General features: G+C 37.0%; 121 protein-coding genes, 2 tRNA genes, 2 other RNA genes and 1 other annotated feature (2 of these 126 cut by a window edge). Of the genes, 101 read left to right on the forward strand and 24 right to left on the reverse strand.

Annotated elements, in window-relative coordinates; all coding sequences use genetic code 11:
* The 9 genes from IGK27_RS04265 to IGK27_RS04305 all read left to right on the forward strand — a co-directional run.
* Positions 1-896, forward strand: partial view of a recombinase RecT gene (locus tag IGK27_RS04265; protein WP_267589452.1) — the 3' portion only. 70 nt of this gene lie to the left of the window's left edge; the window shows 896 of its 966 coding nt (coding positions 71-966); the start codon falls outside the window, past its left edge; it ends in the stop codon at positions 894-896.
* A complete protein-coding gene (locus IGK27_RS04270) occupies positions 859-1674 on the forward strand; it encodes a PD-(D/E)XK nuclease-like domain-containing protein (protein ID WP_002371605.1) in 816 nt (271 codons plus the stop codon). Before IGK27_RS04265 ends, IGK27_RS04270 begins: the two co-directional genes overlap by 38 nt.
* A 14-nt stretch (positions 1675-1688) precedes the next feature.
* The gene (locus IGK27_RS04275; RefSeq protein ID WP_267589451.1) at positions 1689-2444 is read left to right on the forward strand and encodes a DnaD domain protein; all 756 of its coding nucleotides are present in this window, start codon (positions 1689-1691) and stop codon (positions 2442-2444) included.
* Between the two features lie 11 nt (positions 2445-2455).
* Positions 2456-3295 carry an ATP-binding protein gene (locus IGK27_RS04280; RefSeq protein WP_002371603.1) on the forward strand — a complete coding sequence of 280 codons (840 nt, stop codon included), beginning with the start codon at positions 2456-2458 and terminating at the stop codon, positions 3293-3295.
* A gap of 139 nt (positions 3296-3434) precedes the next feature.
* A complete protein-coding gene (locus IGK27_RS04285) occupies positions 3435-3704 on the forward strand; it encodes a hypothetical protein (protein WP_002396433.1) in 270 nt (89 codons plus the stop codon).
* A gap of 148 nt (positions 3705-3852) precedes the next feature.
* A complete protein-coding gene (locus IGK27_RS04290) occupies positions 3853-4323 on the forward strand; it encodes a DUF1064 domain-containing protein (RefSeq protein WP_002365121.1) in 471 nt (156 codons plus the stop codon).
* Between the two features lie 19 nt (positions 4324-4342).
* Entirely contained in the window at positions 4343-4948 is a 606-nt protein-coding gene (locus IGK27_RS04295) for a hypothetical protein (protein WP_267589450.1), read from the forward strand.
* 15 nt (positions 4949-4963) lie between these two features.
* Positions 4964-5176, forward strand: a complete 213-nt coding sequence (locus tag IGK27_RS04300) for a hypothetical protein (protein WP_174094285.1) — start codon at positions 4964-4966, stop codon at positions 5174-5176.
* Between the two features lie 162 nt (positions 5177-5338).
* Positions 5339-5476 carry a hypothetical protein gene (locus IGK27_RS04305; RefSeq protein WP_234746802.1) on the forward strand — a complete coding sequence of 46 codons (138 nt, stop codon included), beginning with the start codon at positions 5339-5341 and terminating at the stop codon, positions 5474-5476.
* 99 nt (positions 5477-5575) lie between these two features.
* Here IGK27_RS04305 and IGK27_RS04310 read toward each other — a convergent pair whose 3' ends face one another.
* Both IGK27_RS04310 and IGK27_RS04315 read right to left on the reverse strand, forming a co-directional pair.
* Positions 5576-6301: a DUF4145 domain-containing protein gene (locus tag IGK27_RS04310; protein ID WP_174098144.1), complete on the reverse strand. Its 726-nt coding sequence runs from the start codon at positions 6299-6301 to the stop codon at positions 5576-5578.
* 120 nt (positions 6302-6421) lie between these two features.
* The gene (locus IGK27_RS04315) at positions 6422-6700 is read right to left on the reverse strand and encodes a hypothetical protein (RefSeq protein WP_174094284.1); all 279 of its coding nucleotides are present in this window, start codon (positions 6698-6700) and stop codon (positions 6422-6424) included.
* Positions 6701-7531: 831 nt separating this feature from the next.
* On the opposite strand from IGK27_RS04315, the gene IGK27_RS04320 reads away from it, so the two are divergent.
* The 31 genes from IGK27_RS04320 (at position 7532) to IGK27_RS04470 (ending at position 32037) form a co-directional block, all read left to right on the forward strand.
* Positions 7532-7999 carry an ArpU family phage packaging/lysis transcriptional regulator gene (locus IGK27_RS04320; RefSeq protein ID WP_085406657.1) on the forward strand — a complete coding sequence of 156 codons (468 nt, stop codon included), beginning with the start codon at positions 7532-7534 and terminating at the stop codon, positions 7997-7999.
* Positions 8000-8300: 301 nt separating this feature from the next.
* Positions 8301-8372: transfer RNA gene (locus IGK27_RS04325), tRNA-Trp, on the forward strand.
* Positions 8373-8553: 181 nt separating this feature from the next.
* Positions 8554-9735, forward strand: a complete 1182-nt coding sequence (locus tag IGK27_RS04330) for a hypothetical protein (RefSeq protein ID WP_267589449.1) — start codon at positions 8554-8556, stop codon at positions 9733-9735.
* A gap of 240 nt (positions 9736-9975) precedes the next feature.
* Positions 9976-10197, forward strand: coding sequence for a hypothetical protein (locus tag IGK27_RS04335; protein WP_267589448.1), 222 nt, complete (start codon positions 9976-9978; stop codon positions 10195-10197).
* A gap of 6 nt (positions 10198-10203) precedes the next feature.
* Complete coding sequence (locus IGK27_RS04340) at positions 10204-10518, forward strand: hypothetical protein (RefSeq protein ID WP_267589447.1); 315 nt, start codon at positions 10204-10206, stop codon at positions 10516-10518.
* Positions 10511-10822, forward strand: coding sequence for an HNH endonuclease (locus tag IGK27_RS04345; protein ID WP_002358084.1), 312 nt, complete (start codon positions 10511-10513; stop codon positions 10820-10822). The genes IGK27_RS04340 and IGK27_RS04345 overlap by 8 nt, the downstream gene beginning before the upstream one ends.
* Entirely contained in the window at positions 10813-11022 is a 210-nt protein-coding gene (locus tag IGK27_RS04350; protein ID WP_267589446.1) for a hypothetical protein, read from the forward strand. Before IGK27_RS04345 ends, IGK27_RS04350 begins: the two co-directional genes overlap by 10 nt.
* Positions 11023-11139: 117 nt before the next feature.
* Positions 11140-11451, forward strand: a complete 312-nt coding sequence (locus IGK27_RS04355; RefSeq protein WP_002358082.1) for a P27 family phage terminase small subunit — start codon at positions 11140-11142, stop codon at positions 11449-11451.
* Positions 11448-13127 carry a terminase TerL endonuclease subunit gene (locus IGK27_RS04360; RefSeq protein ID WP_267589445.1) on the forward strand — a complete coding sequence of 560 codons (1680 nt, stop codon included), beginning with the start codon at positions 11448-11450 and terminating at the stop codon, positions 13125-13127. The genes IGK27_RS04355 and IGK27_RS04360 overlap by 4 nt, the downstream gene beginning before the upstream one ends.
* 262 nt (positions 13128-13389) lie before the next feature.
* A complete protein-coding gene (locus IGK27_RS04365; protein WP_181040549.1) occupies positions 13390-14565 on the forward strand; it encodes a phage portal protein in 1176 nt (391 codons plus the stop codon).
* Entirely contained in the window at positions 14543-15310 is a 768-nt protein-coding gene (locus tag IGK27_RS04370; RefSeq protein ID WP_174108310.1) for a head maturation protease, ClpP-related, read from the forward strand. Before IGK27_RS04365 ends, IGK27_RS04370 begins: the two co-directional genes overlap by 23 nt.
* 26 nt (positions 15311-15336) lie before the next feature.
* Positions 15337-16482: a phage major capsid protein gene (locus tag IGK27_RS04375; RefSeq protein ID WP_033597140.1), complete on the forward strand. Its 1146-nt coding sequence runs from the start codon at positions 15337-15339 to the stop codon at positions 16480-16482.
* 77 nt (positions 16483-16559) lie between these two features.
* On the forward strand, positions 16560-16865 hold the full coding sequence (locus tag IGK27_RS04380; RefSeq protein ID WP_002358075.1) for a hypothetical protein: 306 nt from the start codon (positions 16560-16562) through the stop codon (positions 16863-16865).
* A complete protein-coding gene (locus IGK27_RS04385; RefSeq protein ID WP_267589444.1) occupies positions 16852-17226 on the forward strand; it encodes a phage head-tail adapter protein in 375 nt (124 codons plus the stop codon). Before IGK27_RS04380 ends, IGK27_RS04385 begins: the two co-directional genes overlap by 14 nt.
* Positions 17223-17615, forward strand: a complete 393-nt coding sequence (locus tag IGK27_RS04390; protein WP_267589443.1) for a hypothetical protein — start codon at positions 17223-17225, stop codon at positions 17613-17615. Before IGK27_RS04385 ends, IGK27_RS04390 begins: the two co-directional genes overlap by 4 nt.
* Entirely contained in the window at positions 17612-18007 is a 396-nt protein-coding gene (locus IGK27_RS04395; RefSeq protein ID WP_002397769.1) for a hypothetical protein, read from the forward strand. Before IGK27_RS04390 ends, IGK27_RS04395 begins: the two co-directional genes overlap by 4 nt.
* Positions 18008-18039: 32 nt before the next feature.
* The gene (locus IGK27_RS04400; protein WP_002358071.1) at positions 18040-18633 is read left to right on the forward strand and encodes a major tail protein; all 594 of its coding nucleotides are present in this window, start codon (positions 18040-18042) and stop codon (positions 18631-18633) included.
* A gap of 73 nt (positions 18634-18706) precedes the next feature.
* Positions 18707-19180 (forward strand): Ig-like domain-containing protein, encoded by a 474-nt coding sequence (locus IGK27_RS04405; protein ID WP_002396881.1) that lies wholly within the window; start codon positions 18707-18709, stop codon positions 19178-19180.
* Positions 19181-19236: 56 nt separating this feature from the next.
* Positions 19237-19584, forward strand: a complete 348-nt coding sequence (gene gpG / locus IGK27_RS04410) for a phage tail assembly chaperone G (RefSeq protein WP_002391427.1) — start codon at positions 19237-19239, stop codon at positions 19582-19584.
* 80 nt (positions 19585-19664) lie between these two features.
* Positions 19665-19787, forward strand: a complete 123-nt coding sequence (locus tag IGK27_RS04415) for a hypothetical protein (protein ID WP_002396883.1) — start codon at positions 19665-19667, stop codon at positions 19785-19787.
* 18 nt (positions 19788-19805) lie between these two features.
* Complete coding sequence (locus IGK27_RS04420; RefSeq protein WP_267589442.1) at positions 19806-24557, forward strand: phage tail tape measure protein; 4752 nt, start codon at positions 19806-19808, stop codon at positions 24555-24557.
* A complete protein-coding gene (locus tag IGK27_RS04425) occupies positions 24557-25456 on the forward strand; it encodes a phage tail domain-containing protein (protein WP_002371567.1) in 900 nt (299 codons plus the stop codon). Before IGK27_RS04420 ends, IGK27_RS04425 begins: the two co-directional genes overlap by 1 nt.
* A gap of 2 nt (positions 25457-25458) precedes the next feature.
* Positions 25459-26583 carry a siphovirus ReqiPepy6 Gp37-like family protein gene (locus IGK27_RS04430; RefSeq protein WP_267589441.1) on the forward strand — a complete coding sequence of 375 codons (1125 nt, stop codon included), beginning with the start codon at positions 25459-25461 and terminating at the stop codon, positions 26581-26583.
* 10 nt (positions 26584-26593) lie between these two features.
* A complete protein-coding gene (locus tag IGK27_RS04435; protein ID WP_267589440.1) occupies positions 26594-27622 on the forward strand; it encodes a structural protein in 1029 nt (342 codons plus the stop codon).
* Entirely contained in the window at positions 27623-28159 is a 537-nt protein-coding gene (locus IGK27_RS04440; protein ID WP_267589439.1) for a hypothetical protein, read from the forward strand.
* A complete protein-coding gene (locus IGK27_RS04445; RefSeq protein WP_002397776.1) occupies positions 28159-28587 on the forward strand; it encodes a phage holin family protein in 429 nt (142 codons plus the stop codon). Before IGK27_RS04440 ends, IGK27_RS04445 begins: the two co-directional genes overlap by 1 nt.
* A 53-nt stretch (positions 28588-28640) precedes the next feature.
* On the forward strand, positions 28641-29900 hold the full coding sequence (locus IGK27_RS04450; protein WP_267589438.1) for a LysM peptidoglycan-binding domain-containing protein: 1260 nt from the start codon (positions 28641-28643) through the stop codon (positions 29898-29900).
* Between the two features lie 817 nt (positions 29901-30717).
* Entirely contained in the window at positions 30718-30918 is a 201-nt protein-coding gene (locus tag IGK27_RS04455; RefSeq protein ID WP_075578564.1) for a cold-shock protein, read from the forward strand.
* Positions 30919-31017: 99 nt separating this feature from the next.
* On the forward strand, positions 31018-31242 hold the full coding sequence (locus IGK27_RS04460) for a hypothetical protein (protein ID WP_081115599.1): 225 nt from the start codon (positions 31018-31020) through the stop codon (positions 31240-31242).
* 116 nt (positions 31243-31358) lie between these two features.
* Positions 31359-31429: transfer RNA gene (locus IGK27_RS04465), tRNA-Ile, on the forward strand.
* 122 nt (positions 31430-31551) lie between these two features.
* Positions 31552-32037, forward strand: coding sequence for a hypothetical protein (locus IGK27_RS04470; protein WP_267589437.1), 486 nt, complete (start codon positions 31552-31554; stop codon positions 32035-32037).
* Positions 32038-32273: 236 nt separating this feature from the next.
* On the opposite strand, the gene ssrA is transcribed toward IGK27_RS04470, so the two are convergent.
* Together ssrA and IGK27_RS04480 are read right to left on the reverse strand one after the other, a co-directional pair.
* Positions 32274-32640, reverse strand: a transfer-messenger RNA (tmRNA) gene (ssrA, locus tag IGK27_RS04475).
* 138 nt (positions 32641-32778) lie between these two features.
* Positions 32779-33084, reverse strand: coding sequence for a DUF898 family protein (locus IGK27_RS04480; RefSeq protein WP_002358053.1), 306 nt, complete (start codon positions 33082-33084; stop codon positions 32779-32781).
* Positions 33085-33418: 334 nt separating this feature from the next.
* Here IGK27_RS04480 and IGK27_RS04485 point away from each other — a divergent pair, with 334 nt between their 5' ends.
* From IGK27_RS04485 to IGK27_RS04495, 3 genes are all read left to right on the forward strand, one after another.
* Positions 33419-35302, forward strand: a complete 1884-nt coding sequence (locus tag IGK27_RS04485) for a collagen binding domain-containing protein (RefSeq protein WP_105577422.1) — start codon at positions 33419-33421, stop codon at positions 35300-35302.
* Positions 35303-35426: 124 nt separating this feature from the next.
* Positions 35427-37022 carry an ATP-binding cassette domain-containing protein gene (locus IGK27_RS04490; protein WP_002358050.1) on the forward strand — a complete coding sequence of 532 codons (1596 nt, stop codon included), beginning with the start codon at positions 35427-35429 and terminating at the stop codon, positions 37020-37022.
* 69 nt (positions 37023-37091) lie between these two features.
* Positions 37092-37826, forward strand: a complete 735-nt coding sequence (locus tag IGK27_RS04495; RefSeq protein ID WP_033626402.1) for a class I SAM-dependent methyltransferase — start codon at positions 37092-37094, stop codon at positions 37824-37826.
* Here the strand turns inward: IGK27_RS04495 and IGK27_RS04500 are convergent.
* The 4 genes from IGK27_RS04500 to IGK27_RS04515 all read right to left on the reverse strand — a co-directional run bounded on the left by IGK27_RS04500 (position 37823) and on the right by IGK27_RS04515 (position 40512).
* Positions 37823-38224, reverse strand: a complete 402-nt coding sequence (locus IGK27_RS04500) for a YxeA family protein (protein ID WP_002358048.1) — start codon at positions 38222-38224, stop codon at positions 37823-37825. The genes IGK27_RS04495 and IGK27_RS04500 overlap by 4 nt on opposite strands.
* 110 nt (positions 38225-38334) lie before the next feature.
* Entirely contained in the window at positions 38335-39687 is a 1353-nt protein-coding gene (locus IGK27_RS04505) for an amino acid permease (protein WP_002382100.1), read from the reverse strand.
* Between the two features lie 171 nt (positions 39688-39858).
* Complete coding sequence (locus IGK27_RS04510) at positions 39859-40044, reverse strand: hypothetical protein (RefSeq protein WP_002358046.1); 186 nt, start codon at positions 40042-40044, stop codon at positions 39859-39861.
* Positions 40045-40224: 180 nt separating this feature from the next.
* Positions 40225-40512: a hypothetical protein gene (locus IGK27_RS04515; protein WP_016615697.1), complete on the reverse strand. Its 288-nt coding sequence runs from the start codon at positions 40510-40512 to the stop codon at positions 40225-40227.
* A gap of 369 nt (positions 40513-40881) precedes the next feature.
* Between IGK27_RS04515 and IGK27_RS04520 the strand changes: the two genes are divergently transcribed.
* The 9 genes from IGK27_RS04520 to pheT all read left to right on the forward strand — a co-directional run bounded on the left by IGK27_RS04520 (position 40882) and on the right by pheT (position 56307).
* Positions 40882-41643 carry a (Fe-S)-binding protein gene (locus IGK27_RS04520; RefSeq protein ID WP_033626404.1) on the forward strand — a complete coding sequence of 254 codons (762 nt, stop codon included), beginning with the start codon at positions 40882-40884 and terminating at the stop codon, positions 41641-41643.
* A 12-nt stretch (positions 41644-41655) separates the two neighbouring features.
* Positions 41656-43128 carry a LutB/LldF family L-lactate oxidation iron-sulfur protein gene (locus IGK27_RS04525; protein ID WP_002365496.1) on the forward strand — a complete coding sequence of 491 codons (1473 nt, stop codon included), beginning with the start codon at positions 41656-41658 and terminating at the stop codon, positions 43126-43128.
* Complete coding sequence (locus IGK27_RS04530) at positions 43121-43840, forward strand: LutC/YkgG family protein (protein ID WP_033626405.1); 720 nt, start codon at positions 43121-43123, stop codon at positions 43838-43840. Before IGK27_RS04525 ends, IGK27_RS04530 begins: the two co-directional genes overlap by 8 nt.
* 220 nt (positions 43841-44060) lie before the next feature.
* A complete protein-coding gene (gene lepB, locus IGK27_RS04535; protein ID WP_014524992.1) occupies positions 44061-44609 on the forward strand; it encodes a signal peptidase I in 549 nt (182 codons plus the stop codon).
* 110 nt (positions 44610-44719) lie between these two features.
* Entirely contained in the window at positions 44720-48310 is a 3591-nt protein-coding gene (locus IGK27_RS04540) for a PD-(D/E)XK nuclease family protein (protein WP_033626406.1), read from the forward strand.
* Positions 48303-52097: a helicase-exonuclease AddAB subunit AddA gene (gene addA / locus IGK27_RS04545; RefSeq protein ID WP_075320348.1), complete on the forward strand. Its 3795-nt coding sequence runs from the start codon at positions 48303-48305 to the stop codon at positions 52095-52097. Before IGK27_RS04540 ends, addA begins: the two co-directional genes overlap by 8 nt.
* Before the next feature lie 69 nt (positions 52098-52166).
* Positions 52167-52511: a winged helix-turn-helix transcriptional regulator gene (locus IGK27_RS04550; RefSeq protein ID WP_002358035.1), complete on the forward strand. Its 345-nt coding sequence runs from the start codon at positions 52167-52169 to the stop codon at positions 52509-52511.
* 43 nt (positions 52512-52554) lie between these two features.
* Positions 52555-52773, forward strand: a binding site (T-box leader).
* A 56-nt stretch (positions 52774-52829) separates the two neighbouring features.
* On the forward strand, positions 52830-53876 hold the full coding sequence (gene pheS / locus IGK27_RS04555; protein ID WP_033626351.1) for a phenylalanine--tRNA ligase subunit alpha: 1047 nt from the start codon (positions 52830-52832) through the stop codon (positions 53874-53876).
* A gap of 7 nt (positions 53877-53883) precedes the next feature.
* Positions 53884-56307 (forward strand): phenylalanine--tRNA ligase subunit beta, encoded by a 2424-nt coding sequence (pheT, locus tag IGK27_RS04560; protein ID WP_002378183.1) that lies wholly within the window; start codon positions 53884-53886, stop codon positions 56305-56307.
* A gap of 197 nt (positions 56308-56504) precedes the next feature.
* Here pheT and IGK27_RS04565 read toward each other — a convergent pair whose 3' ends face one another.
* From IGK27_RS04565 to IGK27_RS04580, 4 genes are read right to left on the reverse strand one after another with little or no spacing between them, the layout of a single operon-like run.
* Positions 56505-57170 carry an amino acid ABC transporter permease gene (locus tag IGK27_RS04565; RefSeq protein ID WP_002382114.1) on the reverse strand — a complete coding sequence of 222 codons (666 nt, stop codon included), beginning with the start codon at positions 57168-57170 and terminating at the stop codon, positions 56505-56507.
* Positions 57171-57181: 11 nt separating this feature from the next.
* Positions 57182-57895, reverse strand: coding sequence for an amino acid ABC transporter permease (locus IGK27_RS04570; protein ID WP_002363695.1), 714 nt, complete (start codon positions 57893-57895; stop codon positions 57182-57184).
* A gap of 45 nt (positions 57896-57940) precedes the next feature.
* Positions 57941-58768, reverse strand: a complete 828-nt coding sequence (locus IGK27_RS04575) for a transporter substrate-binding domain-containing protein (RefSeq protein WP_002360586.1) — start codon at positions 58766-58768, stop codon at positions 57941-57943.
* A gap of 34 nt (positions 58769-58802) precedes the next feature.
* A complete protein-coding gene (locus IGK27_RS04580) occupies positions 58803-59534 on the reverse strand; it encodes an amino acid ABC transporter ATP-binding protein (protein ID WP_002358029.1) in 732 nt (243 codons plus the stop codon).
* A 264-nt stretch (positions 59535-59798) separates the two neighbouring features.
* Between IGK27_RS04580 and racE the strand changes: the two genes are divergently transcribed.
* Genes racE through IGK27_RS04595 form a run of 3 tightly spaced genes read left to right on the forward strand, consistent with a single transcriptional unit; the run spans position 59799 to position 62499 of the window.
* Entirely contained in the window at positions 59799-60626 is an 828-nt protein-coding gene (gene racE / locus IGK27_RS04585; RefSeq protein WP_002358027.1) for a glutamate racemase, read from the forward strand.
* Positions 60619-61974: a ribonuclease PH gene (gene rph, locus IGK27_RS04590; RefSeq protein WP_002358026.1), complete on the forward strand. Its 1356-nt coding sequence runs from the start codon at positions 60619-60621 to the stop codon at positions 61972-61974. The genes racE and rph overlap by 8 nt, the downstream gene beginning before the upstream one ends.
* Before the next feature lie 12 nt (positions 61975-61986).
* A complete protein-coding gene (locus tag IGK27_RS04595; RefSeq protein WP_002381991.1) occupies positions 61987-62499 on the forward strand; it encodes a metallophosphoesterase in 513 nt (170 codons plus the stop codon).
* 93 nt (positions 62500-62592) lie between these two features.
* Here the strand turns inward: IGK27_RS04595 and IGK27_RS04600 are convergent, their stop codons facing one another.
* The gene (locus IGK27_RS04600) at positions 62593-63357 is read right to left on the reverse strand and encodes a DeoR/GlpR family DNA-binding transcription regulator (protein WP_002381990.1); all 765 of its coding nucleotides are present in this window, start codon (positions 63355-63357) and stop codon (positions 62593-62595) included.
* A gap of 193 nt (positions 63358-63550) precedes the next feature.
* Between IGK27_RS04600 and ulaG the strand changes: the two genes are divergently transcribed.
* The 10 genes from ulaG to IGK27_RS04650 all read left to right on the forward strand — a co-directional run bounded on the left by ulaG (position 63551) and on the right by IGK27_RS04650 (position 71858).
* The gene (gene ulaG / locus IGK27_RS04605; RefSeq protein WP_002358022.1) at positions 63551-64618 is read left to right on the forward strand and encodes an L-ascorbate 6-phosphate lactonase; all 1068 of its coding nucleotides are present in this window, start codon (positions 63551-63553) and stop codon (positions 64616-64618) included.
* 17 nt (positions 64619-64635) lie between these two features.
* The gene (locus tag IGK27_RS04610; protein ID WP_002358021.1) at positions 64636-65094 is read left to right on the forward strand and encodes a PTS sugar transporter subunit IIA; all 459 of its coding nucleotides are present in this window, start codon (positions 64636-64638) and stop codon (positions 65092-65094) included.
* A gap of 12 nt (positions 65095-65106) precedes the next feature.
* Positions 65107-66594 carry a PTS ascorbate transporter subunit IIC gene (locus IGK27_RS04615; protein ID WP_002381988.1) on the forward strand — a complete coding sequence of 496 codons (1488 nt, stop codon included), beginning with the start codon at positions 65107-65109 and terminating at the stop codon, positions 66592-66594.
* Positions 66595-66608: 14 nt separating this feature from the next.
* Positions 66609-66908, forward strand: coding sequence for a PTS sugar transporter subunit IIB (locus IGK27_RS04620; protein WP_002358018.1), 300 nt, complete (start codon positions 66609-66611; stop codon positions 66906-66908).
* A gap of 13 nt (positions 66909-66921) precedes the next feature.
* Positions 66922-67560: a 3-keto-L-gulonate-6-phosphate decarboxylase UlaD gene (locus IGK27_RS04625; RefSeq protein WP_002381985.1), complete on the forward strand. Its 639-nt coding sequence runs from the start codon at positions 66922-66924 to the stop codon at positions 67558-67560.
* Between the two features lie 4 nt (positions 67561-67564).
* Positions 67565-68425 carry an L-ribulose-5-phosphate 3-epimerase gene (locus tag IGK27_RS04630; protein ID WP_002358016.1) on the forward strand — a complete coding sequence of 287 codons (861 nt, stop codon included), beginning with the start codon at positions 67565-67567 and terminating at the stop codon, positions 68423-68425.
* Positions 68415-69125 carry an L-ribulose-5-phosphate 4-epimerase gene (locus IGK27_RS04635; protein ID WP_002358015.1) on the forward strand — a complete coding sequence of 237 codons (711 nt, stop codon included), beginning with the start codon at positions 68415-68417 and terminating at the stop codon, positions 69123-69125. The genes IGK27_RS04630 and IGK27_RS04635 overlap by 11 nt, the downstream gene beginning before the upstream one ends.
* A gap of 256 nt (positions 69126-69381) precedes the next feature.
* Positions 69382-69870: a cyclic-di-AMP-binding protein CbpB gene (cbpB, locus tag IGK27_RS04640; protein ID WP_002358013.1), complete on the forward strand. Its 489-nt coding sequence runs from the start codon at positions 69382-69384 to the stop codon at positions 69868-69870.
* Between the two features lie 80 nt (positions 69871-69950).
* Complete coding sequence (gene dapD / locus IGK27_RS04645; protein WP_002358012.1) at positions 69951-70652, forward strand: 2,3,4,5-tetrahydropyridine-2,6-dicarboxylate N-acetyltransferase; 702 nt, start codon at positions 69951-69953, stop codon at positions 70650-70652.
* Between the two features lie 36 nt (positions 70653-70688).
* Positions 70689-71858, forward strand: a complete 1170-nt coding sequence (locus IGK27_RS04650) for an N-acetyldiaminopimelate deacetylase (RefSeq protein WP_002386002.1) — start codon at positions 70689-70691, stop codon at positions 71856-71858.
* A 44-nt stretch (positions 71859-71902) separates the two neighbouring features.
* Here the strand turns inward: IGK27_RS04650 and IGK27_RS04655 are convergent, their stop codons facing one another.
* Positions 71903-72823 carry a mechanosensitive ion channel family protein gene (locus tag IGK27_RS04655; protein WP_002382128.1) on the reverse strand — a complete coding sequence of 307 codons (921 nt, stop codon included), beginning with the start codon at positions 72821-72823 and terminating at the stop codon, positions 71903-71905.
* Between the two features lie 169 nt (positions 72824-72992).
* Between IGK27_RS04655 and IGK27_RS04660 the strand changes: the two genes are divergently transcribed.
* Both IGK27_RS04660 and IGK27_RS04665 read left to right on the forward strand, forming a co-directional pair.
* On the forward strand, positions 72993-73355 hold the full coding sequence (locus IGK27_RS04660; RefSeq protein WP_002358008.1) for a hypothetical protein: 363 nt from the start codon (positions 72993-72995) through the stop codon (positions 73353-73355).
* Between the two features lie 28 nt (positions 73356-73383).
* Positions 73384-74256 carry an aldo/keto reductase gene (locus tag IGK27_RS04665; protein WP_002386000.1) on the forward strand — a complete coding sequence of 291 codons (873 nt, stop codon included), beginning with the start codon at positions 73384-73386 and terminating at the stop codon, positions 74254-74256.
* 50 nt (positions 74257-74306) lie between these two features.
* On the opposite strand, the gene IGK27_RS04670 is transcribed toward IGK27_RS04665, so the two are convergent.
* Positions 74307-75029: a gamma-glutamyl-gamma-aminobutyrate hydrolase family protein gene (locus tag IGK27_RS04670; protein WP_002358005.1), complete on the reverse strand. Its 723-nt coding sequence runs from the start codon at positions 75027-75029 to the stop codon at positions 74307-74309.
* Positions 75030-75170: 141 nt separating this feature from the next.
* Positions 75171-75545: a lactoylglutathione lyase gene (gloA, locus tag IGK27_RS04675; RefSeq protein ID WP_002358003.1), complete on the reverse strand. Its 375-nt coding sequence runs from the start codon at positions 75543-75545 to the stop codon at positions 75171-75173.
* A 148-nt stretch (positions 75546-75693) separates the two neighbouring features.
* On the opposite strand from gloA, the gene IGK27_RS04680 reads away from it, so the two are divergent.
* On the forward strand, positions 75694-76140 hold the full coding sequence (locus IGK27_RS04680) for an NUDIX hydrolase (protein ID WP_002358001.1): 447 nt from the start codon (positions 75694-75696) through the stop codon (positions 76138-76140).
* A gap of 63 nt (positions 76141-76203) precedes the next feature.
* Here the strand turns inward: IGK27_RS04680 and yidA are convergent, their stop codons facing one another.
* Genes yidA through IGK27_RS04695 form a run of 3 tightly spaced genes read right to left on the reverse strand, consistent with a single transcriptional unit; the run spans position 76204 to position 79217 of the window.
* Positions 76204-77016, reverse strand: coding sequence for a sugar-phosphatase (gene yidA, locus IGK27_RS04685; RefSeq protein ID WP_002358000.1), 813 nt, complete (start codon positions 77014-77016; stop codon positions 76204-76206).
* 18 nt (positions 77017-77034) lie between these two features.
* Positions 77035-78405: a dNTPase gene (locus IGK27_RS04690; RefSeq protein ID WP_002357999.1), complete on the reverse strand. Its 1371-nt coding sequence runs from the start codon at positions 78403-78405 to the stop codon at positions 77035-77037.
* Positions 78402-79217, reverse strand: coding sequence for a lipoate--protein ligase family protein (locus IGK27_RS04695; RefSeq protein WP_002385999.1), 816 nt, complete (start codon positions 79215-79217; stop codon positions 78402-78404). Before IGK27_RS04695 ends, IGK27_RS04690 begins: the two co-directional genes overlap by 4 nt.
* A 331-nt stretch (positions 79218-79548) precedes the next feature.
* On the opposite strand from IGK27_RS04695, the gene IGK27_RS04700 reads away from it, so the two are divergent.
* The 3 genes from IGK27_RS04700 to IGK27_RS04710 all read left to right on the forward strand — a co-directional run bounded on the left by IGK27_RS04700 (position 79549) and on the right by IGK27_RS04710 (position 82598).
* Positions 79549-79986 carry a DUF1934 domain-containing protein gene (locus IGK27_RS04700; RefSeq protein WP_002382132.1) on the forward strand — a complete coding sequence of 146 codons (438 nt, stop codon included), beginning with the start codon at positions 79549-79551 and terminating at the stop codon, positions 79984-79986.
* Between the two features lie 76 nt (positions 79987-80062).
* Positions 80063-80680 carry a DNA-directed RNA polymerase subunit delta gene (gene rpoE / locus IGK27_RS04705; RefSeq protein WP_002357996.1) on the forward strand — a complete coding sequence of 206 codons (618 nt, stop codon included), beginning with the start codon at positions 80063-80065 and terminating at the stop codon, positions 80678-80680.
* 307 nt (positions 80681-80987) lie between these two features.
* On the forward strand, positions 80988-82598 hold the full coding sequence (locus IGK27_RS04710; protein WP_033626352.1) for a CTP synthase: 1611 nt from the start codon (positions 80988-80990) through the stop codon (positions 82596-82598).
* Positions 82599-82681: 83 nt separating this feature from the next.
* On the opposite strand, the gene IGK27_RS04715 is transcribed toward IGK27_RS04710, so the two are convergent.
* The gene (locus tag IGK27_RS04715; protein ID WP_002360569.1) at positions 82682-85018 is read right to left on the reverse strand and encodes a PBP1A family penicillin-binding protein; all 2337 of its coding nucleotides are present in this window, start codon (positions 85016-85018) and stop codon (positions 82682-82684) included.
* Positions 85019-85059: 41 nt separating this feature from the next.
* Positions 85060-85677, reverse strand: a complete 618-nt coding sequence (gene recU / locus IGK27_RS04720; RefSeq protein WP_002388848.1) for a Holliday junction resolvase RecU — start codon at positions 85675-85677, stop codon at positions 85060-85062.
* Between the two features lie 62 nt (positions 85678-85739).
* Here recU and IGK27_RS04725 point away from each other — a divergent pair, with 62 nt between their 5' ends.
* From IGK27_RS04725 to IGK27_RS04800, 16 genes are all read left to right on the forward strand, one after another.
* On the forward strand, positions 85740-86282 hold the full coding sequence (locus IGK27_RS04725) for a DUF1273 domain-containing protein (protein WP_002357991.1): 543 nt from the start codon (positions 85740-85742) through the stop codon (positions 86280-86282).
* A 93-nt stretch (positions 86283-86375) separates the two neighbouring features.
* Positions 86376-86786: a cell division regulator GpsB gene (gene gpsB / locus IGK27_RS04730; RefSeq protein WP_002357990.1), complete on the forward strand. Its 411-nt coding sequence runs from the start codon at positions 86376-86378 to the stop codon at positions 86784-86786.
* 107 nt (positions 86787-86893) lie between these two features.
* Positions 86894-87262: RNase P RNA component class B (rnpB, locus tag IGK27_RS04735), an RNA gene on the forward strand.
* Positions 87263-87499: 237 nt separating this feature from the next.
* A complete protein-coding gene (locus IGK27_RS04740; RefSeq protein WP_002357989.1) occupies positions 87500-88663 on the forward strand; it encodes a THUMP domain-containing class I SAM-dependent RNA methyltransferase in 1164 nt (387 codons plus the stop codon).
* A gap of 18 nt (positions 88664-88681) precedes the next feature.
* The gene (locus IGK27_RS04745; protein ID WP_002357988.1) at positions 88682-90178 is read left to right on the forward strand and encodes a carboxypeptidase M32; all 1497 of its coding nucleotides are present in this window, start codon (positions 88682-88684) and stop codon (positions 90176-90178) included.
* A gap of 32 nt (positions 90179-90210) precedes the next feature.
* Positions 90211-90927, forward strand: a complete 717-nt coding sequence (locus tag IGK27_RS04750) for a DnaD domain protein (RefSeq protein WP_002357986.1) — start codon at positions 90211-90213, stop codon at positions 90925-90927.
* Positions 90928-90941: 14 nt separating this feature from the next.
* Complete coding sequence (nth, locus tag IGK27_RS04755; protein WP_002357985.1) at positions 90942-91589, forward strand: endonuclease III; 648 nt, start codon at positions 90942-90944, stop codon at positions 91587-91589.
* A gap of 172 nt (positions 91590-91761) precedes the next feature.
* Positions 91762-92526 carry a GntR family transcriptional regulator, LSA1692 subfamily gene (locus IGK27_RS04760; RefSeq protein WP_002357984.1) on the forward strand — a complete coding sequence of 255 codons (765 nt, stop codon included), beginning with the start codon at positions 91762-91764 and terminating at the stop codon, positions 92524-92526.
* A complete protein-coding gene (locus IGK27_RS04765; protein WP_430596431.1) occupies positions 92523-93821 on the forward strand; it encodes a Sapep family Mn(2+)-dependent dipeptidase in 1299 nt (432 codons plus the stop codon). The genes IGK27_RS04760 and IGK27_RS04765 overlap by 4 nt, the downstream gene beginning before the upstream one ends.
* A 169-nt stretch (positions 93822-93990) precedes the next feature.
* A complete protein-coding gene (locus IGK27_RS04770) occupies positions 93991-94944 on the forward strand; it encodes a N(4)-(beta-N-acetylglucosaminyl)-L-asparaginase (protein ID WP_002357982.1) in 954 nt (317 codons plus the stop codon).
* Between the two features lie 19 nt (positions 94945-94963).
* Complete coding sequence (locus IGK27_RS04775) at positions 94964-95293, forward strand: PTS sugar transporter subunit IIB (protein WP_002357981.1); 330 nt, start codon at positions 94964-94966, stop codon at positions 95291-95293.
* A gap of 18 nt (positions 95294-95311) precedes the next feature.
* On the forward strand, positions 95312-96667 hold the full coding sequence (celB, locus tag IGK27_RS04780) for a PTS cellobiose transporter subunit IIC (protein WP_002384702.1): 1356 nt from the start codon (positions 95312-95314) through the stop codon (positions 96665-96667).
* A gap of 17 nt (positions 96668-96684) precedes the next feature.
* Positions 96685-97203, forward strand: a complete 519-nt coding sequence (locus tag IGK27_RS04785) for a GrdB-related putative oxidoreductase (protein ID WP_002361637.1) — start codon at positions 96685-96687, stop codon at positions 97201-97203.
* A gap of 36 nt (positions 97204-97239) precedes the next feature.
* Positions 97240-99702 (forward strand): ATP-dependent DNA helicase, encoded by a 2463-nt coding sequence (locus IGK27_RS04790; RefSeq protein ID WP_033626332.1) that lies wholly within the window; start codon positions 97240-97242, stop codon positions 99700-99702.
* A complete protein-coding gene (locus tag IGK27_RS04795) occupies positions 99699-100664 on the forward strand; it encodes an asparaginase (protein ID WP_002357976.1) in 966 nt (321 codons plus the stop codon). Before IGK27_RS04790 ends, IGK27_RS04795 begins: the two co-directional genes overlap by 4 nt.
* Positions 100665-100685: 21 nt before the next feature.
* Entirely contained in the window at positions 100686-101369 is a 684-nt protein-coding gene (locus tag IGK27_RS04800) for an HD domain-containing protein (RefSeq protein ID WP_010825152.1), read from the forward strand.
* A 16-nt stretch (positions 101370-101385) separates the two neighbouring features.
* Here the strand turns inward: IGK27_RS04800 and IGK27_RS04805 are convergent, their stop codons facing one another.
* Positions 101386-101880 carry a YajQ family cyclic di-GMP-binding protein gene (locus IGK27_RS04805; RefSeq protein ID WP_002357974.1) on the reverse strand — a complete coding sequence of 165 codons (495 nt, stop codon included), beginning with the start codon at positions 101878-101880 and terminating at the stop codon, positions 101386-101388.
* 235 nt (positions 101881-102115) lie between these two features.
* On the opposite strand from IGK27_RS04805, the gene IGK27_RS04810 reads away from it, so the two are divergent.
* The 13 genes from IGK27_RS04810 (at position 102116) to IGK27_RS04870 (ending at position 113345) form a co-directional block, all read left to right on the forward strand.
* A complete protein-coding gene (locus IGK27_RS04810; protein ID WP_002381974.1) occupies positions 102116-103072 on the forward strand; it encodes a YitT family protein in 957 nt (318 codons plus the stop codon).
* Positions 103073-103274: 202 nt separating this feature from the next.
* A complete protein-coding gene (locus tag IGK27_RS04815; protein WP_002357972.1) occupies positions 103275-104144 on the forward strand; it encodes a class II fructose-bisphosphate aldolase in 870 nt (289 codons plus the stop codon).
* Between the two features lie 173 nt (positions 104145-104317).
* Positions 104318-105610: a UDP-N-acetylglucosamine 1-carboxyvinyltransferase gene (locus tag IGK27_RS04820; RefSeq protein WP_002357969.1), complete on the forward strand. Its 1293-nt coding sequence runs from the start codon at positions 104318-104320 to the stop codon at positions 105608-105610.
* On the forward strand, positions 105607-106899 hold the full coding sequence (gene rho, locus IGK27_RS04825; protein WP_002357968.1) for a transcription termination factor Rho: 1293 nt from the start codon (positions 105607-105609) through the stop codon (positions 106897-106899). Before IGK27_RS04820 ends, rho begins: the two co-directional genes overlap by 4 nt.
* 100 nt (positions 106900-106999) lie before the next feature.
* Entirely contained in the window at positions 107000-107269 is a 270-nt protein-coding gene (locus IGK27_RS04830; RefSeq protein WP_002357967.1) for a type B 50S ribosomal protein L31, read from the forward strand.
* Positions 107270-107585: 316 nt separating this feature from the next.
* The gene (tagB, locus tag IGK27_RS04835; RefSeq protein WP_075320347.1) at positions 107586-108698 is read left to right on the forward strand and encodes a teichoic acid biosynthesis protein TagB; all 1113 of its coding nucleotides are present in this window, start codon (positions 107586-107588) and stop codon (positions 108696-108698) included.
* A complete protein-coding gene (locus IGK27_RS04840; protein ID WP_002360559.1) occupies positions 108688-109434 on the forward strand; it encodes a WecB/TagA/CpsF family glycosyltransferase in 747 nt (248 codons plus the stop codon). The genes tagB and IGK27_RS04840 overlap by 11 nt, the downstream gene beginning before the upstream one ends.
* A complete protein-coding gene (locus IGK27_RS04845; protein WP_430596432.1) occupies positions 109435-109797 on the forward strand; it encodes a hypothetical protein in 363 nt (120 codons plus the stop codon).
* A 285-nt stretch (positions 109798-110082) separates the two neighbouring features.
* Entirely contained in the window at positions 110083-110493 is a 411-nt protein-coding gene (gene tagD / locus IGK27_RS04850; protein ID WP_002384695.1) for a glycerol-3-phosphate cytidylyltransferase, read from the forward strand.
* A 138-nt stretch (positions 110494-110631) separates the two neighbouring features.
* Positions 110632-111696: a DUF916 and DUF3324 domain-containing protein gene (locus IGK27_RS04855; protein ID WP_033626334.1), complete on the forward strand. Its 1065-nt coding sequence runs from the start codon at positions 110632-110634 to the stop codon at positions 111694-111696.
* Positions 111689-111901 (forward strand): hypothetical protein, encoded by a 213-nt coding sequence (locus IGK27_RS04860; RefSeq protein ID WP_033626335.1) that lies wholly within the window; start codon positions 111689-111691, stop codon positions 111899-111901. The genes IGK27_RS04855 and IGK27_RS04860 overlap by 8 nt, the downstream gene beginning before the upstream one ends.
* A 226-nt stretch (positions 111902-112127) precedes the next feature.
* Complete coding sequence (gene scrK, locus IGK27_RS04865; protein WP_002357964.1) at positions 112128-113006, forward strand: fructokinase ScrK; 879 nt, start codon at positions 112128-112130, stop codon at positions 113004-113006.
* A gap of 90 nt (positions 113007-113096) precedes the next feature.
* Positions 113097-113345, forward strand: coding sequence for a YtxH domain-containing protein (locus IGK27_RS04870; protein ID WP_002357962.1), 249 nt, complete (start codon positions 113097-113099; stop codon positions 113343-113345).
* A 57-nt stretch (positions 113346-113402) separates the two neighbouring features.
* On the opposite strand, the gene nfsA is transcribed toward IGK27_RS04870, so the two are convergent.
* Positions 113403-114137, reverse strand: coding sequence for an oxygen-insensitive NADPH nitroreductase (gene nfsA / locus IGK27_RS04875; RefSeq protein ID WP_002357961.1), 735 nt, complete (start codon positions 114135-114137; stop codon positions 113403-113405).
* An 83-nt stretch (positions 114138-114220) separates the two neighbouring features.
* On the reverse strand, positions 114221-114679 hold the full coding sequence (locus tag IGK27_RS04880) for an S-ribosylhomocysteine lyase (RefSeq protein ID WP_002357960.1): 459 nt from the start codon (positions 114677-114679) through the stop codon (positions 114221-114223).
* A gap of 206 nt (positions 114680-114885) precedes the next feature.
* Here IGK27_RS04880 and IGK27_RS04885 point away from each other — a divergent pair, with 206 nt between their 5' ends.
* On the forward strand, positions 114886-115343 hold the 5' portion of the coding sequence (locus IGK27_RS04885) for an aspartate-semialdehyde dehydrogenase (RefSeq protein ID WP_002381968.1). Its footprint extends 610 nt past the window's final position; 458 of the gene's 1068 nt are visible here — the first part of the coding sequence; it begins with the start codon at positions 114886-114888; the stop codon falls past the right edge of the window.

A 115343-nucleotide genomic window follows, 5' to 3' on the forward strand; every position in this document is an offset into this window, starting at 1 on the left:
AGGATGGGTTACAATTGCCAGCTAATTACAATGCATCGAATGCTCTAAAATCAGCATGGTTTGCAATTCAAAAAGTACAAGATCGAAATAAAAGACCTGCTTTAGAAGTTGTTACAAAAGAATCTGTTGCTAACACTTTATTAGATATGGTTGTTCAAGGCCTAAGTCCAGCAAAAACCCAATGTTATTTTGTTGTTTATGGAAAAGAGTTACAAATGCAACGATCATATTTTGGAACACAAGCCGTTTTGAAACGTTTATCAAATGTTAAAGATATTTGGGCGGAAGTTGTTCACAAAGGTGATGTGTTTAGGATTGGCAGTGAAAAAGGCAGAACAGTCGTTAAAGAATTTGAGCCAGACTTCGCAAATCAAGACAATGAAATTATTGGTGCTTTTGCAGTAATTGAAAAAAACGATGGCGAACGTGTTTATACCGTTATGACAAAAAAAGAAATTGACAAATCTTGGAGCAAAGCGAAAACAAAAAATGTTCAAAATGATTTTCCAGGAGAAATGGCTAAACGTACAGTAATCAATCGAGCCGCTAAAACATTTATCAATACAAGCGATGATAGTGATTTACTGACAGATGCGATTAATAGAACAACAGAATACGAATATGATGAAAACAGACGTAAGGAAGCAGAACCAGTTGCAGATACAGCAATAGCACTTGAAGAAAAAATATTTACCAACAATAAAAAAGTTATTGAGCAAGAAAACGATATTGAACAAGCCAAACCAGTTGAAAAAGATGATTTAACGAAAGTGGCGGACCAAATTTTAGAAGAACCAGTTCAGGAAACTTTAGATGTGATGGCTGGTTATGAAACCAATCAGAAAGAGAGTGAAGCTGATGTCTCAACGATTGAAGAAGACGATTATCCTTTCTGATGAAAATTATTATTCACAAGAAGCGGACCTAGCTTATATGTCTGTCTCTCAATATAAAAAATTTCTTGAATGTGAAACTGCAGCTCTTGCCAAGTTAAAAGGTGAATGGACACCAGAGAGTGATCCAAAAGCCTTGCTAGTTGGTAATTATGTTCATTCTTACTTTGAATCACCAAAAATTCATGAAGCATTTAAAGAAGAAAATAAAAGCAAGATGTTTTCTTCAAGAAAACCGTTTGGTCTACTGAAAGATTTCCAAATTGCGGAGCAGATGATTGAAAGATTAAAACAAGAAGAAGCCTTTTTAAATATTTATCAAGGCGAAAAAGAAGTGATCGTCACAGGTGAAATTGGCGGTGCAATGTGGAAAGGGAAAATCGATTGTTTAAATTTAGAAGAAAAGTATTTTGTAGACATCAAAACAACCAAAGATATGCATGAGAAGAAATGGGATGAACGTTTAAACAGAAAAGCAAACTTCATTGAACGCTTCGGTTACGTGTTACAAATGGCTGTTTATTGCGAACTGCTTCGGCAACAATATGACAAAAATTTTCTTCCTCTCATTGCAGCCGTTTCGAAACAAACACCTAGTGAAGCAAAACTAATCACTCTTAGCGAAGAAAAAATGATTTACGAATTAGAAGAATTAAAAGAAAACATCGAGCATGTTGTGCGAGTGAAAAACGGCGAAGAAGAACCAGTTAGTTGTGGGATTTGTGAATATTGTAGAGGACACAACAAAATTACAAATTTTACCAGTATGGACGATTTATAGGAGGTGCATAACGAATGAATGCTGGTTACGTCAAATTGTATCGTAAGGTAATGGATTCATTCGTATGGACTAATCCTTACATGTACAAATTGTGGAACTTGTGTTTGATGAAAGCTAGCCACGAAAACAGAAAATTTCTTTTTAATGGAAAAGAAATATGGTTGAACAGCGGAGAATTCGTCACAGGGCGCGACGCAATAACGTTTGAGATGAATAAAGGTGTCAAACGTGAACATCAAGTGAACAGCGGTTCTGTATGGAGATGGTTAAAACGATTTGAAAAAGAAGGAATGTTGAACATCAAATCAACTACGAAATACAGCATCGTATCAATAAATAACTGGGATGATTATCAAGCAAGTGAACATCAAGTGAACATCAAACGAACAACAAGTGAACAACAAGTGCACACAAACAAGAATGAAAAGAATGATAAGAATGAAAAGAATGTTGTAGTAGTAGAAGAGCAGCAGTCAGTTTTTCAACTTTATCAATCAATTTTTGGAATGCTAAATTCGGTCACTACTCAAAATTTAGAGTACTGGTGTAATGATTTATCAACTGAATTAGTAAGTGAAGCTTTAAAAATTTCCGCAAAATCAAATGCTAGAAATTTCAAATACACTGAAAGTATTTTGAGAAATTGGGAACAAGAAGGCGTTAAAACTTTAGATGATGTAAAAGCATTAGCCGTAAAAAGAGAACGTACTACAACCAAGCAACAGAAATCAAACACAGGTCATTCGGATTACGATGATCTTGGATTTTAGGAAGTGAAAGAATGCAGTCAGCATCAGATGGATTTTCGAAAATGATTAAAACGTTGCTTTATATCACACCTGATCCATGTCCTGAATGTGGAGGAAATCTTTATGCTTGGCGTGCAAAAAACAAAGATGGGTCCGATAGATGTCCGCCAACTTGCATGGAATGTGGCTATAAAGCACGCAAAAAAGCAGAAGACCTTGAAACAGAGAAAATGTTTAACGATAGTTTGAAAGCCAGAGCGATTAATTACCTGAAATATAGCTCGCTTTATACCGACAAAAATTTAATTAATTGTCGTTTTAAAACTTACAAAACAGTAGACACAGAAACTAAGCTTGCTTTTGAAATTGCCAATCGAGCCACGACTGAAATTCTTTTGAATAAACCAATTCATATGATTCTTTCAGGCAAAAGTGGTGTTGGGAAAAGTCATTTAGCTATGTCAACGGCTTGGGAAGTGTTGGAGAAATCAAACTATGATAAACGCTGCTTATTTATTAGCTATGCGGAACTCTTAGAACAGCTAAAATTTGCGATGAAAGATGAACAAGCCAGAAAGACAATAACAGGAACCTTAATGGCAGAGATAAAAAGCGCTGATTTAGTTGTTTTAGACGACTTAGGGGCCGAGTTAGGTGTTAAAGGGAATGACAGTACCAACTTCAATAATGACACCTTAAACCGCATTGTAGAGGCTCGGCAGAATAAAGCAACAGTGTTTACTACCAATTTAACTGGTAAAGAAATGAGTCAAGCCTATGGTGAGAGAATCCTTTCTCGCATCATGAGTAATTCACAAGGATTCGTGATGAAAATTGAGGGGACATCAGACAAACGAGTAGCAGGCATCTAAAATATTATTTTTAGCGGATATAATTCAGCGTAGAGCAGTTTTACAATCAAGTGAATATAAATAGATATAAAGAAAGAAAAACAGCTTAAAACGCATTTTAAAGCCTTAAAAACAAATTGATAGAAAGGGGAATCATTCAATGCCATATGTAGTGAAAATTTCAGCCTATCTTGGCAAAGATGGTCGACCAGTAGCCAATTTAAAAGATGCTGTGCTATTTGAGCATAAAGAGACAGCAGCTATCGCAACAATCGTATCTGGCGGAACCGTTTCAGAAGTAAAGGAAGCCATTATAATGCCAGAAAAACCGAAGAAACATATAGGGAAATCTATTAAACGGATTGATAAGAAGGAACCGACCGAAAAAGCTACCAAAAGTAATCAAGCCTGGATGAAAGGGGCTAAATAAGAATGAAGTGTGTTAGATGTCAAGATCAGCGTGTGATTTGGGGCAAAGATAGATTTAATTATGCAACGCCCGTTCCATGTCCTGAATGCAATAAAGATGGAAAAGCAGTTCGAGCGGAAACTGCGACCAAGGAAAGGGAGTTAAAACAATGCAATCCCCCACAGCCCTAAATAAGCGAGGAAATAAAGTCACGATTGATGGTTACACATTTGATAGCCAGAAGGAAGCTAACTTTTATACAAAGTTTGTCAAAAATTGTGGGTTACCTTTTGAAGTTCATCCGCGTTTTAAACTAACCGAACTTACACCAACTGCGGATGGTATAGGCAAAATTTCGGCGATAGCTTATTCACCTGATTTCATCATAAAAAACTTAGATGGAAGTTGGAGACATGTTATTGACATTAAAAACTCTTTCGGCGTGTATGGCATTGACCAATCCGTTAAGCTTCGTTTTCGTCTATTTGCCCTTAGATATGGTCATCCAGTTGAAGCGATTGTTGTTCGTGCTAGAGATTTTAAAGTGATCACTCAAGGTGTAACTAAGCCTTTAAACGAAAAAAGACCATTCATAACCGATAATTTCGATTACGAATGGAAAGATGCAACTAATTATTAAACGAAAGTAGGAAAATAAAATGACAAAACAAGTAAATTTCAGACCAGAAGTGAAAAAAGTGACATCTAAATCAAACGGAAATATCGAAGTGCTATTAGTGGTTAGCAACGCTTCATTAAAAGGGAAATATGAGAGTTTAAACGAATTTTTAGGCAAAACAGTGTCAACGACTATTGAGCCAGAAACAGTAGAATACAAGGTGCCAGTTAACAAGCAGACCAATAAGCCGAATGTCGAATATGTTGTAAATAACGACGGGACAGTTGAAGTTCTAAAAGAAGAACAAACTTCTTTAGAAATGGGCGATGATGTGCAAGAAGTCGAAGAAGTTGCTGTGCAAGTATCGAAAGAAACCATTGATGAATTCATCAAGAAGGCAACGACTATCGAATGGCCAGAATCAGTAACAATCAACGTTCGTGGCGTATTGCATCGAATCGATGAAGGGGAAGCACTAGAAGAAATTGCGGCTGATCATGATGTTTCAGTTGATAATCTAATCAATCAAGTAGAAATCGCACGCCAACATTTTGCGCCATTTGCTGATTCTTGGAGCAAAAACAAAGAGAACATCATTTTCCCAGAAAAGACAGTTGAAGATGATGAAGAAGAAACAGAAGAATAATCTCGTAGAAAGTGAGTGTTCATTTTGCTGGAGATTTATTATACGCCAACATCCGCTATTATTGCGGATGCCCTGGCTAAAACATATGAAGTCGTTTCTTTAGAAACAGCTAGAAATATTGCTAAGAAATTTAAAGCTAGTTTGAAGCAGAAGACGGACCTTTATGTGGTTGAGGGAATTTTGATTGATGCTGGTTATAAAAAAGAGCCAATAAAGTTTAAGCTTTAGAAGAAACCTCGCCCGATAATGCTAGGTGAGTTATACATGACTTTGGAAATCTATAATAAAGGCGCAGGTCAATTCTTAATACCATACTATGTAGCTCATCTAATGACAAAAATGAATTTTAGCGAAAAGGGCAAACAATTGAAAAAGGGATAGCCATTACAAATGAATTGGACTTTAGTTCCTGGTTCAAAAGGTGCAGTGAAAATTAAACATCGTTCATATAATAATAAGACATACAACGATGTAGATCGCTTCTATCCAAATGACGACAGCTACTATCAAACAAAAGAAATGCCTTAGTTTGTTAAACAGTTACAATAGCTAACTCAAGAATATCAACCGGGGCATTTTAAAATAAAAATCCCTCAACTTTATAAATTTTAGTTGAGGGTGAATGTTCTAACTATCTCGTTTTTGAATTGCTTTTAATGCTCCTTCTGGGAGAGTTTGGAAAAGGGAATCGATTTTATTAGGCTGAGAAATTTGATTGTCGACAATAAAATTAACTAATTCTAATAGACTTACAGCTATGTTTTTGTTATCTGTTAAGTCAATTTCTCCAGGATGCACCGCATTGTTTCCAACGACTCTCACTATATCTAATGCTTGTTGGGCTTGAACACTTAGACCTTTAGCTACTAGGTTTTTTATTCGATCGTTTAAATTAGTGCCGGCAGGGTCTAATTTTTTAGTTAAATTGTCAATGGCTAGTCTCGATAAAGCCGCTGAAGCTCTAGGGGAGTCATTTAAAATATTTCGTGCTTCTTCGTATATGGCACGTATATCTTCGGGCATATCAGTATTAGGCAATGGTAATGAAGTAAGATTTCTTGGATAGATTTGCTGCTCTCTGTCAGATGACCCATCTTTTAACCATATTGATATTTCTTTGCAAGATGTACAGGTAGCTTTTATCAAGGTATATTTTAGGATTGACGATGCATACTCACCGCCTAGACCATATACCCATTGTAATCCAGTAAAAGCTCCGCATTGCGGACAAATTGTACCTTGAGTGACAGCCTCGTTAGGACATGTGCCCAATGAATAACTATTATTCTGCCAATCTATAAAAGAATGATTAAAAAGTAACTGACTCTGTTTATCAAATGCATTTTCTTTCAACAATATTCACCTCTTTTAATTTGAGTTAATTATAGCAATAAAGAAAGGAGAAATCCATGAAACTTTGGCCATATCAAGACGGTTATGTAGTGTTAGGAATTAAGTGAGGAGGACGGATAATCAAGTTTTAAGAGATTTAAACCAATTCCTAATAATGTCTATAATCAAACCCAGAGAAAAGTATGAAATAAAATGAATTAAAGATGAAGCAAACATTCTTACAGAATAAGGTTGATTCATATAAAATTCATCTAACTTAGGGGATTTGATAAGCAGATTCGTACCTATAAAATCTGTAATAGCAAATAGGAATCCCTTATTGTCATAACCACTAACCCAAGTAGTTATAACGATAAGACTGAACAAGCTTAATAGAATAGTGAATAAATACTTTTTCATGTAGAATGCTCCTCAAATAATTTATTAAAACTAATTTTAGATGGAAATCAAAACCAGATTTAATCAGTTTATTGCATACATTATCCATAGAATAAACAGTATTAATAATATAACGAATAAAGCAGAACCTGTGGCAATAAAAAAGAAAGGCCAATCGACTGAATTTTTAAAGTCAGGCCATGTTTGAATTTTTCCATTTTTAATTACATCAATTTCCAAGTTATATAAATAACTCAATAAAATAAGTCCTAAAAGGATTGAATAATCTTTATGAGTGAATACTATATAAAAATAGATTATTAACCACACAATGCTCGATAATATTCTTTTACGCAAGATAAACGTTAATTTTCTTTTCAATTAAACGACTCCTCGAAATTTTCGTTAATTTTCTTAGGAAGATACACATAAATAGTATATGATTACGGACTATGAAATTTTCGTTAAAAGCCAGCCGACCACTGACTGGCTAATGTGTTAGAAGACAACTGTTTTCCGCCAGTCGTCCTTTAGGTGTGCATTAGCACTTGTCCTAAGTAATGTGCTAGAGTTCGTGTGACCGTATAGGTCAATAAAGCGTCTCTGGTGGAGACAGGAACTACTGGTAACTGTTTGCTCGCAATTACCATAGAAAAAGAGGAAATTATTCCAGAAATAAAATCCCCAAGAAAGTTAACATGATTATATCATGAGTAAATGTATTTGAAAATAATATCACATAGTTTGTATTGTAAAAAGTTTATTTAGTAGAAAAATAAAAAAGCCGGATTCCTCCGGCTGTTGGTAATATTCTCGACACGAATATTATACCATAAACGGGGGAATCAAAGGATGGTACTTTTTGACGTAAAGAAATATGAAACACCAGATGCAAAGGATGTAGACATGGAACAAACTAAACATAACGTAAGTGTGTTTCTGTCTGCCTATCTTGCTGCTAGATGTCGTGTTGGCCAGCCGAGGGAACCAAAAGTAACAGCTTCATTCTCTTTGGTTCCACCATCAACGGCCAATAACACTTTTGAAGCCGAGCAAATGTTAATCCAGAAAGAAGAAGCTCAAGAAGAGTTTGATTACCTTCATAAGCTTTTTGTTAGAGGTTATTCTGCGATTCAACATCCACACAAACCCGATATTACCGAGCGAAGAAAAAGAATCTTCTATGACCGTTATATCAACGGCAATCCGATCTATCTAGCAGCGCAACGGAATTGCATCAGCGAAGAATCAGTGAAACAAGAATCTAATATGATTATTGTTCAATTTGCTTCGGCACTGGAACTGGTTGCTTTTAAGTAGCCATTTATTACACTTTTTATACCTCTTTTATACACTTTATCTACACTTCATATACCTTTGAAACGGGTTATTATGATAGTGTCAAAAAAATAAGAAATGCGACACACTTACACAAATACATTAACGGAACGATTGCCTACTTATTTTTTTGATTTGAGATTACAAGGAAGTAAAAAAATTCTACTTTCTTCGTTTAGTCACTTGTGATCTCATTTAGATTCTCTCGCAAACCACCAATTATAAAACTAAAGAAGTGAGGTGAACTTCCCCTCTCTTTTTTCTACAGGTTTGCGAGAGTTAATGGAGCATAGCTTAATCGGTAGAGCAGCGGTCTCCAAAACCGTTGGTATAGGTTCGAGTCCTATTGTTCCAGTAAGTGGCATAAGCTGCTTAAATAAAAAATCGTCAATAAGTCAAATGTAACTACCTTTACAATCAGATTACGGTTAAGATTTTCTCTCCTATCCTAGACTCCGCGTAAGAGTGCAGTCTTTTTCTTATTCTTTTTTTCAAAAATCTATAGTATTATAGAGAAAAAAAGAATGAGGTTATACATGATGAATATACAATACATTGGATTCAATGAAGAAAATTTCGCAAGTGATATTATTACTTGTTCATCTATCCTAAGTCCAAAAGATTTTGATGATTATGATTTAAACTTTATAGATTTGGATAGTGAAGAATTATGGTCTGTACTAGAAAATGGCTTCTATCAATACGGAACGAAATATGCTAACGATTTTATAACAATTCGCAAATTGATAGATAACTCTAAACAGAATTTAGTAATTTCATTACCTAAGAATCAAATCTATCAATACGGATTAAAAGATTATCTTGAAAAAGTTCATAAGGGCATCGATTTATTATCTGGTATTACTATTGAGCTAATGTATGGTGCAACTCAAACTAAGGTCAATAAAGGAACACTTAGCTCTGATTTTACAATTATGAATGATTCGACTTATTATAGCACGTTAACCCAATCTATTAGGAGTAAAAAAGCTACTACAATAAACAGTGGTAATATCTTCGTGACAACACTAAGCATAAACAATTCAAAAGAACTAATGGATTTTTTAACTGAATTAAGATTAATCAAAAGTAAAACTGAAGAGATCCCAGAATGGATGGGGGAGGTTAAGATGTTCGATGACGTTAAACAGCTTGAAACTATTCAAATGACAAAACAAGAAATACTTGAGCTTGAAGATAGAATAGAGAAGGCTGAAACACAATTGAATGAGAATAAACGGATGAAATCTATTTTATATACTCAGTCTGATGAATTGGTTGAAGTTGTTTTTGAAATATTCAAAGAAATGCTAAATGTTGATTTATCAAGATTTGAGGATAAGAAAAAAGAAGATATTTCATTTTCTATAGGGAATAATGTTTTTATTGGAGAGATAAAAGGTAAAACAAGCAATGTAAAAACGTCTTTTTTATCTCAATTAGATAATCATTTCACGAATTTTATAGAAGACCATCCAGAAATCCCGGAAGAAAATATCTATAAATTGTTAATTATTAATCATCAAAGGAATAAAGCATTAAGCGAAAGAGATCCGGTGGATCAAAAACAGATTGATATTGCTAAAGGGAAATATGGCTCTCTTATTATAGAAACAAGTGAACTATTAAAATTATTAGAAAAGTATAGGGAAAATAATCTTTCTAGGGAAACAATTGCTGAATTGATTACGCAAAAAGGATTATTGAAAGTGGAATAATACGGACGTGAAATCAAACATTGCTTTACAATAATGATTACACCTATGTACAAAAAGATCACTCATTCTAGTGATCTTTTTTTGTATATAAAAAAACATTAGAAATGGGAACTATTGGCTAGGTAGCATTCGTGCAAAAATTGTTGGTTGCTACTTACAAAAAGGATCTTCTACCCATAAATAGTATAGCAAAAAGTAATTTGCTGAATAAAATACATAAAAACAATTAGGAGAGAGAGTATGAAAAATTATTTGTTTGTATCGTTAACACGTAAATATCCGCCACCGAACCACTCGCTCGATGCATCACGTGTTGTAATATTTGTGAGAATAAAGAAGAATGCATCCATTGTCGAAACGATGAGAGAATCTACAACAAAAGAGATTGATGCGGCCTATTACGGCGTCGGTTGTTGGGAAGATAAACATATACAAGAGAATATAAAGAAGTACGTGAGGTGATAACAAATGAGTAAAAATGAACAGATTAAAAAGCATCAAGCACAGTTCTTAGAGATCATGAAGAAGGTTCGTGAAGAGAAAGATATAGATGCGCTTGCAGAATTGTTTATTGAAATCATTTCAGTATATGGGCTGAAGATGTATGAGACATCAGCATTACTTTATTACGTTCAGAAGAAAACACTTGAAGCAGATCACAATGCACAGTTCTTAAAAGAACGATTGAAACTTGATGTTAAGTCGCTAGGTATTGAAGGTGTGCTGCAAGTACAACGTGCGTTGGTTAACACTTACCTTTCTAATATTGCCAACAATGATTGATGTATCATCCAAACAAGCACGAGCAAAGTTCTATGGCTCATCAGAGTGGAGAAGATTAAGACAGCAATGTTTAGAGCGTGATCATTACGAATGCCAGTGGTGCAAACAAGAAGGTAAGTTAACAACCCAGTATGATTCTATTCTTGAAGTGGATCACATTAAAGAATTGGAACATTATCCGCAGCATGCCTTGGATATAGACAACCTAAGAACATTGTGCAAGGACTGTCATAATAAACGGCACGGTAGATTTAACTATAGAGAATCGAAAAGAAAAAGAAAGTGGGATGATGAATGGTGGTAGAGGACAGTTTCAAATCGTTTGATAAAGTAAGTTTTGATTTGTCGAATCAATCAGATGCAACTAGTTATTTCGTAATGATTCTTATTCCTGAGGGTTACTTAAACGAATTCGTTAGCGTTTGTAGTGAAAATAATCCACTGAAAGAACATTTCGGAGTTGTGGGAGAAACACAGCTTAAAACTAAAGAAAGTGGGGGATAACGTACCCCCCGTCGAAATATTTTGCCCTAAAGTGAGGACTGCGGGAACCGGTGGATGGGGTCAACTGTCTAAAAATATACGTTAAATTTTTTTATAGGGGGGTGATTGCTATTGAAAATGGCAGATTTGAAAAAACAGTTGATGAGTCAAATTGACGAAAACGATCAACTAGAAGTTGAAAAAGTCGAGAGATATCTTGATTTAGTAAAGCTTTATAAAAAAATGAATTCGTCTATTTCTAAGTATGGAACGATTGTAGAGTTTGAAAACGGAGCGCAGAAATACTTAAAAATCAATCCAGCAATCGCCGAAAAAGTTAAAATTTCACGTGCATTGATTGCTTTAGGAAAAGACCTTAACTTAGATGAATCAACAAAAATAGTGACTAGCGTTGATGATGATAATTATAGCGAGAGTGACTTAGTATGATTAAGCAAAAACATGTCGATTACTATATACAACAATATAAAAAAGGTGAAATAAAACTTAATAAAGAAAGAATTGAACTAATAGAGTATCTAGAAAGAGATATACTCTCAAGAGATGATATATATTTTAATGACAAAATGATAGACGATTGTATCAATTATGGTGAAAAATGGTTTTTTGAATTACAGCCATTTCAAAAATTTTTGATTGCTTTCGTCTTTTTGTATTTTAAAAAGAATAACAGAAATTTTTATCGTAAATTTCTATGGATGTTTGGCCGTGGTGGCGGTAAAAACGGGCTTCTTTCTGTCGTTCTTAATTTTTTACAAACTGAATTACATGGAATTCTAGATTACAATATTTCGATTGTTGCGAATTCAGAAGATCAAGCAAAAACTTCTTTCGAAGAAATTTACAATACAATCAAACGAAATAAAACACTTCAAAAAGCTTTCGAGTATGGGAAAACAGTTATAACCTCTAAAAAAACTGGTAGCTATATAAGATTTAGAACGTCGAATGGCGATACTAAAGATGGTTTAAGAGATGGAGCGGTGGCTTTCGACGAAATTCACCAATACCCTTCTAACAAAGATGTAAAAGTGCATATTTCTGGATTAGGAAAAAAGCCGAATCCTAGAGAATTTTATGTAGGAACAGATGGATATGTTCGAGAGGGATTTTTAGATTCTCTTAAAGAAAAAGCCAAAAGAGTGTTAAACGGTTCTAGTCGACCTAATGCTATTTTCCCTTTTATTTGCAAATTAGATTCAGAAGACCAAGTGACAGAATCAGAAAACTGGGAATTAGCAAATCCGATGTTTCATCAACCTTTATCAGAGTATGCCGAGAGCCTTTTAGAAACTATTTTTGAAGAATATGAAGACTTAGAGGACGATCCGTCAAATAGAGAAGAGTTTATGACTAAAAGAATGAATTTACCAGTTACAGATTTAGAAAGATCAGTGGCTAGTTACGAAGAAATAATGGACACCAATCGTCCTTTACCAAATTTAGAAGGTAGACAAGCAATTGGATGTTTGGACTTTGCTAGCTTGCGAGATTTTGCCGCATGTGGTCTTTTATTTAAAGATAAGGATGACTATGTTTTTAAAACACATTCATTTGTTAGAAAGCAATTTGCAGACATATACTATGGATATTCCAAGAAAGCATCAGAACAAACAAAAGAACGATTCGCACCGATAAAAGAATGGGAAAATAGAGGATTATTATCTGTAGTTGATGGAGCTACAATTGAACCACAAACAGTTGTCGATTGGTTTGTTGAACAACGATATAAATACGGAGTTACAAAAATTGTTGCCGATAATTTCAGAATGGATGTATTGAGACCGTTACTAATAGCTGCGGGATTTGAAGTGGTTGTGATAAAAAATCCTAGAGCAGTCGATAGTTTACTTGCACCGAGAATAGAAACGGCGTTTGCTAATAGACACATCATTTTTGGAGAAAATCCGTTAATGCGGTGGTACACGAATAATGTATTAGTAAAGACCAACAATGATGGAAATAAGACGTACTTAAAAAAAGAAGAAGTTAGAAGGAAAACAGATGGATTTAAAGCATTTGTATGCGGCATGTATTTAGCAGATGAACTTACAGATTATAATTTCGAAGATGCATTTGATATTTTAAATGAATTAGATTTTTAAGCAAAGCAAACAAGCCTTTGGTGCACCCGAATGCCACACTTTCTTTTAAGGTATCATATAGAGCAGAAACAAACATACTTTCTATTATTCCTTTAAAATTTAGCATAGCATTCCCCCCTTTAACAGTTATGCAGCAAAAAACAAGTATCGTGGTTGTTATAGAGAGTGTGACATACACAGGATTCCCCGGGTTGTGATACAGAGCCCACCAAAGGCTTATTTGTATAAAAGTATACCATAATTACCGAAAGGGGGTGAATAAGTGAGTTTACTTGACTTGTTAAAAAGTACGTCAGCTAAAAACAAAGCTATACAAGAAATGTTGGATTTTGATTTTATAAACGACGTATCTACTAGAGCATACTTAAAGCGCTGGGCTTTAGATTCTGTTTTAAATTTTGTCGCTAGAACCATGTCAACAATGCAGGTACAAATAAGAGGTGCCACGAAAGAAGAATGGGACTATTTACTAAACGTACGCCCCAATAAAGATATGTCAGCGAATGATTTTTGGCAAAAGTTCTTTTATACACTTTTAAAAAATAACGAAGTGTTAGTAGTTGTTTCCGATGATAATCAGTTATTGATTGCAGATGATTTTTATAGAAATGAATATGCACTATACGAAGATACGTTTTCGGAAGTAACTATAAAAAACTATACCTATCAGAGAAACTTCAAAATGTCTGAGGTTATTTACCTTCAATATAACAATGAAAAATTAGATAAGTTCACCGATGGTCTATTCAATGATTATGGTGAACTTTTTGGCCGTATCTTAGAAGTTTCTATGCGAAACAACCAAATTCGAGCGGGTGTTTCTATTGATCAAACGAGTAGTTTCGGAGATAGAAAAGACGAAAATGGAAGAACCAATCAAGAAAAATTACAAACATTTGTTAATAAGATATACAAATCTTTTAGGACTAACTCGGTAGCAATAGTTCCGCAGCTTAACGGTTTTAAATACGAAGAGTATACAAATAAAACGGGCTCGTCTAATCAATCTTTGGAAGAATTGGACCAAATGAAAAAGTCATTAATCAATGATGTTTGTCGTGCCATTGGTGTTCCTTCTGCATTAGTACATGGAGAAATGGCCGATCTAGAATTTAATCTAAAAGCCTATCAAAAACTTTGTATTACTCAATTGAAGGACAAACTACAATCAGAACTTAATAATAAAGTTTTGGAAAAATATGAGTACCAACAAGGTGTACGAGTGGTAATCATGAATGTTCTTAAACGTGATCCGTATGAACAAGCTGTACAAATTGATAAATTAATTGCTTCTGGAGTATTCACGCCTAACCAAGTGTTAATTGATTTTGAGTATGAAGAATCAGAGGAAGCATTTATGAACGAGCATCATATTACTAAAAACTATGAAAAATTGAAAGGGGGTGAAGATGAAGATGACAGTGAAAATCAAAGTTAATGGGCCAATCATTTCTAGTGATGATAAATGGTTCTATGATTGGTTTGAAATGGAAGCAACGTCCCCTAAAGATGTTTTAGATTTGTTGCCTGCAAATCACAATGAAGATGTAGAAGTAACTATCAACTCTAATGGTGGGCTAGTAGATATGGGAAATGAAATATACACAGCTCTGCGTTCTTATGAGGGCCATGTGAAAGTAAACATTGTAATGGCTGGAAGTGCTGCAAGTATCATTGCGATGGCTGGTAACACAGTTGCTATTAGCCCAGTTGGTCAAATTATGATTCACAATGTCGCGATGGGGGCTGGCGGCGATTATCATACAATGGACAAAGCAAGCGAAATTTTACAGAAAGCTAATAAATCTTTAGCTAATGCGTATGTTTCAAAAACAGGTAAGGCCAAAGAAGAAATTTTAGCGTTGATGGATAAAGAAACATGGTTAACCGCAGAAGAAGCTGTTGAAAATGGTTTTGCGGATGAAATCATGTTCGAAAATACCGAACGCCCATTATTAGTTGCTGATGGTGGAAGTGGTCTTATTTCAAAAGAAATTATCAATGAAGTGAAAAAACTAAAAAATCAGCAGAACGAACCAGTAGTAATGGTCAATAAAAAAGAATTAAAAGAAATGATTGCTGAAGCAATCGTAGAAATGAAGCAAAACGAAATTACAATTGAACAAACTATCGAACCCAAAGAACCCACGAACGAATCGCCGTTTGCTAGGTTCTTATTTTAATACACATTTTTAGGAGGAATTTAAATATGACAATCAATTTAAAAGGAATGGTCAATTATCAAGAAAAGCGTAAAGCTTTTATTGAATCTGTAAAAAATGGTGATCCACAGGAAAAACAAAATGAATTATACGAAGCATCTATGAATGCTTTAGCAGAAGACATGGTAGCAGAAGCAAAAAAAGAAGCTCGTATGGAAGCAGAAGAATTTATCAATGCTTCAAAAATGGATAAAGATATTACACCTCAAGAAGTGAAATTCTTTAATGCAGTCACTGAAACAGGCTGGAAAGATGAAGAACTACTTCCTGAAACAACAGTGGATGAAATTTTTAATGATTTAACAAGAGAACGTCCATTATTAAAAGAATTAGGATTAAAATATACAGGGTTACGATTGAAAATCTTAAAATCTGATCCAAAAGGTGCCATTGTTTGGGGTAAAATTTTCGGCGAAATTAAAGGTCAGTTAGATGCAACCTTCAGCGAAGACGATGCAAAACAAAGCAAAGCAACAGCATTTGTTGTATTACCAAACGATCTATTAGAATATGGTCCTGTTTGGATTAAACGTTATGTAACTACTCAAATTAAAGAGGCATTTGCTGTTGGCTTCGAAGATGCTTTCCTAAATGGCGATGGAAACGATAAGCCTATTGGTTTAACTCGTGACTTAGCAAAGGGAGCTACTTCAAACGGTGTGACTACTTATCCAGAGAAAGAAGCAGCAGGAACTTTAACTTTTGCCGATGAAAAAACAGCGATTAAAGAATTAAAAGAAATGCGTAAATACCATTCTGTTAAAGAAAATGGCAAACGTATTTCTGTCGCTGGTAAAGTAGTTATTGTTGCGAGCCCAGATGAAGCTTTGGATATTGAAACAGAGTTTACTTCTCGTAATGCAATGGGAGACTGGGTTACGAAATTACCGTTTGGATTGCGGATTGTAGAATCTGATTTCCAAAAATCTGGAAAAGTTACCACTTTTGTTAGTGGTCGTTACGATGCATTTGCTGCAGGAGCATTAGTGATCAAAGAATACGATCAAACATTAGCTTTAGAAGATTGTCGTTTATTCACTGCAAAACAATTTGCGTTTGGTAAAGCACAAGACAACAAAGTTGCAGCTGTATGGACATTATCCATTAATGGAGACCCAGAGACGGGGAAGTAGCAATCCCTGTGATTGAAAAAGTCACGCCAACAACAGACGGGGCTGTTGTAAATCTGAAATAACAGGGGAGGGATTCAATGACTAATGAACAAGCATTAGAGTTAGCCAATCTGAACCTAGAAAAATTTAAGAAGCGGATGAAAATTTTTGGAACGTCGGAAGATGAATCGTTAACGGAAATTTTAGCCGCTTCTTTTTTGCGCCTTGATTCTTTGATCAATCCAGTTAAACCAGAAAGTGATTTAACCTTCATAGAACTTGTATTCGAGCGCAGCCGATATGCCTATAACGATTCATTAGAGTTTTTCGAAACAAATTTTCAGCCAGATATATTAGCGCAGTCTTTAAAATATGCGGAGGTGTTCAACGATGATACACCCTAATTATAAAAAGCCTAAAATTAATAGTGGTAGTTTGAAAACACGTGTAGAATTTTGGGGATTTGTTCCAAATGATGGACCAGAGCCAGGAGAAGAAAAAAACGAAAAGCTATATGAATGCTTTTCTTTAGCTTACAATCCATCAATGAAAGACATGGAAATATTGAACGCAAAAGGAACTAAAGAGGGGCTGACAATTAAAATCCGTGATCCACACCAAGACTATATCCCTAGCAACAAACATAAAGTTGTTATTGACGACTATAGAGCTTTACCAGTGGGCAAAGAATGGGAAATCCTAGATGTTTCACCAGATTTTGAAGATAATCGTTTTATCAAGATTGTTCTAGGGATAACGTCATGAGCGAAGTGACAGGGTTAGAAGAAATTCTCAAAAATATGGAAGATAAACTAGGTCAAGCACGAGTAAATAGAATTTCAAACAAAGCTTTAAAAAAACAAGGCGAAAGAAACAAGCAGACTGTAAAAAAATACATGGCTAGTTATATAGATTCAGGAAAAACGCATGACTTAGTTATAAGTAGTGGTGTGAAAAGTAATCCAAAACGAGTTGAGACTGGCTGGGCTTCAAAGGAACGTGCGCCTATCGTCCATTTAAATGAGTTTGGCTATACGCGCTATGGTACTTATGTACGACCTCGTGGAATGGGAAAACTACAAGCTGCAGATGATGAAATTCAAACGAAAGCATTTGGAGAGATGAAGTCGGATATGGAGGAATTAGCTAAATGAAAGATATGATGATGGAAGTCTACAATGCCTTGATTGAAAATGAAACAATTAATGAGCTTGTGACACCTCAAAGAATTAAATTTTATGAAGTACCAGAAACTTTGGATACTACCAAGCCTTTCATTATCATTGATAACTTTCTTGGTCCACAAAACAACGCCTATTTTGCCAACAACAAAGCTTTGTCAATTCGCTTCAATTATCAAATAAATGTTGAAAGCATGGACAGAATGGTAACCAAGCAAATTTCTAAAGCAGTTGAAGAAACGATGAAACAAATTGGATTTGGTCGCCTAGATGGTGGCTTAGATCAGTACTTTAACGAAACAAAACGTTTTGTAGATGCAAGACGTTACAGAAAAAATACACAAATTCACGACACCGACTATTAAGTTGGTGTCTATTTTTTAGGAGGAAAAAATTTATGCAAACATACGGATTTAGCAGAATCACTATTCAACAATTGGACAATGAATTAAAGCCAGTCGCTGGTAAGAAACATGTCATTGATGGCAAGCCAAAAGAAGGGGCCGCAGCAAGCTTTGAAATTACAGGACTAACCAAAGAACCGTCAAAAGTTTTCGGTTCAAACATTGCATATTACGTGGCACGTAAAGGGCACGGAGATATTGCAGCAAACTTAGGTATCTTAGATGTACCATCAGCCATTGAACATGAAATGTTAGGGCATAAAAAAGCTAGCGAGGAAAGCAAAGTTTATCATATTGGCGAGGATACAGAGCCACCTTACTACGCAGTATTAATCGAATCAGAAGATTTATATGGTGAAAAACTTGGCTTCGGCATGTATGCAGGCACATTCTCATTAGATGGTGTCAAAGGCGAAACATTAAATGATGACGACTTTACGCCAGAGCCTGGCGAATATGTTTATTCTGCTGTTTCTCGTCAAATTAACGGTAAAAAAGTTACTGTCGGTTTTGCAGATAATTCAGAAGCTCTAGCAGAATTGACAACAGAATTATTTGGTGAAGAAACACCAGCGCCGGAAAAGTAGCAAGCCCCACAGTGGGAGCTGTTACTCCCACCACAGATGGGGCCAATATTGAATTAAGTTAGGAGGACAAGAAATGTCGTTTATTCCACCAGAAAAATTTAGACTTTATAAAAAAGGTGAAACTAGTCCTGTTGCAGAAGGTATTTCGCCTTTAGCTATTACAGGAATTACCGCAAACACAGATGTTTTAGCTGGTGACTTTACTGTCACAGGTGTTGCCACCGTTGACGGTGAAGAAAAAGAATCTGATCATGTTGATGTACCAGCATTTAAAACATTACCTATTGCAGTAACAGAAATTACCTTGGATAAGACTGAATTAGCTTTAAAAGTTGGTGAAACAGCAACGTTAACACCTACAATCATGCCAGAAAATGCAACAAACAAAGCGTATAGATTCAGTTCTGAAGATGCAGCGATTGGAACGGTAACACCAGTGCAAGGAAAAGTAACAGGCGTTTCGGAAGGTATTACAAAACTTGTTGGCACAACTGAAGACGGTAATTTTACAGCAGAATGTACTTTGACTGTATCAGCAGCAGAATAAAAATTTATTGATTAAGGACGGCTTTAGTTAGTCGTCCTTTTTTTGGAGGTTAAAAAATGGAACGCAAAATTGAACTAACTTTACGCATTGATGGCGAAGAAAAAACTTTTACTCAAGACTTTGTGCCTTTCTCAAAACGTAATGACTATATTCGTTTAGAGAAAGAAGTAGAAGAAGCAGCAAAGAAACGTGATAAGGAGCCAATACAAAAAGATTATTTGGATATGCAAATTCAGTTTGTCGCAGATCTGTTTGACGAAAAAGAAGTGACTAAAGAATCAATCATGAATGGATTAGATTCACTAGACATCGAAAAAATTTGGGAAATCATACGGTACCGTGTTTTGGGATTCTCAAAAGAAGATGATGAAGAAGCAAAAAAAGCAATGACGGAGGAAATTTAACTTGGTCAGAACTTTATGAATTACAAGTTGATTTTGTCCGTGATGCGATTACCAATCTTGGTTGGACGATTCGGGATTTCATGAATACTGATTGCTTGGATATTGATGAAATCTTATTGAAAGCACCAAAGAAAAAGAAAACTAAAAAGAAAAAACAAGAGGTGCGACCACTAAGTGAATTAGTCAAGCGTAGTGGCGCATAAAGGGAAGGAGGTAACTAAATGAGTGGTGGAACGCCGTTAGGAAATATGGTCATTAAGTTGGGCTTGGATAGTTCTGATTTCGGTCGTGGTGCAGCAAATGCTAAAAAAGAAGTTCGTTATTTAGCCAAAGAAATGCAAGCTAATGCAAAAATCGCTGATATGGCGGGCAATCATATGGGCAAACTTGGCACTCGTTTTGATGGTTTAACTAAAATCATTGGAGCACAAGAGAAACAAGTTGCTGCGCTGAAAAAAGCTTATGACGAATCTTTTGTAGATGGAAAAGCGACAGAATCCACCAAAAGGCTAGCAACTCAATTGCAAGATGCCAATGGAAAACTAGCAAATTATCGATCTCAATTAATTCAAACAGCTGGTCAGATGGCAGAAATGCAAGTCAAAACCACTGGTGCCACTGGCGCCATTTATAATGCCAGCGAAAAAATGATTTCTAGTGGGCAAAAAATGGAAAAAGTGGGCGGAGCTTTAACAAAAGGTATAACTTTGCCAATTCTTGCTGGGGCTGCAGCAGTAACAACGGCCGCTGTGAAATGGGAATCTGATTTTGCAGGTGTGAAAAAGACCAATGATGAAGTTGTGGATTCGACAGGTAAGGTTGTTTACTCATACAAAGATTTAGAAAATGGTCTTCGTGGACTAGCCAAAGAATTACCTTCAAGTCACACGGAAATTGCAAACGTTGCAGAAGCAGCAGGGCAGTTAGGGATTAAAACTAAAAATGTAGTTGGCTTTACCAAGACAATGATTGACTTAGGCGAGTCAACGAACATGAGTGCAGAAGAAGCAGCAACTGCTTTAGCTCGATTGGCCAACATTACAGGAATGCCACAAACGGAATTTGACAAGTTAGGTTCTGTGATTGTTGATTTAGGGAATAACTTTGCGACAACCGAGTCAGAAATAACCGCAATGGGATTACGTCTTGCTGGTGCTGGTCACCAAGTGGGAATGAGTGAAGCTCAAATCATGGGATTTGCGGCTGCATTGAGTTCGGTTGGTATTGAAGCAGAAGCAGGCGGTTCTGCATTTTCTAAAGTGATGGTTGAAATGCAATTGGCTGTAGAAAATGGAGCCAATGCATTTGCAGGGTTAGAGAGTTTAAGCCAACAAACTGGTGTATCTATGGAACAGGTTTCTAGCGCTGTTAGAAATGGCGGTAAAGAGTTAAAAAACACTGCTGGTGCAATGGGGTTAACTAACAAAGAATTAAAAACAATGCATAAAGAAGCCACCGATGCATCAGGAAAATTAAATGATTTTGCAGAAGTAGCTGGAATGTCTGCAGAACAATTTTCTAAAGCTTTCAAAGAGGATGCTTCAGGTGCTATTATCAAATTTATTGAAGGGCTAGGAAAAACGAAGGAACACGGACAATCTGCAATTGCTGTTTTAGATGATATGGGGATTACCGAAGTTCGTCTTCGTGACAGTTTGCTACGTGCAGCTGGTGCCAGTGATGTATTTAAAAGTGCTGTAGATCGTGGAACTAAAGCATGGGGAGAAAACACCGCTTTAACAGAGGAAGCTAACAAGCGATATGAAACTACTGAATCTCAATTAAAGATGCTTAAAAATGAAGCAGTTGACGTAGGTATCACGTTTGGTGGTCCTTTAGTAAAAGCATTGAGAGATGCGCTTCAAGCAACTAAACCAATGATTAAAATGGTTACGAACTTGGCGGAATCTTTCTCAAATGCTGATCCTAAAACACAGCAAACAATTGTTAAAATGATTGCATTAACTGCTGCAATGGGGCCTGCTATTAAGTTAACAGGTACTTTAACGAAGGGTGTAGGATTTTTAGGCAAGGGCTTTGTTGAGACAATGGCCGCTATGTCTAAAAAAAGAGCGATTGAAGATGTTACAAAAGCTTTTGCAGAGGGTAGTTCTGTTTCTGTTGGATTCGGAAAAGGCATTGCTTCTTCTGGTTCGGCGTTAGGTGGATTAACAGCTAAAATTGGAGGAACCACAACACAAATTGGTTCATTGACTAAAGGGTTTAGTTTATTGAATCCTTGGGTGTTGGGTGCAACTGCAGCGATTGGGGCAGGTGTAGCAGTGTGGAAACTCTGGGGAGAAGAAGCCTGGAATAGTTCCCAACGTGTTAAGCAATGGGGAACTGATGTCGGACGAGAAGTTGCCAAAACTTTAGACGGGGTGCAAGACAAAACCAAAGCCGCAAATGGTCAGTTTGGCTTATTAAAAGATGGATTTAATCAATCAGATGCTTCTAAAATGGCAGAAAATTTTGAAGCAGCGGGTCAGTCTCTTGAAAAGTCTTTAAATAAAAAAGTAGATGGATTGAATCAATTATTAAAGCAGTTACCAGGAACCGCTACAGACTCAATGAAAGAAATCATTGAGAATGAGAAAAAACTAAATCAGTCTGCTGTGGAAGAAATCCAATCGAATAATAAGCAAATTCAAGAGATTAGACAAAGGGCTGCAAACGAAAATCGTCAATTGAGTGTTTCTGAAGCTCAAATGATTAGTGATTTATCAAAGAATACTGCGGAAGCTTATGTTAATACTCTGGATGTTTCGGCGGAACAAAAAAGAACTATTTTGAAATCAATGACTGGTGATGTAGCGAATGCTACGAAAGAAGAAGCAGAAATATGGTTAAAATCATTAGGAGAGCAAAGGAATGCATCACAGACTCATGCCGCTAAAATGAAAGAAGAGCAAAAAAAATGGTTGAAAGATTGGGGATATAACCTTGATGGTGAATTTGCTCAGAAGTATCTTGAAGAATGGGATAAAATAAACGAAACTACGACTGAAGGTTTTGATAACCAAATGGCCGCCATTGTTGAGAAATTCCCTGAACTAAAAGATAAAATTCATTTGGCTTCTGGACAAGTAATAAAAGAGAGCGGAAATGCTTCACAATACCTTATTGAAGATAACGAGAAATTATTGGAGAATGTTACCAAAACAACAAATAAAGTTGCTGAAAATGCTAAGAAGAACGCTGAACAACTTAAATATGTTGGTAATGAAGCAAGTGAATATGGGAAAATGTGGAATAATCTTGTTCTTGATCCAAAAACAGGCGAAGTCAAAACCAATGCACAAGAAGCAGTTAACGAAGCTGCAAATTCTGAAAAAGGATGGAACCAACTCCTATATGCTTCCAAACATGCCGACCTAAAAAGTAATGCTAAATTAATGATTGCCGAAGCAGCAATTGCTAACGGAAAATGGGACAGCATGACGTTTAAGGAACAACAAGCGCTTTTAGATACAAATGCCAAGAAGACTGTAACTCAGGCATTACAAGCCAACGGAAAATGGGACAAACTTAATTTTGAGGAGAAGAAGGCCATTCTGTATTCTAATACCCCTGAAAAAATGGCTGAAAATATGCTTAATCTTGGACTTTGGGAAGATTACAAGTTACATGACAAAGAAATTAAAGCTGATAACAAAGAGTTTTTAGAAGTGCTTAGTGATTCGCAAGAAAAAATTGTCAATTGGTCTAATTTACCAGATGATGTTAAAAAATTTTATGCAGATAATCAAGATTTACTGACAAAAATTTATGGATCAGAACGAGCCTTTAATGCTTGGAAAAATTTACCAGATGAAAGCAAACTGCTTTTAGCAAATAACACGGATGTGCTACAAAAGATTCTTTCTTCAGAAACATATCTAACAAATTGGAATAACCTTCCAACAGACCAGAAAAAAATGCTTGCCAATAATGATGATTTACTAACAAAGGTAATGAAATCAGAAGAAAGTATGAATGCGTGGAAGTTATTACCTGATCCAGTAAAAAAAATGCTTGGTAATAATGAAGATTTAAAAGCAAAAATAGCTGATGGAACATTAAGCGTGCAAACTTATGACCAAATAAAGCCACAATTAAAAAAATTACTCGGAGATGCTTCCAATGTATCAAATCAATCACAGGTAGGTATTCAAAACTTAAATGCATTTAACGCAAACAATCCAGCACAGAAAATACTACGTGGAGATTCTTCAAATGCACAAGCTGCAGCTCGACAAGGTGGCAATGCATTGAACACCTACAATGCCAATAATCCAGGAACGAAAAACTTGCGAGGAAATGCAGGTGGAGTTGTCGGTGCGGCTTCAAGTGGTAATAGTAGCTTAAATATTTTCGCAGCAAACAATCCAGTAGAAAAACTATTAAGGGCTAATGATCAAGCGAGTGGACCAGCATCTCAAGCGAAAAATGCAGTAAGTGACTTTAATTCTGGCCCTTCGGTAATTACCAAAACTTTAAACGTAGTAGCTAATTTAGGCGCTGGCGTAGCAAAAATTTTAGGGCTCGAAACAGGAACCAATAATCATATTGGTGGTCCGGCAATCGTCAACGACCAAAAAGGACGTACTTATAAAGAGTTGGTAATTCCTAAAGGTGGCGTGCCTTTCATCCCAGAAGGTAGAAATGTATTCTTGCCAGATTTACCAAAAGGATCAAAAGTAATCAGAGCTTCAGAAACAAAAAAATTAATTCCTCATTATGAAAACGGCGTGGGTGTTCCGAGAAACTCTTCAGTTGTTAAAAATCTAATTGCTGTTCAAGATTCACATGAATCGAATGATTTTAGCGAACTTGCTTTTCTTATGCGTGAAATGGTTTCTTACTTAAAAGACGGCAATATTAAAAATATGGAAGTGACACAATATATCACAGGTGCAGACACAAAAACACCGAGAGAAACGGCGATGGAAACAAAACGCCAATTGCGTGATTTAGCGAGGGGGTTTAAATAGTGAAACTAGAATTAGTTTATACGAACCAAAATGGGGAGCAACTCGTTTTTAATGAGGAAGCTCCTTATTTTTTGCAAAACGTCGAGGGATTAGAAGCACCAGAAAATGTTGTTTTAGCAGAAGAAGTGTTTGGAGAAGATGGCGCAAAAGTTGTCGGCATCCGCTTAAGCACTCGGAAACCGTTGTTAGAAGGCACTTTAATTGGAAAAACAGAAGAAGAAATTTATCAGCTGCGCCGAGATATGATTCAAAAAATCGATCTAAAACAAACAGGTAAGCTAACTCTTAAAGTCTATGACAAGGAGTATGAAACCGACGTATTACCAATCCAAGCGCCTAGTTTCAAATTATACGAGGATAATCCTTATAAGGTTGATGAATGGAACTTATTCTCTTTACAGTTTGAAGCATTCGATTCTTATTTCCGTGATGTATCGTTTTATAACTCACTGGTTCCTTTGGCAACATTGAAGCCAACGCTTATTTTTCCAATGGTTTTTGTTCAAGGCGAGAAGCATACGTTTGGTCGCTTTGAATCAGGGAATATTGAAAAGATTGTAAACAATGGAGATGTGCAGGTTGGAGCAGTTTTTCATATGAAATGTGTAACAACCGTGACTGATCCGCAGATTTACGATGTGACAAAACAAACCTTCTTTGGATTTAAAGGAACCTTTGAACCTGGAACAAGATTCGAACTTTCAACGGTACGTGGAAAGTTGTATGCGAAAAAAATTGTTAATGGTGTAGAAACTAATGCTGTTCCAGAACGTATGGAGGGTAGTAGTTTCTTTCGATTATCTAAAGGAGATAACTATTTACAACTAAAAGCGGCCAACAATTCTCAAAATGGAATTACATGTGAAATGCAATTTACACCATTGGTTAGCGGGGTGTAGCTATGGATTTTATGCCATTGCCTTTTGTAGAGATGTTCCGAAGAAAATCTGGCTTTGATTATGAGTCAACGGCAGTTCTGGACATATGGAAATCAATGAGTGTCAAAGAAAATTTCAAGTCAGCCAATACTTTTGAAACGGTTGTTCTTTTAAAGTACATGCCAAAAGAATTAATGGACGAAGACACAGTGCTATTAATTAATAATTGCTTTTACTATATTGATTCTATTATTTGCGATGATTTGAGCAGTGGATTAATTACAATTTCTGGGAAGTCTCTTTTTGCAAAATCTGGTAAGAGAATTGTTTATCGAATTTACAATCAAACAAAAAGACCAGAGCTGATTTGCTACGATCACTTACGGAACGAAGTGGTCTCTCCGTCAGATGCTAAAAGAAAAATAAATTACTTATCTGTTGAACAACCGCCAGCAATTACTAATTCAAACATTAGTTATCAAAACAGTTATGGGAATGTTGAAGAAGAAATAGAGGGACTGTGTGAAAGTTACAATTTTGGTTTTGACGAAATTCCTATCTCGAATGGGCGTATTGGCTCAACATCAAACGGCCAAGTTGGAACAAATATTCGTTTTAGAAAAAGTGAAGATGTTTCTAGTGTAGTTCAATTTAGTGCAGAGTTTGAAAATGTCACTAATGAATCATTAGAAAAGAACAACTATGATGAAGCGACTACAGCTCTTATTTATGGAGAAGGCGAAGGAAAAGCTCGGAAGCATACTCAAGTAAATAACAATTTGAGTGGCCTCGAACGAAAAGAAATATATGTCGATGCTCGTGACTTACAACAGACTGTTGATGATGTAAAAATGCCAGATGCACAATATATTGCCACATTGCAATCAAGAGGAAAAGAAAAATTAACTGAACAACCAAGAGTTTTGGCATTGAATGGGACTATCAATTTAAATGATAGTCTTTTTGTTTATGGTCGAGATTATAAATTGGGGGATCGTGTAAAACGTATTTCTACTTTTGGCTATTCAGATACAGTGGTTCTAAATTCTGTAACTCAGACTTGGGATGAGAAAGGCTACCATATTGACGGCGAATTCGGTAACCAAAGTAAAACAATTATTGATGTAATCAAGAGAAAAGGAAAGTAGGTGGTTATTTTTGGCGGAATTAAGTTTATTTTATGATGCCGTTTTACAAGATGATGGCACATACGATCGTGCTTATACATCGGCAGACTGGGCAAAATACTTTGAAAATATCTTTCGCAACGGTGTCATGATGTCAGTCGGTGAAGCATTAAGAGTGACTGCAGCTGATTCTGTTGGAATGAGAATTGTTGTAAAAGCAGGTTCAGCAAGCTTAAAAGGTTATCAATATATTAATACGTCTGCTTTTGCAGTACCAATTGACGTTGCTTCTTCAACACAAGATCGAACAGACTCTATTGTTGTTCGGCACGACATGAACGCTAGACAAGCTTATGTAGCAGTCAAAAAAGGTAATGTGACAGTCGAACGCACGCCAGATGTATTTGAAATTCAGTTGGCCACTGTCAGAGTGCCGAGAAACAGCACAGCTATTACAGCGGATTTGATCACAGATAAGAGACCAGATGAAAAAGTATGTGGCTATTCAACACCGTTTGAAAATGTATCAGTTTCGGGAATGGAAGATAAATATAATGCTATGCTGAATACCATTATTGAAAATATGAATCAATACACGGAAGAGCAAAAGAAAAATTTAGAAGCAGATATGCAACTGGTCATTGCTAAAGGGAATGAGTACATTCAGGAAGCTCAAAAAGATTGGCAAGATTTTTTAGTCACAGTTTCCAACGATATGGATGGTGATGTTGCGCTAAACTTGCAAAAGAAAATAGCAGCAGTAACACCAGATCAATTGATTTTCACAAAGAAAAATTTACCTTTTGAATATCCTGAAATTGATGTCTTAGCATGGCATGACGGTTTAGGTGTTGCACCTTTGGGAGAAGAAAATTGGATTGGAGAAGTGCCAGAATCAATTCCGTTTAAAGCGGGTTATCCAAGCAAAAATGAATTGACTGTAAAAGTTCCAATCAATTGGAATTTGTCTTCACCAACTATCAAAGAAACAGCGCCTAATATCTTTCTTCTTAATGAGGGAAATAAAAGTGTACAGATTAAAATTAAGGAGTCGAAATAAATGAAAACAAATTTTGAACGAGGACAGTTAAACGCGCAAGATGACTTGAATCTTAACTTTAAAGAAATAGAAAGGTTTATGACAAAAGAGCCTCCATTTGAAGCATACTTTGGGACTGGACCTGATGGAACTGATATTTCATCAGGTTATACTTATGTATTAGGTCCTTTGGTAGGAACTGATTTTGGGCATAGTCAATCAAATTTACCTTTTGTAATTAGTGCAGATAATACTTCAATTACTTTCACAAGAGAAGCAGCTATTAATATTATCGGCACCTTCAAATTTCACGGTAGTAGCGGTGGTACTGACTATGCTTATGCATTTGCAAGTGTTGGGTCTAAAAACTACTTTATTTCTCAGTTAGGTGCCCCGCCTTCATTATCTTTAGACAAATCTAGTACAATAGATGGCTCTGTTAACGTTAAAGTACAAGAGGGTGATGTGTTTACGTTCAAAGCAAGTATTCGGGAGGGTAAAAAGCTTTTCCGGACGGCACTTGTTTCGTTAGCTATAAAAGAAATTAAAGGTATTTAATGATAGAAGATAAAACCGGAGGTAAGTCAGTGGAAAAATATTTTAACCACCTGTCAATTGTAGCAAGTATTGTAGGTGGTATTTGCGTTAGCTTTCTTGGGGGAATGGATCAGTTGCTAGATGTTTTGTTATTTTTGATGATTGTTGATTTTGTAACAGGTTGGCTTAAAGCCATCGCTACTAAATCACTATCAAGCAAAATCGGCATGTTAGGAATTGCAAAAAAAGTAATGATTTTATTTGTAGTGGCAGTTTCTGTGAAAGTTGAAAGTATAGTAGGGAATAATATTCCTATTAGGGAAATGGTGATTATTTTTTACATTGCAAATGAAGGCATTTCATTTTGCGAGAATGTATTGGAATTCATTCCTTTACCAGAAAAGTTAAAGGATTATTTTATTCAGTTGAGAAATAAAGACAAGAATTGAAGCGGCTTGTGTCGTTTCTTTTTTTGTTTAAAAAATAGGAAAGAGGTTTTTAAATGAAAAAGAAAATTTTAGCAGGAGCGCTTGTCGCTCTGTTTTTTATGCCTACCGGTGTATTTGCTGCAAAAGGAGATCAAGGTGTGGATTGGGCGATTTACCAGGGGGAACAAGGCCGCTTTGGTTATGCACATGATAAATTCGCTATCGCTCAAATTGGCGGCTACAATGCTAGTGGTATTTACGAACAATATACCTACAAAACGCAAGTAGCAAGTGCTATTGCTCAAGGGAAACGAGCGCACACTTATATCTGGTACGATACGTTCGGTAGCATGGATATTGCCAAAACGACAATGGATTATTTCTTGCCACGAATCCAAACGCCTAAAAATTCCATCGTTGCTTTAGACTTTGAACATGGAGCTAGTCCTGATGTAAACGCAAATACAGAAACGATTTTGTATGGTATGCGCCGTATCAAACAAGCAGGATATACACCAATGTATTACAGTTACAAGCCTTTTACGTTGCAATACGTGGACTATCAGCGAATTATTAAAGAGTTCCCTAATTCCTTATGGATTGCTGCGTATCCTATCGATGGTGTGTCACCATATCCATTGTATGCTTATTTCCCAAGCATGGATGGTATTGGTATTTGGCAATTCACATCCGCTTATATTGCAGGTGGTTTAGATGGTAACGTAGATTTAACAGGAATTACGGATAGTGGTTATACAGATACCAATAAACCAGAAACGGATACGCCAGCAACAGATGCAGGCGAAGAAATTGAAAAAATACCTAATTCTGATGTTAAAGTTGGCGATACCGTCAAAGTGAAATTTAGTGTTGATGCTTGGGCAACTGGCGAAGCTATTCCAGATTGGGTAAAAGGAAACAGCTACAAGGTGAAAGAAGTAATTGGGAGCAGAGTATTGCTAGAAGGCATCTTGTCATGGATTAGTAAAGGCGATGTTGAATTATTGCCAGATGCAACAGTTGTTCCTGATAAACAACCAGAAGCAACTCATGTGGTACAATACGGTGAAACGTTATCTAGCATTGCTTATCAATATGGGACAGACTATCAAACGTTGGCGGCATTAAATGGATTGGCTAATCCAAATCTTATTTATCCTGGTCAAGTTTTGAAAGTCAACGGATCAGCAATAGGCAATGTTTACACAGTTCAATACGGTGATAATTTATCAAGTATTGCAGCTAAGCTTGGTACGACTTATCAAACCTTAGCTGCATTAAACGGATTAGCAAATCCTAACTTGATTTATCCTGGTCAAACATTGAACTATTGATGTTTTTGTAAAATCAGTTGAAATTTAGAGGTAGCTCATTTACAATGGAGTTACCTTTTCATATTATGACTCTTTTCGATTTAGAAAAGAGGGCTCCTATCTTATGCCAAGTCTTTAGGTAGGAGCATTTTAATTTTACTCATAAAGCTTTTGTATTGCATAAGAAAACACCTACCGCACATACTTCCCCAAGTAGTTGTCTGTGCCGTAGGTGTTTTTTTAGATTTTACTTGTTAATCATAACCGACTTTCTTTTTTTGTAACAAAGTTAAGCTTGGATTTATGAGAGCGATAATGTGTACTGAGTTTATCCTAATTAAAAATAGTTTTTGCCTATTTTTAAGCTATTATTACTTGGGAATAGTTCCCTTTTACATAAGTTAAAAAATGTAGTATAGTTATTTTAGCGATATTCACTAATATCCACAGTTCCAATTAAAGCCACGCACAATTTTGTTAATAGGTTGTGAGTGGCTTTATTGGTTGAATTAACAAAACTAATTTGTTAGAATAGTAAAGCAATTACTTGTAGTAAAAGACTACATGCCCCTTGTATCATAATTGTGCAAGGGGCTCTTTTATATCGTATTTTTATATTTGGGTCCTAGAATAGATAAATTATAACTTTTTTATAGTATTAGTTCATCATATTTTAATACACTCATTTGCTTTATAAGAAATAGTATGGTACTATGAGTAAGTAATCAATTTTGACATGTAACGAGAGTGCTATACATAAAACTATAATTCTCCTTTTGCCTATCAAACATTTGTTGCAACAAATCGCATACAGGGTATGCACAAGGAGGAAACACATATGAACAACGGTACAGTAAAGTGGTTTAACTCAGACAAAGGTTTTGGATTTATTACAGGTGAAGATGGCAATGATGTATTTGCTCATTTTTCAGCAATTCAAGCGGATGGTTTTAAGTCGTTAGAAGAAGGACAAGCAGTAACTTTTGATACTGAAGAAGGACAGCGCGGTATGCAAGCTGTTAATATTTTTAAAGCATAATAAAGGTTTTGATAAAACGTTCCAATTTAGTTGGAACGTTTTTTTTTATAAGATTAAATTGATAAGCTTCAAACGTTGAAAACGAAAAGAGGTCATCATATGGGATTCGGAAAATGGAAAGAAGTTATACCATCAGAGAAAAGTAAGCAATTTGATGAAGGACAGAAAGTATCATTTATTTACAGAAAAGAAATTAGAAGTGGTATAATAGCTGCTTTATTAATTAATTCAGCAGTAATTAATATTATAGACAGTTCTAAGCCAAAAAACAAAAAAGAAAAAACAGTAATTAGTTATGAGAAACTATTATCGGTGTATCAATAAAAAGACCCTAGTTTAGATTAGGGTCTTTGTGTTAAACTTAAAACAAGGCTTTATGGAATACTCTTTTTTCTAAGCAGATTCTTTACGTGCCAAAGGATCTGTTATTTTTTATTTAAAAATTGTTAGCTTAGCTAGTTAGAGCAAACGGCTCATAACCGTTCGGTCACAGGTTCGAGTCCTGTATAGTCAATAGTAAAACTCCTACCTCTTTTTCTTATGAGAGATAGGTTTTTTTTGTTATGGTAATATTTTTTTGTTGAAAAATAGAACAAACGTTCGTATAATGTTTCTGATAGGAGAGTGTATCAGATGGTGAGACGAACTAAAAAAGAGTTTAAACCTTACAATGATTATGTTGACAGGCCATTCGAATTAAAGTGGCCCACAGCTTTTCCATTGGGTGAATTAACAGAAGCAATTAAAAACACAGACGAATACCACGCTCGAAATATTGAGAGACTACCACAGCAATCGCAGCGACAAATAGAATATTTTTTAGATCGTTCAATTAAGCAAAATAAGGTACTAGAAATCCAGTTGAACTCATTAGATGAATATGAACGAGTGAAGCCACACGTTTTTGGTGTTTTCCGTGGGATGGCAGAATTCGATGTTGTGCTGATTGGTGAACAAGAAATCGATTTTTACGATATAAGACATATTCAGATTCATAATTTCACGAAATGGAGTGAAGAACATATACCTGAAGAAAATCCATTCGAGTTAGAACCAGAACACTGCGAAACAATAGATGAATTTGTGGACGAATATTTCGATGATAAATGGATAGAATAATTAAAAATGTAAAGGTTCTACTTCTCAATCATGGAAAGTAGAGCTTTTTTGTATGTAAAATATGCGAATAGTATTTGATGAAATAAAAATAGACTTTAAAATGATCAGAATGCAAAACCAGTGCAAAATATTTTGCATTTCTCTTCTTTTTTATCCTTTTCTTATAGAAATAAAAAGAGCTAAAACCTTTATTTTATAAGGTTTTAGCTCTTTTTTGTTTTTCTCTACTTTTCTAAAAATGGAGACGGCGGGAGTCGAACCCGCGTCCAAACATATTGCCACTTAAATCTCTACGTTCATAGACACTCATTTAAAGGTTCGCTTTACAGCGTGCCGAGTGACAGGCATTCTGTATTGCTAGTCTGGTAAGCTCCTCTAAATTTTACAGACGGAAAAATTTAGCGTATCCCACTTCGATTAGGACCCTGACCCGAGCACATGGGCGATGCCGGGAGGATCTTCGCTAGCTGGTTTTTAGGCAGCTAAAGCGAAAGAATTGTTTTCGTTTTTAGCAGTTATATTTAACTGTAACGTTTTAACGTAGCCGTAACCTACGAAACGCAATTCAAGCTCAACTATGCCTGTCGAATCCGTAACGCCCCCGAAATAACATAAGTATCCCTTGATACTTATCAAAGTATAGCATAAATTCCTTGTTTTTTCAAAGAGTAGGATAACACTCTGTTAGATATTCATAAAAAGAGGAAGGATGGACCGTAACTCAGTTCATCCTTCCTCTTTTTATGAAAGTGTGTGGGTATGTTTTGTAATCCATTGTTGCAAACGGATATTCAACCAAAAACCATAAATTCCTAAAGTAATTATAGTTAATAAAAGCCATTTAATCCAATGACCGAATAATTGCATAGCTGTACCGTCAAAATAAAGGCGTTTACCATCAATAACGGTATGCTTGATTTTCCAGTTGTACATCATACAAATTCCCCAAGGTGCGCAAATGCCTAATGTAAAGACAGTAATCAAGGTTGCTAAAATTGAAGTCCCGATATACGTGGCTAAATCACCGTCAAAATATGAATTTTTCATTCTTTTCCTTCTTATCTCATAACTTTTATTATAACAAGAATAAATGGCCTGGGAAACAAAATGAGGATGAAATAAGTATTTTTATTCATTATTGATGTGAAATATGTTATTTATGCAACTCAAACTTGGCAGCATTAGATATTTTGTAACAAATGTTATCTAATGTAACTACCATAATAAAACGTTTTCCTTAGGAAGTGAATTAGAAATTTAAAAAAAAGGCTACTTAAATGAGCATTAATATTGTACGAGACATATCTTTTTGCTATTGTCAACTTCTGAAAAAGACCACTAAGTGGAAAAAATAAGAGAAAAGAAGGGTGAATAATTTTTTATGACAAAAAGTGTAAAATTTTTAGTGTTACTGTTGGTAATGATTCTACCAATTGCGGGGGCGTTATTGATTGGTCCAATTTCGTTTGGCGCCGAATTGAGCAAAAGTTCAATCGTTGACAAAGTAGAATTAGATCACACTACTTTATATCAAGGAGAGATGACCTCAATTAAAGTATCTTTTAGTGACAAAGAAAATCAGAAAATAAAACCTGGCGATACTATTACTTTAACTTTACCAAATGCATTAGTTGGAATGACCGAGAACGATGGCTCACCACGAAAAATCAATTTAAATGGTTTAGGGGAAGTTTTTATCTATAAAGATCATGTTGTAGCAACATTTAATGAAAAAGTTGAATCTTTACATAATGTGAATGGGCATTTTTCTTTCGGGATTAAAACGCTTATCACCAATAGTTCGCAACCGAATGTGATAGAAACGGATTTCGGAACAGCAACGGCGACTCAACGTTTGACGATTGAAGGAGTGACCAACACAGAGACTGGCCAAATTGAGCGAGACTATCCGTTTTTTTATAAAGTAGGCGATTTGGCTGGAGAGTCAAATCAAGTACGTTGGTTTTTAAATGTGAACCTCAATAAATCCGATGTCACAGAAGATATTTCAATTGCGGATCGACAAGGAAGTGGTCAACAATTAAATAAAGAGAGTTTTACATTTGATATTGTGAATGACAAAGAAACTAAATATATTTCACTTGCCGAGTTTGAGCAACAAGGTTATGGCAAAATTGACTTCGTAACAGATAATGACTTTAATTTACGTTTTTATCGGGATAAAGCACGCTTTACTTCCTTTATCGTCCGTTACACTTCGACAATCACGGAAGCAGGCCAACATCAAGCAACATTTGAAAATAGTTATGACATCAATTATCAACTAAACAATCAAGACGCAACGAATGAAAAAAATACATCACAGGTTAAAAATGTTTTTGTAGAAGGCGAGGCAAGCGGCAATCAAAATGTGGAAATGCCAACAGAAGAAAGTCTAGACATTCCTTTAGAGACAATAGAAGAATGGGAACCAAAGATACCTACTTCGGAACAGGCAACAGAAACAACTGAAGAGAATGGCGCAACAGAAACCGCAGAAAGCAGCCAACCAGAAGTTCATGTCTCACCAACAGAAGAAGAAAATCCAGATGAAAGTGAAACGTTAGGTACAATTGCACCAATCATACCTGAAAAACCAAGTGTGACAACTGAAGAGAATGGCGCAACAGAAACTGCAGAAAGCAGCCAACCAGAAGTTCATGTCTCACCAACAGAAGAAGAAAATCCAGATGAAAGTGAAACGTTAGGTACAATTGCACCAATCATACCTGAAAAACCAAGTGTGACAACTGAAGAGAATGGCGCAACAGAAACTGCAGAAAGCAGCCAACCAGAAGTTCATGTCTCACCAACGGAAGAAGAAAATCCAGATGAAAGTGAAACGTTAGGTACAATTGCACCAATCATACCTGAAAAACCAAGTGTGACAACTGAAGAGAATGGCACAACAGAAACGGCAGAAAGCAGCCAATCAGAAGTTCATGTCTCACCAACAAAAGAAATTACTATAACTGAGAAAAAACAGCCATCCACAGAAACAACTGTGGAGACAAATAAAAATGTTACATCAAAAAATCAACCACAAATACTAAACGCTCCATTAAATACATTGAAAAATGAAGGAAGCCCACAGTTGGCTCCCCAACTGCTTAGTGAACCAATTCAAAAATTAAATGAAGCAAACGGGCAACGAGAACTTCCCAAAACAGGCACAACAAAAACACCGTTTATGTTAATAGCAGGAATACTGGCAAGTACATTTGCCGTTTTAGGTGTAAGTTATCTACAAATCAGAAAGAATTAACAATAGAAAAGCCATCCAGCTTTCGCTGGGGGGCTTTTCTATTATCTGGAGATAAATTGCTGATAGGCGCCAATCAAAAACTATGCTACAGTAAGGTATATAATGCTCGAAAAGGAGGGAGTAAATGACTAAAAAAATATGGTCGCACTTTCAGAAAAGCTTCACTTGGTACATTTTGATTGGTGTGATTGTTTCATTATGTAGTGCTTTAGCAATTTATTTTTTTCAACAGTTGTTAGATCATTATCAAAAAAGTTTCCAACTAGGGTTGTTAGTAGCGTATGGAACGACAATTATTTTAATTCCGCTATTGTCTTACTGTGAACAGAAACCGAAAGCTTACTTAACTAATGGCATCTATTTCTATTTGAAGAAATTAAGTTTAATAAAAATGAGCAAGATTTCCTATGAAGAATATCTAAAACTGGGAGCGGGTGCTTTACTACAAAAAGTAGAAGTTGGTGCAGCAGCTGGGAGAAATATCCACTTGAATTTTTATGGGCGCTTATTTCGAGAGTTAATTCCAGAGACGTTATTTAATTTATTTTTCATAGCATTGATTGATAAAAAATTATTACCAGCAATTCTAATTGGTTATGTGATTGTATTTATTTTAACCAAAATACTTTTGAAAACGCTACAAAAAATGAAAGAAAAAACACTTATTTCTGAAGAAGCAATGAATGCTACTTTGATACGAGGGATGACCGAACTAGTAACTTTTAGAATTAATCGAAAATATAAAAAAGAGATTGAAAATTACGCGTTAATGGCAGAGGAAAATAGTCAAAATATAACAAAAATGACTATGATCCATGAATTTTTCTTTGGCTTTTTTGCCTTGTTAGTTGCACTTATCAAAGTAAGTATTGTCGTACTTAGTTTTACTAACGTCGTGACGCTAAGTTTAGGTGGACTTGTAGCGATAGTGATGTATATCGATCGAATTTATACGCCGATAGCCATATTTAATGTTTTATTTGTTCAATATAATTTGGATAAAGTAGCCTATCAGCGCTTGGAAGATTTTTATAAAAAAGAAGATGATCCTGACTTAGCGGTTTCCGGCAAAGCGTTACCTGAAATTCAAACAATTTCATTAAAAGATGTGTGTTTTAGCGTAGATAGTCAAACGATTATGTCCCAACAAAATCGACAATTTTCAATGAATAAAACCTATGGCTTGATTGGAAAAAGTGGGACAGGTAAATCTACCCTGATTAAATTGATTTTAGGATTATTGAAGCCGACAGAGGGGACAGTTTATGTGAATCAATTTCCTCTAACACAATTTAATTTGGAAGATTATTATGAAAAAGTTTTTTATTTATCTCAAGATGTGCCAATATTTCAAGGAACGTTGAAAGAAAATATTGTATTTAATCAAGAAATTTCTGATGAACAAGTAATTGAAGCTATGTATCGTTTTCAGTTGGGGGAACTTTATGAACGGTTACCGGAAGGTTTAAACACTATTGTGAGTGAAAAAGGAATGAATTTTTCTGGTGGTGAAAAACAACGGATTGCTTTTACACGCTTAGCATTTACACAAGCAGAGATCCTTATTTTAGATGAGGCGACTTCTGCATTGGACGAAAAGACCGAAGAAAAAGTGTTACAAGAAGTACAAAAATTTACCCACAATAAGTTGACTATTTTGGTTACTCATCGACCTAAAACCCTGCGATTTGTAGATGAAATTATTGATTTAAATGAGTGAACTTGTTAGCTCTTTGGCGCTTCTTTTGCTACACTTTTTATAAGAATTGAGAGAAAGGGGCAACTGTTGATGAATAATAATGAGCAAGAATTAGCGGAATTTTGGGATGAATTTGCAGAAGAATATGAAGAAGTTCAACAAGAATCGCCATTTCCAATTGCCCGAGAATTACGTGATTTCTTGGTCCAAGAAGGTCTTTTTCCGTGTCAGACATTTCTGGATATCGCAGGTGGGACAGGACGATACTTACCTTTTTTTCAAGAGCAAGTCACGGAGTATACGCTAGCCGATATTTCTCAGAGAATGTTGGAGATTGCGGAAGCAAAAGCACAAAGCAACGTTGTTTTTCTTCACCAAAGCCAAGAAAGACTGATTGAGACTGGGAAAAAATTTCAAGTCGTTTTTTCAGCGATGAATCCTGCTTTGGATACGCCGGAAAAAGTTAATGCATTGTGCCAATTAAGTGAGGAATGGTGTCTTATATTTCGGCTAGTGGAAGAGCAAGATTCGTTATTTTCTCCTTTTGAGCAAGAGAGCAACCCGCAGTTAAATTGGATGGCAAAATACAAAGCATTTCTAAAAAAAGAACAGCGACCTTTTTTCACAAAAAAATTTTTCTTTGAAGCATCAGAAGCTATTTCAAAAGACTTTTTCCGCAACTATTTTGAAGAACAATGGTCAGTTCCAATTTTAGAACAACGCATACAAGAAATTTTTGGTTCTCATGAAATTAAGCAAAATCAGCGTACCATTATTTATGAATTAATTGTTATTCCATGTAAAAAAACAACCAGCGATGACTAATTATCGCTGGTTGTTTTTCGGTTATTTAATTGTGCGAAAGCTTTTTCTGGAATCTCTTTTTTATCAATTTTGACAGGAGATTGGATGATTCTTTTTTTACTAATGGTTGCTTCTATGTAAGCATTTGGTTCCAAAGGTTGAGGATTTTTGTCTGTCCGTTCGTAGTCCATGACTTGTGTTTTTCCATTACTTTTAACAAAAGTTAGTCGATAGTGTAAAGAATATTGGCCATCTATGCTTTTTTGATTGTCATCTACTGTTTGTTTTCGTTCAGGAATTTCTAGAGGAACTTGTGCATAGGCTTTTTCACCCTTATATGTATCTGCATAATAACGATAGCCTGTATAACCACCAACAATGAATAAGCCAATAAATAAAATAGCGCCGATTTTTTTCATTTTTTCTCCTCCTAACAATTTACAAAAATAGCATAGCAAAAGAAGAAGGAGATGGAACATCGAAAAAACGAACAGTTGTCTTACAAAACTGTTCGTTTTTTTTGGTCTATTTAGCTTTCATCAGAGAGTAGAAAGGAATCATTTTTCTTACGATAACTAAAGAAAATAACAAAGTACAGTAGGCCTGTTAAAAGAGTGACGCCTAACGAATTTGTAAATAAGATGCCAATAAAGATGAGACCTAAAATGATTAAAGCAAGGAGATTAATACTTTTTTCAAAGAGAGACCCTCGTTTTAAAGAAAGAACAAACGCCGCAGCGCTAATTAAAATCCAAATTAGCAAGACAGTGTAAGAGAGAGAACCGGCTAAGTAACCAAATAATTCATCGCCAACAAAATAAGAAAGAATAACGCCCAGATATAAAACACTGGCGCAGAAGAAAACTGAACGTTGAGGTACTTGGTGCTTGTTTAAAACCGCAAGTTTACTCATGGGTCCTTTTTTATCTTTTAAGCGAAAATATAAAAGGCGAGAAGAGGCGTATACTCCAGAATTAATAGAAGAAAACAAGGCTAAAATAATCACAAAATTTACGATGTCAGCAGCAAAAGGAATATTCATTTTTTCAAAAACCATAACAAATGGACTCACCGTTGTGCCTGCTAAGGTATTCCAAGGGAAAATAATCAAAAGTAAGAATAATGGAATGATATAGAAGGAAATAATCCGTCCCATCACACCACGAATCGCTTTAGGAATGGCTTTTTTAGGATCATCTGCTTCACTGACAGTAATCGCGATTAATTCTGAACCGCCATAAGAATAAATAACTACTAATAAAGAATTAACTATACCTTTCATGCCATGTGGGGCGAAGCCACCATGATCGGTGATACTTTGTAAAGTAGGGAAGACACCACTGCCTAGCATTTGTTGTCCCACCAGATAAACACCAAAAATAATTAACAAAATGATGACACTAATTTTAGCAAACGCCAACCAATATTCTGTTTCTGCAAATAAACGAACCGAGTAAAGATTAATGAGCGTCGTTAAAATAGCTAAAATAAAAACAAAAAACCAAGCAGGAATATTAGGAAACCAAAGTTGTAAAAAGGAAGCTGCGGCAACCGCTTCTGCGATAATATTAATTGTCCACATGGAATAATAAACCCAATCAATAAAATCAGCAGAATGTGCACCTAAAAATGGTCGAACCAAGCCAGACAAACCATGATGTGTGTCTCCGCCATCTAAAACAAGTTTTCCTAAACCACTCATGACGATGAAGAGAACAGCACCGCCAATTAGAAAGGCGATTAAAACAGAAGGACCAGCAATACCAATTGCTTCGCCACTTCCTTTAAAAAGACCTGCGCCAATCGCTCCCCCTAAGGCTAACATCGTAATGTGGCGCGAGCTTAATTGTTTTTTTAAGGTTGTTTGTTGTGTTTCACTCATAGGATTCTCCTTTAATTGAAAAAAAATAATATGAAAATAACTTTCTTTATTATATACAATTTTCTGACAATTACAACTATTCTGTCAATGAAAATGAAAAAATAAGTGAAAAATATTATGAAAATAAAAAAATCGAGCAATTTAAGTGATTAAAATCGCTCAATTTTTTTATTAATTTTTATTTTTTAATAGAGTCATAATTGTTAATGGAACAGTAATGACTACATAGCCGATGATACTAGCCACTACTAAATAAGCTATAGGACTCGAGAAATTAAATAAGTCCGTTAAAAGTATTGCGACAATCATTGAAATAGCATAACAAATGAATAATTGAATAAACCGCTTTGCAGACAAAAAATCACCTCTTCCTAATTAGTTAAAGTCTCTTTTCAATCATTTAGTATACACCTGAAAAGAAGAATAAACTATCATTAATTAAAAGAAAAAGTGAAACAACTAGCGGATTTTTTGTTCAGCTGATTATCTTAAGAATTAGAAAATGGGCCATAAGTCATTTCGACTTATGGCCCATTTTCATTTATGACGTTGGCTTCGTGTAAATTGAGAAGTCTCGTCCTCTCTAGTGGTTGGTTGCTGTGTTCGTTGTACGGCTTGCTTTTCCGGCTCGTTCTTTTTTGCAACATCAGTCACAACATTTGGCTTCTGAGAAGGGGGGACAGTTGTTTTTTTGTTTAAAGTTGGAGTAGTTCTTTTTGTTTCTTTCTTTTGTTTCTTTTTATTATTTTTATCATTTCCAGTGACTGTCAAATAGATAATCAGAAAAATCATTAGGATCGTTGCAACAATTAATAGAATAAACATGTTAAATGAAATGAACATGCATGGACCTCGTTTCTCGTTTTTTCTTAGTTTACCAAAATTTCAAAATTTCGTCACTCTTTTCTTCAGAAAAAACGAATTTCAAAGGGGTTAAAAGAAACTTTTATAAAAAAGCCTCCTTTTTTGTGTGAAAATGCACAAAATTTCTGGAATCGTTTGCTGTTAAAACCAGATACTGGTAAAATAATTATTGTATAAGAATCATTTTAAAAAACGATTTTTGTTACAAATAACGTATTTGTTGAAAAGGCACTGTGAAGTAGTTAGAGACGACAGCCAAGTGACTTTTAATGACAGCCGCCCAATTAATTTCATGGAGCCTTTTCGTAGAAAACGAGGAGGTTATTTTGCGTGAAAGTGAGTATATTTTCGACATGCGTGGTGGATTTACTTTTTCCAAATGTAGGGCAAGCAATGGTAGAGGTTTTGGAACGTTATGGCTGTGAAACGGTTTTTCCAACAAGCCAAACGTGTTGTGGTCAGCCAACGTATAATAGTGGCTATGTGACAGAGAGCACGACAACGCTTAAAAATCAAATTGATAGTTTTGACGGTGCCGATTATGTGGTGGGACCTGCGGGGTCTTGTGTCGGCATGATGAAAGAATACCACAAATTTTTAGCAGATGATCCTATTTATGGACCAAAAGCACAACGTTTAGCTGAGCGAACTTACGAGTTTAGTCAGTTTCTTTATCGTGTCTTAGGGGTCAAAGATGTTGGCGCAACGTTACATGGGAAAGCAACTTATCATCGTTCTTGTCATATGACGCGAATTTTAAATGAACGAGAATCACCCTTTGTTTTGTTGGATCATGTGAAAGGATTAGAAATGATTCCTTTAGGACATCTTGAAAATTGTTGCGGATTTGGCGGAACGTTTTCAGTGAAAATGCCAGCTATTTCTGAACAAATGGTGACGGAAAAAATGAACGATGTGATTGATACAGGCGCAGAAATTTTAATTAGTGCGGATATGGGTTGCCTGATGAATATCGGGGGTAAATTCAATCGTGATGGGAAAAAGATTAAGATTATGCATATTGCAGAAGTCCTTAATCACGAAGTGGATGAAGCACGCATGGATCAACCGCAAATCATATCGGTAGGGTAAGGGGGAAGAACTGTGGGATTATCAACGAGCAATAAGCCGTTAAGTGAACGAATTGAAGAAAGTAAAAAAGATGTGTTTATGCAAAAGGCTGTCGCCAAAGCACAAGATGCCCAATGGGAGAAACGAGAAGGTGCGCGGGAAGCTTTAGGCAATTGGCCACAATGGCGTGAACTGGGAGAACAAATTCGCCAACATACAATTCAGTATCTGCCTGACTATTTAGAAGAGTTCAGTGATAACGTTGCCAAACGAGGTGGCAAAGTCTTTTTTGCTCAAACCGCCGAAGAGGCCAATGAATATGTGAAACAAGTGGTTCTAGAAAAAAAGGCGAAAAAAATTGTGAAATCTAAATCAATGGTGACGACCGAAGTCGATATTGATCCAATGTTATTGGGATTAGACGATGTCAGTGTGATGGAAACAGACTTGGCGGAATTCATTTTACAAATGGATGACTGGGATGAGCCGTCACATATTGTTTTCCCAAGTATTCATAAAAATCGCGAACAGATTCGTCAGGTTTTTGCGAAAAAATTAGGGTATCAAGGAGATAATGACCCGGTAAATTTGGCACGCTGTGCACGAGAAGTGATGCGCAAATTCTTTTTGGAAGCGGAGATTGGCATTACAGGTTGTAATTTCGCTATTGCGGATAGCGGCTTAATTAACTTAAATACAAATGAAGGAAATGCTGATTTGACCATCAGTATTCCTAAGACACAAATCGTGTTAATGGGGATGGAAAGAATCGTACCAACAATGCGTGAAGCAGAGGTTTTAGATAACCTTTTAGCCAGAAGTGCTGTTGGTCAAAATTTAACAACGTATGTGACGTTTGCTGGGCAAAAAAATGCGGATGAATCCGATGGACCAGAAGAATTTCACGTGGTCATTTTGGATAACGGGCGTTCAAAAGCGTTAGGAACAGCCTTTCAGCCAGTCTTACAGTGTATTCGTTGTGGGTCTTGTCTGAATGTTTGTCCGGTCTATCGCCATATTGGTGGGCACGGTTATGGCTCTATTTATCCAGGCCCAATTGGTGCTGTGCTTTCTCCAATTTTAGGTGGATATAAACAGTTTGGGGAATTGCCTTATGCGTCTAGTCTTTGTGGGGCATGTACGGAAACGTGTCCTGTGAAAATTCCATTGCACGAATTATTAATTGAACATCGTAAAGTGATGACCGATGATCTGAAAATGAAACATGGATTTGAAGATTTCCAAATGCGTATGGTAGGTAAAGCCACTGGTTCACCAGCAATGTTTAAAGCAGCCATGAAAGTCGATCATGCTGCAGCGGGCATTTTAAGTAAACAAAAAGACATTACTGTTGAAAACATGTACAATCATGGAGGCTACCTTGATAAAGGACCAGGGTTAGTAAAAGGTTGGACCGATGTTCGTGATTTGCCAAGACCACCAAAATCTTCAGAAAACTTCAGAAGTTGGTTCAAAAAACATCAAGAAGGTGAAAAAAATGACTAATGAAGCGATTCAAAATCGAGAACCTTTTTTACAAAATCTACGAGAAAAATTAGGCGTAGAAAAACAGCCTGTTTCGGCCCATCCATTTGAGCCAGTTAATCATTTACCAGAAGAACAGTTGGCAGATAAAACACCAGCAGAGCTATTAACGATTGTGAAAGAACGTGTGGAAACGATTCACACGAACTTAGTGGAAACCACACAAGAAAATTTACTGACGACGATTCAGCAAATTGTTGCTGAGTTTGGTGGGGGCAATCTTTTATTGCCAACAGATGCACGTTTTGAAGCCTATGGATTAGCTGATTTAGCTAAGTCATTAGAGGCTGTTTCTGTTAAGCAATGGCAACCTGGAAGTGAGCAACGAGAAGCGAATATTCAAACAGCTGCTCAGGCAAATATCGCGATTGCCTTTGCTGAGTTTTTACTAGCTGAATCAGGAACGATTGTGGTGGAGTCCAATGCGGGGCAAGGCAGAGCTTTACACTTTTTACCGAAGCATTACATTTCAATTATATCGTTTAGCAAACTCGTTCCACGTTCGACTCAGCCAGCAGCTTTTTATACAGAAAAAATAGAAAAAGGTGAAAAAATCGGCTCAGCGATTCACTTTATTTCAGGGCCTTCTAATTCAGGAGATATTGAAATGCAACTGGTTGTCGGGTTGCATGGTCCTTTAGAAGTTTGTTACGTGGTTGTGATGGATCGCTAAAACGCTAGAAGCATAATCAATTCAGCCCTTTTTAGAATTGATTATGCTTTTTTTATGAGCAGGATCAAAAAAGTAAGAATCAAATTTGAAAGAAATACGTTTTTTTTCTGACCATTTTGTAAAAAAAGCGTACATAAAAATTAATTGGGTGTTAAGCACTATAGGATTGATTTACTTTGTGGTAGAATATGAGACATAAGATAATAAGGTTTTTGGAGGAATGAGTTTGAAATCAAAAGAATTAATTAAAACAGTCGTCTTTTTTGCCTGTTTAGCTTTGGGTCTGTTTTTACTGAGACAATTTGTATTTACGCCTGTCGTAGTGAGAGGTCATTCAATGGATCCAACGTTAGCAGATGGTGAACGGGTAATTACGTTAAAAAACACAGAAATTAATCGTTTCGATATTATTACTTTCCCAGCGCCAGATGAACCAGATAAAAATTATATTAAACGTGTGATTGGTTTACCTGGAGATACAATTGCGTACAAGGATGATACGTTGTACATCAATGGAAAAGAAGTTGACGAACCCTATTTAGATGAATTTAAAAAAGCCTTAACAGATGGTCAACCTTTGACAGGCGATTTTTCATTAAAAGAAAAAGTACCAGCAGATAGCTACTTTGTTTTAGGTGATAATCGACGGAATTCAAGAGATGGTCGAATGATTGGTTTTATTCATAAAAAAGATATTTTGGGTGAAGTGAAATTTGTGATGTGGCCATTCTCACGGTTTGGTCCAATACCAGAAGTGTCAAAACAATAAAAGAGACAATGAGTAAAAGAAAAGGGCGGAAATGTGTAAAAACAAACACATGTTTCCGTCCTTCTTTTGTGGTAAAATAAAGGCAGTGCAAAGGAAAAGGATGTGAAACCATGAGTGTGCAGTTTATTAGAGGAACCGCCGTGGCAGACTTAGAAGCGCCACTTATACAGGCGACAAAACAATGGCTAGAGGAAGACGCACAGCATGAAGTATTCTATTTAGTCCCGAACCATATTAAGTTTGAGCAAGAAATTCAAGTCTTGCAAAAGTTACGTCAATTACAGACAACTACGTCTGATTCAATAACCAGTACCCGTCTGCAGGTTTTTAGTTTTTATCGTTTGGCTTGGTACTATTTACAACATACACCTTTTTACTCGGCAGATGTTTTATCTGATGCAGGCGCTGCGATGATTTTCCGCAAAATTTTAGTAGAAGCAGAAGAAGAGTTACAAATTTTTAGAGGTGAAATTAACAAGCCTGGCTTTATTCAGCAACTATTTCAGCTTTATCAAGAAATGCGCGAAGGCAATATTGAAATTGCGGAGCTTTATCCATTTTTAGAAAAACAAACGGAGAACCCTAAAGGACAAGATTTACAACTTAAGTTTCAAGATTTAACGTTAATTTTTACGCGATTCCAATTGCAAATGAGTCAGTATGGCTATGAATCAGCGGAGATTATTCAACATTTAAGCGAGTATTTACAAACGGTTGATTTGTCGAATGTTCAATTCGTTATTTCAGGCTATCAGCAGTTTACTGCCAGAGAATTAAAGTTGATTGAAGTGCTAATGGCGCAAGCAGGTTCTGTGAAAGTAGCCCTCTTATTGGACAAACAATATCCGCATGACTTACCTGATCCGCGGTCGTTATTTTATGAAGCGGGACAAACCTATCATCAGCTTTATCAACTAGCAAGACAGAAGCAAATCCCGATTCTTTCAGATTATGTGGAAAAGAAAGAGGTATTAATTACAAATCCAGATTTGCAAGGATTAAACGATTATTGGATTCAATCGCAAGAACACCTGCCTCCATTAAGCACAGCTGACTGGAGGGGCGATGGCTTATTTCTGTGGCGTGCTGAAAACGTTAAAGAAGAATTAACACATGTTGCAACCGAAATTCGCCGTTTAGTGGTGGAAGAAGGGTATCGGTACAAAGAAATTCAGGTGTTGACTCGTGATTTAGATTGTTATGAAAATTTATTAGAACCGATTTTTGCGGAACACGAGATTCCTGTTTATGTCGACCGAGATATGGCTATGGATCGGCATCCTTTAGTCGAATGGATTGAATCTTTATTTGCTATTCATTCGTACAATTATCGTTATCGCGATGTGCTCCGTTTTTTGAGAACGGAATTATTTATGCCAATGAATCAACTCGCTACTTCTGAAGAAAGCTTGACTGATTGGTTAAACCAACGGAACGCTTGGCGCAGAAAAGTTGATATTACCGAAAATGTAGTCCTGGCATACGGCTATGAAGGTTATTATTGGTCGCAAGAAAAAGATTGGGAATTTATTCGGTATGATTTTGAAGCGGAAGAGCAAGAAGATGTCGCTACGATGGAAGAAGAGTCAAATGCGATTCGTCAATCGCTTCAACGGCTGTTACCTAGTTACTTTCAAGCAATGATAAGTGCCAAAACTGGTTTGGAAGCAGCGACCGTCTTCTATCACTTTTTACTGCAAAGTGGTGTGGCAACACAATTAAAAATGTGGCGCTTACAAGCTATCGAAGCCGGTCAACTAGAAACAGCTCGTAACCATGAACAGACTTGGGATGCATTGATGTCGTTACTAGATGAATACGTCACTGTTTACGGAGAAAGTTCGTTTGATTTTACAACGTTTCAAGAAATATTTGTTAGTGGCTTGGAAGGTTTGCACTATAGTAAAGTGCCGACAGCGATTGACCAAGTACAAGTTCGCGCAATGGATTTAACTCGACCTGGCGCTGCCAAGGTTACTTTTGCTATTGGGATGACGGAAGAAATTTTTCCACAAAAGATTGAAAATAAAACACTATTGTCTGATGAAGAACGTCAGACAATCAATGATACTTTAACGGAAAACCAATATTTACGTGGGACAACCGGACGCAAAATTGCGCAAGAACCTTATATTGCGTATCTCGTCTTTTCTTCAGCGCGAGAACGGTTATATTTAACCTATCCAAGTGTTAAAGACACCGCTCAAGAAGTCAAACCGTCTCCTTATTTTAAAAATATCCAAAAAGATTTAAACTTGCCCGTTTTTGAAAAAAATGAAACAACCATTTTCGATGATGAAACGACCAGTTTAGCCCATATTAGTACGTATCGGACGTTAATCGGTGAATTAACGCGTTTGAAAAGACAACGGAAAGAAACACAAGAAGGATTGTTGCCTTTCTGGTTAAATATGGAAAAAGCGCTAATGAACCAATCAATTGCGCCGCTAGCCAAGCAAGTTTTCGAAAGTTTAACGCATCAAAATATTCCTGAAAAGATTGATGAGGTCTTAGCAGAACCTTTATATGGTAAAGATATTTATACATCCGTTTCTCGGATGGAGAGTTTTTATCGGTGTCAATATCAATACTTTTCTCGCTATGGCTTACGTTTGAAAGAAAGAGATGTCTTTGGGCTTTCGCCAGCAGCTACAGGGGAATTTTTCCATGAAGCATTGGATCAGTTCTTTAAATTATTGATTATGAATCAACGGAACTTATCTGAATTAACCGATCAGGAAGTCAATTTATTGGCGGAGGAAGTACTAAATAGTATTTTAGGGGATGCACGTTTTTCTGTATTAACGACCTCTAGTCGCATGAACTATATTCGCTATCAATTGAGTCAAACAATTAAAAAAGTCAGTTGGGCGCTGAAACGCCAAAGCCAACGAAGTGGCATGACGACTGTTCAAACGGAAGTGTTATTTGGCCAAATTGCCGCTAAAAAAGGAATTTCTGGTTTGGAATTACCATTAAAAAATCAAGGGAAAATTCATGTTCGGGGAAAAATCGACCGGATTGATCAATTGGTTACACCCGAATCAACCTATTTAGGTGTGATTGATTATAAATCGAGTCACCGTAAATTTAATATGACAGAAGCGTATTACGGCTTAGCCATGCAAATGCTGACGTACTTGGATGTGGCTTTAATGGATGCTGTGCAATTAGTTGGTCAAGAAGCTAAACCTGCTGGCTCACTTTATCTGCATGTACACAATCCTACATTATCTTATGAAGGCAAAGACGACATTGAACAACAAATGCTTAAAAAATATCAGTTTGATGGTCTTTTGATGAAAGACCCAGATTTATTGGATCATTTAGATACGAGTCTGCAAGCTAAACAAAGTTCGTTGCTGTTTCCGATTGAAGAATCCGCCAAAGAACAAATTAAACCTGGTCGTCGCCAAGAAGATAAATTTGTGACAGAACCAGAACTAGGCGCGTTGCTTTCCCATAACCGAAATAAATTTATTGAAGCGGGGAATCAAATTATTGGCGGCGAAGTTCAACTTAATCCCGCTTATCAAGGCAAGGAACGGATTGCTTGTCGTTATTGTCCGTTTCGAAGTGTCTGTGATTTTGATGTGATGTTAAAAGAAAATAATTATCATCGTATTGAGAATTTATCCAAAGAGGAAATTATGGCGCGCTTGTTAAACAAAGATGAGGAAGGAGCAACCGAAGATGAGTAAAACAATTCCACTACGTCCAGCCAATGAGCAATTCACCGACAGTCAATGGCAAGCGGTGTTTGATGGCGATGAAAATATCTTAGTTTCTGCTTCGGCTGGCTCAGGAAAAACCACCGTTTTAGTCCGCCGTGTCATTGAAAAAGTCAAAAGCGGCGTCGATATCGATCGTCTCTTGATTGTGACGTACACTGAAGCCGCCGCCCGTGAGATGAAAGAACGTATCCAAGTGGCTTTACAAAAGGCAATGAATGAAGAACAAGATCCAGAAAGAAGACGGCATTTTTCTCGTCAAATTGCTCTTTTGCCAACAGCCAATATCAGCACGTTACATGCCTTTTGTTTAACTGTTATTCGTCGTTTTTATTATTTAATTGACATAGATCCAGTTTTTCGGATGTTAACAGATGAAACAGAAACATTGTTATTAAAAGAAGATGTTTGGGATGCATTACGTGAACAATTTTATGCGGAAAATCAAGAAGCGTTTTACCAATTAACAGCGAATTTTTCCAATGACCGTAGTGATGACGGACTCACTAACTTAATTTTTTCTTTTTATGAATTTGCCAAAGCCAATCCTGATCCAGAGGCGTGGATTAATGGCTTAACACAAGCCTACGAAGTAGGGGATCAGCTAGGCGAATCAACGTTATTTCAGACGTATTTAAAACCGCTAGCCGTTGAGACGTTACAACGAACTCTTCAGCGTTACGAAGAAATGGTGACCTTAACAGAGGGCGAAGAGAAACTTCAAAAGATTTGGTATTTAGCTCAAAATGAAAAGGAACAAACAAAACAATTTTTACAATTTTTAGAGAGAAATGATTTAGAAAGCGCCTATAATTTGACTGAATTGTTAAGCTTTGACCGCTACCCAACGGTTCGTGCCGAAGAGTTGAAACCAACCGCGGAACAAGCCAAACAGTTACGAGAACAAAATAAAAAAGCGTTAAATGATTTGAAAAAGCAACTGTTTACACTTTCTCCAGATGCCATGAAACAAGTCTTGAAAGAGGCCACGCCCATTGTTCAAGAAATGGCTCACGTGGGGAAACAATTTATGGAGGCCTATGGCGCAGAAAAACGGCTTAAAAATTTAGTGGATTTTAACGATTTAGAACATTATACGTTAGCTATTTTAGCGAAAAATCAGGCAGATGGCTGGCATGCATCAGAAGCCTCGGTTTACTATCGCGAAAAATTTGATGAAGTGTTAGTCGATGAATACCAAGATATCAATCAATTACAAGAATCTATTTTGTATTGGTTGCGCCGTCCGCTTAGCACAGAAGGAAACCTTTTTATGGTAGGAGATGTGAAACAGTCTATTTATTCTTTCCGCTTGGCAGATCCTACATTGTTTATTGAAAAATACAATCAGTATGGGCAAGGCAAAGAGGGTAAACGAATCATTCTAGCTGAAAATTTTCGTTCCCGCAAAGACGTTTTAGACTTTACGAATTTAGTATTTAGTCAATTAATGGATGAGCGAGTGGGCCAAATTGCTTACGATGAGTCAGCTGCTTTGGTTCATGGTTTTGATCAATTTTCGGAGGCGGCTGATTATTCAACTGAATTGCTAATTTATGAAAAAAAAGCAACAGAATCAGTTGAATTTCCAGAATTACAATCCCCTGAGTTGTTGATTGAAGATAAGACAGAAGGGGAACTTTACGTTACTGCTTTGAAAATTCGTGAATTAATTGACCAAAATTTCTTAATTTATGATAAAAAGCTGAAAACGGATCGACCGATTACTTATCAAGATATTGTCTTATTAACGCCTACAAAGAAAAATAATTTAACTATTTTAGATGTTTTTAAATCATTAGAAATTCCAGTTCAAGTCAATGATGCTCAAAATTATTTCCAAGCAACGGAAATTCGTACAATGATTGCCTTGCTTCAATTGATTGATAATCCCTATCAAGACATTCCTTTGGCAGCTGTGTTACGTTCACCAATTGTTGGATTAAAAGAAAACGAATTAGTGCTTATTCGTTTGGCTAATAAGGAAACCAGTTACTACGAAGCATTTTTAACGTTTAATCAAAAGATGGAACCAACCATGGAGGAAGCAGTTGTTCAGGAAAAAACTATACGTTTTGCTGAATCATTAGAAAAATGGCGGGAACAGGCTCGACGCAACCAGATTAGCAACTTGCTGTGGACGATTTATCGGGAAACGGCCTACCTTGATTATGTTGGCGGGTTGCCTGTTGGCAAACAACGCCAAGCCAATTTATATGCGTTGGTTGATCGGGCCGCGGCGTATGAAAAAACAACCTTCCGCGGATTATTTCAATTTGTTCGCTTCATCGAAAAAATGCAAGAAAAAGACAAAGATTTAGCGGAACCAGTCGTTTTAAGTGAAGAGAATGCCGTACGCGTCATGACGATTCACGCTAGTAAAGGGTTAGAATTTCCGGTGGTATTCGTTTTAGATATGACCAAAGAATTTAATGTCAGTGATTTGAATGAACGCTATATCTTTGAAGAAAATTTAGGCGTAGGCATTCGTTATTTACAACCTGAAGAACGAGTTATGTACGACACTTTACCATTTTTGGCGATTAAACAAGTACGATTGAGAAAATTACTATCCGAAGAAATGCGGAAGTTATATGTGGCGTTGACACGTGCAGAACAGAAACTTTTTCTGGTGGGCTCCTATAAAGACCAAGCGGCGATGTGGAAAGAGTGGCTGAAAGTTGGCGATGTAGAAACACTGGTGCTACCAGCTGAAAATCGCTTGCAAAGTAAAAGTAGTTTAATGAATTGGGTTGGGATGACATTGGTACGCCATCAAAAAGCCGATGAATATCAGCAAGAAGTAGTAGTAAGTAACGTTCCGCAAGTCAAAAAGCACCCAGCTAACTTTCATATTCAGTGGTTCAACGAAGAACAACTACGAGCAGCCATTCAGCAATTACAATTGCCAGAAAGACAAGCAGAGGATTTAGCCGAAAAAGCGCAATTATCTGCTGACAAAATCAATCGTGGTCTTGCACGGTTAAGTTTCAATTATCCGTTTGAAGTGGCTACTCGGACCACCAGTTATCAGTCTGTTTCTGAAATCAAGCGAGTATTTGATGACCCCGATAACAAAGAAATTGGTAAAATTGAGGTTCGGGAAGACAATACTATTCAAGCGCAACCGTTGATTGTCAATCGAATGATTGAAGGAGATTTAAGTAAGCCTAAATTTTTAGATACGGTTCAAGCGCCCTCAGCAGCTGAAATTGGGACAGCAACCCATTATTTATTACAACTAATTGATTTAAGTAAGCAACCTTCTTACGAGGAAGTGCGAGCTGTTCAAGAACGCTTAGTGGAAAATAAATTGATTTTACCAGCAATTGCTGAAAAAATGAATCTGGAACAAATCGTGGCCTTCTTTGACACCGCCTTAGGAAAACAATTGATTCAACACCATCAAACCGTTAGAAGGGAACAACCTTTTTCTATGCTGATTGAAGCAGAAGAGCTCATTCAAAATTATCCAGAAACGACACAAGATGATTTATTAATTCATGGGATTATTGATGGCTATATCGAATTAGACAATCAATGCATTTTGTATGACTATAAAACCGATCATGTAAAAGGCACCTCTCCCCAAGCGATTTCTGAAATTGTCGAACGGTATCGCGGACAGATGAATCTTTATCGTAGAGCGCTACAAGAGGCAACGCATAAAGAGGTGTCGCACGTCTATTTGATTTTATTAAATGGAGGAGTAATTATTGACATGCAGACAGGAAATGTTGTAGATTTTATAAAGTAGAAAAAATTAGAGGCAGAAACACTTACATTTTGTAAGGAATGTGCTATACTCATTGAAGAGGTGAGGAAGATGGAAAAAGTAAAAACAGAATCGTTTGTACTTTGTCCCAAATTTGAAAAATCATTTTCAATACTTGGTAAAAAATGGAATGGTTTAATTATTGATGTTTTATTAGAACGAGGTCCTCAACGTTTTGGCGAATTAAAAGAAAAAATTCCAATGTTAAGTGATCGTGTCTTAGTAGAGCGATTGAAGGAACTAGAAGCTGAAGGAATTATCACCAAAGCTGTTCGTTGCGGTGAAGGAAATCGCTTAGAATATTTCCTGACCGAAAAAGGCGAAGACTTGCAATTAGCGATGGAACAAATTCAACATTGGGCAGAAAAATGGGTAAAAGACGAAGAATGCAGTTGACCGCAAGCAAAACTTCTTGTAAACTAAACGTAATTAAATAACTAAAAAAACAGTGATGGAAACAAGTAGTTTGAATTGACGTGTTTTAGGGAGAGTCAGCCAGAGACTGGAAGCTGATTTACACAGTCACCAAGCGAAATTCACTTCCTGAGTTTGTTTGTTTTCAAGAAGAAAGCAAACCGGTAATTGCCGTTAAATGAAATGAGTGCATGACAACAATTTGTTATGAATTAGGATGGTAACACGATAGCTCGTTCCTTTGAAAGGAATGGGTTATCGTTTTTTTTAGTTTAAATAAAAGATAGAGGGGAACGCATAATGACATTACAAGCGCAATTAGAAGCTCTTAGAGACAATACGCTCAAAGAAATCGCACAAGTTGCTACTTTAAAAGAATTAAACCAAATTCGCGTAGAAACATTAGGAAAAAAAGGGCCAATCACCGAAGTATTAAGAGGCATGAAAAACCTTTCACCAGAAGAACGACCAGTGGTGGGGGGCTTTGCAAATGAAATTCGTGATTTATTAACAGAAGCAATTGAAGCGCGCAAAGTTGTTTTAGAAAACGAAGCGTTAAATGCGGCACTAAAAGAAGAAAGTTTAGATGTAACTTTACCTGGAAAACAAATGCCTCAAGGCACACGTCATATTTTGACACAAGTTATGGAAGAGATTGAAGATATTTTCTTAGGCATGGGTTATCAAGTAGTGGAAGGATACGAAGTAGAATCCGATCATTATAATTTCGAACGCATGAATCTACCAAAAAATCATCCAGCACGCGACATGCAAGATACGTTTTATATTTCAGATGAGATGTTAATTCGTACGCATACTTCACCAGTTCAAGCTCGAACAATGGAAAAACACGATTTTTCAAAAGGTGCATTACGAATGATTTCTCCTGGGAAAGTATTCCGTCGTGATACAGATGATGCGACACATAGTCACCAATTCCATCAGATTGAAGGCCTTGTTGTCGATAAAAATGTCACAATGGGTGATTTAAAAGGGACGTTAGAAGTCATGATGAAAAAAATGTTTGGTGAAGATCGTAAAATTCGTTTACGCCCTAGCTATTTCCCTTTTACAGAACCTTCAGTCGAAGTAGATGTTAGCTGTTTTAAATGTGGCGGCGCAGGTTGTAACGTCTGCAAACATACAGGTTGGATTGAAATTTTAGGTGCGGGGATGGTTCATCCAGATGTGTTACAAATGTCAGGGATTGATCCAACAGAGTACTCAGGCTTTGCCTTTGGCTTAGGACCAGATCGCGTTGCTATGTTACGTTATGGTGTAAATGATATCCGTAATTTTTATCAAAATGATTTACGTTTCTTAAATCAATTCAAGGTAAAGGAGTAGTTGAAAAATGTTAGTTTCTTATAAATGGTTAAATGAATATGTTAATCTTTCAAACGTTACTCCGCAAGAATTAGCGGACAAAATGTCTGTGACAGGTATCGAAGTTGAGGGCGTTGCTGTACCTGAAGAAGGATTAAAGAAAATTGTTGTCGGTGAAGTAAAAGAATGTGTTCCTCATCCAAACTCTGACCACTTATCAATTTGCCAAGTAGACATCGGTGAAGAAGAATTGTCACAAATTGTTTGTGGAGCACCAAATGTAAAAGCCGGAATTAAAGTCATCGTAGCATTACCTGGTTCAAGAATTGCAGGAAATCAAAAAATTAAAAAAGGTAAAATGCGTGGCGAAGTCTCTAACGGAATGATTTGTTCGTTAGAAGAGCTAGGATATTCAGACAATGTCGTACCAAAAGCCTATGCTGAAGGGATTTATTATTTACCTCAAGAAGCAGTGAATGGGACACCTGTTTTCCCTTATTTAGACATGGATGATGCGATTATTGAATTATCAATTACACCAAACCGTGCAGATGCACTAAGTATGAGAGGGGTAGCCTATGAAGTTGGCGCAATTTATCGTCAAACGCCTCAGTTTAATGATCCCGAACTCAAAGAAGATGCTTCAGATAACGTGGGAAATTACGTAACAGTGACTGTTGAAGATTCACAAGATGCACCAGCGTATCAAATTCGTGTCATTAAAGATGTGACGATTGCAGAAAGTCCTCAGTGGTTGCAAAATCGATTGATGAATGAAGGAATCCGTCCGATTAACAATGTGGTGGACGTGACAAATTATATTTTATTATTATTTGGTCAACCATTGCATGCATTTGATTATCAAAAATTAGATAGCAAAGAAATCTTGGTTCGTCGAGCAACAGCAGCAGAAGAACTAATTACATTAGATGGTGAAACACGTCAATTAACAGAAGAAAATATCGTCATTACGAATGGAAAAACGCCTGTCGGCTTAGCCGGTGTAATGGGTGGGGCTAATTCTGAAATCAGTCAAGAAACAACAACTGTGGCTTTAGAAGCGGCATTGTTCAATCCATTGTCTATTCGCAAAACGTCTAAACAATTCAATTTACGGAGTGAATCTTCAAGTAGATTTGAAAAAGGCATCAACCAAGCGACAGTGGGGCTAGCTTGTGATGTGGCAGCCGCGATGATTGCAGAGTTAGCCAACGGAACAGTGGTCTCAGGCACTGCAGTTGGTTCTGAAGTGGCCGTTAAAGAAGCGCAGGTAGCTGTGACTTTAGAGCGAATCAACCAATATTTAGGCACTGCATTAGATGAAGCAACGGTGAATGAAATTTTTGAAGCACTCGGTTTTGCTTATGAAGTAAATCAAGGCGCATATGAAATTACGATTCCACCAAGACGTTGGGATATTGCGATTGAAGCAGATATTATTGAAGAAGTGGCGCGCATTTATGGATATGATCATTTACCTTCAACATTGCCAAGTGGAGAAACAGTTGCTGGAAGTCTAACCAAAGCACAACATGTTACGCGCCAATTAAAGAGCTTACTGGAAGGTCATGGTACGAGTGAAGCCATCAGCTATGCATTGACAACAGAAGAAAAATCCCGTCAATTTATGATGAAAGAAAGTCAAACAACACGTTTGCAATGGCCAATGAGTGAAGAGCGTTCTGTGTTACGTATGAACTTAATTTCTGGTTTATTAGATGATGTCGCATACAATGTGGCACGTAAAAATAATAATATCGCCTTCTACGAAGTAGGACGCGTTTTCTACCAAACAGAAGATCCAACAAAAAATTTACCTACAGAAGAAAATCACTTAGCACTTGCTTTAACTGGTAATACAATGGTTAAAGATTGGCAAACAAAAGCAACAGCCGTTGATTTTTATACAGTAAAAGGCTTAGTGGAAAGTATTGTAGCTGTTTTAGGATTAACAGAAAAAATCAGTTATCAAGCGACAACGGCGATTCCAGAAATGCATCCAGGCCGGACAGCATGGATTTATTTAGAAGATGAAGTGGTTGGTTTTGTCGGACAAGTTCACCCAACGACAGCAAAAGCGTACGATATTCCTGAAACATATGTTGCTGAATTAAACTTGCAACAATTAGTAGCCACAGAAGCAGGCGGGGTTACTTATGAAGCAGTTTCTAAATTCCCAGCAGTTTCTCGAGATATTGCTTTATTAGTCGATGAAACAGTTACCAATCAAGAACTAGTTAAAACTATTTCAGATAACGCAGGTAAATATTTGAAAGAGATTCATTTATTTGATGTATATCAAGGTGAAAAACTAGGCGCTGGCAAAAAATCAATGGCGTATAGTTTAACTTTCGTTAATGCAGAAGCGACATTAGTGGATGAAGAAATTAACCGTTCAATGGAAAAGGTTGAAAAAGCGCTAATTGAAAAACATCAAGTAGAAGTAAGATAAAATAAAAACAGGAAAGTGGGGCATAAGTCGAAATGACTTATGCCCCACTTTCTAAATCTTAAGATAATCAGCTGAACAAAAGCAGCTCCTTCGGAAATAAGCCGAAATTCTCCAAAAATTAAAGAACAATTTTCGGAAATTCCTTCTTATTTCTTGGAGCTAAACACTTTTGTCTCAGCCTCCTGTTTTTAACTACATTAATAACTTTTCGCCCAATTTCGTGAAAGCCAACGTGAAAATTGTGAGATACTAAAGTTAATAATGAAATAAATTAGGGCGACGATTCCGTAAATAGTGAATACTTGTCCTGTTTGTGCGTAGCGCCCCATTAAGATATAAGATTTGCCAAAGAGTTCTTGTAAAGCAATCACGGAATACAAGAAACTTGTATCCTTGATGACAGTAACAAACTGAGAAACAATTGCTGGTAAGACATTGCGAATGGCTTGAGGCAAAACAATATGATAAAGAATTTGCCAATTTGAAAAACCTTGAGAACGTGCCGCTTCAATTTGGCCTTTGTCGACCCCATTTAAACCACCACGAATAATTTCCGCTAAAGCAGCGGTGGTAAACACAGTAAAACTCACAATTCCAGCAGGTGTGGATTTGATTTTGAAAATCAAAAAAATAACATAAATCCACAATAAGTTTGGAATATTACGCACCACTTCTACATAAATACTGGCAAGTAACTTCAGTGGTCCATGGGTTTGATTTCGCAAAACGGCTAGAATGGTGCCAAAAATCGTACTCAAAATAATTGAGACGAAGGAAATATAGAGCGTCAATTTTAAGCCGTTAAATAGAAATTGAAAATTATTTGCTGTCAGTAATTGACGCATTTCTTCTGAAAAAGGCATCTGTTTTCCTCCTATCTGCTATATGCTTTCTTATTTTTTTCTTCCATTTTTCTAGCCAAATTCGCTAATGGGAAGCAAAGAATGAAATATAAGAAACCAGCAAGCGCAAAGGCGGGAATATAGTTCAAGTTGACAGACGACCAACTATTGGCAGCAAACATTACGTCAGCGCCAGAAATAATGGCAACTGTTGACGTATTTTTAATTAGGTTCACTACTTGATTGGTTAAAGGCGGTAACATAATCCGCCATGCTTGTGGTAAAATCACATACCGCATCGTTTGACCATACGTTAATCCTTGGGAGTAAGCCGCTTCAAATTGCCCTCTTGGGACAGCTCCGATTCCTGAGCGAACCACTTCAGAAATGTAGGCGCCATGATAGAGGCCTACACACAGAATGGCAATCGTAGTAATAGAAAATGAAAGCAGCGGGCTTAGCAGAGGAAAGCCATAATAGACTACGATAAATTGAATCAACAAAGGTGTGTTTTGAAAAAATTCTACATAGACACGACTAATTGCGTGTAAAAGTTTACTTTTGGTCGCTGATAAACTGCCAAAGAAAATGCCTAAAGCAAAGGCAACTAAGATCGCTCCTAAAGAAAGCAGAATAGTATAGAGAAATGCCTGACCAAAAATTCGCCAATCTTGAAATAAAGCTTCCCAACGATATAAGGCAAATGGCCCTTCTTCAAGCCAGGAAATATTGGCTAACAAAAACATAAAAATCCCTCCTAAAATTTTTGATTCTTCAAGTCTTAGGAATGATTAATTTTTTAAGCCCCAGTCTTGATAAATTTTTTCTAGTGTGCCGTCTTTTTCCCATTTTTCAATTAAACCATTTAGATAATCATTTAATTCAGTATTTGCTTTCTTTGTGGTAATTCCATATTCTTGTGGCGAAAAACCATCTTTTAAAATTTCTGTCTTGCCATCCACATAGCCAGATAGGATTGATTTATCCACTGAAAATGCATCAATTCGTTTAGAAGTTAACGCTGTTTTTAATTCTGGATAGGAACCTAATTCTTGATAAGTAAATTTGATTCCTTCCTCTTGCGCTTTTTTCTCTAAGTTTTCTTTTGTCGTAGCAGATTGTGCAACGCCGATTGTTTTTCCGTCTAAATCTTTCATACTTGAGAAGTTATCCTCTTTGCGCACAAGGAAACCAATCTCATCTGTATAATAAGGAGTTGTAAAATTATAAGTCTTTTTACGTTCATCAGTAATTGTAAATGTAGCAATTACCATATCTAGTTCACCATTGTCTAAAAGGGGACCGCGCGTTTTCGCTGTCACGCCCACAAATTCCACATTCTCTTCGCTGCCGGTAATTTCTTTCGCAATCAAGCGTGCAATATCTGGTTCCATTCCTTCATTTTTGTTTGTATCAGGATTCATATAGCCAAAATTAGGAATGTCTTCTTTGACACCTACTTTAATTTTCCCCGCTTTTTTTAATTGTTCTACTGTGACCGTTTTGTTTGATGAAGCACTTTTGGAAGTTGAGTCATTGTTGCCGCTACCACAGCCCACAATGATGCCTGCTAATACAAGTAAGGAGAGTCCAGCCAGCCATTTATTTTGTTTTTTCATTCCTTCATTCCTCCAATTTTTTGTTTTTTATTCATTACCCGTTATGAATAATTTTACTTAGAAATTCTTTTGCACGAGGGTTTTCAGTGCTTGTAAAGAAATGTTCAGGCGTTCCTTGTTCAATAATCTGTCCTTGGTCCATGAAGATTACACGGTCAGCCACTTGACGAGCAAAGCCCATCTCATGTGTGACACAAACCATGGTAATATTTTGTTTGGAAAGATCGACCATTACATCTAAAACTTCTTGAATCATTTCTGGATCAAGTGCCGAAGTCGGTTCATCAAAAAGGATAATCTCAGGATGCATATTTAAGGCACGAGCAATAGCGACCCGTTGTTGCTGCCCGCCAGAAAGCTGCGAAGGATAAGCAGAAGCTTTATCAGCCAAACCGACTCGTTCTAAATACTCCATGCCAGTACGAATCGCTTCGTCTTTGGAAACGCCCATCACTTTAATCGGTGCTAACGTTAAATTATCAATAATCGTTTTGTGAGCATATAAGTTAAAATTTTGAAAGACCATGGCAACTTTCTGGCGAACCTTTTGAATCGGTGCTTTCGGTTTGGTGATGTCAATGTTATCAATTACGACGGAACCATCATTGACTTTTTCCAATTGGTTCATACACCGAATTAATGTACTTTTGCCAGAGCCGGAGGGTCCGATAATGACAATTTTTTCTCCTTGCTCTACATTCAAAGTAATATCTTTTAAAACGTGATGCTCCCCAAAATACTTATTTACATGTTCTAAAGAAATCATAGGCAGTCTCCTTTGCAATCATTTGGTAGAAAAGATAACAGAGGATTCGGTGAGAAACGTGTTATTTAAATTAAATTAACCAAATGTATTTCTAATTGTATTCTCAATGTTAGGAATTATAACATACAAAAAAATGAATTACTAGTTTTTTAATCGAAAAAGATTTCCTTCAAAAAAAGAAATAAATGAGAGCAAAACAGGAAAAATTGACAATAGTCCTTAAAAAGTAGAAAATAAAGGCAGTGAATAAAAGGCAAAGGTAGGATGAGAATGAGCAATCAAGAAGCCATTGGATTAATTGATTCTGGCGTTGGTGGATTAACTGTTTTAAAGGAAGCGCTAAAACAATTACCAAATGAACGATTAATTTATTTAGGAGATACAGCCCGTTGCCCATATGGTCCACGACCAGCCGAACAAGTCGTTCAGTTTACTTGGGAAATGGCCGATTTTTTATTGAAAAAACGAATAAAAATGCTAGTAATCGCATGTAATACCGCGACGGCTGTCGCATTAGAAGAAATTAAAGCTGCCTTGCCAATTCCAGTTGTCGGTGTTATTTTACCTGGCGCACGAGCAGCCGTTAAAGTCACAAAAAATAACAAAATTGGTGTCATAGGTACCTTAGGGACAATCAAAAGTGCTTCCTATGAAATCGCCATTAAAAGTAAGGCACCAGCAATTGAGGTGACTAGTTTAGCTTGCCCTAAATTTGTCCCCATTGTTGAAAGTAATCAATATCGTTCTTCCGTAGCAAAAAAAATTGTGGCAGAAACACTTCAAGCACTACAATTAAAAGGACTTGATACGTTGATTTTAGGTTGTACCCATTACCCGTTGTTACGTCCGGTGATTCAAAATGTGATGGGGAGTCATGTGACATTAATTGACTCAGGAGCCGAAACAGTTGGCGAAGTCAGCATGCTTCTCGATTATTTTGACATTGCCCACACGCCTGAAGCGCCTACACAGCCCCATGAATTTTATACAACTGGTTCTGCAAAAATGTTTGAAGAGATTGCAAGCAGTTGGCTTGGTATAGAGAACTTAAAAGCACAACAGATTCACTTAGGAGGAAACGAAAATGATTAGACATGATAGTCGTGCACCAAAAGAATTGCGAAAGATCACTATTGAAACCAATGTTTTTAAACATCCAGAAGGTTCGGTGGTTATTTCGTTTGGCGATACCAAAGTAATTTGCTCAGCCACTGTCGAAGAAAAGGTTCCCCCATTTTTACGAGGCGCGGGAACAGGTTGGGTAGCAGCTGAATATAGCATGCTCCCTCGCGCGACGAACACAAGAAATATTCGGGAAAGTGCGAAAGGAAAATTAACAGGGCGAACAATGGAGATTCAACGTTTGATTGGGCGGTCATTGCGAGCTGTTGTTGACTTAGAAAAGTTAGGGGAACGGAGCATTGTTGTCGATTGTGATGTGATTCAAGCAGATGGGGGAACCCGTACTGCTAGTATTACAGGCGCTTTTGTTGCTCTACGCTTAGCAGTTAATCATTTATTGATGACTGGTGCGCTAGCGGAAGACCCAATTAAAGAGCATTTAGCTGCTGTCAGCGTGGGTATTTTACCCGATGGTTATTGTGTGCTGGACTTAGATTACGCAGAGGACTCGAATGCTGCAGTGGATATGAACATCGTGATGACCGAGTCTGGTGAATTTGTGGAAATTCAAGGAACGGGTGAAGAAGCTACCTTCTCAGGAGATGAGTTAAATGCCATGCTCTTTTATGGAAAAACAGGGATCGAGGAATTAATTGCGTATCAGAAAGAAGCGCTTTATGCTTTAGCCTCTGAAGAAGTCCCTTCGCAAGATTCAGAAGAGAAAGTGATTGTCATTGCAACTAGAAATCCTGGTAAAGCGAAAGAGTTTAGTTCAATTTTTGGTGAAAAAGGATATACAGTTAAGACGTTATTAGATTATCCGAATTTGCCAGATGTAGAAGAAACTGGTCGAACATTTGAAGAAAATGCTCGTCTAAAAGCTGAAACAATTGCAGAAATTTTACAGAAACCAGTATTAGCAGATGATTCGGGATTAATTGTTGATGCGTTAGGGGGAATGCCAGGAATCTATTCTGCTCGTTTTGCTGGTGAACCAACTAATGATGCTTCAAATAATGCGAAACTATTGCACGAGTTAACGGGCGTGCCAAAAGAAAAAAGACAAGCGCGTTTCCATTGTACATTGGTTTTTGCTGAACCAAAGAAAGAAAGTCTGGTGGTCGAAGCTGAATGGCCAGGAGAAGTCGGCACGATTCCTCGTGGTGAAGGAGGCTTTGGGTACGATTCACTTTTCTATGTCCCAGAGCTTGGTAAGACGGCAGCTGAATTGTCTGGAGAAGAGAAAAATAAAGTTAGTCATCGTGGACAAGCAGTGGCAAAATTAAAAGAACAATGGGAAGAATGGCTAAAAAAATAGGAGTTGAAACGTATGAAAATCTTGGTAGTAAGCGATAATCATGGCGACCGTGACTGTTTAGTTGACTTAGTGAATCATTATGAAGGACAAGTCGATGCACTCTTTCACTGTGGTGATTCTGAATTAGAACCGACAGATGAACTTTGGCAGAAATTAATTGTAGTCCAAGGAAATTGTGATTTTTATGATGAATTTCCCAAAACTGTGACTAAAAAAGTGGGGGATCAAGTTATTTATATGACACATGGTCATTTGGCCAATGTTAGAATGGGGCTCACGACACTTGCTTTACAAGCGGAAGAAGCAGGAGCGACAATTGCCTTATTTGGTCACACTCATGTACTGGGCGCAGAGCGACACAATAACATTCTCTTTGTTAATCCGGGAAGTATTCGTTTACCTCGTGGACCAGTTCAAGAGAAAACATATGCCATAATTGAAAGTACACCTGAACAATATCTCGTTCAGTACTATAACAAAGAGCACCAACCATTGGAACGATTAAAGGCAACGTTTACGAAGTAAGTGAATGTTAAGAAATAAGTGCTACTTTTTTATTTATCAGATTTTGAGTGTAGGACAAAAATCTCTTTTTGATTTTTGTCCTACGCTCTTTTTTTAGTCGACTTGGATAACCTTTAAGCCGGTCTTACGAAGTTCTGTAATTAAAGTTGATGAGCAATGTTTGTCTGTAATCAAACAATCAAAAGCGGTAATATCAGCAATTTTAAATTTAGATGTCAAGCCGATTTTTCGATGGTCCGCGACCAGAATTTTTACTTTTGTTGTTTGTTTTATCATAAGCTCATTAATTTTTGCTTCATTGAAAATTTTTGTAGTGACGCCATGTTCTAAACTGACCCCGCTACAGCCAATTACGCAAACATCGGCATGCGTTGCGGTGATTGTGTTAATGGCAATATCTCCTACCAGAACTTCTTTGGGAAAACGTAATTCGCCTCCGGTCAAAATATAATTGTATTGAGAAACATGAGGCTTGGTGGCAATTTTTAAATTATTCGTTACGATGGTCAGATGGTCGGCCTTTAAATAATGGAGAATATTCAAAGCAGTGGAACTTGAATTGATGAAAACGGTATCATAATCACTTAGATAGCTACAAGCAACACGAGCAATGGCTTGTTTTAATAACTCCGGTCCTGATTGATCAAAGTCTTTCTGATTTTGGTCGTTGTAAATACAATACCCATATTTTCGAATGATGTCATTCTTAGTTTCTAAGACATTTAAATCACGACGAATTGTGCTTAAGGAAACATTTAAAACATCTGCTAATTTATAGGTAGTCATTTGTTTGTTTTTTTGCAGCAGCGCGAGAATGTTTTGTTGCCTTTTTTCAATGGTTTCTAATGAACTTTTCAAGTAATACAACCTCCTTTAGTTATTTTTTTGGACACGGTCCCCCATGAAATAGTATAACTCATAGGAAAACAAAACACGTAAAAGAATCATTAAAAGTGCAAACAATCATATAAAAGGGTTTTCATTGTGATTTTTTGCGGCTATGATTTTCTTATAAAGCATAACACAATCATTTGAGAAGAGGAGTGGTAGCATGAGCAAATCGATTCATGAAATTACAAAAGAAAGTTGGTTGAAGGCGACATTTCCAGAATGGGGCACTTATTTAAACGAAGAAATTAATCAGACAAATGTGCTTCAAGGAACGGTTGCACTCTGGTGGCTTGGTTGTACAGGCATTTGGCTGAAAACGCATGAGAACACGAATATTTTATGTGATTTATGGTGTGGAACAGGAAAACAAACGCACGGGAACGGCTTAATGAAAAATGGCCATCAAATGATGCGCATGAGTGGTTGCCAAAAAATGCAACCTAATTTAAGAACACAACCTTTTGTGATTGATCCTTTTGAAATAAAAGAGGTAGATGCTTTAGTTGTCACACATATTCATTCAGACCATTTGGATATTCACACAGCTGCTGCTGTTCATCAAAATTGTCCTAAGGCTCTATTTATTGGTCCAAAAGAAGTAGTGAAAACATGGCAGCGTTGGGGTGTTCCGTCAGAAAAAACACGGGTTATAGAGCCTGGTCAAGAAATAAAAGTGAATGATGTGAACGTATTGGCCTTGGAAGCTTTTGATCGAACCGCGCTAATTACTTCTGATGATCCTGAAAATACATTTAAAGGTAAAATGCCTCAGGACATGAATGAACTAGCTGTCAATTATCTATTTGAAACCTCAGGTGGTACGGTATATCACGCCGGAGACTCTCATTATTCTAACTTGTTTGCGAAACATGGTAATCAATATGCAATTGATGTTTGCTTAGGAGCATATGGCGAAAATCCTCGCGGTATCACAGATAAAATAACTTCTGTTGATATGTTGAGAATGGCAGAATCTTTAAATGCGAAAGTAGTCATTCCTGTTCATTATGATATTTGGTCTAATTTTATGGCGGATCCAAAAGAAATCATGGAAATTTGGAAATTTAAAAAAAATCGTTTACATTATCAATTTAAACCATATATTTGGCAAGTGGGTGGCAAATTTGTTTATCCAGATGACAAAGACAACTTAGAATTTAACTTTGATCGTGGCTTTGATGATGTTTTTGTTAAAGAAAATGATACACCATTTCCTTCATTCTTGTAAGAAAGGCTGGATGTACAATGTTAACTTATTTTTGGGAGCAAGAGCTTATTCATTACCCTGATAAAGAACCGGTTAGTTGGCAAGAGGCGATTCAGGAAAGTTGTTTGATTTTACTCCAAAAACACATCATCGATCAGAGTTACGTCGATGAGATTATCCAGTGTGTCGAAACGTTTGGACCTTATATCATCATTGCTCCTGAAGTAGCCATGCCACATTCATCAGAGGAAAGCGCAGGCGTTTTTGGAACGGCCATTTCTTTTACAAAATTTAAGCAAGCAGTCACTTTTGCTGGCGATCAAGAAGCAAAAACAGCAACATTATTTTTTACATTGGCAGCCCAAAATCCCGCCGAACATCTTGAAAATATTCAGCAATTGATGGATTTATTGATGACGGATGGCGTGATTGCTGACTTGTTAGAAACAAATACGCCAATGGATTTTAAAGAAGTTATGGAGAAATATCAATTATAGGGGGAAAAATCAATGGGGGAGTTCTTGTTAAATAGTTGGACTTATTTTGCTACGAACGTTTTAACACAGCCAGCATATTTGATTGGTTTCATCGTGTTATTAGGTTATCTCTTGTTACGGAGGCCCTTTTATGAATGTTTAGCAGGTTTTCTGAAAGCGACAGTTGGTTATTTTATTTTGAGTGTTGGTTCTGGTGGTTTGGTTAATAATTTTCGCCCTATTCTAGTAGGCTTGAAAGAGCGATTTAATTTACAGGCAATGGTTACCGATCCATATTTCGGGCAAAATGCAGTCGATGCTGGATTGATGAAAACCTTTGGACGAACCTTTGGTGATGTGATGATTTTGTTATTGATCGCATTTATTATGAATATTTTGTTGGTTCGTTTTCAAAAATATACAAAATTGAGAGCCGTTTTTACAACAGGGAATGTTCAGATTCAACAAGCAGCTACCGCTTTCTGGATTTTACTCTTTTGTTTTCCTAACTTAGGTAGAATCGAAGTACTAATTTTTATGGGCTTAATTCTTGGGTGTTATTGGGCAGTTGCTTCAAATTTAACGGTAGGGATTACGCAGGAATTAACAGAAGGTGCTGGTTTTGCGGTAGCCCATCAACAAATGTTTGGCATATTTATTTTTGCAAAATTAGCAGAATGGTTGAAAAAACGTGATCAAAAGAAACATCGTTCAGAGAAGGCCGATAAAAAATTGGAAGATATTGAATTACCAGGATTTCTATCCATTTTTAATGAAAATATGGTTGCTACGTCCATTTTGATGCTCTTTTTCTTTGGCATTATCTTGCTTGTTTTGGGACAAGATTATTTAATTCAAGCTAAATTTATGCAAGAAGGGCAGAGTTTCTTCTTTTATATCATGACCACTTCATTAAATTTTGCTGTCTATTTAGCTATCTTACAATTAGGCGTTAGAACCTTTGTCGACGAGTTGACGCAGTCATTCCAAGGGATTTCAAATACCATTTTACCAGGCGCTGTTCCTGGGATTGATGTAGCAGCGACTTTCGGGTTTGGCTCGCCCAACGCAGTAACAATTGGGTTTCTCTTTGGCGCATTAGGCCAGTTTTTAATGATTGGCTTACTGATTCTATTAAAGTCTCCGACAATCGTTATTGCGGGTTTTATCCCATTGTTTTTTGATAACGCTGTCATAGCTGTTTATGCAAATAATCGTGGCGGAGTAAAAGCTGCTTGTTTATTCCCCTTCCTTTCAGGTTTAATCCAAGTAGGTGGCTCAGCTTTATTTGCTACATGGATTGGATTATCTCAATATGGCGGTTATTTGGGTATGTTCGATTGGGCAACAGCTTGGCCGTTATTTACAATCATTATGAAAGTTCTAGGCTATGTTGGCGTAGCAGTGGTGGTGATTGGGTTACTAATAATTCCGCAACTTCAGTATCGGAGAAATCCAGAAGGTTACTTTATGATTGTCAATGATTATGAACAATATGCTAAAAAATTTCAAGAGAATTAAAGGAGGAATTTAAAATGAGAATACTTGTTTCCTGTGCCAATGGTTCTGGCACGAGTCTAATGATGATGCGGAGTGTTGAAAAAGCAATGAAAGAACTAGGTGTACCGATTACAAAAATTCATCATTGCGCCATTTCAGAAGGAAAAAGCTCTGCTAGCCAATACGACGTTGTTTTTACTCCAGTCAATTTTTTACAAATGTTTCAGCAAGCAGAAAAACGTGGAGTCACAGTGATTGGCATTAAAAATGTAATGTCTGCAAAAGAAATTCAAGAAAAATATATGGCTTCAGATCGTTATCAAAAATCTGAATAAAAGGATGGGAAAGATGAAAAGACCAAACTTACAAATCGCTTTAGATCATAATAGCTTAGAAGACGCTTTAGCAGATTGTATGAAAGTCGGAGAAATTGTCGATATTATCGAAGTTGGCACTATTTTGTGTTTACAAGAAGGCCAAAAAGCAATTCGTTGTTTAAAACGCATGTTTCCTAATAAAACGATTGTTGCTGATACAAAATGTGCTGATGCGGGCGGTACAGTTGCTCGTAATGTCGCACAAGCAGGCGCTGATTTCATGACGGTCATTTGTTGCGCCACCTTACCAACGATGGCTGCAGCTCAAAAAGAAGTCCGAGAATTACAAGTAGAACTATATGGAAATTGGACAATGCAACAAGCTCGACAATGGCGAGAATTAGGGATTAATCAGGTGATTTATCATCAAAGTAGAGATGCTCTTTTAGCTGGCGGCAGCTGGGGAGAAAAAGATTTGAATAAAGTTCAAGAACTAATTGACTTAGGCTTTGAAGTGTCCGTCACAGGTGGTTTAACTGTCGAAACGCTTGAATTGTTTCAAACAATGGCAGTTGCAACATTTATTGCGGGCCGTGGGATTACTGAATCAAAAAATCCTGAACAAGCAGCCAAAGATTTTCAAAAAAAAATCGATCAGATTTGGAAGTGATAAAATGGCACGAATTGGACTGTATGAAAAAGCACTCCCGCAAAATTTAACTTGGGCAGAACGATTAACATGGGCCAAAAAGTTAGGGTTTGATTTTTTAGAAATGTCAATTGATGAATCCGATGAACGTTTAGCACGATTGGCTTGGACACCAAGCCAGTTACAAGAACTTTCTCAATTAATGGTGAAAGAAGATTTTTTTATCCATTCTTTGTGTTTAAGTGGTCATCGGCGGTTCCCTTTAGGCTCTTTAAATAAAGAAACACGTGAAAAAGGACGGAAAATTTTATCTCAAGCGATTCGTTTGGCTCATCAATTAAACATACGGGTAATTCAAATAGCTGGCTATGACGTCTTTTACGAAGAAAAAACTGCCGAAACAAGGGAATTTTTTCTTCAAGGTCTGAAAAAGGGCGTTGAGGAAGCTGCACAATACGGTGTCATTCTGGCTGTTGAGATTATGGATGACCCTTTTATGAATAGCATACAAAAATTTCTAGAAATTAAGGAACAAATTCCGTCTCCTTTTTTGCATGTCTATCCTGATTTAGGTAATTTGTCTGCTTGGCCGGAAAATAATCCGGCGGTTGAGCTTGAAAAGGGAATTGCTGAAATCGCTGCTATTCACTTAAAAGATACCTTCGCTGTAACAGACACATTTGAAGGGAAGTTTCGGGAAGTTACTTTTGGAGAAGGCTGTGTTGATTTTACAGGCTTATTGAAAACACTCAAGCGTTTAAACTATAGTGGTCCTTTTTTAATTGAAATGTGGAATGAAACGGATTTGAATTTTCAAGAAAAAATTCAAGCCGCGCAGCAGTATCTCTATCCCAAATTAGCAGAGGTGGGTTATTATGAACAATAAAGCGATCATCCAAGCAATGAAACAACGTGTTTATGAAGCGAATCTGGCTTTGCCAAAACTGGGCTTAGTCAAATTAACGTGGGGCAATGTTAGTGAAATCAATCGGTCATTAGGGATTATCGTAATTAAACCAAGCGGCGTCAAGTATCAAGAAATGTCCAAGGAACAGATGGTAGTGACTGATTTAAACGGACAACTATTGGAAACCAATGCATTAAAGCCGTCTTCTGATTTACCCACGCATCTTTATCTTTATCAAAAAATGCCAGAAATTGGAGCGATTGCGCACACGCACTCCCTGAATAGTGTTACGTGGGCTCAAGCAGGGCGAGCCTTACCTCCTTACGGTACCACCCATGCGGATGCTTTTTATGGCGCTGTACCTTGCACAAGAGCGCTCTCTGAAAGTGAAATTAAAGAAAACTATGAAGAAGAGACTGGCAAAGTCATTGTTGAAACATTTCATGAACAAGAACTAGATCCTTTAGCAGTTCCAGGAGTGCTAGTTTATGGACATGGCCCATTTACTTGGGGAATGACTCCGGAAAAAGCAGTTGAAAACAGCTTGATTTTAGATGAAATCTGTTCAATGGCACGTTTGACGGAAATAATTAATCCAGCTGTTGAACCAATTGATCATTTTTTATTGGATAAACACTATCTTAGAAAACATGGGATTTCCGCTTATTATGGTCAGTGATGGCTGTGATGAAACGTGTGAAAAAGAAGGATAATTGACTGATTAATTGGTCTTTTATAAAAACTTAGTTGTCTGTTATGGGACAACTAAGTTTTTATTTTTTTAAGAAAGCGTTCTCTTTTTTTGGGGAGAATAGAACAAAACGTTAATTTTCGTTTGTTAAGTTATGAAGAATTTGCGAATTCCAAGACTTTTTCCGCAGAATTAGGTACAATAAGTTACGTGTTAAAGAATTAGAAATGGAGGCAACCCAATCATGATAGGGACTGCTGTAAAAGAATTATTATTAGAAAAACAAGAAACGTTTTTAGTACCCGCCGAAAATGTCGCCAATGTAATGTGTTTAAATCCGTTAAGTCACGCGGCATTAGTCTTATCGCAAGTTCGCTATTCCAAGATTCCTGTGTTAGATAAGGGAGATCGCTTTGTTGGCTTAATCGGCTTGACAGACGTTGTAGATAAAATGTTTGATTTGACTTCAGTGGATTTTGAAAAATTGAATGAATTTACTGTGGCCGATGTAATGGAAGTCAATGTTCCTGTAATTGGTGAATCGTGGGATTTAGAAGAAGTGTTACATTTATTAGTAGATGCTTCTTTTTTACCAGTGGTTGATGATAATCAACGCTTTAAAGGTATCATTACACGCAAAGAAATTTTAAAAGCGGTCAATCATATGGCGCATGAATTAGAAAAACATCATCTTGTTCTGCCTAAATCAGAAGAAGAAATGAAAGTAATTTAAATAAAACGCAAGAAACTCTTTACTTTTTTCTCATAAATGCGTTATTCTGTATGATAACACGAAGTAAAGGAGTGCTGTGATTGGACGCATATGAGATTATTCAGTATATTGGCGATGCCAAAAAGCAAACGCCTGTTAAAGTAACACTGAAAGGGCAATTAAAAGAAGTCACGTTTCCGGAAACAATTAAGGTCTTTAATAATTGTAAAACTGGGACATTGTTTGGCGATTGGGCTGACGTAAAACCTTTTTTAGAAGCAAACAAAGAAAAAATTGAGGATTATGTTGTAGAAAACGATGCACGTAACTCAGCAATTCCTTTTCTTGATCTGAAAGACATTAATGCTCGAATTGAACCAGGTGCTTTGATTCGCGAAAAAGTTGAAATTGGCGATCAAGCGGTGATTATGATGGGGGCTATTCTAAATATTGGCGCCGTCGTTGGTGCAGGGACTATGATTGATATGGGCGCTGTTTTAGGCGGCCGTGCAACTGTAGGAAAACATTGTCATATTGGCGCGGGAACGGTTTTAGCTGGTGTCATTGAACCCCCAAGTGCCGCACCTGTGGTTATTGAAAACGAGGTTGTCATTGGAGCGAATGCGGTCGTACTAGAAGGGGTTCGTGTTGGTGAAGGTGCCGTTGTGGCTGCTGGGGCAGTAGTTGTGGAAGACGTTCCAGCGCATACCGTTGTCGCAGGCGTGCCAGCAAAAGTAATTAAACAAATTGATGATAAAACCAAGAGTAAAACAGAGATTTTAGAAGAATTACGTAAACTCTAAAAATAAATTAGTCAGTCGCGATGAAGAAACTTCTTCATGGCGGCTTTCGATTACCCCAAAAATGAAGGAGTGGCTTTTGTGGAGCAAGAAGAATTAATTGCGATTAGACGGCAACTACATCAAATACCTGAAATCGGTCTAGAAGAAAAGGAAACACAAGCCTTTTTACTTAATGAAATTGATAAAATGAAGCAACCTTATCTGCAAGTTCGAACATGGCAAACGGGGATTTTAGTCTTCATAGAAGGCAAAAATCCTCAGAAAACCATCGGCTGGCGTGCTGATATTGATGGTTTGCCTATTCAAGAGGAAGTGGTTTCTGCTTTTCAATCAAAACGACCAGGGTTTATGCATGCCTGTGGGCACGATTTTCACATGACAATCGGTTTAGGGGTTTTGAAAGAATTAAGTCAACAGCAACCAGACAATAACTTTTTATTTTTATTTCAACCTGCTGAAGAAAATGAAGCAGGGGGGATGTTGATGTATGAAGACCATGCGTTTGGTGAGTGGTTACCTGATGAATTTTATGCGCTTCATGTTAATCCTGATTTGCCAGTCGGAACTATTAGTACCAGAGTAGGGACATTGTTTGCTGCCACTTGTGAAGTGAACATTACCTTAAAAGGAAAAGGTGGACATGCGGCTTTTCCGCATCAAGCAAATGATATGGTCTTGGCGGCCACAAATTTAATTCAGCAAGCGCAAACGATCGTTAGTCGAAATGTTGATCCTGTGGTCGGGGCAGTCGTTACTTTTGGGACTTTTCATGCAGGGACTGCCTGCAATGTGATTGCCGAAGAAGCAACTTTATCTGGTACAATTCGCACATTGACAGCAGAAACGAATGAACAAACGCAGCGAAGAATTCGCGAAATTAGTGAAGGTATTGCGCAATCTTTTCAATGTGAAGTAACTGTTCATCTTGATCAAAAAGGGTATTTACCTGTAGTGAATGAGCCAGCATGTACCACGAATTTTATTGAATACATGAGCAAACAAGCAACAGTTCAATTTCAACAAGCACCGGTTGCAATGACAGGTGAAGATTTTGGCTATCTATTGTCTAAAGTCCCAGGCACGATGTTTTGGTTAGGCGTGGCAAGTCCTTATAGCCTTCATTCTGCCAAGTTTGAACCGAACGAAGAGGCGTTATTGTTTGGAGTGGAGGCAGTTAGTGGGTTTTTAAAATCATTGGACAATTAGAAAAACAGCCACCAGATAACTAATAAATATCTGGTGGCTGTTTTTTATTTTGCAATAATGGGCGTATTGGGAATCGTAAAACCGGCCTCTGTTAATGCTTTGATATATTGAGCTAGAAATTCTTCTTTGACCGCAAATTGTTTGCCGTTTAGTACATACATGGTCGTTCGCACCGCAAAGTTGCCATTGCCTAAATCAACCATACCAAAAATATCTGGCCCAGTTTGAATACTTTCGATATACTTTTCTTTTAACGTTTCATTGACTTCTGTAATCACTTCACAAATTTTTTCATAACCTTCTTCAGGATTGATGCGGACATCAATTAACACTTGCATATTGGCACGAGACAGGTTACTGATTGTGGTGATGTTTCGGTTTGGAATAAAATGAACAGTTCCATCAACCGCTTTAATTTGAGTGGTTCGTAATCCGACAGAAGTAACTGTTCCTTCAATATTTAACGCCAATAAGCGAATATAATCGCCTACATCCATTTGTTGTTCTAAAATAATGAAAAATCCGGTAATTAAGTCATTCATGAATCCTTGAGCCCCTAAACCAATGGCAACACCGGCAATTCCCGCTCCGGCTAATAATGAGCCAACAGGCACACCGACAATGGTCAAAAGAGAATAGATGAAGAAAAAGAACAGCGTATATTGAAATGCATTAATAATTAAAGTGTGTAACGTTTTTAAACGGCTTTCACTAAAATGTTGCTTTTTACTATAATTTGCATAGGTGCGATCAATTAAATATTTCCCGATTCGCTGAATAATAAAAAATAGAAAAATTAAAAATAAAATTGATAAACTTTTTTCAATTAAGGTAGCGACAATGGCATCCCAATTAATATTGTTCCAAAAGCGTTGTAGCGCGCTCACTTTTTTTACGGTCGCTTCTGCTAAATCAGGAGCAGAAGAATCGACTGTTTCAGTACTGGCTAAACCAAGTATCAACATAAAAATCCAACTTTCTCTAAAATTTCTTCTTTTAGTATACTAAATCTCTCGGCGAAAGGGGAAGAAAATAGAAAGTTTTTTTAAAGACTTAACATGTTTTTTTAGGAATGTTATAATTTTGTAAATAAATAATATATTTTATAATTTTGTTAAAGGTTGTGAGTGCTGCGTGAAAGTTTCAATTGAATGGGCAAAAAATGATTTACTTTCTAAATTACCTGTAACAATTTTTATTGATGAACGATGTGCCACTCGCTTGACGGCTGACAAGCGACGAACATTCATCTTCCATAATCCAGTCGCTTTACGATTAGGGAGTCGTTTTTTTAGTAGTCAGATAATCGAAATTGCGGAATCATGTACATTGAAAGTTTCCTTTAATTGGTCCTGTGTTTATCTCTTTTGTATCTGGTTACTTGCAGTTAAACTGTGGATTGGAAGCGTTAGCGGTCGAACAATTGTAGTTGTGGCACTAATCGGAGTGCTGACTTATTGGCGTCGTTATTTATTAAAAATAAAGAAAATGACCTGACAAGTCGTGATTGTTTCGTGAAAGAAGAATGCGTAGTATACTAAAAGTAATGAAAATGAAGGGACTGAAGAAACACATGACTTTGGATAAAACAAAAAAATTAGCAAATGGCAATGAAATGCCACGCTTAGGTTTAGGCGTTTGGCGTGTAGAAGATGGCTTAGAAGCAACAAATTCAGTAAAATGGGCTTTAGAAGCGGGTTATCGCTTGATTGATACGGCAGCCGTTTATAAAAACGAAGTAGGGGTGGGCGAAGGCATTCGTCAATCGGGTATTCCCCGCGAAGAAATTTTCGTGACGACGAAATTATGGAATGAAGATCAAGGCTATGAAAATGCGATTAAAGCGTTTGATAAAAGCTTAGAAAAATTAGGGTTAGACTATGTTGATTTATATTTAATTCACTGGCCTGTTGCTGGTAAATATAAAGAATCATGGAAAGCATTAGAAGAAATTTACGCAAGTGGTCGTGCCAAAGCAATTGGCGTTTCCAATTTTCATCAACATCATTTGGAAGATTTATTAACAGAAGCCAATGTTGTGCCAATGGTGGATCAAATTGAATTACATCCTACGTTAACACAAGAACCGCTACGAAAATATTTAGCCGAAAATAAGATTGCCGTGGAGGCTTGGTCTCCTCTAGGACAAGGTAATTTATTATCTGAACCAGTACTAGTGAAAATTGGTGAAAAATATGGTAAATCAGCGGCCCAAGTGATTATTCGTTGGCACTTACAAAATGATATTATCGTGATTCCTAAATCTGTTCACGAAAAAAGAATTCAGGAAAATTTTGCTGTCTTTGATTTTGAATTAACACCAGAAGAAATAACCGCAATTAATCAGTTAAATAAGGATCATCGTTTTGGTGCAGATCCAGATAATTTTGATTTTTAAGTATGATAACAAGTAAAAACGGAGGGGCAAAAGACGTCCCTCCGTTTTTACTATAATTTTTGAACAAAGTAGTTAAAGAGTGCTTGGGATTTGGCATCACGTGCGTACATTAGTTCAGGATGCCATTGAACAGCTAATAAAGGCTGCTGTTCATTTGTTGATTCCACTGCTTCTGCAAGGCCATCAGAGGACCAAGCAGTAACGCGTAAATCTTTTCCTAAAGTATGTAGTGCTTGGTGATGGTACGAGTTGACTTGACCAGTTGTACCATATATGTTTGATAATTGACTGTCTGGTTCAACATCAATACGATGCGTCGCAAAGATTGGTTGAGTGGGTTGTTGTCCGTGCTTAACTGACCATTGAGGATACATCGATAAATCTTGATATAATGTGCCACCTAAAGCAACATTGACTAATTGCATTCCACGGCAAACCGCAAAAATAGGTTTGTTTTGTTTTAAGGCTTCTTCAATTAGGGCTAATTCAAACTCGTCACGATCACGATTCGTTTCTTCTAATTTTATATGGGGTTCTTGTCCGTAAAATTCAGGGGCAACATCTTGACCGCCTGCTAAAAGTAGTTTATCAATTTGTTGTATATACGTAGCGGCTAATTCTTTGGGGCCAATTGGCAAAACGAGAGGAACGCCACCTGCGGCTTGAACAGCGCTCACAAAACCTTGTGGGGTGTAAGTCACTTGGTTACCGTGAAACACTTCAGCCGCCTGCAAAAGTTGATTGCCAGCGATTCCAATAATTTTTTTTGTCATAATAACATCACATCCTCAATAAATTCATACGTTCTATTGTAGCACTTTTTTGAAAAAAGTGTTTGAGAAGAAGTCGAGACAAGTTTTGTCTCGGACAGCTCTCAAACACAAAAAACTCAGTAAGTGAACAAGTGAAACTTTTTAACGTTCACGAATGACTTCGATTTTATAACCATCTGGGTCGACAACAAAGTAATAAGATGGTGCAGTTCCAGGTAAGCCTTTTAAGTCAGTAACAGTTAAGCCAGCCGCTTGATGTTTTTCGTGTAATCCTTCTAAATCATCTGTACTGATGGCGATATGACCATAACCGTTTCCTAAATCGTATGCTTCATGATCATAATTATAAGTTAGTTCTAGTTCGTAGTCGTCTCCTGGTAAAGTTAAATAAACCAAAGTAAATTTATTTTCTGGAAAATCACGACGGCGACTTTCTTCAAAATTGAAGGCTTTTTGATAGAAATCTAATGATGCCTCTAAATCTTTTACACGCACACATGTATGAGCCATTTTCATAGTTAAAAACTCCCTTTCAAACTTAATTATATTTCCAACGTTAATAGTAGCATAGATAAACGTGAAATGTAGAGAAAAACGCTTGGTTTCTGACTTGTTCTAAAGGAATTTCTCAGGTAAAATAGATGAAAAGAGAAGAGGTGCGCCAATGAAAACGCCAACGTTTGGAAAAAGAGAAGAGACATTGACCTATCAAACAAGATATGCTGCATACATTATTGTTTCAAAGCCAGAAAATAACACAATGGTTCTGGTACAAGCGCCAAATGGAGCTTATTTTTTACCAGGAGGCGAAATTGAAGGCACCGAAACGAAAGAAGAAGCGATCCACCGAGAAGTGCTAGAAGAATTAGGAATTAGTGTAGAAATTGGCTGTTATTTAGGGGAAGCTGATGAATATTTTTATTCGAACCATCGCCAAACTGCCTATTATAATCCTGGCTATTTTTATGTAGCGAATACTTGGCGGCAACTTAGCGAACCCTTAGAAAGGACCAATACTTTACACTGGGTTGCACCAGAAGAAGCAGTCCGTTTATTAAAAAGAGGAAGCCACCGCTGGGCCGTTGAAAAATGGCTAGCGGCAGCATCATAAAATAACGAATAACCCTCAATCTATGTTGATTAGATTGAGGGTTATTGTTATTGAAAAGAATGTTTAAATTAAAACCATTTTTTCAATAATTTGAGCGACACCATCTTCGTCATTACTAGTGGTATGCACATCGGCAATTGTTTTAACATTTTCTGTCGCATTGCCCATCGCAACACCAATCCCAGCGTAATCAATCATGGATAAGTCATTTTCATTGTCACCAATGGCCATCACTTCGTCTTTATTTAAGCCTAAATGGTCTGCCAATTTTGCTAGAGCATTGCCTTTGCTAGCATTTTTATTCATGATTTCATAGTAAAAAGGTGTACTTTTAACAGTCGTATATTTTTCGGTAAAATGTAATGGTAATTTTGCAATGGCAGGATCTAAAACTTCCGGCTCATCAATCATCATCATTTTAATAATGTTCATCTCTGGTGTCATTTCATCCACCGTACGATATTTCAAAGGCATGTTCACTAAAGATGCTTCGTGAATCGTATATTTACCAATATTGCGATTGGCAGTGTAAATAGCGGAATCATCAATTGTGTGCAAGTGAGCGCCGACTTTACGAGAATACATTTCAATTTCTAAAAAATCCTCATAACTTAAGGTATAGCGTGAAATAATCGCATTATCTTTGGTTGCTTGGACAAGCGAACCGTTGTAGGTAATCACGAAATCATTTTCACCATATAAGGCTAATTCATCCAATTGTTCTTTCACGCCTGGCAAAGGACGGCCTGTACATAAAACAATACGAACGCCTTGCTCATTTGCTTTTTGGAGCGCTTCTTTGACCCGTGGGGTAATCTTGTGTTGTGAATTTAGCAATGTTCCGTCGATATCAATAGCAACTAACTTAATTGACATAGAATCCTCCTAGAAAACCTATTTTTTTAAAACTAACGCACCATTATGAATGTAACTTGAAAACTCACGATACGTCTCATCAAATAAATCGTAATGTTTTTTATTTCCTTGGTCAAGCATTTCTTTAGGGAAATAGAAACGTTCATCTCCTTGACTTTGACCAGCAAGTGCTGCAACTAGGGGACTGACCGTTGCCAATTCCACTAATGAGCCATCTTTTTGCATCAATTCAATTTGTGTACGATGACGGTCTTTATTTGGACGATAAAAATCGTAAGGTAAATCATAGCTTGAATTAATGGCAGTATAATATTTAGGGTTGAAACCAACTTTTTCAATCAATTCCCTTAAATAAGCAATCGTTGCTGCGCTCTCTTTTTCGTTCGTAAAGGTGGCTGACTTCAGAGGCTTACGCATAAGGAAACGTTTGGCTAAATCACCTAGAATTGAATCAGGCACATCCATCCATTGTGTAAAGTACGTAGAGAGGACGCCATCATCCAATTTTAAATATTCTTGTAAGGTGAAGTCCCCTTTAAAGAATGGTACAAGCAGAGAGGCTTGTAAATCATAGTCAAATTCAGGGTTTTCAAATAATTCTTTCGCTCGATGCAATAAATGATCAAGAATCACTTCCATCCCACGAGAAACAGGGTGGAAATAGACTTGGACATACATTTGGTAACGACTAACGATATAGTCTTCCACCGCATGCATCCCATTCATAGCAAAGGCAATGCCTCCTTTGTAGGGTCGAATCACACGTAAAATTCTAGTTAAATCGAAAGTTCCGTATTCCGTCCCTGTAAAGTATGCATCACGTAACAGATAGTCCATGCGATCGGCATCAATTTGACTAGAAATCATTTGCACCACTTGAGGATTTGGGTATTGTTTAGTAATAACGCTGGCGACTTTTTCAGGAAAATCTGCCGAAACACGATTTAAAATTTGATAGACTTCCGTTTCTGGTGAGGTGATGATTTGGACCGTGATTGCTTCATGGTTTGTATCAAAAATATGCTCGAATGTATGTGAATAAGGACCATGACCGACATCATGTAATAAAGCTGCGCAAAGTGTAATCAAGCGCTCGTCGTCATTCCAGCCGTTTTCACCTAATCGTTCCACAGAGTAGTTACGTTGGAAAATCTCACAAATCCGACGTGTAATTTCGTAAACACCCAAAGAATGGGAAAAACGACTATGTTCGGCACCGTGAAACGTAAAAGAAGAAGTACCTAGTTGCTTAATGCGACGTAATCGTTGCACTTCAGCAGAATTAATAAGGTCTAAAATCACTTGATGTTGGACATGAATATAATTATGGACGGGATCACGGAAAACTTTTTCGATTGGTAATCGTTGCTCTTTATACGGAATCGTCATACGATCTCTCCTTTAATTAAGGCGTTTCGTTGCGCCATTTTTTCCAGCTGGACAGTTAAATTTGTTTGGAACCATTCTGAGGTTATAATTGGTTCGGTTAAGTTTGGATCAATAGATTTTTCAAATTGTTGAGGTAATGCTTCGATTAAACGGGTTTTTACGGCGTCTATTGTTAATGGAGTCTCAATCAGGGTTTCTAAATTTGCCATCACTGCTGGATCAACGGGTGGATAGCCATTTTCACCAAATTGTTCTTGTAAGCCAGCAAGGTAAAAGTCTCGCACCACTTCTCCACGAGCAAGTTGATTGCCGTTAACGCTGATGTAAATCATGACAGCAATACCGTCTTTGACGCGTCGTTGGGCAATCCCAGCAAACTTTTGACCGCCAATACTTAAATCATAAGTACCGGGACAATAGGATGTAGTAATTTCAAAGGCGTCAATCTCTTTCTCCGGAAAACTCTGACGGAGCCAAGCCCACATTAATTCATAAGCCGCATCGATACTTAATTTGTGTTCAGAATTATTTGGTAAAATAAGTGAAACATTTAAAATACCCGAATCGGCAATCACCCCTAAACCGCCGGCATTGCGAACGACTACAGAATAATCGTTTTCTTGCAGAGAAGTGATGCCTTCTTTTAGATGTGGTACACGGGTATCTTTCATGCCAAGAATCATTGCTTGATCCAATTGCCAGAAATGAATGATTGGTTGGTGCTGCATTCCTGAAAAAGTAGTTAAAACATCGGTCAAGGCAAAAGGTAAAAAATAGTCACTGTTTGTTAAACAACCTGAATCAAGGAGCATAAATGATTCGGTGTGAAGGGGAAAAGTTGTGCTCATAAAAAACGTCCTGTCTATTTATAATTACGTCATTTAATACGTTTATTTTCTTACTCTCTCTTATATTATATACAAAAAACGCAAAAAAGCATGTTATATAAACGAATTCTGAAGGAATTCTCTAAAATAGTAAACGGTTTTCTTATTAAATAGATGAAACAAATGCTTGCAACCCGTGAAAAGAGCTTATACAATAAGAAAAGGTACATAAACAAGGAAAAATTGACTTTAGTTGACAAATATATTGAAAAAGTCAACAATAAGAAAGTTATATTTTGGAAAAGGAGTGACCATTATGGATTTATCAACAGGCGTTCCTGTATCGATTCAACTAAAAACGATTGTCCAACAAGGCAACGAACAAAAAGATTTTTTCTTTGACTTAGAAGGTCAATTAGTAAAAATGGGTGATACATTATACATTCGTTACAAAGAAGAATTATTAGAGGATACAGAACCAACCCCCGTAACCATTAAAATTGAACCAGACGGGCATGTTCAGCTGATTCGTGCCGGCGAATTACGGATGCGTTTAAGATTTGGCTATCAGGAAAAATTAGATACAAGTTATCGAACCCCCTATGGCTTGCTACAGATTAGTACGTTTACACATAATTTGCGTGTTAGTTTAAAAGATCAACCAATGTCTGGTAAGATTTTAGTTGATTATGATTTATACTCTCAAACAGAGCGAATCGGAGAATATCATTTAGAATTAGAATTTACTGCATAAATATTGCAGAATAGAATTGATTTTTTTTCAATGTTTTTGTATGATAAGGAGTAGACTGTGAAAGGACGTGTACCTCTTGGAAATTAATGTATTTGAAGGGTTAAACAAAAAAGAATTATCCATGATTGAAGTAGCACACGCTATTTTAGAACAACATGCAGATGTAATGGATTTTTCTGATTTAGTTAACCAAATCCAAAATTATCTTGGCAAGTCTGATAGTGAAATTCGTGACCAATTAGCACAATTTTATACAGATTTAAACATCGACGGTAGCTTTATCTCATTGGGAGACAATCGTTGGGGCTTACGTTCATGGTATCCAATCGATTCAATCGATGAAGAAGTTACACATGGCTTGGAAGAAGACGAAGAAGATGCACCACGTCGTAGAAAACGTAAAAAAGTAAATGCCTTCATCACTAATCCAAACGATGAAGATGTAATTGACTATAACGATGACGATCCAGAAGATGCTGAATTAACAAATGATGATGAAGAAGACATCTTGTACGATGATGAAGAAGATGAAGATGAAGAAATCAAAGCATACAACTCTGACTTACAAGAGATTGGTGCAGATTCAGACGATGATGAAGAAGACATTCCGCAAATCGAAGAAGATTTAACGATCATTGATGACGATGATGTTGAAGATGAAGACGATTTTGATGACGAATATTCTGAAGAGTAAGAAACCAAAAAGCTTGATTCCTAAGAAGGAGTCAAGCTTTTTAGTTGAATGCTTAAGAAAAATGAGAAAATAGAAAAAATTATTTTCTTGAATAGAAGTACTTGACCTGATGTCCGTTTGCTTGTATTATACTACTTGGGCACCTTTAAGAAGGTCAGAAGTTTGAACGAACTTACAAGCTCCCTATTCGTAATGGATAGGGAGCTTTTCTATTTTTGTTTCTTTTTTATTTGGAGAAACGTAAGAGTCTCAAAGTTGTTTTACTTCTCTCTACAAAATATTATCAAAGAAAGGGTTTTTAACTATTATGACAAAATACATCTTTGTTACAGGTGGCGTGGTTTCTTCTATTGGAAAAGGGATTGTCGCAGCATCTTTAGGACGATTATTAAAAAATCGTGGATTAAAAGTTACGATTCAAAAATTCGATCCATATATTAATGTGGATCCGGGGACAATGAGTCCTTACCAACATGGAGAGGTTTTTGTCACAGATGATGGTGCCGAAACAGATTTGGACTTAGGTCACTATGAACGTTTTATTGATATTAACTTAAATAAATACTCAAACGTAACCACTGGGAAAATTTATTCAGAAGTCTTACGTAAAGAACGTAAAGGGGAATACTTAGGTGCAACAGTGCAAGTTATTCCACACATTACCAATGAAATCAAAGAAAAAATCATGCGTGCAGCGAAAATGACGGATGCCGATGTGATTATCACAGAAGTAGGTGGTACTGTCGGCGACATCGAATCATTACCTTTCCTAGAAGCATTGCGTCAAATGAAAGCTGATATGGGTAGTGACAACGTAATGTACATCCATACAACCTTGATTCCTTACTTAAAAGCGGCTGGTGAAATGAAAACTAAACCAACACAACATAGTGTCAAAGAATTAAGAAGTTTAGGGATTCAACCAAATATTTTAGTGGTCCGTACAGAATTACCTGTTTCTCAAAACACTAAAAACAAATTAGCACAATTCTGTGATGTTAATCCGGAAGCGGTAATTGAATCTCGTGATGTTGAAACATTGTACTCCATTCCATTAGCACTTCAAGCACAAAACATGGATCAAATTGTTTGTGATCATTTAAAATTGGATGCACCGGCTGCAGACATGACTGAGTGGCGTGCATTAGAAGAAAAAGTTCTTAACTTGAAAAAGAAAACAAAAATTGCGCTGGTTGGTAAATATGTTGAATTACCAGATGCCTATATTTCTGTTGTAGAAGCATTAAAACATGCTGGGTTTGATTTTGATTCAGATATCGAAATTGATTGGGTTGATTCACAAGAATTAACTGCTGAAAATGTCGCTGAAAGAATTGGTTCAGCAGATGGTATTTTGGTTCCTGGTGGTTTTGGTGATCGTGGAATTGAAGGAAAAGTTGAAGCGATTCGTTTTGCTCGCGAAAATGACGTACCATTCCTTGGTATTTGTTTAGGTATGCAAATGGCCTGTGTAGAATTTGGTCGTAACGTTGTGGGCTTAGAAGATGCTGGTTCTGCAGAAACTAATCCTGACGTGACAAATAACATTATTGATTTAATGGCAGATCAAGAAAACATCGAGAATTTAGGTGGCACACTACGTTTAGGTTTATATCCATGTAAATTGAAAAAAGGAACGAAAACTGCGGCAGCATACGGAAATGAAGATGTTGTCCAAGAACGTCACCGTCATCGTTATGAATTTAACAACAAATATCGTCAATTATTTGAAGAAAATGGCTTAGTTTTCTCTGGAGTTTCACCAGATAATCGTTTAGTTGAGATTGTTGAAATTCCTGAAAAACAATTCTTTGTGGCTTGTCAATTCCACCCAGAATTAATTTCTCGTCCAAATCGCCCACAACGCTTAATCAAAGGATTTGTTGGTGCAGCTTTGGCAAATAAAGAAAGTAAATAAGCAAAAATGGACGAAGTGATTCAGTTCACTTCGTCCATTTTTAATCTAAAAAAGTACAGGGCTCATGGTGAGCCCCGTACTTTTTATGCTGCTTTATTTTCATCTGGTTTAGAACTACTTTCAGGTGGTTGCGGCGGTTCTTGTGAACTAGAACTTGATGGTTCAGGTGGTTGTTCCGATGTTGCCGGTTGCTCTGCTGAGGAAGAGCTTGCCGGTTGTTCGGTTGAGGGTGGCGCTTCAGAGGAAGAAGGCGCACTTTCTGAACTAGAACTTGATGAACTTTCCGCTTCTTTTGTGGAAGAGGATTCCACCGTACTGCTAGATTCCGGCTGTGGTGCTGAAGAGGTAGTACTTGGTAAAACTTGTACATTTGGTACCTCATAGGCATCTTTCACGTATAATTCATTACCTACCCGCACAACACTGTCTGGCTGCACCCAGTCATCGTTTGAAACATTTTGAGACAAGTAACTCATTATTTCACGATAAACATCCGAGGCAATCCCATAGTATTCTTGATAGATTGGTGTATTTCGATCATTGTATCCAGTCCAAACAGAAACGGCATAGTGTGTTGTATAACCAACAAAGGTACTATCCGGGGCAATTCCTTTTTCTGTTGTGCCCATTCGCGCTAAATCTTCATCAGTATAGTTAGAAGTCCCTGTTTTGGCCGCTTGGATTAAGCCTGGAATGGCGCCGTTAAATCCTGTTCCGCCGTTTAAAACATCTTTTAACATATCCGTCATCATATAGGCGGTAGAGTCTTTCATTGCACGTTTGCCATCAGGTTGATAATCAACGCTAGTTCCATCATTGAAAACGACTTTGTTTACGTAATACGGTTTGTTGTATATCCCGTTATTGGCGAAAGCCGCATAAGCTGCTGCTAACTTCAATGAGGAAATTCCATATTTATCGCCATCTACATCGCTTGTGTTACTTGAAATGGCATTCGAGGCTTCTAAGTTTTTATAGTCAATTCCTAGTCCTTTAATGAAAGGCATGATGTTTTCTTTACCAACTTCATCAAACGTCTGGACCGCGGTTGTGTTACGAGAACCCATAATCGCACGGCGCATAGTAATGACGCCTTGATATGTTAAATCAGAGTTGAAGACATCAATGTCGGTACCAGGATATTTCGTTGGTTTATCCACCATGAGGCGACCTGTCGAATAATTTAAATTCTCAATTGCGGGACCATAATCCATGATTGGTTTCACGGTTGAACCAACATCACGTTGGGTGTTAACAGCTAAATTGTTTCCTAATTGCACATCATCAGGAATGTGACGACCACCAATTTGTGCTCGGACTTGTCCAGAGGCAACATCAATAACGGTTGAAGCCACTTGCATTTTATCATCTGGAAACGCAACGTATTGATCACTGTTGACAATATCGTAAAGTTGTTTTTGGGCATTCATATCTAAGTTTGTGTAGATATCTAGTCCGTCTGTGTAAACATTTTTACCAGTTTTTGCTTTCACTTCATTGATTACTTCTTTGACGTAATTATCTACGACTTTTCGATTGTCATCACTGGCTTTTAATGGCACTAAGCCTTCATCGATTGGGGTAGCTTTGGCTTTTTCGTACTCTGCTTTCGAGATTTTTTTATTGTCGTACATTGTGTAGAGTACAACATCCCGGCGTTCTTTAGCAGTATCTGGTTTTGTATAGGGATCGTATGAGTTTGGCGCTTGTGGCATTCCTGCCAGTAGGGCCGTTTGTGGTAAATCAAGTTCAGATAAATGTTTACCATAATAATTTTCAGCCGCTGTTTCCATTCCATAGAAACCATTCGCCATGTAGACTTTGTTAATGTAGTAAGTTAAAATTTCTTCTTTTGATTTTTCACGTTCTAAACGAACAGCCATCCATGCTTCTTGTGCTTTCCGTTTCAAGGTTTGGTCAGATTCTTTTGTAGAGAAGTAGGACAATTTAATTAATTGTTGGGTTAAGGTACTTCCGCCTTGTAATCCACCATTTTTGACATTTGAAAGAGCAGAACCGATAATCCGAATCGGATCCACACCAATGTGTTTATAGAAACGACGGTCTTCGACAGAAACAATGGCATCTTTTAATAATTGAGGCACATCATTTGGTTGAATTAATTCACGCTTTTCTGCGCCTAAATCCTCAAAAATTTCATTATTAATATCGTAAAGCTTCGATGAAACTGTCGCATTCAGTTTGTCATCTTCTAATTTTGGGGCTTGTCGTGCATAGAACCAAAAAAGACCAACGCCTGCTAAAAAAGCGACCATCCCAGCGATAAGTAAGCCAAGAAAGATTTTTAAAACAAGCCGTTTTTTCTTTTTCGGCGGTTGTGTCTTTTTCTTGTAACTCGACTTCGATGAGGTGTTGGATGCATGTCTAGCAGCTCGCGAGCCTGAATTTGCGGTTGGCATAAATAGCAACTCCTTTGTTATACTTTCAAAACTTTATGAATCTAGTGTGTCTGAATATATTGTTCCACTGCGTCGAGATAAGGGATTCGCGGTGCGATTCCAAAAGATAATTCAATTCCTTCTTTCTCGATGAGTGCAAGCGGCATAGATTTTTTTCCAGTAACTGCTTGGTTTTTCCAATGCGTTATTAGATTTTCACCACTAAAAAAGAAGCAGCGTTTTAAGCTTGAAAACCATAATAGCACAAAACAAATCCCTTGTTGTGCTATACATTGTTCCATATGATCAATTTGATGTTGATGAAAATTTTTAAAGGGAAAGGACGTGGTATTTTTCGTTTCTTTCGCTTCAAAATCTATGTAACGGCCTTGATATACACCGTTATAATCAGTCGTTGAAGCTTGTCTAAAGTAGGCCTCCTTAATAACAGCCGCACTTCGTTTGGGGTAATCTACTTTAACAATTTGAACAGGAGTGGGTTTCTTATGAACGACTGCTTGCTTATTCAATAGATAATATTGATTGCTTTGATTGATCGCTTCTTCGAAATCCATCCCACGATTACCAAATTCAACGGGGCGTTTCTTTTTTACTTGTTTTTTTGGTGATTGTGCTTCATGATGATTATAAGGTATTCCGTTAGGATAATGGAACGTCACGTTTATCACACTCCTAGCCTGTATTATACCAAAAAAAAGACCTGAAAGAAAAGGGATGACTTATGGAAATGATAAAAACCCTCTATGTCACCGGTTATCGCAGCTTTGAATTGGGGATATTTCAAGGAAAAGACCCGAAAATCACAGTTATTAAAAATGTCTTAAAAAAAGAGTTAGCCAGTTATATTGAAGCGGGAGTAGAATGGATTTTGATTTCTGGCAATTTAGGTGTTGAACTTTGGACAGCTGAAGTAGTTGGGGAATTAAAAATGGAATATCCAGAAGTTCAGCTAGGTTTGCTTTATCCATTTAAAGACTTTGGCAATAATTGGAATGAACAAAATCGAGAACTGTTATCGAAAGCGGAAAGTTTGGCTGATTATATCAACTCAGTAAGTCACCAGCCCTATCAATCGCCAGCACAATTAAAAATGCATACAAAATTTCTTTTGGAACATTCTGGAGGCAGCTTACTTATTTATGACAAAGAGTACTCTGGCAAAACGGAGTATTTTTTAAAGGATGCACAACATTTTTCGGAACGAGAACCCTATGATATTCGCTTAATTACAATGGATGATTTACAAAACTCGGTGATTGATTAGAGAATCTGTTTGATTTTCTAGCTATTTTTCGTTACAATAGTATTTGTGGAACTATGAAATTTTCTATCGTAAATAAACAAATGAGGTGTAAACATGGCAAATTTAGTATATAGTCCTAAAGACATTTTACAAAAAGAATTTAAAACGAAAATGATGAACGGGTATGACCCAATTGAAGTAGACGAATTTTTAGACAATGTTATTAAAGACTACGAAGCTTATAATAAAGAATTATTAAGCTTGCAAGAAGAAAACAGCCGCTTAATGGCAAAATTAGACCAATTATCAAAAGCCCAACCAACGCCTCGTGTTGCTCAAGAAGTACCAAAAAGTGCAGCAGTGACCAACTTTGATATTTTAAAACGTTTATCAAACTTAGAGCGTGAAGTTTTTGGTAAAAAGTTAGATGAAACACCTTCAACACCTGTAACGCCTTCCGCACCGTCAATGACTGCAGAACCAGCGAACCATGATGTTGATAATGCACAAACACGTCAATTTTAACAAGACAATTTAAGTCAAGTTTTCACGAGGAACAAAAAGCATTTGTTAGAATAGCGGACACTTGTTGTAGTGTGTAAATTTTTGCTGTTCGTTTAAACAGATTTGTAATTTTCGGGTGATCGCGGTTTGCTTTTGCAAGCTGAGGAAAGTCCATGCTCGCACAAGCTGAGATGCTTGTAGTGTTCGTGCTTAGCGAAATCATAAGCTAAGGTACTCTTTTAGAGTAACGGCAGGAAAAATGACTAAGGTTTCGACTATGTCAAAGTATCCTTGAAAGTGCCACAGTGACGAAGCGATGTGGGAAACTCCATCGGTGGAACGCGGTAAACCCCTCGAGCGAGCAACCCAAACAATGGTAGGGGCGCTCTTCTAAAGGAAATGAACGAGTAGAAGAGGCAGAGTTTACTCTGCAGATAGATGATGACCGTCACCAATTTTTCCTGAAGAATTGGTGATACAGAACATGGCTTATAGAAAATTACAAGTAATTCAGGAAGACCTTCCAACGTAGTTGTGAAGGCTTTTTTTACGAAAAGAATAAAAAAATGTTAAAATAAAGAAACTGAGATAAAAGTAGTAAGCTGTCTGTTCTAAAGAGGCCGGGACAGGACCGTTTAGTTCAGAGAAAGCGGACAATTATAAAAAACAAGCGGAGCAGTAGTCGGCAGGACTGTTAGCTCCAGACAATAAAAAAGAGTCAAGAAGGAGTTTTTATGACGAAAGAAAAAACATTCAAACTTGTTGCAACGGCTGCTAGTGGCTTAGAAGCATTAGTTGGAAAAGAATTGCGTGATTTAGGGATTCCCTGTGAAGTAGAAAATGGCCGGGCCGTCTTTGAAGGCACTGTTGAAACAATTGCTACTGCCAATTTATGGCTACGGACAGCAGATCGGATTAAAATCGTCGTTGGCGAATTTAACGCCTATAGTTTTGATGAATTATTTGAAAAAGTTAAAGCACTTCCTTGGGAAGATTATTTGCCTTTAGATGCAGAATTTCCAGTTGCAGGTAAATCAATTAAGTCAAAATTGTATAGTGTTCCTGATTGCCAAGCCATCACCAAAAAAGCCATTGTTAACCGTTTAAGAGAAGTTTACCATCGTCCAGCGACGGTGCCTTTAACCGAAACAGGAGCTTTGTTTAAATTAGAAGTGGCTCTTCTAAAAGATAAAGTGACGTTGACGTTGGACACGACTGGGCCAAGTTTATTTAAACGAGGCTATCGCATTGAAAAGGGGGGCGCACCTCTTAAGGAAAACATGGCAGCTGCTTTAGTGATGTTGACCAATTGGCGCAAAGATCGTCCTTTTTATGATCCAGTTTGTGGTTCTGGAACGATTTGTATTGAAGCAGCATTAATTGGCCATAACATTGCTCCTGGCTTTAATCGTAGTTTTACTTGTGAAACATGGGATTGGGTTGATCCAGCAATTTTTGAAAAAGTACGTAACGAAGCCGAGGCAAAGGCAGACTACGATGTTGAATTAGATATCTGTGGTTCAGATGTTGATGGGCGAATGATTGAAGTCGCACGAGCGAATGCTGAGGAAGTTGGTTTAGGTGATTCAATTACCTTTAAACAATTGGCCTTAAAAGATTTTACAACCGAGAAGGAATATGGTGTAATGGTAGCTAACCCGCCTTATGGTGAGCGTTTAGGAGAAGAGGAAAGTGTTCGCCGTTTGTATAAAGAAATGGGCCATGTTTTCCGTCCGTTAACTACTTGGAGCAAGTATATACTGACGAGTGATCTTGCTTTTGAAGAATATTATGGTGCCAAAGCTACTAAAAAACGGAAGCTTTACAACGGAGCCTTACGAACAGATTTATTCCAATACTGGGGAACACGCCCACCAAGAAAACCAAGGGAAGACTAAGAAAGCTGGTGTAAAAAAATGAAGGAAGCTGTATTTTTACAAGAAGTGAAAGAAATTCAATTACTAAAAAATGCCTTGACATTATTAGACTGGGATTCATCAACTGGGATGCCAGAAAAAAGTAGTCCTTTTCGAGGAGAAGTAGAAGGGTATTTAACCGGATTATATTTTGAACGAAGTATTGGCCCAGTTATTCAAGAAGCATTGGCCTATTTTGAGACACGCCCTGAAGAATTATCTGAATTAGGGAAACTGGTTTTTGAAAAAGTAAAAGAAGAATATGCTTTGAATAAAAATGTTCCAGCTGAACGTATGCAAGAATATGTTAAAGTATTAAACCAAGCACATACAGATTGGCTAAAAGCACGCGCTGCACAAGATTTCGGCTTGTTAGAAGAAACCTTAACGAAGGTCGTTGCGTTCCAAAAAGAGTTCATTCCTTATTGGCAAAAAGAAGAAAAAACACCGTACGATGTGTTATTAAATCAATTTGAACCAGGGATGACGGTTGAGAAGCTAGACCAAGTATTCGACCAAGTAAAACAAGGGATTCAAGAAATTCGGACCGTTTTAGCGGAAAAAGGTACGCCGCCTAGAACTGACTTTTTATCTAGAAAAATGACCAAAGAACAACAACGCCGTTTTGTGATTGGTGTGGTTGAACAATTAGGCTATGATTTTTCAAAAGGCCGATTAGATGATACAGTTCATCCTTTTATGACAGCTCTAAATCGAAATGATGCGCGGATTACTACGCGCTGGGAAGAAAATAATTTCTCAATGGCAACATTTGGTGTGATTCATGAAGCGGGTCATGGGATGTATGAACAAAATTTTGATCCTAAATTTGACTTTACGCCGCTAAGCGAAGGTGCCTCTATGGGGATTCACGAATCACAATCGCTCTTTAATGAAATTATCATTGGTAGCAACCGGGCTTTTTGGCAAAAACAATACCCGTTTTTCCAAGACTGCGCAGAAGGTACTTTTGATGATATTGCTTTTGAAGATTTCTATGCTTCTTTAAAAGAAACGAAAGCAAGTTTGATTCGGATTGATTCCGATAGTCTCACCTATCCTTTGCATATCATTATTCGTTATGAAATTGAAAAAATGTTATTTAATGGTTCTTTGGAAGTCGCTGATTTGCCAAAAGTGTGGAACGAAAAATACCAAGAGTACTTAGGCGTATCACCTGAAAATGATTTAGAAGGTGTCCTTCAAGATGTTCATTGGTCTGGAGGTAGCTTTGGTTATTTCCCATCTTATGCCTTGGGTTATATGTACGCCGCGCAACTATTTCACGCAATGAAACAAGAATTATCTGTTGATGAAATTTTAGCTTCGGAGGATTATTCTGATATCCGTAAATGGTTAACACAACATATTCATCAGTACGGCGCTTCACGTAAACCAAATCAATTAATTTATGATGCAACGGGAGAAGAATTGAATCCTAGTTATTTAATTGATTATATGAAAGCTATTTATTTTGATGTTTATCAAGTGCAATAAGTGAAACAAGCAAGGGGAAGTGGACAACAACAATGTTATCAATTCGTGAATATTTAGAAGCTGGTGAAACAACAATCTCAAACTTACTATTTGATCATTACCAAAAAATTGGTTTGAAAGATGATGAATTTCTCTTTTTACTGCAACTTTTTCGTTCGCAAAATGCAGGCGATTTATTTCCAGACTTAATGGCGATTGCAGAGACGATGGGTAAAACGCCAGATACGATTTATAAGTTGTTAAATCAATTGGTTTCTCGCGGATTTATTCGAATTGAAACACAACAAAACCAAAAAGGTCAAATGATGGATACGTATGATTTACTGCCTGTTTTTCAAAAGATTCAATTATTTTTACAAACGAGCAAAGAAAAACAAGTTGTCGCAAACCACGAAGATGAAATTAAACAGCTTTACCAAGGCTTTGAAAAAGAATTCGGACGTCCACTTTCACCAATTGAATTAGAAATGATTGGTCAGTGGTTGAACACGGACCATTATTCCCCTGAATTAATCCGGTTAGCGTTGCGAGAAGCTGTTTTAAATCAGGCGTATAGTTTGAAATATATTGATCGTATTTTACTTGCGTGGGAGCGTAAAAATATTACCACCAAAGAACAAGTTGCTGCTGATCAGAAAAAACGAAAAGATTCTATGATTCAAAATGAGATTGAACAACAAGGTCAGACACAAGAATCGTTGCCAAAGGTTACATTACACAATTGGTTAAATCCAGAAGACAGTGAATAAAAAGGAGGTGGGCCATGCTATCAAAAGAGAAAACAATGGAAGCTATTGAAATTATGTATGAGATGTTTCCAAATGCAGAATGTGAATTAAAACATAAGAATCCTTTTGAATTATTAATTGCTGTGATTTTAAGTGCGCAAGCAACAGATGTATCGGTAAATAAAGCGACTCCTGGTTTATTCGCAGCTTTTCCAACACCAGAAGCTTTAGCAGCTGCGCCGGTGGAGGAGATTATTGCTAAAATAAAAACCATTGGCTTATATCGCAATAAAGCAAAAAATATTAAAGCGTGCGCACAACAACTTTTAGAACGTTTCAATGGAGAAGTTCCGCAAACCAGAGATGAACTGGTCAGTTTACCTGGCGTGGGGAGAAAAACAGCCAATGTAGTAATGGGAGATGCTTTTGGTGAACCGGCTTTTGCAGTAGATACACACGTGGAACGAGTGTCCAAGCGCCTTAGAATTTGTAAGCTAAATGCGAATGTTACTGAAGTTGAGCAGACCTTAATGCGTAAAGTTCCAAAAGAACTCTGGGTGAAAACGCACCATACCATGATTTTCTTTGGGCGTTATCACTGCCTAGCAAGAGCGCCTAAATGTGAAGCCTGTCCGCTACTCTATATGTGTCAAGAAGGCAAAGAACGGATGAAAGGGAAATAACATATTTTTTCCTAAAAAAGCGAGCCACAAGTCCAACCGACTTGTGGCTCGCTTTCTTTTTTGATTTTTAAGAAACGCAACAAATGATTGCGGTTTCTTAAAAATTGATTTAGTATAGACAGTGTGGTATATACTAGAGAATTTATTTTTTTGAAGAAAGATAGGCGATGAAATGACAGAAAATGCACCCAAATTTAAGCAAATTTCTGCAGAAATTGAAAAGAAGATTAGAGACGGTCTGTATGTAAGTGCACAAAAATTACCTTCAGAATATGATTTAGCTAAAGAATATAACTGCAGTCGCTTGACCATCCGTAAAGCGATTGATGATTTGATCCGCAAAAATATTTTGGTAAAACGACATGGTAAAGGTAGTTATGTGATGTCGCAAGCGAAAATTCAAAGTGGTCGCGCTGGCTTACAAGGTTTTACTGAGGCAGCCAAAGCTTACGGGAAAAAAAGCCAGACAGAAGTCATTTCCTTTGAAGAAGTAGTACATCCCGCTGAAAAAATTCGGGAGGCGCTCCAAGTGGGCAAAAATGAGGCAATTTATGAACTGATTCGCCGCCGAATGTTAGACGGCGAGCCAATGACAGTTGAAAAAATTTATTTGCCACAGGCATACGTACAAGGCCATACGAAGCAAGACTTCGAGGGCTCTCTTTTCTGCTTAATCGAGAAGAACGTCGAGATTGCTTATTCGCATCAAGAAATTGAAGCAATCTTAGTTGAAGCGGAAATTTCAGAATTATTGAATGTTCCTGTGGGCCAACCACTTTTACAAGTCCACTCTATCACTTATGCGCTTGATGCAACTCCTATTTTATATGATGTCTCTTTATATCGAGCAGATCGGTACACGTTTAAAAACACACTGACCCGCTATAGCCCGTCTGAAAACAACCAAGTGGAGCTAGGAGGTTCTTGGAACGAATGAAGATCAAAGAAGAAATAGCCGCTCAAAAAGATTTATTTTATGAAGACTTAAACAAAATTATCGCGATTCGAAGTGTGAAAGGGTCGCCTAAAAAAGAGGCACCTTTTGGCGAAGGACCGAAAAGAGCCTTGGAAGAAACGTTGAAACTTGCAGAGCGTTATGGCTTTCAAACTGAGATTGTCAATGACGCAGTTGGCTATGCGCAATGGGGAACAGCGGAAGAATATCTGGGGATTATTGGTCATTTAGACGTAGTACCAGAAGGTTCTGGCTGGTCAGTGCCACCCTTTCAATTAACGAAAAAAAAACAACGTTTGTATGGTAGAGGAATTCTAGATAATAAAGGTCCTATCTTGGCTTGCCTGTATGGAATGAAATTACTGAAAGAACTTGGTTACCAACCAAAGAAAACCATTCGCTTAATGTTTGGCACGGATGAAGAAAGTGGGAGTGGAGATATCCCCTTATATTTAGAGAAGGAAAACGCACCCGTTTTTGGATTTACTCCAGATTGTAAATATCCAGTAGTTTATGGGGAGCGAGGGATTGTTAATTATGAGATCACAACGACCATCCCAGATGATTCAAGTGAACAAATTGGTCAGATTATAGGTGATCAAGCAAAAGACCACGTACCTGATCAATTAAGTGCGGTGATTGCGGGAAAAACAACAGCAATCACGGGAAAACGTGCTCCTTCCAATGCGCCAGAACTAGGCAAGAACGCGATTACTTTATTGGCACAGAAAATTAGCGAGGAACAGTTAGTCAAAGGAATTTTATTACAGTATTTCGACTGGTTAACCGCTAGTTTTCACGAAAAGCACTATGGCGAAGGAGTAGCTCTGGACTTTAAGGATCAGGATAGTGGGCAATTGATTTTAACGCCCTATGCGTTGGAAAAACGAGGACAGCAATTGGTGTTATCATTGGCCGTGCGTTATCCTGTTTCTATTACAGAAAACGAAGTAACCACGCAGCTAACGAAGGCACTATTTCCAGAAAGTGAAGTGACCGTCATCCGCCTCCTCCCTAGTACGCTGTTTCCAAAAGATGAGCGCAATGTTCAAAAATTAACCAAGGTTTATGAACAAATTACTGGCTTAGATGGGACGCCAGTCACAACTACAGGTGCTACGTATGCTCGTTTTATGCCGAATATCGTTGCTTTTGGTCCATCATTTCCTGGTCAAAAAGGCATTGCGCATAATCAAGATGAATATATGGATGAAAAAGATTTACTGCTTAATCTGGAAATCTATATGCAAGCGATGATTGCATTAACAGAAGCATAAAACCAATAGAAGATACACGTATGAGAAGAAGCCAATGTGTTTCGTAGAGGTCGCATACGTGTATCTTCTATTTTTCTGTATAAAATTTCATTTTCAGTATATACAAAACAGTATATACTAGTTTATAATGGTGGAGAAATGTAAGCGTTAACGAAAGGGCGGATGGAAAATGACTTGGGGTGCAATTGCGACATGGCGGATGGCACATGATGGGTTACTAAAAGCTGCAGAAGAATTACAACAAGGAGGTGCTGCAGGCACGGCCGTGGAACAATTAATTAAAGAAGTAGAAGACTATCCTTTTTATAAGTCAGTGGGCTACGGCGGTTTACCTAATGAGGAAGGGATTTTAGAAATGGATGCTGCCTATATGGATGGAGACACATTTGCAATTGGTGCTGTGGCAGGAATTACAGATGTTAAAAATCCGATTTCAGTGGCTAAAGCATTAAGTAAAGAGAAGTTTAATAGTTTTCGTGTTGGCGCAGGTGCAACGAAATATTCAATGTTGCACGGTTTTGAAAGAAAGAATATGTTGACAGAACGCGCTAATCAATGGTGGCAAAAGCGTTTAAAAGAAATTCAGGAAAATCAGTTGAACCCCTATGATGGGCATGATACCGTCGGCGCTATTACGTTAGACCAAACAGGATCAATGGCAGCTGGCACTTCCAGTTCGGGACTCTTCATGAAAAAAGCAGGACGTGTTGGTGATTCACCACTGTCAGGTTCTGGTTTTTATGTTGATAGCGAAATTGGTGGTGCTGCGGCTACAGGATTAGGTGAAGATTTAATGAAAGGCTGTCTTTCTTATGAAATCGTCCGTTTAATGGGGGAAGGGTGCTCGCCACAACAAGCATGTGATCAAGCCGTCTATGCTTTTCATGAAAAATTGACCCAACGTTATGGGAAAGCAGGAGCTTTTTCACTAGTGGCCATGAACAAACAGGGAGACTGGGGCGTAGCTACGAATGTGGAATTTACTTTTACGGTTGGTACTGATATGCAGCAACCAGAAATCTATATTGCAAATCCAGGCAAGAATCATACCACAGAGATTCAGCCGATTTCACAAGAATGGTTAGCAGCCTATGAAAAAAGAATCAAAGCACCAATTGAATAAATGAGGAGAGTGAAGGAACATGAGTAAAAAACAAATTTATCTTTTTTGTGATGCAGGAATGTCTACAAGTATTATGGTTAATAAAATGATGGAAGTGGTGGAAAAACATCAAATGCCTTTAATGATTACTGCTTTTCCTATTGCAAGAGCACAAGAAGTGGTTGAAGCAGAGAAGCCTGTTGCTATTTTATTAGGACCACAAGTCCGTTTTTTATTAGAAAAAACAAAAGAACAATTTGCTCCTCAAGGGATTCCTGTCGCTGCAATTGCGCCAGAAATTTATGGCATGATGGATGGCGAAAAAGCATTGAAAGAAGCGCTGCGGTTAATTAAGCAAAATAAAAAATAATAGATAGGAGTGACGACCGTGCAAAAATTTTTGGATTGGTTAGAGCGCGTATTGACCCCTTTGGCAAAAGTGATAGGAGAAAATAAGTATTTAGTAGCGATTCGTGATGGCTTCCTTTTATCAACGCCCTTGTTGATTGTTGGTTCGGTCTTCTTATTAATTGCTAATTTTCCTTTGCCGCAATGGGATACTTGGATGTCTCATTTGCTTGGTAAAGACTGGGCGACAATGATGTCTGTTCCAGCTAGTGCTAGTTTTGATGTAATGACTATTCTGGCCGTTGTCGGTATTGCCTATAGTTTAGGGAAACAATTCAATGTGGATGCAATGCAAGCAGGAATTATCGCATTGGTTTCATTTTTTATTGTAACGCCTTATCAAACATTATTTACACCGGAAAATAGTTCAAAGGTTTATGAAGTTACTAGTTTACCTTTAAAATGGATGGGTTCCAGTGGCTTGTTTTTAGGAATGATTGTCGCATTAATTGCGACTCGTTTATTTGTGGCCATTGTTCGTAAAGGGTGGACAATAAAAATGCCAGAAGGAGTGCCACCAACAGTGGTTAAGTCTTTTGAGGCCCTGATTCCGAGTTTTTTAGTTGTTACTCTCATGTTTTTAGTCAATTGGCTGGCTGCTTTAACTCCTTATGGTAATTTACAAGATGTTATTTTTGAATTTCTACAAACGCCCTTATTGAGTCTTGGTAATACCTTAGGTGCAATGAGCATTGCTTATTTATTTTTACACTTCTTTTGGTTCTTTGGCATTAACGGAGGTAGCGTGGTTGGCGCAGTCTTTAATCCTGTTTTGCGGGCATTGTCTGTTGAAAATTTACAAGCATTTAAAGACGGTCATGAAATTCCCAACATCATCACTGGACAATTTCAAGATATGTTTGCAACATTTGGTGGCGCCGGTTCCACACTCTCATTAATCATTGTGATGGTCTTATTCTGTAAAAGTCAACGAATTAAAAAGCTTTCGCAACTTTCACTAATTCCTGGTGTTTTTGGGATTAACGAACCAATCATTTTTGGGTTACCAATTGTTTTAAATCCAATCCTTTTAATTCCATTTGTCTTAGTACCTGCGATTAATATTATTATTGCCTATTTTGCTATGGATTGGGGCTTAGTTCCATTGACGAATGGTATTCAATTGCCGTGGACGACCCCGCCAATTATCTCAGGATTTTTAGTCAGCGGTTGGCAAGGATCAATTCTGCAAGCTCTCTTATTGGTACTAGGAATGTTCATTTATTATCCTTTTATTCGAGTTATGGATGATCAATATTTACGTGAAGAATGGAAAGCACAAGAAGAAGAGAGTGAAGAAATTGATTTTGATTCCTTTGACTTCGATGATTTATAAATAAGGAGGAAATAGGCATGAAAAAAATCCTTTTAGTCTTAAACCACAGTTTAGCAGGATTTGGCAGTGATGAACAAGCTCAGCTGAAACCAAGTGGTAAAAAAGCTCCCTTAGGTCCAGGGGTAACATTGCTACCATTTTTACAGAAGCAAGGAGCGGAAATTGTTGCGACACTTTATTGTGGTGACCAATATTATTTGGAAAACGAGGAAGAGGTAGCAAAGAAATTTATTGGCTTTGCAAAAAAGTTTCATGCCGATGCGGTTCTTTGCGGACCTGCCATGCATTATCCTAATTTTGGAGAAATGGCCGCTCGTCTAGCTTGTAAGTTTAATGCTGCGGGCATTCCTGCAATTGCAGCGATGGCAGAAGAAAATCCAGCAGTTAGTCACTATTATCAGCAAGTGCCGATTGTGAAGATGCCCAAAAAGGGCGGCATTGGTTTAAATAATTCGTTTAAACAAATGGCGCAATTGGTCGTGGCAAAAGCAAATGGAAAAGAAACCAAACAGTTAGAAGAAACAAGTTGTTTTTAATTGATGATAATCTAAAGAGAAATCCAGAATGAACGCATGATTGTGTTCGTTTTGGATTTTTTGCTTTTGTTTAGCGAATGTATGTTCTATAATAGGGAGGCAGATAGGTGGGATTACGTGAAATCAACGAGAAAAATTGCGGTTCGTCAAGTGGTCGAATTTATTTTAAGGCGGGGAAGTATCGATTCTCGCCATGTGAGTGAACATACACCACAAGAAGGTAGTCGCCTTCATCGAATGTTGCAAAAGGAAGCGGGGAGCCTTTATCAAAAGGAAGTATCTTTAAAAATTGAGGTGCCTTTAAATGGCCATAATTATTGTGTAGAAGGTCGTGCAGACGGCATTTTTGTGAAAGAAACTGGGCAAGTGGTCATTGATGAAATTAAAACATCCGAACCAGCGTTTGAAGAATTGCCGCCAGAAAAGGTCGAATTGTTTTGGTATCAAGTGATGTGTTATGGTCACATGTATTGCCAACAAGAACAACTTTCTGAAATAACGCTGCAACTAACTTATTATCAGACCACTACAAAACAAATCACACGACAAGAACGCCATTTTACAGAAGCTGCATTAGCGGAGTTTTTTACTGATTTGATGAAGCGCTATGAACAGTGGGTAATTTTTAAAGAAGAATGGCGTATTTTGAGAAATAAATCATTAAAAAATCTTAGTTTTCCTTACGGGGAGTATCGCAAAGGGCAACGAGAATTGGCGGTAGCCGTCTATAAAACAATTCTTAGTAAACAGCGGCTCTTCGTGGAAGCACCAACTGGAACAGGCAAGACAATGTCCACTCTTTTTCCAGCGATGAAAGCAATTGGTGAAGAAGAAGGCGAACGGATTTTTTATTTAACAGCTAAGACCATCACGCGGCAAGTGGCTGAAGATGCCGTCAAAGCGCTGTCCGAAAAACAAGCGCAAACTAAGAGTATTACGTTAACAGCAAAAGATAAAATTTGTTTTTTAACTGAACGAAATTGTACACCAGAACATTGCCCGTTTGCTGACGGCTATTATGATCGTTTAAATGAGGGACTGTGGGATTTATTGCAACATGAAAATCATTTAACGAGAGAGGTTATTGAACGGTATGCACAAAAGCACCAATTGTGTCCATTCGAGTTGTCGCTAGATGCAAGTCTTTGGTGTGATTTAATTATTGGCGATTACAATTATCTATTTGATCCAACGGTTTATTTACGGCGCTTCTTTGAAGAACCCCAAAGTGCAGAAGAGAATATTTTTTTAGTGGATGAAACCCATAATTTGGTTAATCGTTCACGGGAGATGTATTCGGCCGCTATTTCTAGGAATGCGGTTTTGCAAATTCAAAAAAGATTGCAAAAAGAATCTATTCAATTAAAAAGAGCTTGTCAAAAAGTCTTAACTACGTTTGATGATATTGAAGCAATCTGTGAAGAAAAAGACACGGATTTTTTTGCCCAACGCGCGCCAATTGATTCATTAGTTAAACAGATACATCGATTAACAGAAGTAATTGCAGAATGGTTGCCAGAAAATCAACACATTGAGGAATTGGCGTCGATTCTCAGTTTTTATTTTGATTGTTTAAGTTATCTTCGAATCAGCGAGTATTACGACAACGGCTTTTATACGTCTATTTCTTTGCGAAACTATGACTGCGTTGTGAAACAATTTTGTGTCGATCCGGCTTATTTATTGTCACAACGATTAGATAAAGGGAAAGCGAGTATCTTATTTTCGGCAAGTTTAACACCTCTGAATTATTATCAAGAAGTGCTTGGTGGAGGTGAAGAAAGCCTACGTTATCGGATTCCGTATCCTTTTCCAGAAGAAAATCAATTGTTGATGATTGGTAGTCATCTTCAAACAACCTATAAAAACCGTGAAAAAAGTTATCCACAGATTAGTGAACTTTTAGGGAAGTTAAGTGAAACAAAAACAGGTAATTATTTAATTTTCTTCCCTTCTTATGCCTATATGGATGATGTCTATCAAGTATTTAGCCAATGCTACCCGCAAGTAAAAACTCAAATTCAGGGAACGGACTTAAACGAAAAAGAGCGAGAAGCATTTTTAGCTGAATTTAAAGAGAATCCTCAAGAAACTTTCATCGGTTTTTGTGTTTTAGGTGGTATATTTTCAGAAGGAATTGACTTGAAAGGTACCCGATTGATTGGTACGATAATTGTTAGTGTCGGGCTACCACAAATGAATCCGGAGCAAGAACTGATTCGCACTTTTTATCAAGAAGAGCGAGGGCAAGGGTTTCAATTTGCGTATCAAATTCCTGGCATGAATAAAGTCTTGCAAGCGGCTGGACGTGTCATTCGAGATGCGCGAGATAAAGGCTTTGTGTTGTTATTAGACGAACGATTTGAATTACCAAGTGTCCAGCGTTTCTTTCCGCCGCATTGGTTGGCGCATCGAAAGGCAAACAGCAATGAACAACTCATTCAACAAGTGAAACAATTTTGGTTAAAAAATAAAGAAAACAAAGGAGGAAACAAATGAAGACCATTTTAGTCCTTCATACAGGTGGGACCATTTCCATGTCGAAAGTAGCAGGAGGAAGTGTTGCCCCGAATGAAAAAAATCCGTTGATGGAACAAGAAGCATTATTTTCTGGCAAGGTTCATTTAGTTGTCGAAGATATTTTTAATATTCCCTCACCACACATGACCTTAGAACGGATGTTTCAATTAAAAGAACGGATTCAAAAAGCTTATTCTGAACCAATTGATGGCGTGGTTATTACGCATGGAACAGATACATTAGAAGAAACAGCTTATTTTTTAGATATAACCTTAGAGAAAAAAATCCCCATTGTTTTAACAGGAGCAATGCGGTCAAGTAACGAAATCGGTAGTGATGGCTTGTATAATTTCATCAGTGCTATTTGGACTGCTTGTTCAGACGAATCGTACGATAAAGGTGTTTTAGTCGTGATGAATGATGAAATTCATACGGCGCGTTATGTGACAAAAACACATACAACGAACGTAGCGACGTTTCGGACGCCAACTTTTGGACCAATAGGAACCATTGCGAAAGAACGTGCTTTTTTTGCGAAAGAGGTCTTACCGCAAGAAGTTTGCGATGTTTCTTCTGTGAAAGGAAATGTTCACGTAGTGAAGGCCTATGCGGGGATGGGTGAACGGATGTTTGAATTATTAAACACCCCAGAAACGGATGGGTTAGTAATTGAAGCGCTAGGTGCGGGTAATTTACCGCCAGAAACGCTCCCAGCATTACAAAAGATGCTAGACAACGGGATTCCAGTCGTTTTAGTTTCTCGTTGTTCCAATGGCATTGCTGAAGATATCTATGATTATGCTGGTGGTGGCGTTGGCTTGAAAAAAATGGGGGTTGTTTTTGCTCGTGGCTTAAACGGACCGAAAGCGCGGATTCGTTTAATTGTTGGTTTAAACAGCGAAAAAAATCCTGCAGAGTTAAAAGAATTTTTGGAACAGTAACTAATTTTAAGGAGAAAATAAATGAAGCTGTTTGAACGCATTCATCAAGATACTGAAATTCGACAAATTTATGATGCAATTGGTCAAATGGAAGATGAAGAAGCTGGGTGGGCATACCATAATTGGTTTCATGTAAACAATGTCGTAGCCATGACGGAAATGATTTTGAAACAACTTGCTGTTTCAGAGGAGTATTTAGAGGCGGCAAAAATTGCGGCACTGCTCCATGATGTGGGTGCGCTACAAGGAAAAGCAGGACATGCACTTCGTGGGAAACAATTTGCAGAAGCATATTTTCGTAAGCAAAAGATTTGTTTGCCTTATCAAGAAGAAATTTTATCTTCTATAGAAAATCATAGTAATGGCTTTGATTCGGAAGAGTTAATGACACTAGCGCTAATCATTAGTGATAAGTTAGATATTACAACCTCTCGTGTTGCCAAGGCTGGTTATTTCGTGCCAGGAATGCGGCAATTTCAATTTTTAAAGAAAATTGAAATTATGCTTTCAGAACAAGAGGTTTGTGTCTCGTTTACGGCAGAAGAAGAACTGGATTTAGAAGAATTAAATGCGTTTTATTTTATGCCAAAGGTTTTCAAAGCAATTGCCGCTTTTTCAGAAAAAATCCAACGCCGACCAATCGTTTTATTGAATAATCAAGAATGGCCGGTACCAAAACTAAAAAATCCTTCAACTGTTCATTAACAGTTGAAGGATTTTTTTAGCGATAATTATTAAACTCAAGAGCCATTGGTAAATCTAATTCTCGTAAAAGAGCCATGACTTTTTGTAAATCATCCCGACTTTTTCCAGTTACCCGAATTTTGTCTTCTTGGATTTGTGACTTAACTTTAATCCCAGAGTTTTTGATAGCTGTGTTGATTTTTTTCGCATTTTCTTTATCAATACCACTGATTAAATCACCATATTGGCGAGCAGTACCGCCTAAGGCTTTTTCACTTTCTGAGAAATGAATATTTTTAATCGGAACATTGCGTTTGACTAATTTTCCAAATAAAATATCCTTCACTTGCTCGACTTTATAATCATCTTCAGCTACGACTACTAGTTTATCGTTTTCCAATTTAATATCAGCAATTGACCCTTTAAAGTCAAAACGATTTTTCAATTCTTTTAAGGCAATTTGAATTGCGTTTTTGACTTCCTCCATATTGACCTCTGAAACTACATCAAAACTTGCTTCTTTTGCAGCCATGTAAAAACCTCCTAAAATATTCTTTGCTTCATCATATCATGAAATAGTAAAAAAGGTTAGGCTAGAATCATTTTGAATAGAGAAATAAGAAGATCAGTTTTTAGGGATATCTTCCCGCATTCTTTCATGGAAACGTTGCAAAAAAAATTTTTTTCAATGTTCGCTTTTAGCCCCTTTTCTTTTAGGATAGAACCTGTTATTCTAAGTCAGAAGAATAGCGAAGGAGCGAAGAAAAATGAGTCGATTGGTTAGTACTTACCAAAGGAATGAATCGATAAAAAAAATAGCAGTGATGGCGATAACCGCTTTGACTTCTGCGGTCGGTTTGAATTTCTTTTTGATTCCGGCAAAAGTTTTTTCGGCAGGGATGAACGGAATTGCGCAAATCATTGCTACATTATTATATACAAATTTAGGAATCCATATTAATACAGGGATCTTCATTTTATTTTTAAACATTCCCGTCTTCATTCTAGGGTTTGTAAAATTAGGGAAACAATCAACGATTCTTAGTTTCATCAATGTTATTGGCATTTCCGTTGTCACTATGTTTGTGCCAATCGTAACAGTCACAACGAATCCTTTGATGAACGCAATTATGGGTGGTGTCTTAGTCGGCGTTGGCGCAGGGCTTTCATTGAAAATGGGCTTTAACACTGGCGGCATGGACATTATTTCACTGATTCTTTCAAAAACAACAGGGAAAACAGTTGGTAATTTTATGTTCTTATTAAATGGTATTATTGTGCTGTTGGCTGGTTTTGTGTTTAACTGGGAAAGTGCGTTGTATACTATTATTTCTATTTACTGTTTGAGTCAGGTGGTCGACATGATTCATACTAGTCACCAAAAAGTCACAGCAATGATTGTCACCACGAGACCAGAAGCTGTTGCCTTAGAAGTTTCTCAACAAATCGCTCGTGGCATGACCTTGTTGCCTTCAATCGGCGGCTATTCAGGTGCAGAAGGTCGGATGATTATGATGGTCATTACTCGCTACGAGCTCTATGATTTAGAACAAGCAGTTTACAGTATCGATGAGAATGCCTTTGTAAATATTTTACCAACACAATCGGTTTTAGGGCGTTTTGCCAATGAAGATGAACAACGGATTTTTCATAGTACAGGAACATTTCCTGAGCTTCAATCTTACAAGGTGAAACGTTATCCACCAAAGAAAAAATTAAAATAGCAAGTCGGCCTTCAGATCCCAAAGTGATAACGGGAAAACTGGAGGTTTTTTTATAAAAATGAAGGTTATGTGAAAGAATAGACAAAAATTTTCTGAAAAAGGGAATTTTACTAGAAAAGTGTCAGGAATTCTGCTAAAATAGAACCGTTGGTTAGGGAACACCTAACAAATAAAGTTTTTAAAAACTTAGGAGGAATTTTTTATGCCAGTAGTATCAGGAGCAGAATTCTTAAAAGCAGCACGTAAAGGCGGCTATGCAGTAGGTGGCTATAACACAAATAACTTAGAATGGACACAAGCGATTTTAGAAGCAGCAGAAGCTAAAAAAGCACCAGTTCTAATCCAAACATCAATGGGCGCTGCTAAATACATGGGCGGCTACAAAGTAGCTAAAGACATGATTACTAATTTAGTAGACTCAATGAATATCACAGTTCCAGTAGCAATTCACTTAGACCACGGTGACTACGAAGCTGCTTTAGAATGTATCGAAGTTGGCTATACTTCAATCATGTTTGATGGTTCTCACTTACCATTCGAAGAAAACTTAAAATTAGCGAAAGATGTAGTTGAAAAAGCTCACGCTAAAGGTATTTCTGTCGAATGTGAAGTTGGTTCAATCGGTGGTGAAGAAGACGGAATCATCGGTACTGGCGAATTAGCTGATATCGAAGAATGTAAACAAATGGTTGCTACAGGTATTGACTACTTAGCATGTGGTATCGGTAACATCCATGGTCAATATCCAGAAAACTGGAAAGGTTTAGCATTTGATCACTTACAAGCAATTGCTGAAGCTGTCGGTTCTGATGTACCTCTAGTATTACACGGAGGTTCTGGTATTCCTCAAGAACAAATTGAAAAAGCAATTTCAATGGGTATCTCAAAAGTTAACGTAAATACAGAATTCCAATTATCATTCGCTAAAGCAACGCGCGAATATATTGAAGCTGGTAAAGATTTAGAAGGTAAAGGATTTGACCCTCGTAAATTATTAGCACCAGGTAAAGCTGCAATCATCAAAGATGCAGAAGAACACATTGATTGGTTCGGTTCAGCTAACAAAGCTTAATCAACTAGTTACGTTAAAGACAGCCACAGCACGTGGCTGTCTTTTTTATTTTTTGTTATTTTTTCATTCTATTAAAATACCTGAGAAGTTTTCTTTTTTCTTAAGCTTGATTATGATAGAATGATTGGGTAGTTTATTTAGAAAACGTATATTACAGATAGGTGAGAATATAAATGAAAAAAATCGTAATCAATGGGAATCGTCCATTAAAAGGCGAAGTAACCATTAGCGGCGCTAAAAATAGTGTGGTCGCTTTAATTCCAGCTGCTATTTTAGCAGATTCGCCCGTGACTTTAGATGGCGTTCCTGACATTCAGGATGTTCACTCATTAATTGAAATTTTAGAAATTATGGGTGCTAAAATTACTTTTGAAAATAATACATTAATTATTGACCCAACAGAAGTTGTTTCTGTGCCAATGCCAAAAGGAAAAATCAATAGCTTACGTGCATCCTATTATTTTATGGGCTCACTTCTTGGTCGATTTGGGGAAGGCGTTGTCGGCTTACCTGGCGGTTGTTACTTAGGCCCTCGTCCAATTGATTTACATATCAAAGGATTTGAAGCATTAGGCGCTCATGTAACCAACGAACATGGGGCGATGTACTTGAGAACAGACGAAGCTGGCTTACAAGGAACACGAATTTTTATGGATATGGTATCTATTGGCGCTACAATCAATGTCATGTTAGCCGCAGTTAAAGCCAAAGGCAAAACGATTATTGAAAATGCTGCGCGTGAGCCAGAAATTATTGATATTGCTACATTATTAAATAACATGGGTGCAAAAGTCCGAGGAGCTGGAACGGACGTTATTCGGATTGAAGGTGTCGAAGAATTACATGGTTGTCGTCACTCGATTATTCCAGATCGAATTGAAGCTGGGACTTATTTAGCTATGGCAGCAGCTATGGGTGAAGGAATCAAAGTTCGAAATGTTATTTATGAGCATTTAGAAAGCTTCATTGCGAAATTGCAAGAAATGGGCGTTAAGATGACAATTGAAGAAGACATGATTGAAGTTCATCCGTCACATGATCTGAAAATGACGACGGTGAAAACCTATCCGTATCCTGGTTTTGCCACAGACTTGCAACAACCGTTAACGCCATTACTTTTAAAAGCGCAAGGAACTGGTGAAATTATTGATACGATTTATGCTCAACGAAATAAGCATATCCCTGAGTTGGTGCGGATGGGGGCTGATGCTTCGGTTGAAGGCAATATGATTATCTTAAATGGCCCAAATCAATTGCACGGTGCAGAAGTAGTCGCCTCTGATTTACGGGCAGGCGCTTGCCTAGTCACTGCCGGCTTGATGGCTGAAGGTACGACCACGATTTATAATGTAGAATATATTTTACGTGGGTACGACCACATTATCGAAAAGTTAACTGCTTTGGGTGCTGATATTCAAATGCTAGAAACCGAAGAACAAGAAGGTCCGTTTGAGGTGGATCAATGAGCGACTATTTAACAATGGCTGAATTGGAAAACAGTACGTTAAAAGATATTTATGCGTACGCGAAAGAGTTTAAAATTCCTTATTATAGCCAAATGAACAAAAAAGAATTGTCTTTAGCTGTGATTCGTGCACAAGCTGAGAAGCAAGGGTTTTTCTTCATGGAAGGAATTTTAGATATTGTTTCTCAGGATGGTTATGGTTTTTTGCGGCCAATTAATTATGGACCAAGTGCAGAAGACATTTATATTTCTTCTTCTCAAATTCGTCGTTTCGGATTGAGAAATGGGGACAAAGTAGCTGGCAAGGCGCGTCCGCCAAAGGAATCAGAACGTTACTATGGACTCATGCATGTTGAAAGTGTCAATGGGAAAGATCCTGAAGAAGCGAAAGAGCGGCCACATTTTCCAGCGCTAACACCGTTGTATCCTGAAAAACAATTAACGTTAGAAACAACGGCTGGCAGATTATCAACACGAATGATTGATGTATTTGCCCCAATTGGTTTTGGGCAACGTGGTTTAATTGTAGCGCCGCCAAAAGCCGGGAAAACAAGTGTTTTAAAGGAAATTGCTAATGGGATTACAGAAAATCATCCTGATGTGGAATTGATTCTGTTGTTAATTGACGAGCGTCCTGAAGAAGTGACTGATTTAGAGCGAAGCGTTAAAGGCGATGTGGTTTCTTCAACTTTTGATCAACAACCACAAAATCATACGCGAGTTGCTGAATTGGTTTTGGATCGAGCAATGCGCTTAGTTGAAGACAAACGGGACGTAGTTATTTTAATGGACAGCATCACTCGTTTAGCAAGGGCCTATAATTTAGTGGTCCCGCCTAGTGGTCGAACCTTAAGTGGCGGAATAGATCCAGCTGCGTTTTTCAAACCTAAACGATTTTTTGGTGCTGCCAGAAATATCGAAGAAGGGGGCAGTCTGACTATTTTAGCCACGGCATTGGTGGATACAGGTAGCCGAATGGATGATGTCATCTATGAAGAATTCAAAGGCACAGGCAATATGGAGCTCCATTTATCTCGTGAATTAGCAGAGCGCCGTATTTTCCCAGCAATTGATATTAAAAAATCAAGTACGCGAAAAGAAGAGTTGCTAATGACACCAGAACAACTAGAAGAAACGTGGAAATTGAGAAATAATATGTCAGGAGACTCGCTGGAATATACGGATCAATTCATAAAAATGTTGAAACGGACCCAAAATAATCAACAATTATTTGAAGTTTTCCATGATGTTTCGTTTGGCAAACAAATTAAAAGAAATCCAAAAAGATAATTGCATACCAACTGAAAACATGGTAAGATAGCATTGTTGTATACCGACAAAATAACTCTGATACAGCAAATGGATCAGGGCAAAGGAGCGAAAAAAACGTATGAAACAAGATATCCATCCAAATTACCAACCAGTAGTATTCATGGATTCAACAACAGGTTTCAAATTCCTTTCAGGTTCAACTAAAGGATCTTCAGAAACTGTTGAATGGGAAGATGGCAACACTTATCCATTATTACGTGTTGAGGTTACTTCAGACTCACACCCATTCTACACTGGTCGTCAAAAATTCACACAAGCCGACGGACGTGTGGACCGTTTCAACAAAAAATACGGTCTCAAAGACGAAAACGCAAATCCAGACGCATAGTCTTTCAAAACATTGTTATGACAAGGTTTATAGAGGTTTTCCACTGTGGTGGGAAACCTCTTTTTTTGTTGGATAGGCAGTTTTAAATTCAGAGAAATTATTTAAATATTATTTTATTTAACTGAAAGTATAGCTAGTCCGTATACCGTATAATTTAAATTATTTGGATAGTATACATATTGTAAAGTGCAATTGTCTTTTTAGAATCTTTAAGGTATAATTTGTTTTAATGAGTTTATATGTAAGCTTTTTCTTTTTAAAGACTTTGATCATATCTTTTTTATAAGAAAACTATTGTTTGTGAAAGGATATAAAAGTGCTAAAACAATTGTACTTAACAGTATTAAGATGGAGACCGTACAAGCATAAAAAAGTAAAAATTGTGTACATAATGAGTTTCCCAAGAAATGATGGACATTTAATTGAACAATTAGAACAACACTATCACGGAATGATAATAGTACTTTATACAAAAAATTGTCAATCATACGCAGCATCCTTAAATCAAAAAGGCATAAAGACGATACTTTTTGATAAGAAAACTTTGTTGATTACAACGGCGATTTCATACTTGAAGTCAGCGCCGTTAATTTTTGTAGATAATTATTTTCCAGAATTGGCAATTTTAAAAAAAAAGCAAGTAGTTATCCAATTATGGCATGCTAATGGGGCTTTAAAACAGTTTGGCTGGGGTGCTTATCACACGAAACATAGAAGTAGCAAGGATCAAATCAGGTTTCAAAAAGTTTACGATAAAATGAATTATTTTATCGTTAATTCACTAAAAATGGAAGCAATTTTTAGAAACAATTATCGTCTCGAGAATGCTCAATTTTGTCATTTTGGTTCGCCGCGTCTTGCTTATCTTGAAAAATTAGAGGTAGGAGAAACAAATCAGAATAATAAAGTTTTATATGCACCAACTTACCGAGAGGGAATGAATGAAATGATGCTTGTGATAAATCAAGCAATGAAGGCTTTTTCTGCTATGCCAAATTTTCATTTTTATATGAAATTACATCCATCAATCCAGTTAGATGCCATTGAACTACCGAGAAATGTTTCTATTTGGGAAAAGCATATTTTTGAAAGCTTTAGTGAAATAGGCTACTTGATTACTGATTATTCGAGTGTGGTCTTTGAATACATGCATGTTAAAGAGCAACCGAACATTTTATTTTTTTGTCCAGATTTAGAAAAATACGCATTAAATCCTGGAATTGAGCCTGATTTTTTTGAATATTTACCAGGACCGTTAGTTGAAAATGAAAAACAGTTGATTGTGGCATTGTCAAATTTTTCAATAAATAGTTATAAAGATAATATTACTAGAATTAACGAAGAATGGAATCAATATCAGTCAAAAGAGACCATTAATAAAATAGTAGAGTTGGTAGAGAGAATCTTGGGGGGATTTTGTGAAAAGTAAGGTACGCACTGAATATATTGGGGGATTACCAGTTGACGTATTAACACATCAAGAAATTATGGATGACTTAGAAAGTTATCTCAAAGCTAAAGAGAAAATGATTGTAACTAGCGTTAATCCGCAGATTTCATTGTTAGCATTTGAACATCCAGAAGTTAAGTTATATTTGAAAAGAGCAACTCATCGGATTGCAGATGGGATAGGTGTGGTCAAGGCATCGAAGCTAATGGGTGGGTCTATTCGTGAAAGAGTTACAGGAATTGATGTCATGGATAATTTTTTAGAGTATGCAAATCAACATAAGGAACGAATCTTCTTGTATGGTGCAAAGCAAGAAGTAGTTGAAGCAGCAGCTAAAAATATTCAACGACAATATCCAGGGATTGTTATTAGCGGTATTTTACATGGCTATACAAAGAAAAAACAGCAAGAAATTGTGGAACAAATTAACAAAGCTGAACCAAGGTTTGTCTTTGTAGCATTAGGTTCACCGAAACAAGAGATTTTTTTGGAACAAACAATTGATCACCTGACAGCTAATGTATTTTTAGACGTAGGCGGTACTTTTGACGTATTAGCTGGATCAGTAAAAAGAGCGCCAGAATTTTATATAAATCACAATTTGGAATGGTTATATCGTTGTTTGACAATGAAGAGATACGATCGGTTAATGCAAATTCCTAAATATATTTATTTGACTATTAAGTATCGGAACAACAAGTCTAGGGGGCAGTAAATGATTATTTTGTTTATTTGGGAAAATGACTTAGACACAACTTTTTATATCGTGAAAATAGAGAAAGATGAGAAGTTCATTTTACGAGTACCACCTATTCACAAACTAAGTAAATTTGTTCAAAATAATCAATGGAATAGTTTGATAGAAGAATTAAGAAAATTGTCTTCATATGAAGTAACTGAGTACATAATTATAAAAAAAGCAATGCTTTTTTCGTATCTTTTTGAAGACGATAAAGAAATTGTTATTTCAAATCAAAGTGAGCGGCATCTAATAGATCAAAATGGCAAAGAATGGTTTTTACCAAAAGGAAAAAGTTGCTGTAAATCAAGAGGTGCTTTCAGAATATCTTCGTTTTAGTTATTCAGATGTTGAACGTTCATTTGAGCATCAGGAACACATTTTTCGTTTAACGAAAATTAAATTATTAAAAGATAAAAATCCGTTGAAATTGCAAAAGCAGTTAAAACAATTAAAAAAAGCTACAACAACGTCTTTCTCTATAAAGTCTCTGAGTAAGTTATTACTAATCTATACTGCTACAGAAAATAAAAAATTTGACCGAAAAACCATCAAAGTCAATCAAGAGTAGCCTTTTTTCTATTCACAAAAATTGATAATTAACGAAGAAATATCAAAGTACAAATGGAGGTTTTTATGAAAAAAATACTTACTTACGGCACATTTGACCTCCTACACTATGGTCATATTAATTTGTTGAAAAAAGCGAAACAACAAGGGGACTACCTGATTGTTGGACTTTCAACAGATGCTTTTAATTTAGAAAAAAAGAAACAAAGTTATTTTTCATATGAAAAACGTAAACAATTATTAGAGGCAATTCGTTATGTTGATTTAGTTATTCCTGAAACTAGTTGGAAACAAAAAGTTTCCGATATTGCTGAATTTAAAATTGATACTTTAGTCATGGGCGATGATTGGCAAGGGGCTTTTGATTTTCTAGAAGTTGAAACAACCGCAAAGGTTCTTTATTTGCCACGAACGCCAGAAGTATCAACCACACAGATAAAAAAAGAATTATATTATAGTGAATAATAAAAAGTCTCCTTGGTATTTTTCAAGGAGACTTTTTTCAAGATTATCCTTCCCAAAAGTCAAAGATTGATCAGCATTGTTTCGCTGATTTGTTAGACTAGTAGGTACATTCAGCTTTATAAAGGAGATCTTGAAGAAATGAGTAGAAAAAAAGTCGGTGTTTTCTGTCTATTTCTGTTTTTCACATTTTTTATTATTGTTCCAAAAGTAGAAGCTACAGAAGAAATGAAGACTAAATTTACAGTAACGCCTGTTTTACCAGAAAATCAAGTGTCAGGAACATCTAGTTATTATGATTTAATTCTGGCACCAAAGCAATCTTCCACTATTGTCCTAGATATAAAAAATAAGACAGACGAAAAATTGTCCATCGTATTGACTCTAGCAAATGCATCAACAAATGATAATGGGTTGATTGTGTACAATGATTTTGATAAACCACTTGATTCATCGTTAAAGGTTCCGCTGACAGACTTGGTTACTTTAGAAAATGAGGAAGTGAGTGTGCCGCCTCATCAAACAGTATCAGCAAAGATGAAGGTGAAGGGACTTGATCAGCCTATCAAAGGAGTTGTTTTAGGCGGGGTTTATGCGCATCTCAAAGATGAAAAAACAGAGGAAGAGAACCAAACAATGGGATTAACCAGTCGCTACGGGTTTAATGTTGCGATTGCCATGAGGAGTGCTGAGAATGCTCCTTTAACAGAGGTGAACCAACTGAAATTAGTGAAAGTAACACCTACAATTGCTTTAGGGTCCAAATCGCTAAAGGCGGTCATTCAAAATCCGTATGCTGCTATTTTTCCAGAAGTTCGTTTAGAAGGTCAAGTGATAAAAAAAGGATCCTCTAAAAAAATTGCACAACGGACACTAAAAAATGTTCGCTTTGCCCCAAATAGTTCCATGAATTTTCATCTTGATTTGGGCAAACAACCGCTAGATGCTGGGACTTATATATTTACAGGACGTGCTATTTTACAACAAGATGAACAACGGTCTTGGCCTTTTCAACAAGAATTTACGATTAACACTCGTGAAGCAAAAAAATTGAATCAAGAAGCTGCGGTCAAATGGGTCCTACCTACATGGTGGTTACCGACTTTCTACACGTTGTTAGTAATCACAATCGGGGCAATTTGTAGTGTCATTTGGCGCAATAATTATCAAAAAACAAGCGAAAAGGAGAGTGAGAATAATGGCTAGTTGGTTTTGGTTGTCTGGCGGTTTAGCGGTCATTTGTTTTATGTTTTTCCTCTTTACTTTGCTGACTAGTATGAGTTTTATTCAGCATGCAAAAGAACCCAGAAGTATTCTAAAAGAAACGCTTTTAAGTTGGTTAATGCTTTTACTTAGTGGTGGGTGGATTACAATCGGACTATTGTTATATTTTTCGCTAAAGAATCAATAAACAAAAAACGAGCATTCATTGTTAGATAACCGTGAATGCTCGTTTTTTTGTTTTAGGAAAATGCTCTTTAGCAACTTGCCAGATTTCATTGGGCAACCTGACTGAAATTGTTAAATTGTTCTGTCGAAACGACAAAAAAGTGGTAAACTAAACGTGTATGTTAGTTATTTAATCAAAAGTAATGTATCCGCTTACTTATAAAATGGAAACGAAGGAGCATATTGCAATGACAGAAAAACTTTTAGGAAGTATCGAAGCCGGTGGCACAAAATTTGTATGTGGCGTTGGGACAGATGATTTGACCATCGTAGAACGTGTCAGTTTTCCCACAACAACCCCAGAAGAAACAATGAAAAAAGTAATAGAATTTTTCCAACAATATCCTTTAAAAGCGATTGGGATTGGTTCGTTTGGTCCGATTGATATTCATGTTGATTCTCCTACGTATGGTTATATCACTTCTACACCAAAATTAGCTTGGCGTAACTTTGACTTGTTAGGGACTATGAAACAACATTTTGATGTGCCAATGGCTTGGACAACGGATGTGAATGCTGCAGCATATGGTGAGTATGTTGCTGGAAATGGGCAACATACATCTAGTTGTGTATATTATACAATTGGAACTGGTGTTGGCGCTGGAGCGATTCAAAACGGTGAGTTTATTGAAGGCTTTAGCCACCCAGAAATGGGGCATGCGTTAGTCCGTCGTCATCCTGAAGATACGTATGCAGGAAATTGTCCTTATCATGGAGATTGTTTAGAAGGGATTGCAGCAGGACCAGCAGTTGAAGGTCGTTCTGGTAAAAAAGGACATTTATTGGAAGAGGATCATAAAACTTGGGAACTAGAAGCTTATTATTTAGCGCAAGCGGCGTACAATACTACTTTATTATTAGCGCCAGAAGTGATCATTTTAGGCGGCGGCGTCATGAAACAACGTCATTTGATGCCGAAAGTTCGTGAAAAATTTGCTGAATTAGTCAATGGATATGTGGAAACACCGCCTTTAGAAAAATACTTGGTGACGCCTCTTTTAGAAGATAATCCAGGAACAATTGGTTGCTTTGCCTTGGCAAAAAAAGCTTTAATAGCTCAAAAATAACCATTTATTCGCAGTTCATGCATTATATTTGAAGGAAATGGCTAAGAATGATACTCTTATTATGTAATTAATTATTTAGGAGGGATTAGCATGGCAGATTTAAAAGGACGTTTTGACGATGCAAAAGATAAAGTAGAAGGTACTGCAAAAGAAGCGCAAGGCAAAGTTACGGATGATAAAGGCAAAGAACTTGAAGGAAAAGCTCAATCAACCTTTGCTGACGTAAAAGACAAAGCACGTGATGCCGGCGATGACCTTAAAGAAGGCGCTGAAAAATTAACTGATAAAGTTAAAGAAGGCTTTGAAGACTTAAAAGACAAATTTAGTAAAGATAAATAAAAATTAACAAAAGAGCGTGGGCTTACGTTGAAATAACGTAAGCCCACGCTCTTTTGTTTAGATATCAAATCCTTGCTTCTGTAAAAATGTTTTTACTTCTGGGCGACGATTATAAGAAAAATAGGACAAAGATTTCTGTGACCAATCCGCTGTTTGGGCGTTACTTGAGCGGCTGGCATAATAATCTTTTAATAATTCATCATATGTGTGCATATCTGTCAATTTGTCTGATTGGTAGTGATTTTCACTTAAAATATTTTCAAAAGGCATCCGTGGTTTTACACCATTTAACGTTTCTGGTACACCGATTGTTAATCCGAAAAGTGGTACAGTTAATTCAGGCAAAGATAAGCGTTTGGCTACTGTGTCTAAGTCATTTCGAATGCCGCCAATATAACAAATCCCTAAATCCATAGATTCAGCCGCAATGGCCATGTTTTGCGCAGCAATCGTTGTATCAACGGCAGCTACTAATAATGATTCTGGTGTCTTTAAGGGTTCCAATGATTGCCCCTCTTTTGACAAAATCGTTGCATGACGATACAAATCAGCAACAAAAACATAGAACACACCAGTGTTAACGACATAGTCTTCACAATTCGCTAAACGTCCCAATTCTCTGCGTAGCTCAGGATCTTTGATTTCTATAATTGTATAAGCTTGTAAAAAATTGGAGCTTGATCCTGCTTGAGCTGCAGTAATTAACTGTTGTTTCTGCTTGTCCGTTAACGCTTGCTTTTTAAAATGACGAACGGAACGGTGACTTAGTAATTGTTCGATTGTTTGATTCATAAAAAACCTCCGTTTAAATTAAGAAAGAGAACAGAAAAACCCACAGCTTAATAGTGGGTTTCTCTGTCGTTAATTGCTAAAGATTACAGAATACGTTCAAATGGATCTAAACTAATTCCTTGGTCTAAGACGATTTTTGCGTATTCTTTCGCTGCAAATAAAGAATGATCTTTGTAGTTTCCGCACTCTTTTGCAGAGACTGCTGGAACAACTTCTGTATTGATTACTTTGTTTAAAACGTTGACTAATGCATCACGGATTTCTTGTGGTGAATGTTGATCCCACATAATCATATAAAAACCAGTGCGGCAACCCATTGGCGAAATGTCAATGATTCCTTTTAATTCATCACGCATGTTAACTGCTAATAAATGTTCCAACGTGTGTAATGCGCCTGTTGGTAGGGCATCTTTGTTTGGTTGTAAGAAACGTAAGTCATATTTTTCGACTAACGCATCACCATTTTGTTCTGTGCCAGCAAGGCGAACATATGGTGCTTTTACTGTGTTGTGATCTAATTCAAAACTTTCTACGCGTGCCATGAAATTTCGCTCCCTTTATAATTAAATTCGTTTTAACTATAACAAATTTAAGTCAAAAGTCAATGGATAGTCCTTTGATGGGTAATAGTTTTAAAATATCATGGGAAAATAAAAAAATCATTTTTTTGACTATGTAGGTTTTTTCAATACTATGGTAAAATAGGACAAGTAGCTTTTACAAGAAGGTAAGAGGGGAGTATGAAAATATGGGAAAAGAATATCATGTTGCCGTGGTAGGAGCAACAGGTGCTGTCGGGACAAGAATGATTGAATTGTTAGCAGAAACAAGTTTGCCAATTGCCAGTGTGAGGTTATTGGCGTCTAAGCGTTCTGCTGGACAAGAGATTCAGTTTAAAGGACAACCTCTTATCGTGGAAGAATTAGTCCCGGAATCATTTGAAGGAATCGATTTAGCATTATTTAGTGCTGGTGGGAGTATTTCCGAAAAGTTTGCACCAGAAGCAGTTAAGCGCGGAGCTGTCGTTGTTGACAACACTAGCCATTTTAGAATGGCAAAAGATGTTCCTTTAGTTGTTCCAGAAGTGAACCCGGAAGCCTTGAAAAATCATCAGGGAATCATCGCAAATCCCAATTGTTCTACGATTCAAATGATGGTGGCCTTGGAACCAATTCGGCAAGCGTTTGGCTTAGAACGAATCATCGT

This window comes from Enterococcus sp. DIV0236, assembly GCF_050558525.1.
Taxonomy (GTDB): Bacteria; Bacillota; Bacilli; order Lactobacillales; family Enterococcaceae; genus Enterococcus; species Enterococcus faecalis.

Coding starts and splice junctions, on each gene's coding strand:
- IGK27_RS04345 (WP_002358084.1), top strand. CDS start 10,511: ATGATTGATGTATCATCCAAACAAGCACGAGCAAAGTTCTATGGCTCA.
- tagD (WP_002384695.1), top strand. CDS start 110,083: ATGGAGGTTTTTATGAAAAAAATACTTACTTACGGCACATTTGACCTC.
- IGK27_RS04275 (WP_267589451.1), top strand. CDS start 1,689: ATGAATGCTGGTTACGTCAAATTGTATCGTAAGGTAATGGATTCATTC.
- rho (WP_002357968.1), top strand. CDS start 105,607: ATGAGCGACTATTTAACAATGGCTGAATTGGAAAACAGTACGTTAAAA.
- pheT (WP_002378183.1), top strand. CDS start 53,884: ATGTTAGTTTCTTATAAATGGTTAAATGAATATGTTAATCTTTCAAAC.
- IGK27_RS04845 (WP_430596432.1), top strand. CDS start 109,435: ATGATTATTTTGTTTATTTGGGAAAATGACTTAGACACAACTTTTTAT.
- IGK27_RS04575 (WP_002360586.1), bottom strand. CDS start 58,768: ATGAAAAAACAAAATAAATGGCTGGCTGGACTCTCCTTACTTGTATTA.
- IGK27_RS04505 (WP_002382100.1), bottom strand. CDS start 39,687: ATGAGTGAAACACAACAAACAACCTTAAAAAAACAATTAAGCTCGCGC.
- rph (WP_002358026.1), top strand. CDS start 60,619: ATGATTAGACATGATAGTCGTGCACCAAAAGAATTGCGAAAGATCACT.
- IGK27_RS04765 (WP_430596431.1), top strand. CDS start 92,523: ATGAAGATCAAAGAAGAAATAGCCGCTCAAAAAGATTTATTTTATGAA.
- IGK27_RS04770 (WP_002357982.1), top strand. CDS start 93,991: ATGACTTGGGGTGCAATTGCGACATGGCGGATGGCACATGATGGGTTA.
- IGK27_RS04740 (WP_002357989.1), top strand. CDS start 87,500: ATGACGAAAGAAAAAACATTCAAACTTGTTGCAACGGCTGCTAGTGGC.
- IGK27_RS04625 (WP_002381985.1), top strand. CDS start 66,922: ATGAAAAGACCAAACTTACAAATCGCTTTAGATCATAATAGCTTAGAA.
- IGK27_RS04390 (WP_267589443.1), top strand. CDS start 17,223: ATGAGCGAAGTGACAGGGTTAGAAGAAATTCTCAAAAATATGGAAGAT.
- IGK27_RS04725 (WP_002357991.1), top strand. CDS start 85,740: ATGGAAATGATAAAAACCCTCTATGTCACCGGTTATCGCAGCTTTGAA.
- IGK27_RS04750 (WP_002357986.1), top strand. CDS start 90,211: ATGTTATCAATTCGTGAATATTTAGAAGCTGGTGAAACAACAATCTCA.
- IGK27_RS04350 (WP_267589446.1), top strand. CDS start 10,813: ATGGTGGTAGAGGACAGTTTCAAATCGTTTGATAAAGTAAGTTTTGAT.
- IGK27_RS04820 (WP_002357969.1), top strand. CDS start 104,318: ATGAAAAAAATCGTAATCAATGGGAATCGTCCATTAAAAGGCGAAGTA.
- IGK27_RS04810 (WP_002381974.1), top strand. CDS start 102,116: ATGAGTCGATTGGTTAGTACTTACCAAAGGAATGAATCGATAAAAAAA.
- IGK27_RS04815 (WP_002357972.1), top strand. CDS start 103,275: ATGCCAGTAGTATCAGGAGCAGAATTCTTAAAAGCAGCACGTAAAGGC.
- IGK27_RS04485 (WP_105577422.1), top strand. CDS start 33,419: ATGACAAAAAGTGTAAAATTTTTAGTGTTACTGTTGGTAATGATTCTA.
- IGK27_RS04295 (WP_267589450.1), top strand. CDS start 4,343: ATGACAAAACAAGTAAATTTCAGACCAGAAGTGAAAAAAGTGACATCT.
- IGK27_RS04420 (WP_267589442.1), top strand. CDS start 19,806: ATGAGTGGTGGAACGCCGTTAGGAAATATGGTCATTAAGTTGGGCTTG.
- IGK27_RS04655 (WP_002382128.1), bottom strand. CDS start 72,823: ATGTTGATACTTGGTTTAGCCAGTACTGAAACAGTCGATTCTTCTGCT.
- IGK27_RS04595 (WP_002381991.1), top strand. CDS start 61,987: ATGAAAATCTTGGTAGTAAGCGATAATCATGGCGACCGTGACTGTTTA.
- IGK27_RS04670 (WP_002358005.1), bottom strand. CDS start 75,029: ATGACAAAAAAAATTATTGGAATCGCTGGCAATCAACTTTTGCAGGCG.
- IGK27_RS04700 (WP_002382132.1), top strand. CDS start 79,549: ATGGATTTATCAACAGGCGTTCCTGTATCGATTCAACTAAAAACGATT.
- IGK27_RS04800 (WP_010825152.1), top strand. CDS start 100,686: ATGAAGCTGTTTGAACGCATTCATCAAGATACTGAAATTCGACAAATT.
- IGK27_RS04650 (WP_002386002.1), top strand. CDS start 70,689: ATGGCGGCTTTCGATTACCCCAAAAATGAAGGAGTGGCTTTTGTGGAG.
- IGK27_RS04370 (WP_174108310.1), top strand. CDS start 14,543: ATGACAGTGAAAATCAAAGTTAATGGGCCAATCATTTCTAGTGATGAT.
- IGK27_RS04565 (WP_002382114.1), bottom strand. CDS start 57,170: ATGCCTTTTTCAGAAGAAATGCGTCAATTACTGACAGCAAATAATTTT.
- IGK27_RS04515 (WP_016615697.1), bottom strand. CDS start 40,512: ATGTTTATTCTATTAATTGTTGCAACGATCCTAATGATTTTTCTGATT.
- cbpB (WP_002358013.1), top strand. CDS start 69,382: ATGATAGGGACTGCTGTAAAAGAATTATTATTAGAAAAACAAGAAACG.
- addA (WP_075320348.1), top strand. CDS start 48,303: ATGAGTAAAACAATTCCACTACGTCCAGCCAATGAGCAATTCACCGAC.
- IGK27_RS04430 (WP_267589441.1), top strand. CDS start 25,459: ATGGATTTTATGCCATTGCCTTTTGTAGAGATGTTCCGAAGAAAATCT.
- gpsB (WP_002357990.1), top strand. CDS start 86,376: ATGGCAAATTTAGTATATAGTCCTAAAGACATTTTACAAAAAGAATTT.
- IGK27_RS04360 (WP_267589445.1), top strand. CDS start 11,448: ATGATTAAGCAAAAACATGTCGATTACTATATACAACAATATAAAAAA.
- IGK27_RS04760 (WP_002357984.1), top strand. CDS start 91,762: ATGACAGAAAATGCACCCAAATTTAAGCAAATTTCTGCAGAAATTGAA.
- IGK27_RS04855 (WP_033626334.1), top strand. CDS start 110,632: ATGAGTAGAAAAAAAGTCGGTGTTTTCTGTCTATTTCTGTTTTTCACA.
- IGK27_RS04320 (WP_085406657.1), top strand. CDS start 7,532: ATGGTACTTTTTGACGTAAAGAAATATGAAACACCAGATGCAAAGGAT.
- IGK27_RS04615 (WP_002381988.1), top strand. CDS start 65,107: ATGGGGGAGTTCTTGTTAAATAGTTGGACTTATTTTGCTACGAACGTT.
- IGK27_RS04690 (WP_002357999.1), bottom strand. CDS start 78,405: ATGACGATTCCGTATAAAGAGCAACGATTACCAATCGAAAAAGTTTTC.
- IGK27_RS04830 (WP_002357967.1), top strand. CDS start 107,000: ATGAAACAAGATATCCATCCAAATTACCAACCAGTAGTATTCATGGAT.
- IGK27_RS04860 (WP_033626335.1), top strand. CDS start 111,689: ATGGCTAGTTGGTTTTGGTTGTCTGGCGGTTTAGCGGTCATTTGTTTT.
- IGK27_RS04580 (WP_002358029.1), bottom strand. CDS start 59,534: ATGATTTCTTTAGAACATGTAAATAAGTATTTTGGGGAGCATCACGTT.
- IGK27_RS04790 (WP_033626332.1), top strand. CDS start 97,240: ATGATTGTGTTCGTTTTGGATTTTTTGCTTTTGTTTAGCGAATGTATG.
- scrK (WP_002357964.1), top strand. CDS start 112,128: ATGACAGAAAAACTTTTAGGAAGTATCGAAGCCGGTGGCACAAAATTT.
- IGK27_RS04695 (WP_002385999.1), bottom strand. CDS start 79,217: ATGCTCCTTGATTCAGGTTGTTTAACAAACAGTGACTATTTTTTACCT.
- lepB (WP_014524992.1), top strand. CDS start 44,061: ATGAGTTTGAAATCAAAAGAATTAATTAAAACAGTCGTCTTTTTTGCC.
- nfsA (WP_002357961.1), bottom strand. CDS start 114,137: ATGAATCAAACAATCGAACAATTACTAAGTCACCGTTCCGTTCGTCAT.
- IGK27_RS04495 (WP_033626402.1), top strand. CDS start 37,092: ATGAATAATAATGAGCAAGAATTAGCGGAATTTTGGGATGAATTTGCA.
- IGK27_RS04470 (WP_267589437.1), top strand. CDS start 31,552: ATGGTGAGACGAACTAAAAAAGAGTTTAAACCTTACAATGATTATGTT.
- IGK27_RS04450 (WP_267589438.1), top strand. CDS start 28,641: ATGAAAAAGAAAATTTTAGCAGGAGCGCTTGTCGCTCTGTTTTTTATG.
- IGK27_RS04500 (WP_002358048.1), bottom strand. CDS start 38,224: ATGAAAAAAATCGGCGCTATTTTATTTATTGGCTTATTCATTGTTGGT.
- IGK27_RS04385 (WP_267589444.1), top strand. CDS start 16,852: ATGATACACCCTAATTATAAAAAGCCTAAAATTAATAGTGGTAGTTTG.
- IGK27_RS04480 (WP_002358053.1), bottom strand. CDS start 33,084: ATGAAAAATTCATATTTTGACGGTGATTTAGCCACGTATATCGGGACT.
- IGK27_RS04290 (WP_002365121.1), top strand. CDS start 3,853: ATGCAATCCCCCACAGCCCTAAATAAGCGAGGAAATAAAGTCACGATT.
- IGK27_RS04355 (WP_002358082.1), top strand. CDS start 11,140: ATGGCAGATTTGAAAAAACAGTTGATGAGTCAAATTGACGAAAACGAT.
- IGK27_RS04620 (WP_002358018.1), top strand. CDS start 66,609: ATGAGAATACTTGTTTCCTGTGCCAATGGTTCTGGCACGAGTCTAATG.
- IGK27_RS04415 (WP_002396883.1), top strand. CDS start 19,665: ATGAATACTGATTGCTTGGATATTGATGAAATCTTATTGAAAGCACCA.
- IGK27_RS04635 (WP_002358015.1), top strand. CDS start 68,415: ATGAACAATAAAGCGATCATCCAAGCAATGAAACAACGTGTTTATGAA.
- IGK27_RS04630 (WP_002358016.1), top strand. CDS start 67,565: ATGGCACGAATTGGACTGTATGAAAAAGCACTCCCGCAAAATTTAACT.
- gloA (WP_002358003.1), bottom strand. CDS start 75,545: ATGAAAATGGCTCATACATGTGTGCGTGTAAAAGATTTAGAGGCATCA.
- IGK27_RS04530 (WP_033626405.1), top strand. CDS start 43,121: ATGACTAATGAAGCGATTCAAAATCGAGAACCTTTTTTACAAAATCTA.
- IGK27_RS04775 (WP_002357981.1), top strand. CDS start 94,964: ATGAGTAAAAAACAAATTTATCTTTTTTGTGATGCAGGAATGTCTACA.
- IGK27_RS04880 (WP_002357960.1), bottom strand. CDS start 114,679: ATGGCACGCGTAGAAAGTTTTGAATTAGATCACAACACAGTAAAAGCA.
- pheS (WP_033626351.1), top strand. CDS start 52,830: ATGACATTACAAGCGCAATTAGAAGCTCTTAGAGACAATACGCTCAAA.
- IGK27_RS04540 (WP_033626406.1), top strand. CDS start 44,720: ATGAGTGTGCAGTTTATTAGAGGAACCGCCGTGGCAGACTTAGAAGCG.
- IGK27_RS04570 (WP_002363695.1), bottom strand. CDS start 57,895: ATGTTTTTGTTAGCCAATATTTCCTGGCTTGAAGAAGGGCCATTTGCC.
- IGK27_RS04380 (WP_002358075.1), top strand. CDS start 16,560: ATGACTAATGAACAAGCATTAGAGTTAGCCAATCTGAACCTAGAAAAA.
- IGK27_RS04400 (WP_002358071.1), top strand. CDS start 18,040: ATGCAAACATACGGATTTAGCAGAATCACTATTCAACAATTGGACAAT.
- IGK27_RS04395 (WP_002397769.1), top strand. CDS start 17,612: ATGAAAGATATGATGATGGAAGTCTACAATGCCTTGATTGAAAATGAA.
- IGK27_RS04745 (WP_002357988.1), top strand. CDS start 88,682: ATGAAGGAAGCTGTATTTTTACAAGAAGTGAAAGAAATTCAATTACTA.
- IGK27_RS04805 (WP_002357974.1), bottom strand. CDS start 101,880: ATGGCTGCAAAAGAAGCAAGTTTTGATGTAGTTTCAGAGGTCAATATG.
- IGK27_RS04375 (WP_033597140.1), top strand. CDS start 15,337: ATGACAATCAATTTAAAAGGAATGGTCAATTATCAAGAAAAGCGTAAA.
- IGK27_RS04460 (WP_081115599.1), top strand. CDS start 31,018: ATGGGATTCGGAAAATGGAAAGAAGTTATACCATCAGAGAAAAGTAAG.
- racE (WP_002358027.1), top strand. CDS start 59,799: ATGAGAATGAGCAATCAAGAAGCCATTGGATTAATTGATTCTGGCGTT.
- IGK27_RS04340 (WP_267589447.1), top strand. CDS start 10,204: ATGAGTAAAAATGAACAGATTAAAAAGCATCAAGCACAGTTCTTAGAG.
- IGK27_RS04710 (WP_033626352.1), top strand. CDS start 80,988: ATGACAAAATACATCTTTGTTACAGGTGGCGTGGTTTCTTCTATTGGA.
- IGK27_RS04490 (WP_002358050.1), top strand. CDS start 35,427: ATGACTAAAAAAATATGGTCGCACTTTCAGAAAAGCTTCACTTGGTAC.
- IGK27_RS04270 (WP_002371605.1), top strand. CDS start 859: ATGTCTCAACGATTGAAGAAGACGATTATCCTTTCTGATGAAAATTAT.
- IGK27_RS04305 (WP_234746802.1), top strand. CDS start 5,339: ATGAATTGGACTTTAGTTCCTGGTTCAAAAGGTGCAGTGAAAATTAAA.
- IGK27_RS04665 (WP_002386000.1), top strand. CDS start 73,384: ATGCGTAGTATACTAAAAGTAATGAAAATGAAGGGACTGAAGAAACAC.
- IGK27_RS04335 (WP_267589448.1), top strand. CDS start 9,976: ATGAAAAATTATTTGTTTGTATCGTTAACACGTAAATATCCGCCACCG.
- IGK27_RS04405 (WP_002396881.1), top strand. CDS start 18,707: ATGTCGTTTATTCCACCAGAAAAATTTAGACTTTATAAAAAAGGTGAA.
- IGK27_RS04680 (WP_002358001.1), top strand. CDS start 75,694: ATGAAAACGCCAACGTTTGGAAAAAGAGAAGAGACATTGACCTATCAA.
- yidA (WP_002358000.1), bottom strand. CDS start 77,016: ATGTCAATTAAGTTAGTTGCTATTGATATCGACGGAACATTGCTAAAT.
- IGK27_RS04795 (WP_002357976.1), top strand. CDS start 99,699: ATGAAGACCATTTTAGTCCTTCATACAGGTGGGACCATTTCCATGTCG.
- IGK27_RS04330 (WP_267589449.1), top strand. CDS start 8,554: ATGATGAATATACAATACATTGGATTCAATGAAGAAAATTTCGCAAGT.
- IGK27_RS04455 (WP_075578564.1), top strand. CDS start 30,718: ATGAACAACGGTACAGTAAAGTGGTTTAACTCAGACAAAGGTTTTGGA.
- IGK27_RS04445 (WP_002397776.1), top strand. CDS start 28,159: ATGATAGAAGATAAAACCGGAGGTAAGTCAGTGGAAAAATATTTTAAC.
- nth (WP_002357985.1), top strand. CDS start 90,942: ATGCTATCAAAAGAGAAAACAATGGAAGCTATTGAAATTATGTATGAG.
- IGK27_RS04440 (WP_267589439.1), top strand. CDS start 27,623: ATGAAAACAAATTTTGAACGAGGACAGTTAAACGCGCAAGATGACTTG.
- IGK27_RS04315 (WP_174094284.1), bottom strand. CDS start 6,700: ATGAAAAAGTATTTATTCACTATTCTATTAAGCTTGTTCAGTCTTATC.
- IGK27_RS04280 (WP_002371603.1), top strand. CDS start 2,456: ATGCAGTCAGCATCAGATGGATTTTCGAAAATGATTAAAACGTTGCTT.
- IGK27_RS04785 (WP_002361637.1), top strand. CDS start 96,685: ATGAAAAAAATCCTTTTAGTCTTAAACCACAGTTTAGCAGGATTTGGC.
- IGK27_RS04610 (WP_002358021.1), top strand. CDS start 64,636: ATGTTAACTTATTTTTGGGAGCAAGAGCTTATTCATTACCCTGATAAA.
- IGK27_RS04870 (WP_002357962.1), top strand. CDS start 113,097: ATGGCAGATTTAAAAGGACGTTTTGACGATGCAAAAGATAAAGTAGAA.
- IGK27_RS04715 (WP_002360569.1), bottom strand. CDS start 85,018: ATGCCAACCGCAAATTCAGGCTCGCGAGCTGCTAGACATGCATCCAAC.
- ulaG (WP_002358022.1), top strand. CDS start 63,551: ATGAGCAAATCGATTCATGAAATTACAAAAGAAAGTTGGTTGAAGGCG.
- IGK27_RS04550 (WP_002358035.1), top strand. CDS start 52,167: ATGGAAAAAGTAAAAACAGAATCGTTTGTACTTTGTCCCAAATTTGAA.
- gpG (WP_002391427.1), top strand. CDS start 19,237: ATGGAACGCAAAATTGAACTAACTTTACGCATTGATGGCGAAGAAAAA.
- IGK27_RS04285 (WP_002396433.1), top strand. CDS start 3,435: ATGCCATATGTAGTGAAAATTTCAGCCTATCTTGGCAAAGATGGTCGA.